The organism is Dyadobacter frigoris, assembly GCF_005280585.1.
Lineage (GTDB): Bacteria > Bacteroidota > Bacteroidia > Cytophagales > Spirosomataceae > Dyadobacter > Dyadobacter frigoris.
Map to the genome: position 1 here is coordinate 288,357 of NZ_SZVO01000006.1, position 115,343 is coordinate 403,699.

Consider the following 115,343-nt stretch of genomic DNA (forward strand, 5'->3'; position numbering starts at 1 on the left):
ATACCAACTCTATCGGCATCAGGATCTGTTCCTAAAACAAGATCTGCGTCAATTTCTTTTGCTTTATTTACAGCCATTGACATGGCTTCGCTTTCCTCAGGATTTGGATAAACAACGGTTGGAAACTGACCATTACCATTTGGTTCTGCTTGTTCTTCAATGACCGTCACCGATTCAAAACCCATTTTTTTCAACAATTGCGGAACGAGTGTAACGCCTGTTCCGTGCAAAGGTGTGTAAACGATTTTCAAATCTTTCTGACGAGCGATCGCATCTTTTGAAATTGAAAGTGACAGAATATGATCAAGATATTTTTCATCAATATCTGCACCGATTTTAATAATTTTTGAAGGATCACCTTCAAATTTTATATCATCAATTGATTTGATCGCATTTACTTCATCAATAATGTTGGAATCATGCGGAGCTACAACTTGTGAACCGTCATTCCAGTAAGCCTTATATCCATTGTATTCTTTGGGATTGTGAGAAGCCGTAACGACAACGCCACTTTGGCAACCCAATTGGCGAATTGCGAAAGAAAGTTCAGGAGTAGGGCGAAGTGCTTCAAAAAGATAAACGGTAATCCCGCTTGCGGAAAAAATATCCGCAATGATCTGTGAAAATTCATCCGATTTTATACGGCTGTCATACGCAATAGCAACTTTGATTTCCTGATTTGGGAATGCCTTGTTAAGATAATTCGCCAAACCTTGCGTTGCAGTACCAACCGTGTAACGGTTCATGCGGTTTGAACCTACACCGATTAACCCACGTAAACCACCAGTTCCAAATTCAAGATCCTTGTAAAATGCGTCAGTAAGTTCAGTATCATTTCCTTCGTCAATCAACTTCTGAATTGATTGTTTGGTATCGATATCGTAATCGCCTCCAAGCCAGGTATTTACTTTGGCCAGAACAGTAGGATCTAATTGTGCGGTCATAATTAAATTGAAAGATGGTTTTCAGAAACAGTTAGTTTTAAAATAAGTCATTATTTGCAACAAAACTGTATTACGGTTTTGCTTTGGATAAAGACTAAAAATATCGTTCTCGGTTGAGTAATTAATTTTATAAAAGTAAAAATAATCCGGAATTACTTACTAAGCGGCAATTCTTCTTTGGCAGATTCTTTCATTTTTTCCTGAGAAGTTTTAAGAATCAGCTCAGCAACCAAACCTGTCCAGCCCGTCTGGTGGTTTGCACCGCAGCCTCTTCCATTATCCCCATGGAAATATTCATAGAATAAAATATGATCACTGAAATTTGGATCGGTCTGCATTTTCTCATCGTCTCCATTAAATGCCCTTCTGCCTTCCGCATCCTTTTTAAAGATATCGATCAAACGATTGGCAATTGCCATCGCTGCATCTTTAATTGTTACCAGGTTACCCGAATTTGTTGGATATTCTATCTGAAAATCCTCACCATAATAGGCGTGAAATTTCATTAACGAGTCAAAGATCAGATAATTTAACGGGAACCAGATCGGTCCGCGCCAGTTGGAATTACCGCCCATGATATCCGTCAAAGCTTCACCTGGCGTATAATCTACCTGCAAAACTTCTCCGTTGATATAAAACTTGTATGGATTATCCTTATGATATTTAGACAAAGCACGAACACCGTAATCAGACAAAAATTCATTTTCGTCCAGCATACGTTTCATGATCATTTTCATCCGGTGACCGCGAAGAATAGACAATAATCTGTTTTCTCCTTTTCCGGATTCAAACCAGCGTGATATCAAACGGGCAAGATCGGGTCTGTTCGCCAAAACCCATTCCACACGACGTTTGAAAACCGGCATTTTGTCAAGATTCGTCGGATCAAGAATTTCAACAGCAAAAAGTGGTATCAAACCTACAATTGAGCGCACTTTCAAAAGGATACTCTGTCCGTTTGGAATGTGGATCACATCATAATAAAACTGGTCTTCTTCATCCCAAAGACTGATCGAAGAATTTTTACCCCCAATGGATTCCATTGCTCCCGCAATATGCAGGAAGTGCTCAAAAAATTTCGAAGCCATATCCTGATAAACCGGATGGGCCAAAGCAATTTCCACAGAAATCCGAAGCATGTTCAGCGTGTACATTGCCATCCAGCCGGTTGCATCCGCCTGTTGTAATTTCCCTCCAAAAGGCATTGGCGTAGAACGGTCAAATACACCGATATTGTCCAGTCCCAGGAAACCACCACTGAAAATATTATTACCCGTATCATCTTTCTGATTAACCCACCATGTGAAGTTTAGCAGAAGTTTGTGGAAAATCTTTTCCAGGAATTCAATATCGCCAACACCGTTATTTTGCTCTCGGTCAATTTCATACACTTTCCAGGTTGCCCAGCCGTGAACCGGTGGGTTTACATCAGAGAAATTCCATTCGTAAGCTGGAATCTGTCCATTGGGATGCATGTAATATTCCCGTAGTAAAATTTCGAGCTGTCGTTTAGCAAAATCAGCATCAACCCTGGCAAGCGGCACACAATGGAAAGCCAAATCCCAGGCGGCAAACCACGGATATTCCCACTTATCGGGCATGGAAATAATGTTGGCCGAATACAAATGTTTCCAACCGGAATTCCTCCCCCACTTTCGCCCCTGATTAGGTTCGGGCTGTGCTGGATCACCTTTCAGCCATTCGTATACATTATAATAATAGAATTGCTTGCTCCATAACATCCCGGCATAAGCCTGGCGCTGAATGGAACGAAGATCGGCATCTGCTACATCTTTCTGAATATCATCATAAAACTCATCTGCCTCACGGATTCTTTTGTTGAAAAGATCTTCAAATCCACCAAAAGGCTCTGAAATAGAATGATTTACATAACGCATCCGAAAAACAACACTTTCACCGGCTTTAATCGTTTTCGTAAAACGTCCGGAAGCTTTTGTCCCAATGCTATTCGGATTAACCGTTGTGGTTTTCCTGCCACTGACAATATAATCGTTTATACCATCCTTTGGATAAGCTGTATTATTGGCTGTTCCGTATAACTTTTTGAGATTCGATTCATTTTCACAAAACAAAAGCTCATCGGCGTTATCCAGATAGAGATTATACTTACCGTGCTTCCTATGCGTGACTTCTACCAGACGATTGGAAATTCCGTTCATCATTGGTTTGTAATTGAACGCTTCATATCCCCACGACCAGGTATTTCTGAACATAATCGTTGGTAACACGGTAATCGGAGCATCTTTCGGGCCACGGTTATGCACCGTCACTTTCATCATAATATCCTCTTCATCGGCCTTGGCGTGTTCTATGAAAATATCGAAATATTCATTGTTATCGAACACACCCGTATCCATGATTTCATACTCAGGATCTTCTTTGCCTCTTTTGCCATTTTCCTGACGAAGTTTGTCATAAGGAAATTGCTGCTGAGGATATTTGTACAGCATTTTTGTATAGGAATGCGTAGGCGTACTATCCAGATAATAATACATTTCCTTCACATCCTCGCCGTGGTTTGATTCACGGTTTGTCAATCCAAAAATCCGTTCTTTTAAAAATTTATCACGATGGTTCCAAAAAGCAAAAGAGAGACAGATATGTTGTTTATTATCAGAAAAACCTCCGATACCATCTTCTCCCCAGCGATATGTTTTGGATAAAGCCATTTCGTGGGTTATATAATTCCAGGCATCACCATTTCCACTGTAATCTTCACGTACAGTTCCCCACTGACGCTCAGACAGATATGGCCCCCATTTTTTCCAACCTTTGTTTTCTTTTTGTAGGCTTAACCGTACTTTCTCTGCGCCGTGTGCCATTGGTTCGTCAAATTATCGGGGTCAAAAAACTCAATTAAAAATCTTCACAGCACTAAATTCGGGTTTTTAAAAACCTGAAAAACTGTGTAGAAAATGAAATTTACTAAAAAAGAGCTTTAAACAAGCTCTTTTTCGTCCTTAAAAATGGGAAATAAATTATTAGTCGATTTTGATAACAAACCAATCTTTAATTAATTCTATCGATTCGGTATTGTCAAAAACATGAATCTGATCATCGATTTCACCCGCAAAAAAATCAGTTATTAACTTCGCTTTTCGAGCAGTTTCGATCAAAAGCGGATGCCTGCCCTGACTTATCAAACCTTCCACATCCACAATATATTCTTTGAACATAAACGGATTAGGAAGTTGGTAATATTTCCCATCCGTTCCGTGAAAAACAGGAATTGGTTTGTAAACTCCTTCTGCATTTAACTTACCATAGGCCTGTCTCGCTAATGCATAATGCTCATCTGAAGCGTCGAAAAGTATTCCTTTTACAGGTTTAACAATGTTTTTCGCAACGGTAATTTCAGCATCCAAACCTTCAAGCAAATGTCTCAGATTCCAGGTATCTTTTCCCAGACGAATTCTTTCTCTAATCGATTGACGAATAAAATAAGTTAACGCTTGTGTCACGCTCAATCCGATTTCTGCCATTTGTTTAAAAATGAAAGAAGTAGGCGACATGCCCGGAATCGTGTTTGGATCGTGAAGTAAAATAGTACCTTCCGGTGTTAAAAATCCATCGATACGCACACAAACAGTAATTCCCAGTTGCTGGAAAACTTCTGCGATAACTTTCTGGATTTCCTGATTTTTTTCAAGTGTAGTATCAACAGGAATTCTTTTACGACTTGCGCCTGGTTTGTATTTGGCATTAAAATCAAAAACGTCAACCATTTTGATTACTTCACTAGGAGGCAATGCAAGTGGTTTCCCATTGTCAAACTGAATACAGCCGCATGAGAATTCCTGGCCTTCAATGAATTCTTCAAGCAAAACCTGATCTTCTGCATTCGAACTGCTTAACACGATAATATCGTCCTGAACAACAAACATATTATTAAGCTGTTCCAGTAAATCTGCCGGATGGTAAACGATCTTATCACCGTTCACAACAACCGGAAATCCTATACCTTCATCCAGATTGGCGATACGTTGCACATAAGCGCGTTTTCCGGCAGCATCCAGTGCTTTCCAGGTTTTACTTTCCAGTTCAACTTGGAAAAAGCATTGATTGATAGCAGAAACAAAAGCGTCCAGAGAATCTTCCTTCACAATGGCAACGCCAATAGAAGAACCCTGATGCGGCGCCTTGATAACTAACGGTAAACCCAGATGCTTTTTGAGAACTGTAAAGAGAATAGAATACTCGCGTGGAATCCATTGATCGTAACGCAGCGTCCAGCTTTTCTTTTGCTGATTATTGACCAGCGCGATCATTTCATTTTGAAGGATTTTATCAATTCCAACGGCAGAACCCATTAAACCCGGGCCGCTGTAAGGAATTTTAAACCATTCCAGTAAACCCTGAATCGCGCCATCTTCACAGTCAGGACCGTGCATGGCAAGAAATGCAAACTCGAAATGATCTTTAAATTGGTCAGGTGATAAAAGCAAACCGATTTCTTGTGAAACCGGCTCCTTTGCCAAATGCGGAAATGACTCTATATAAGTTTTGAAATTGTCCGTCTGATTACTTTTTGCCGGGTAAAAATCCCTGATCTCCTTTGAATACATCAAAGAATGTTCCAGTTTTATAAAGCGACCGAAGCTGTCAACGAAAACGGGAACCGGCTCAAAAAGTGATTTATCTAAGTACTCGAAAGCGGTTTTCCCGCCCGCAAATGAAATTTCCCTTTCGCGGGAGGGACCTCCAAAAAAAACTCCTATGCGCATATTATTGCCTGATTAATGCATTTAAAACGTACCTGCAATATAAGCAGTATTTAAAATGAATCAATTGCAACCTATGGTGCATAGGAAAGATTTATTTCAATTTGACTGCTTTCAGCCATATTGAATCGAGTTCGTTAAACAATTAACGAACGATTATGCTAATGAAGGCACGTTTGATGCTACAACACGGTTGATATGCGGAACTGCTTTACGAATCGATTCTTCAAGACCGGCACGGAAAGTCATTGCGCTCATCGGGCAGCTTTGGCAAGAACCTAAAAGTTCAAGTCTTACCGTAAGATCGTCCGTCAATTCTACCAACTTCACGTCACCGCCATCTGCATGTAAATACGGACGAACAGTTTCCAGCGCCTGCTCAATTAATTCTAATGTTTTTTCTCTTGAATCCATTATTAAAAAAGTCTATTCGGTAATATGCAATATTTTATCAATAAAGTCAAACAAAGGTACTGTTTCAAGCCTGAATTTCTACCATCTGTGTTTTCTCTTTCGTCGCATTTCTGATGGCAACTTGTTGTGCCAAACCTTCTGCTGCATGGCGGAAAGCATCATTTACGATCGGATTAACATCCATAACAGCCGGGCGACCTTCATCTCCTGCCTCACGAATGCCTTGTACCAAAGGGATTTGACCTAACAAAGGTACATCAAATTTGTCAGCCAGCGACTGTCCGCCTCCTTTTCCGAAAATATGATATTTGCTGTCAGGAAGTTCTTCCGGTGTAAACCAGGCCATATTTTCAATAACACCCAAAATCGGAACATTTATTTGCGGCTGACGGAACATTGACATTCCTTTAACCGCATCTGCTAATGCCACTTTTTGAGGCGTTGTTACAATAATCGCACCTGTAACAGGCACGGTTTGTACCAAAGTAAGGTGAATATCACTTGTTCCCGGAGGAAGATCGATCAATAAATAATCCAGATCGCCCCAATCCGTATCTCCGAAAAATTGTTTCAATGCCTGACTAGCCATCGGACCACGCCAAACCACCGCACTATCCGCAGGTGTCAGAAATCCGATAGAAATCATTTTGATACCGTACTGACGAATTGGGTTGATATAATTTTTCCCATTTCTCGGCGTGATTGTCGGCTGCATATTTTCAGCACCAAACATCAAAGGAATGGAAGGACCGGAAATATCTGCATCAATAATCCCGACAGAAGCACCCGAACGGTGCAGAGCCATAGCAAGATTAGCAGTAACGGTTGACTTCCCAACTCCGCCTTTTCCCGAAGAAATTGCGATGACATTTTTAACACCCGGAATAAGTGCCGAACCTAATGGTCTGATACTCGTTACATTGGAAGTTAAATTAACGATAACCTCAACATCCGGATTCAAATGTGTGTGAATTGCTTCAACGCACAATCTTTTTATCAACTCTTTTAAAGGGCAGGCCGGTGTGGTTAAAATAACCGTAAATTTCACCTGGTTCACACCAATTTCAATATCCTGAATCATGTTCAAGGTTACCAAATCCTGTTTAAGATCCGGCTCCTGAACTGTGCCCAAAGCCTGTAATACTTTTTCCTTGTTGATTGTAAATTCGCCCATTGTAATGATTTCGCCCGGAAAACCGGTGCGGTACTTGATATGGATTTCGGATTTCTCCAAAACCGCTATGTTTTATATATTTCGCCTGATCTAAGTGAACACGAATTACTGCGAATGAGTTTATGAGTTGACAGGAAATTCACGAATTCTTCGATTTATTTCTATTAATTCATCAGATAAATCTACCTGATCCGCCAAATCACTTAATCTGCCGTGAAGTGTGTGTAATAATGCCAGATGGCTTGGCGTAAATCCGTGTTGGGCATGATGATTCAGCATTTTTTGAATTCCTTCCCAATCTTTCATAAAATCCAACGCCGGCTTATCGATGAAAGCTTCCCCAAAAGTACGAAAGATATGCTCTTCAGCCACACTGTTTGGATGAATAAGATCGGGTTTGTAGAAACGATAATCGCGTAATTCATCTACCATGATCTCATAAGCAGGAAAATAATCTACCTGCTTAAATTTCTCAGACAAACGATGACAAACCAGACGTAAAGTCGATTTACTAACCTGATTTAAAGGAAGCGTATCTTTTGTATGTCTAACCGGACTGACGGTCAGAATAATTCTCAGGTCTCTTTTTATTGATTGTAATTTAAAAAGGAGATGTTCCAGTCCGATGATAACCTGATCGAGATGCAGTAATTCCTTAACGAATTTATCAGAAGGGACTTTATGACAATTCCCAACGAGGACATTGGTTGCCCGATGACGATAGGCGAAAGCGGTTCCAAATGTAATGACAAGCACGTCGGCATTTCTTAAAAACTGATTTACCTGCTTTTGTTTTTCAATCAGTTTTTCTTCCAAATCCACCCGACTTGCAGACCAGAGTGAGGAATGAAAATCATGATGTAACCAGATTCCGTCAGTATTTTGATGATACAGCGCAGCGTGTGGAGGTTTCCCGTCCAGCGATAAATCAAGCAGTTTTGCAATGGCCAGCGGGTTAAAAACAGTGCCAAAAGGATTATTTAAAACAGGAAATTTATTATCTAAAAGCTGGCTGCCTAACACATCAGCAAAACAAGAACCGATGGTTACTATATTGGATTGATGATTTATTTTCCATTCTGAAGGTGTAACGTTGAGTTCTGTGGTAAGTTTTAATTGCTTCATTCGGTCAGTATTATGGGGCGAGCAAAATTAATAATATTTGATCAGTCCGGCACAAAGAACCTGAGGAAGAGGATTTCAATAATTGATATATAAACGTTAAATTTGGAAAATTGACACACACTGATCTAAATAATGAATGAGAAGCCTTACCCATTTACGCTTTCGCGTACAGAATACCGTTATGAATTTGTTAGTGTCAGTTTGGAAAAAGAGGTTCGAAAGATTGTTCTTTTGAGCCAAACAGACGCAATAAATATCTTTAACTTAGCATTACTTGACGTTCTTGAAGATGGAGAAACAAGTGACATTTCAGAGACAAGAAATGATGATTTAAAAACTGTACTAGCTACGGTCATTCAAATTATTAATACTTTCTTAACTACTAAACCGAACTGTCTCATTGCATTTAAGGGAAGTGATCAGCGCAGACAAAGACTTTACAGAATTGTCATTTCAAGAGAATTATCAGAAATAAGAAAAAAATTTGATGTATTTGGTGGAATAGGAAATACGATTCATTTGTTTGAATCAAATAAACAATTCGATTACTATTTAATTCAGAAATTATGAAAGCCAAAAAAACTGCGACAATTACTCCCAAATTAACCGGTGAGCAAATCGTTAATAAGAAATTAAAGGAAATGAATGAATTACTAAAAGGTATAGATCTTTCAAAATTACCAAAAAGGCCAAATGCTAATCAGGATTGATATGGAAATTAAGAAAAGCGAGTCTGCAAAGAGACTTTCCGAAGAACAGATTGTTCAAAAAAAGTTAGATGAAGCCAATGCGATGTTAAGAAAAATGGACTTCTCAAAATTACCACAACGAATTGCTAAAAATCAAGGTTAGTTTGGCTGACAATATGCATAAATGTTCACATTTGAATCTATTTTTCTTTTTACTCTGCCTAATCGGTTTCGCAGATTGTTCACAATCCCAAACTCCACCTTCGCAATCATCGCCAACGAAATACGAGTTTGGATCTACACCGATCTGGCAGGATGAATTTAATTATTCAGGAAAACCTGATGTTAAAAAGTGGAGTTATGATTTAGATGGCGATGGCTGGGGAAATCATGAACTTGAAAACTATACTGACAAATCAGAAAATGCCCGCGTTGACAATGGCAATCTGATCATTGAAGCCAGAAAAGAAACATCAGGCAAACAGAATTACAGTTCAGCCAGATTGGTAACAAAAGGAAAAGGTGATTTTCTTTATGGTAGATTTGAGATTCGCGCCAAACTTCCGCAAGGCCGCGGAACCTGGCCTGCCATCTGGATGCTTTTTTCACAAGAAAACTATGGCAACAAAGGCTGGCCGGATAATGGCGAAATTGACATTATGGAGCACGTCGGTTTTGACCAGAATCATATCCATGGAAATATACACACCAAAGCATTTAACCATGTTTTAAAAACTAACAAGGGCGGCGACACATTACTTACAGATGTTTCAACCGCATTTCATACCTATATCTGTGAATGGACGCCCACATATGTTTCAATCGGCATTGACGGAAGGGAATATTTCAGGTTCAATAAAGAATCAGGTTATTCCTGGGAGCAGTGGCCCTATGACAAATCTTTTCATTTAATTTTAAATATGGCTATTGGCGGCGATTGGGGTGGGCAGAAAGGCGTGGATGACAGCATTTTCCCGCAAAAAATGGAAGTTGATTACGTCCGTGTTTATCCGTTGACCGAGAAAAAGTAATTTGAAATTCCGTCGCACGGAGCTAACTTGCACACATGGATCATTTCGTTGTTTCGGCCAGAAAGTATCGCCCGGTCACTTTCGACTCGGTAGTTGGCCAATCACATATCACGACTACGCTTAAAAATGCAATTCGTACCAATCACCTCGCGCAGGCTTTCCTGTTTTGCGGCCCGCGTGGTGTTGGTAAGACTACCTGTGCCCGTATTCTTGCAAAAACAATTAACTGCCAGAATCTTGGTGATGATGTGGAAGCTTGCGGCGAATGTGAATCCTGTATCAGTTTTCAAAATAATGCCTCTTTCAATATCCACGAACTGGATGCTGCTTCCAATAACTCTGTGGAAGATATTCGTAATCTGATTGATCAGGTTCGCTATCCTCCTCAGACCGGAAAATATAAAATCTACATTATTGATGAGGTTCACATGCTTTCACAAGCGGCATTTAACGCCTTTTTGAAAACATTGGAAGAACCGCCAGGATATGCGATTTTCATTTTAGCAACGACAGAAAAACACAAAATCCTGCCAACGATCTTATCACGTTGCCAGATTTTTGATTTTAACCGTATCCAGCCAAAGGATATTGCCAATCACCTTGCTGATATCGCAAAAAAAGAAGGTATTGAAACAGAGAAAGAAGCACTTGAACTTATCGGCCAGAAAGCGGATGGAGGTTTACGTGATGCACTTTCGATGTTTGATTTAAATGTTACCTTTTCAACCGATAATCATTTGACTTATGCAGCCGTTTTAGAAAACCTGCACATTCTGGATTATGATTATTATTTCAAAATAACGGATGCTTTAACAGCTGCAAGCGTAGCACGTTCTCTGGTTTTGTTTGATGAAATATTGAGAAAAGGTTTTGACGGACATTTGTTCATAGTCGGTTTGCTTGAACATTTCCGGAATCTTCTGGTTTGTAAAGATCCTGCAACCGTTTCCCTTTTGCAGGTTTCAGAATCGGCTGAAAGAAAATATATTGACCAGTCCAGAGATGCGGATATGAGCTTTTTGCTTTCGGCATTAAGCGTCGCCAGTCAATGTGATATCAATTACAAAGCTGCGAAAAACCAGCGATTGCATGTGGAGCTCTGCCTGATGAAACTGGCAAATCTCCCCAATATCCTTCAACTTCATTCTCTTGCAGCCGTTGATGAAACGGCAAAAAAAAAAGTTGAGCCTCAACAATCTGTAAGTAATATTGAAGCAAAAGAGCCAACTCCGGTTTATGAAAGCAGGCCTCAGGAAGTTTCTCATTCCAATGAAAATACTGCGCCCAGTGTTCAACAACCATTAATTCAGGCAACGGCAAGACCGTCAAAACTTAGAAGTACAACGCAACTTACCCCGCAAGAACCAACATCTCAAAACGGATCGGCGAAAGAAGTTGCAACGCCTTCTAATGAAGTTTTAACTGCTCCACAACCTCCGAAAATACTTCTCGAACTAACGCTGGAAAATTTACAACAGGTTTGGCATGAATTCGCTGAAATTAGAAAGCGTACAAAAGATTCTACCACGGAAGGAATTGCATTGAACAGAGCTGTTGAACTTGTTGATTTCACAATTCAGATTGCGCTGGATAATGATCCGCAAATGGATGCTTTGCAGGGAATGCGTTATGATTTGCTTGGTTATTTAAAAAGCAGATTTAATGCACCGAGACTGGAAATAAATGCCCGGGTAGCACCACATGAAGTAAATCGCTTACCTTATACGCCGGCGGAAAAATTTAATTATATGGCGGAGAAAAATCCTTATTTGTTGCAGCTAAAACAAGCCTTGGGACTAGATGTAGATTTCTAAATTTACTTCCCGCTTTTTTTCAGAAATAATTTGTGAAGTTTCAAAACCTGCGGAATCAAGGCAACATTTTCGCCGTTATCGATCTTAAAATCTGCAATTTCATCTCGTTCTTCATCTGAAATTTGCCTTTCGATTATCGATCTTATTTCAGCTTCGGAACGGTTTTTATCACGATTTCGAATTCTTGACAAACGTAATTCGACAGGCGCAGTTACAACAATCACATAATCCAGATTGTTATTTTCTCCGGCTTTATTCATGATCGCCGCTTCCTTGATCACATAAGGAGAATTGCTATGACTTTCCAGCCACGCATCGGTGTCTTTTCCTACTGCCGGATGAATAATGCCATTAAGTTTTTTCAGAAGATCAGGATTTTTGAAAACCTGTGAGGAAACAAAAGGACGATTGTATTCGCCACTTTCAGTATAAGATTCCTTGCCAAGCAATTTAATTACCGCTTCACGGATTTCAGGATCGTGGTTAGTGAGCCATTTTGCACGGGTATCAGCGTCATATACAGGAATATCCAGGCAGACAAATAACTTGCAAACAATGCTCTTACCAGAACCAATTCCGCCTGTTACACCAATATGCATTTTTCAATTGTTAATTATTAATGCCGGGTCGCCGGTGCGATTAATCATTAAAAATTAATCCTTATTCAGGACTTGCGCTATTTCGAAACTCACATATACATCCCGGTGGCTGACTTCTACCAATGGAGAAACTGCTAGTGGAATGGGTAGACTTTCGTCGTAATTATTCTGAATTTTCTTGGTAGGAATTCCGATTCGAATGGTGTCTGGATAATTACGGATTAACGAAATTGGTCCGTCTACCGAAATTAATGATGGAGATACATTGATAATACTTGAAATCACATACCCTTCACGCATATTTATTCCTGCACTATCAATACGGATCGGAATGATTTTCCTGATTTTCCTTTCAAAACTTAATTCAAAAGTATCAGAAACAACATAGTTAACTTTCACATCCGGAAACAATTCCGTGATCTGATCCGTCAAAGATGTGGAATTGATAAAACTTGCTTTGGTTGGATTTAAAACCTTGTAAATAACCGGAAGTGCATTAAAATTCAGCCAGGATTTCCGCAATAAATTCCATCCATCACCTGTTACATTTACAGAGATCCTTTTGGGCAAAGGCTGTAAAGGCACAAAAGAAGCGGCATCATACTCAACGGTCAACGGATAGCTGAGCCTGATGGAATAATCCTCTTTGTTCAGCACATTCATCAACCAGAAAAATGTAGCGGCCAAAAGACAACCTAAAAAAGTATTAATCTTATTCCGACCTGATGGAATGTTACTCACAGTTTGTATTTTAATAATTGTATATTTTGCCAATATACAGTTAATACGTATTATACAAAAAAGCGGTGTCAGGATTTGATGTAATCACCTCAATATCAAATATAAAGGCCACCCCTGACACCACTCAAAATATTATATCAAATAAATAACGTTCTTCTGTTATATATTATTCTGCAACTGTACGGGCAATTGCCGATTTGTCAACAGTAAGTTTTACGCCTTTATCCAATTCAAGCGTTACCAAAGTTTCCTCAACTGCGTAAACTCTTGCATGAATTCCACCAATTGTAACAACCTGATCACCTTTTTTGATAGCGCTCAAAAGTGTCTTAAGATCCTTTTGTTTCTTTTGCTGAGGGCGGATCATGAAGAAATAAAATACCCCGATAATCCCAACCCACATCACCACCTGATAAATCATGGCTTGTGAGCCACCTGCTGCTTGTAATAAAATAGAAAGTTTCATTCTTGTATTAGGGTTATTAAGATAGTTAAACGAGATCTTTTTTTAATTCACTATCGGGAAACATCTCCCCGGCTATTTTGCCGCTTCTGCCTTAGGCGCTGCATTGACAATTCCTCTCAAACGTAATTCGGAATAGGCCGGATCGGTATTGGCATAAACTGTAACCGTTTTTACCTGCGGACCGGATTTGCCTTTGCTGTTAAAACGAACTTTGATGCTGGATACAGCACTCGGAGCAATCGGTTCACGAGGCCATTCCGGGGTTGTACATCCACACGACGACGTAATATTATTCAGGATCAATGGATAAGGACCATCATTTTTGAAATGAAACGTATGTTCCACCACTTCTCCTTCCTGAATTGTACCAAAATCAAAAGAGGAACTGTCAGTCAAAGTAAAAACGGGAAGTTTGATATCTCCCGTTTTTGAATCTTTTTTGCTTTCAGAACCTGAACAATTTACAAGCATTAATGCAATCCCCGAAAGAATTACGAATGCAGCAAGTTTTTTCATACGTTAAGTTTAAATCAGGTTGTCTGACTTTTTATTTGTGCCATCAGACGGTCTACATCTTCCAGCAATTTCTCAGCTTTTTCACGTGCATCATTCACAACACGCTCACCTTCTGCTCTTGCGTAGCTGTCAGGCTGATTTTTCTTATCAATCAGATCTTCGATCACGTCCTGCAACTTTTCACGGTATTTTGACAAACGATACGTCAACTGAGTACGAAGTACATTCCCTTTATCAGGAGCATAGAGAATTCCCAAAGCTGCTCCTGTTGCACATCCTGTCAAAAATGCAATTAAACTACGGCTCGATTTACTCATGGCTTTATAATTTTAGCGGTTAGCCGCAACTGTTGATGATTAACTTTTAAATTAATTAACCTAAAACTTCTATGCCTATTTATTATCTATCAATCCACGGCCACTTTTTCTGATGATACCCTGTGCTGCTAATTTAACAGAAAGTACATCAAGTACACCATTCACAAACTTACCACTTTTGGGAGTACTATACCTTTTTGCGATCTCAATAAATTCATTGATCGTCACTTTTACAGGAATTCCCGGAAAATGGATTAACTCAGCCAAGGCTGTTTTCAGGATAATCATATCGACCAGAGCAATACGATCAAGTTCCCAGTTTTTCAGTTGTTCGTCAAGATAAAGATCGTACTGATCATTTTCTTCAATTACATACCGATACAATTCCTCAACAAAGAAACGATCTTCTTCCCAATCTTTTGTCAAAGGTGCCAAAGTGAAAGTTTCCGCAGTGTCGGCAGATTTCAAAGTTTTGATCGCCAAACCACGAATCAATTCACTATGATCAACCCAATATAAATCACGTTGTTCAAGAAATTCCAGCGGAATTTCGTGTTTCAGAATTACCTGACGCAATATATATTGTACAAGCTGTTGGTCTTCTTCCGGCGTATGTTCAACTTTATTACAATATTCCTCATAAGTCGCATCCTTACGTAATGCCTCACGATACGTTTTGCGTATCATGTTCATATCATTACTCCAGCTGATACCATTTCTGATTATTTCCTCTTCAAGCGTTTTATCTTCCTGCAAAACGATGATAACACGATTTGTATTTAATCCGCCATTTTTGGAAAAAGGAGCTTCCGGATCATCATATTTCCGCTCACGATCAAGTTTTGACTGATATGAAAGTTCAAGTAACATGGACAAAACGCGAATAAAATCTACGTAGATTGATTCCGTTTCATTCAGTACCCGGCGAACCATTTTCTCTCCATCCGCCACAGTCTGTCTTTTGTAGGCCTGATATGCACTGCCTGCAAATTTTGCCACGTCAGCAGAAACGTCATCATTCGGTTTTAATTCACCGGTTTTGATAAGTTCGTCCAGCGCTGCTCCTGCCAAATGTTTGTTGTTCGTCAATTTTTGCTTGTCCTGAAATTCCATGGAATTCAAATCAGGCGCAAACGCTTCTTCAATCTGATCCAAAGCAAGTAAACGATTGGCATCAGCAGTTAATTTGCGTGCGTAAAGAGCCTGAACAGCTTTTGTTCGTAATAATCTTCTATTCAGCATAAGCCGGAATACTAATTGGGTAAAAGGTACAGTAAACCAAAGAACGGGTCTGCGTTTTCAGCAAGGTTTTTATTTTATCAATCCCCCGCGTTAATATTTAAAATTGACCGCAAAATTAGACTATTTTGTTTAGAAATGGAAAAATCGTGGCGATGGTTTTACATTTGCAACGTTTTAAAACATTTGAATGTTGGTATTGAAGCACCCGTAAATCGGTTCAAAAATCTTCTGGTTTGGAAAAACCGGGATTTATCAATTTAAGTATTTACTTCAAAGCGGATAATCGATTAAGTGTGAAATGGATAACGGCCAAATAAATCACTGAAAATTAACGCAAATACAAAATCAACTCTATTAACACGTGAAAGCACTTAAGTACCTCAATAAGTACTTCTTGAAATATAAATGGTATCTTATTTTAGGAACAATTTTTACCATTATTTCTAATCTTTTCGGAATTATTCCCGCACAATTGGTTCGCTATGCACTCGATTTGGTCAGCGAAACCTTGGATGTGTATTATTTATTTGCAGGTTCCAAGCTGCAAAGTGAAATGTACGACACTTTCGCTTTCACGATTTTGTTATATGGTCTGCTCATTTTGGCAATGGCACTTTTGAAAGGAATTTTTCTTTTTCTGGTTCGCCAAACGATCATTGTGATGTCACGTCATATTGAGTATGAATTGAAAAATGATGTTTATAATCATTACCAGACTTTACCGACAAGCTTTTTCAGAAATCATAATACCGGTGATTTAATGGCGCGAATTTCCGAAGATGTGAGCAATGTCAGAATGTATGTTGGCCCATCTTTAATGTATGGCGTCAATCTGATCGTGCTTTTTGTCCTGGTTATTTCTTATATGCTGACCGTTAGTACCAAACTTACAGTTTATGTTTTGATACCGCTGCCGCTGCTTTCCATCAGCATTTATGTGGTGAACAATATCATGATGAAACGATCGCAGGAAATCCAGAAACAGCTTTCAGCGCTTTCAACTTATGTTCAGGAAGCGTTTTCAGGAATCAGGGTGATTAAATCTTTTGTTCAGGAAAAACATTCTTTTACCAATTTTCAGACTGAGGCCGAAGATTTCAAGAATAAATCACTCGGTTTGGCAAAAGTTGACGCAATCTTCTACCCGATAATTGTCCTGCTTATCGGTATCAGTAATATTTTGATTATTTACGTCGGCGGAAAAGAAATTATGAATGGCAATCTGACGCCGGGGAATATTACAGAATTTATCCTTTACGTTAACATATTGACGTGGCCGGTTATGGCGCTTGGCTGGACAACGAGCCAGATCCAACGCGCAGCTTCTTCTCAAACACGTATCAATGAATTTTTGAACGAAAAAAACACGCTTGTTTCTGACAAGAATATCAAGAAAGAACTTGACGGAATTATCACTTTCAAAAACGTAGGATTTAAATATCCGGATTCCGGAATTCAGGCGATTGAAAACTTTGATCTGGAAATAAAACATGGTGAAAGCGTTGCGATTCTTGGAACAACCGGTTCTGGAAAAAGTACGTTAGCACATTTATTATGCCGCCTTTACGATCCGACGGAAGGTGAAATCCTGATCGATAATATCCCGCTTAAAGATTACGATGTTCATGCTTTCCGCCGTCAGTTGGGTTATGTTCCGCAGGATGTTTTTCTTTTCTCCGATTCTATTGAAAACAATGTGCGCTTTGGAACAAAAAATATGCCACACGACCGCATTGAACAGGCCGTGAAAGATGCAGATCTGTACCAGAACATTCTGAGTTTTCCGCAAGGATTTGATACGCGATTGGGAGAAAGGGGAATTACATTATCCGGTGGACAAAAACAGCGTCTTTCCATTGCCCGCGCTATCGCCCGTGATCCTAAAATACTGATATTGGATGATTGCCTTTCTGCGGTTGATACGAACACAGAAAATATTATTCTGAATAACTTAAAACGTATCATGGACCAGCGGACTTCCGTGATTATTTCCCACCGGGTTTCTTCTGCAAAACTTGCCGATAAAATTGTAGTGCTTCATGAAGGCCGGATTGTTGAACAAGGCACGCATACGAACCTTATGGCAAAAAACGGCGCGTATAAGGAATTGTATGAAAAACAGTTGCTAGCCGAAGAGGTATAAAATAATCTCTTTTAAAAATATACTAAAAGTCACCAATTGGTGACTTTATTTTTTATTTCTTCTTTTCAAAATTCTATTTTTCCTCAATTTGCCTTTCAAACAAATAACCATTTGTACTATTGAAATATTAAATTGAACCATTCTTTACAAAACTATCACTTGTACTTTTCTACACCCGATAAAATAATTTTTCAAAAGCCCTAATCAATAAGCAAATCATGCTTTAATATGGACTTTAAAAAATATTAAGTTATTTTATTTTGTATTTTACAAATACAGCAATACATTTACATTGTCAATGCAGAAAAAACAAAACGAAATTTATATTCATATATCTACCGGCCGCACCTGAAGAATATGAATTTTATAAGTTTAAAGAACGCAACGCTTCTCAAATAATGAAGATGTTCATCGTCGTTCTTTATCAGACACACATCATTATCCTGTAAAACTTAGTGTCATTTTTCAGAATAAGTTTGCCCTCAGGCTTATTCAATTGATTTGAAAATTCAAACAATTCCTTCCAGGGATCTAAACCACTTTTAAAGAGTAAGTTTTAACTGTATCTGTCAGACATTCACGCGTGCGGGCTTCAATCGTATTGACTTTTACAGCTATTTGATCAGGATTAACAGCAGCATTCTAATTTAGGAAACTCTAGATTATTTATTAGGCAAAACGGTCGTTACAGCATTTACGACCCTTGGGAATACTATGCGCTTAGTCTTCTCTTTCAGACTATTGATAGCATAATCCAGGCTCTGAATGTTGTTTTTATCGGAACTCCAATTCACTAACTTATCGAACATCATGACGAAATCATTACCATTTAGTGTCAGGTTTGTAATACTTGTAGTCATTTGCACCTTACTGACCAACCTATTATTTGCTCAGCAAAAAACAATTTCCGGACGAGTTATTGCAACTGAGGACGGAGCCGGGCTCCCAGGCGTTAGTATTGTTGTAAAAGGTACTAATGTTGGAGCAATAACAGGGGCCGACGGGACGTACAAATTGGCAGTACCAGGCGAAAAAGCAGTATTATCTTTTTCTTTCGTTGGTTTTGCAACACAAGAAAAAACAGTTGGTTCTTCCGGCACAATTGATGTATCTCTTGAAAGTGATACCAAACAATTTTCTGAACTTGTCGTAATCGGTTCACGGAATTCATCCCGTACCAAACTGGATACTCCAGCGCCTGTGGATGTAATTTCAGTTGCGAAAATATCTCAAAACATGCCTCAGACGGAATTAGGGCAGCTTTTAAAGCAAGTAGCACCGTCATTTAACTCACTCAAAATACCAGGAGGAGACCTTGCTTCTCACGTAGATGCCGTGCAGCTGCGAAACCAACCCCCTAACCAGACATTAGTTTTATTGAACGGAAAACGCCGTCATTCGTCTTCATTGCTTTTGGTAGCAAATAATTCCGGTCCGTCGACAACCGTTGATATGCGGACAATTCCTTTGGCAGCTGTTGAAAAAGTTGAAATTCTTCGTGACGGTGCAGCAGCACAGTATGGTTCTGATGCCATCGCTGGTGTTGTGAACATGGAATTGAAAAAAAGCGTAGGTGTTTTTACTGGTATGTACAATACTGGTTTTTATGCAAACGCAGGTTTGGCCAAAAATAAAGATATCGACAAATTTGGTACCGATGGAAAGTTACAGCAATTCATGGGCAACTACGGTTTTGCTTTGGGCGATAAGGGGGGTTTTATCAACCTTACTTTTGAATTAAGTCAGCAGGGAAAAACGAGCCGTGTGCCAAAAGGCGGATACAGCGGAGCCGTTTTTGATGACAGCTATTTGAACAACACAAGAAAAGATGAGTACGGACAGACGATTATTACAAACCCGGAACTGATTGCAAGTCCAGACAACGCATCACTTAAAACAGATCAGGGATTGCAAGACGCCCGTGGATTGAAAAAGAAGGATTTTGAGATGATCAACGGTTTGAGTAAAGTAGAAAACGGGACTATTTTCATGAACATGGCTATCCCGTTAGGGCCAATGAAAGGAAATGAATTCTACGCTTTCGGTGGACTTAATTACCGAAATACATTGAGCGGCTGCTACTATCGTTTCCCTCGTCAGCAGGATCGTTTCTTAAATGACCTTTATCCAAATGGATTTTTGCCTCAGCTGACTTCCAACATTTCTGACAGATCTTTAACGATGGGTGTTAAAGGAAAAGCAGGGATTTTTGATGTAGATTTCAGTAATTCATTCGGAAACAGCAAGTTTGGTTTTGGTATGGTCAATACGATGAACGCATCTTACGGACCTTCGACACCGACAACGATGCGTCTTGGAGACAACAATTTCATCCAGAATACAACCAATCTTGGCTTAACCAAGTTGTTTGAAAATCCAGGAAACGGCGCGCTTAAAAGTGTCAACGTAGCCTTCGGAGCTGAAATGCGTATAGAAAATTATCAAATCAAAGCAGGTCAGAAAGAATCGTATACCAAAGGGGATTATGGTACTTTCACAGCTCCTTCTGATAACTACAACTACACAAAAAATGTAAACAAGGATGTAAAATCTGAACAAACGATCAAAACAATAACCGGTGCAGATTCTACGGTTTATGTTGATTTGATCCTTCCTTACAAAGGCGACAAAGTGGACATCAAAGGATATTCTCCAAACTGTCAGTGTTTCCGCGGATTTGCTCCTGAGCAGGAAACAAACGCTTTCCGTTCTGTAATGGCAGGTTATGTGGATGTTGAAGTCGACGTAACAAAACGATTCATGGTTGAAGGTGCAGCACGTTACGAGCATTACAGTGATTTCGGTGGTGTTTTGACCGGTAAATTCGCAACACGTTATTCGATCGTTCCGGATATGTTTGCCGTTCGTGGTTCTATCAGCACTGGTTTCCGTGCACCAAGTCTTCAGGAATTGTATTATGCACAAACTTCAACTGGTTTCACACCGGGTGGCGTTCCTTTTGATCAGGGATATTTCACAAACAACAGTACAGCTGCAAAAGCACTTGGTATTCCAAAATTGAAACAGGAACGTTCGACAAACATCAGTTTCGGTCTTACTTCTCAATTAATCACCGGTCTTGAAGTAACTGCGGATGCTTATTACATCCATATCAAAGACAAGATCATCCAGACTGGTGGTTTTGGTGGTAGCGTAATCGGTGGCAATTTCAGTAACATTATTACTGCTGACGGTATCGCTCAATTCTTTACCAACGCTGCGGACGTTGAAACAAAAGGGATTGACCTTGTAGCTAATTACCGTACGGTTGTAGGAAGAGGCGGCCAAATGACTTTCTCTCTTGCTGCAAACTGGAATACTGTTGCATTCACGAAAGTTTATCCTGCTTCTCTAAATATTGGCGCAAATAATACTTTGCCAACAGATCCGACTTTGCGCGCCCAATATCTTTCTGATATCTACCTTAACCGTAGTTCTCGCGGAAGTTTTGAAAGAGGGAATCCACGTCAGAAATACATTGCTTCTATCGTTTATACAAAAGGACCTTTGTCTGCGATGATCCGTGGTGTTTATTATGGCGGTGTGAATTATTACAGTAACTATCATGAAACCGACGATATCACTTCTCCTTATGCAGATTATACTTTGGGAGCTCGTGCAACAATGGATTTGAGTGTTAGTTACCAGGTTTTGAAAGCACTTCGTGTTTCAATTGGCGGGGATAATGTTACAAATACATATCCAACAAAAACACGTACCGACTTGACAGATTCTGGCCGTTTTGCTTACGACAATTATCAGATGGGATATCAGGGTGCATACTATTACGCACGTATGAGCTTCCAGTTCTAAGAAGTTACACTCCCCAAAATAAAGGCATAATTAGTTGTGACAACGTCCTCTAATTATGCCTTTATTTTTATTCAACTATGTGATAATTATCGCAAATATTAATCAAGCCTTATGAATCCAGCAATTAACCGCAAAACGCCAGTCTTTAAAATCCACTCCAGGTGCAATTACCGGCAGCACTTCATGAGGCGCAAAGGAAGGAAACACAAGTAAAGAATTGTTATCCGGTGAGATATCTTTGGGCTTTTCATCTTCCTCCCCGATTGGTATCGTATGAAGCCTTAAATTTCCTCCTTCAAATTTCCTGGGAATACTATGCAGATAATACACTGCACTTATCACCCTTGGATTTTCGGTTTTTTCGTGCACCGCCGTATCAATGTGGGCTGTAAAAAGAGCTCCGTCGCCATGCGCGGCAAACTGTACTTCTATTTCTCCAATATTAAATCTGGATAATTTTAAAGCCGTAATCATTTCCGGAATTAACTTGCTGATACCCTCCTGAATAATATTTTTATAAATACCGCAATCATGAAGTGTTAAAGAAATACGCGAATCAGACACATGCTGAGTGCCTTTACTATAAACAACTGATGGCTTAAAATCCAATTGTTTGTCAACTGCATAAGCCAATATCTCTGCATTCAATTCATCACTAAAAAAGTTTTGAAGATGCATGTGGGGAAATAATCTAGCCATTAAATTTTAATATAACATTGGATAAAACAAATTTCAATTCAATATTTAATTGTGGAAACATGCCATTTCATTGCTGCCGAAAATTTCACCTGGCCAGCTTCCTCACCTCCTCTTTCAATTCCTTCATTTCCTGATGAATATTCTGCAAACTGATATTCGCAGCATTAGTTTCCATATCAAATGTCAGCTTACTGTTCACCTGCCACAATTCTCTTACTTCACTTCGGTCAACAGAAACCGGAGCATATTCAGGATTTAGTGAAATCAAACTGACAAATGTACTTTTTTCATTTTTCTGTATTTTTTTTACCAGGATACTATCCGCCGTCACAATCACATACATCCGGTTATTTTTCACATCATCCCAACCTTCCACCGCTTTGCCCACAATCCATTCATCCGACTGCAAAACCGGCATCATACTATCCCCATCCACCTGAAATCCCCGAAAAGTTGCGTTGCGATATTCGGGAAGCGGAATACTGAATGCCGGCAGACTTTCAAACCAGCGCGTGTCTCCAAGATTCAACGGATATCCGGCAGCTGCTTTTGCATTCACCATTACAATATTTTCTTCTCCTGTATTATCCACTGTCACCACTTTTGGATTGATGGCAGCATCTCCTATCCGCAAATATTTCTGTCCGCTTTCTCCAAACAGCCAGAGCGGATTAATATTATGCTGCTTTAAAAGCTCTTTAACAACCTGTCCGGGAATGCGCGTCCGTCCTCTTTCGATGTCGGCCGTTGTCATACTTATACCCAATTGCTCGGCAAATGCAGCTTGCGTCAGGTTCAGCTCTTCCCTTAATTGTTTGAAACGCTTACTTTCCTCTTCGATGGGCATATGTCTGGTAAACTTGTACTTAAATGAGTAATCATATCAAAGATACAATTTTTTGGAATTAATCCATTGTTATATCGGGAAATATTCCATAAATTTGGAAATATTCCATTGATAAGTAAAAATTCCAAGCCACCATGGAGCGAACCATACTACATATGGATCTTGATACATTTTTTGTATCTGTCGAACGTAAAATTGATAATCGTTTAGAGAATAAACCGATTCTCGTTGGCGGGATTGGTGACCGCGGCGTTGTGGCTGCGTGTAGTTATGAAACACGCCCCTATGGAGTTCATTCGGGTATGCCGATGAAGATGGCGAGAAATCTTTGTCCGGAAGCTATTGTCATACGGGGTGAAGGAGGTGTTTATTCTGAACATTCAAAAGTTGTCACTGAGATTATCCGTGAAACGGTTCCGGTTTTTGAAAAAGCAAGTATTGATGAATTTTATGCTGATTTATCAGGTATGAACAAATTTTACGGATCGTCTTATAAAATGGCACAGGAACTGAGAATGCGTATTAAAAAAGAAGCTGGCCTGCCCATTTCCTTTGGACTTTCTTCTAACAAACTGGTTTCAAAAGTAGCCACCGGTACGGCAAAACCCGATAATGAAAGAAAGATTGAATTTGGAACGGAAAAAACATTTCTGGCGCCAATGCTGGTTAAGAAAATTCCGATGGTAGGCGATAAAACCAATCAGATCCTTTATAACCTTGGCATAAAACATGTAAGAACAATCCAGGAAATGCCCGTTGAAATGATGAGTAAAGTCCTGGGCAAAAATGGCGTTGTGCTTTGGAACCGTGCCAATGGAAGAGACGATACACCAATCATTCCCTTTCATGAACGGAAGTCAATTTCCAACGAACGGACTTTTGGAAAAGATACAGGAGATACTACAAGAATGCGTGAAATGATCAGAGCCATGGCTGAAAACCTGGCTTATCAGCTTAGAAATGGTGAGAAGCTGACGTCTTGTATTTCGGTTAAAATACGATACGCGGATTTCAATACTTTTTCCAAACAACTCAAAATCCCGTACACATCAGCCGATCATTTATTAATCCCACAAGTGGAAAAATTATTTGATCAGTTATACAACAGAAGAATGCTGGTAAGGCTTGTGGGCGTCACATTCAGCGATCTGGCCGGAGGAAATTATCAGATCAATTTATTTGATGATTCGGAAGAAAAACTGAATCTATACCAGGCAATGGACCTTTTACGAAACCGGTATGGTACAGACAAGCGGGGAAATGCGATAGTGAGCTGGGGTACAACAATAGGCATCGCCAACATATCAAGTATGGGAAATCCGTTTAACGGGGAACCACCGATTATTCCGGCGCATAGAAATGCTTAAAAGATGGAAGATATTAATTATAAATCAAACAATTCGATCAAACTCGCATTGACTTGCTTTAATTCTGACGCTTCTAAGGCTCCAAATTTTCCAATAACCAATGTCTTGTCAATTGTAGTCAATTTACTTAATCGAATTAAAGAAGCTTTTTTAAGACCATTTAATATAGAAGGCTCGACCATGACATCATCTTGTTCCCGCCATTTGATTTGTGTAGTGATAAATGCTACTGTCACGTCAAGATCAGTTGAAATTAAAATCAGCGCCGGTCTGTTTTTCACATCCTTCAAATTTGTAAAAGGAAAGGGTATCAAAACAATATCGCCTTTCTTCATTTATAAATTTCTTTTAGATCAGCTATGGTATAAATATCCTCTTCATCATTTAAAAAGTCAAACGATTTTGATTCACTAGCCATTTTCTGAATGCCTTCAACTAACATAGAGTCCTCGGATTTACTCAGAAGAAATTCCGCAAAATCCGTTACCTCTTTTATCTTTTGATCAGAAAGCTTCGACAAATTCTCTATTGCAACTTTTATTAACGCGTCACGTGACATAATAATCAGGTTCTAAATGAAGACGACTTAACTATTTCATTATTAATAAAAGTAAGTATAAAGTTTAATTTCCCAAAACCCATGTTACTCAACTGCCACTCCTATTTCAGCCTGCGTTATGGAATGATTCCCGAAAAGGATTTGCTGGAACTTTGTGTACAAAACGATTATAATGCCATGGCGCTGACGGACATCAACAATACGTCCGGCTGTCTGAATTTCATACGTTTGGCAGAAAAATATGATATCAAACCCATCGTTGGCATTGATTTCAGAAACGGGATACAGCAGAAGTTTGTAGGATTGGCAAAAAACAATACAGGTTTTCAGGAGCTGAATGAGTATTTGTCAAAACATTCTCATCAAAAACTGGAATTCCCGGATCAGGCACCCATGCTGGAAAACGTCTTTTTTATATATCCTTTTGAACAGTTATTAAAAACAAAAAAAGAAGTATTTCGTCCTAATGAATATATTGGTATTTCGATCAAGGATTTAAACCGCGTTCAGTTTTCTACTTTACGTGATCGGCTGGATAAGTTTGTAATTTTACACCCTGTCACTTTCCGGCATAAAAAGGATTTCAGCGCACATCGTCTTTTACGTTCAATCGATGAAAATACTTTACTGAGTAAAATTTCCGGCTTTGGTACAGGAGAAGAAACGGAACAAATACTGCCTTCTAATATCCTGAAATATCATTTCAAAAACTTCGATTCCATTATTCATAATACCGAAAAACTCATGGACGAATGTCACATCCATTTCACTTTCGGAGAAAACAGGGAACATCAAAATTTAAAAATATATACTCAAAGCGAAGCAGAAGATTACCAGCGTCTGCGTCAGAAAAGCTACGATGCGCTTGGATACCGGTATGGCGACAATATCACCGATCAGATTTTTGACCGCATATCGATGGAACTGGAAATGATCCAGAAACAGAATTTCATTCCTTTCTTTCTGGTGAATCATGACATTGTAAGTTATGCAAGACAAAAGGGCTATTTCTACGTCGGCCGCGGCAGTGGCGCTAATAGTATTGTGGCCTATTTGCTTGGAATAACCAATGTTGACCCCATTGAACTTGATTTATATTTTGAACGCTTCATCAACATACATAGAAAAAACCCTCCCGATTTTGACATTGATTTTTCATGGAAAGACCGCGAGGATATTACTGATTATATCTTTAAAAAATTCGGCACCAAAGGTCAGGCAGCACTTTTGGGCACTTACAGCACTTTTCAACATAGTGCGGCTGTGAGGGAATTGGGGAAAGTTTTTGGTTTGCCAACCTATGAAATTGATGCACTCAGCGATGGAAAATATGATCCCAAAAAACTGGATCAACTTTCAGGGCTGGTGATCAAGTATGCGCAATATTTCCAGGAAAATAACCAGCCCAATCATTTGAGCATTCACGCGGGCGGTATATTGATTTCCGAGCGTCCGATAAATTACTTTTCTGCTACGGATCTGCCGCCAAAAGGTTTTCCGACAACACAATTTGACATGGTGATTGCGGAAGATGTTGGTTTGAATAAATATGATATTCTTAGTCAGCGCGGATTGGCCAAAATCAAGGAAACGCTGGAAATCATCAAATATAACCGCCCTGATGCGCCGGAAATAGACATTGACGATGTAAAACAATTCAAGCTTGATCCAAAAATTAACAATCTGATCAAGCAAGCACAATGTATTGGCTGTTTTTATGTTGAATCGCCAGCGATGCGTATGCTTTTGAAAAAGCTTGAAGTTGATAACTACCTGGGCCTGGTGGCTGCGAGTTCCATCATTCGGCCCGGCGTTGCCAAAAGCGGGATGATGCGGGAATATATTTTACGGCATCAGGATCATGACAGAGCCAAAGATGCACATCCGATTTTACTGGATCTTATGCCCGAAACGTATGGCATCATGGTTTATCAGGAAGATGTGATCAAAGTTGCCCATTATTTTGCAGGCCTAACGCTGGGAGAAGCAGACGTAATCCGGCGTGGAATGAGTGGAAAATTCCGTGGACGTGATGAGTTCGAATTTGTAAAAGCCAAGTTTTTCAAAAACTGTAAAAACAAAAAATATGACCCGATAGTCACCGGACAAATCTGGGCGCAGATTGCCAGTTTTGCAGGCTATGCTTTTGCAAAAGGCCATTCTGCATCCTATGCCGTGGAAAGTTATCAGACACTTTTCCTGAAAGCCTATTATCCACTGGAATTTATGGTGGCGGTTTTGAATAACGGCGGCGGTTTTTATGGCCCGGAATTGTATGTCCATGAAGCCAGAATGATGGGTGCAAATGTGCTGGCACCCTGTGTTAATCATAGCAATGTGCAGGCTGTTATTAAAGGAACTGATATTTATCTGGGTATGTCAGCTTTAAATGAAATTGAAGAAAAAACGATTATCAAAATTATAGAAGCCCGGGAAGCAGAAGGCGATTTTACTTCTTTAAATAATTTCCTGGATCGTGTGGCCATTTCCATTGAACAGATCACAATCCTGATTCGTATCGACGCGTTTCGTTTTACCAAAATTGATAAAAAGACGTTACTTTGGAAAGCACATTTCCGGCTAAACAAAGCACCCCAAAAAGTCCCGCAAAAGCAATTATTTCAGGTAGAAGTCAAAGAATTTGATCTTCCAAAATTTGAAACGTCCCCAACCGACGAAGCCTACGACCAGATCGAATTACTGGGATTTCCACTTTGCAGTCCTTTTGATCTTGTCAAAAATCCAATGTCAAAAAGTGTGATGTCAAAAGATCTGCACCAGTATATCAATCAGGATATTATTCAATACGGATATCTGGTGGCTGTGAAAAATACGAGAACCTCAAAAGGAGAGCGGATGCAGTTTGGAACATTTCTGGATCAGGAAGGGCAGTTTATTGATACCGTACATTTTCCGCAAGTAGCAGCAAAGTACAATTTCTCAAATAAAGGAGTTTATAAAATTTACGGGAAGGTAATTGATGAATTTGGTTTTCTGAGTATAGAAGTAACTGAAATTGTGCGGATGGATTTGTCTTTGAGGTGACGGAAAAATAAAGTAACTTCTAAAAAAATACGATCTCTTTCGTGACATTTCCCTCTCAATGTATACTAATGACTTATAAATAAATAAGCAGCGATGGATTCGGTAAATAAAACTTATTTCATAGAGGTCATCCAGGAACATCAGGGAATTATTAATAGCATCTGCCGTATCTATTATATTGATAATGAAGATATAAAAGACGCAAAACAGGATATTATTTTACAACTTTGGAAATCTATGCCAACGTTCAGGAATGAATCCAAAATCAGTACCTGGATATACAAAGTTGCATTGAATACGATTCTGACAAAAGTAAAACATGACAAGAAAACTGCTATTACTGAATCACTTTCGGATAATTATCCGGAAAATAATTCCGACGATAACATTCATTTAAATGACGACATCCAACAATTATTATTTATGATTGGAAAGCTCGAAGCGACTGAGAAAGCCATTATGATTCTGCATTTTGAAGGATATAGTAATAAGGAAATTGCAGAAACGCTCAAACTCACATCTACCAACATCAGCACAAGAATGAATCGTATCAGGACAAAACTTAAAGAAACGTTTAAAAGTATTTACAATGAACTCAGATAATCTTCGATCTTCGTGGAATCAGTTAAAAAAAACAAATACTTCCGTTGAAATCAGCAAGGAAGACATATTTAACATCATTGAAATCAATCACAAAGAATCGTTTAACTTTTTTTCAAAGCGTATTCTACAAAACGCTGGCATATTGTCCTTTCTGATCATTTTTTGTCAAAATTGTTATTTGTAAATGAGTGCTTCCTTATCTTTCATACTTTGGAGCGCGAGATCCAATGTATTTTCTGGCCACGCAATTCCAAAATGGTATGGTATATGCTGGGCAACAGGAGTATTGCTGGGATATCAGGTCATGCTTTACATTTACAAAAAAAATGGGAAACCGGCAGAAAAATTGGATATACTGACAACCTATGTGATCATTGGTACACTACTTGGTGCCAGATTTGGCCATATTCTTTTCTACGATCCAATCTATTATTGGCATCATCCCATCGAAATATTGCCAATTCGCCTTTCTCCTCATTTTGAATTTACGGGATTATCCGGACTTGCAAGCCACGGAGGAGGAATAGGAATTTTTCTGTCAATATATCTTTATTGTAGAAAATATAAAGAAAGCTATATCTGGATACTTGACAGGATTACGATTATTGTTGCATTAGTTGGTGCTTTCGTGAGATTTGGCAACCTGATGAACTCGGAAATGATCGGAATTCCAACCAATGTTCCATGGGCATTCATTTTTACAAATGTTGATACTATTCCGAGACATCCTGCACAATTATATGAATCTATTTTCTGTCTATTTCTTTTTACACTTATGTTTTCAATCTGGAAAATAAAAGGCGATAAAATTCACGATGGGTTTCTCCTCGGAGTTTTCCTGATTCTGCTTTTCAGTTTCAGATTTATTGATGAATATTTCAAAATTGATCAGGAATCTTTCGAAAGCGTGCTACTTATTAATATGGGACAGATTTTGAGTATTCCATTTATTCTGGCTGGGGTGCTCTTAGTCCAATCAGATTATTTCAGAAATCATATTTCCAAAATTCATAATACCTGAATATTATTTCTGCTTTGCAACCCACTCCTTATCCTTAGACCAATTCTTTCTTCACTCACAATTTTCCTGAATAGAACCATATTTCATACCTTGGTATGTTTAATGCAGAAATGTTACTACATTTTCCGCTTTTAATCGTTTACCAGAGGTTGTAATGAAAAATTTATTTCTTTTTACAGTACTTATAAGTTGTATTTTGTTTGGATGCAGTAAAGAATCAGGTTCCATTTCAGGAAGTTGGGTCAGGGCTATGGATGAACAACCTCAACATCAGCAAGGTTTTACATTAAAAGATGAAGGAAACGCCGCTTCAATTAACCTGGACGACAAGCTTTACAATAAATGGGAAAAGTTTGGCGATTTGCTTATTCTTCGCGGCACTAAAAATTCAGAAGCAAAGGAAGAATTTTCAGATACTCTCAAAATCATCTCTGTTGGTGACAGTATCCTCGTGCTAAAAAAGAGGAACGGGAAAGAAATCACTTATACTAAAACCAATATTCCAGGCAAACTGGTCAGGGCCTTCGAAGCTTTTGACTGCTACAATTTCACCACAAAAAAAGACACAGCATTTCTGCATATCAATGTGGCAGATAACACTGTGTCAGGAGACCTTGAATATCATTTTTTCGAAAAAGACAGTAATAAAGGAACAATCAAAGGCAAAATGATCGGAGATACGCTAATTGCCGATTACACATTTCTATCAGAAGGTACAACTTCAATACGGCAAGTGGTCATGATCAAAAAAGACAATAACTTTATAGAAGGTTTTGGTGATATTCAGGAGCTTGACAAAAAAACAAGTTTTATTAACAGAGCAAAAATAAGCTTTAAAAAAGGCCTGACTTTCAGAAAAATTAATTGCCACTGACATAAAAAATTAAATTTCACCCGTTCCCCTAACATTAATGATTAAATCTGCCGATTATCCGGTTAACCCAAAACGTCCATCTACTAACAAGCCTTATGAACATTCTTTTGGATTAGCCGCTTTATTAATCACCATCCTTGTTATTTTATCAATGCTTACAAGGATTGCTTTGCTTATCAAATCCGCTTCGGCCGTTGATTTTACTTTTATAAACCTCTTCGGCATTTTCGGTATCGGGCTGTTTTATGACCTGGTTAATGCTGTTTATTTCATTTTACCATTCATGGTTTATATCTGGCTGATGTCAGATAAGGCTTTAAAGAAAAACTGGCAGCGAATTTTGCTTTATGGAATTTTCTCCTTTTTCATTTTTGGACTTTTGTTTAATACCGTCTCAGAATGGTTTTTCTGGGATGAATTCAGCGCACGTTTTAACTTCATCGCTGTTGATTATCTGGTGTATACCAATGAAGTAATCGGTAACATCCGTCAATCCTATCCCGTAGAATTGATCATTATATTTCTTGTTTTAGTCACCGCGGGTTTCGTTTATTTTTTAAAGCCACTGATCAGGAAAGCGGCAGGCAGCGCACTCACTTTTAAGTCAAGATCAATCTGGATGCTTGGTTATTTACTTATTTTGGCAGCTTCGTTTTTCCTGGTTAGTAACAAAACAAGACAGTTCTCTGAAAATACCTATGTAAACGAACTTGCCGGAAACGGGCTTTACGAACTTTTTGCTGCTTACAGAAATAACGAGCTTGACTATGCCCAGTTTTATCAGAAAATACCTGACGCCGAGGCTTTTAAAACGATCCGGGAAAAGATCAAAACTCCTGAGAGCCATTTTGTGGACAACAATCCTTTCAGCATAGAAAGAAAAATCATAAATCCCGGTATCGAAAAAAAGATGAATGTGGTATTGATCAGCGTCGAAAGTTTGAGCGCTGATTTTCTGGGAATATTTGGGAATACACAAAAAATAACCCCAAATCTGGATTCTCTTGCAACGCATAGCCTTCTTTTTACACATTTGTATGCGACAGGAACCAGAACCGTTCGGGGTCTCGAAGCGCTGTCTGTCGGCACACCGCCAACACCCGGACAATCCATTGTCAGACGACCGAAAAACGAAGGGCTTTTTTCAATGGGCAGAGTTTTTAAAGAGAAAGGTTATGAAAGTAAATTTATTTACGGAGGTTATGGCTATTTTGATAACATGGGTTATTTCTTCAAAAATAACGATTATGAAGTAGTAGATCGAAAAGCAATTGCCAAAAAAGATATTGATTACGAGAATATCTGGGGGGTAGCCGATGAAAATTTGTTTACTTTGGCAACCCGTGAAATTGAAAAAACAATTAAAGCCGGAAAGCCGGTTTTTGCCCACATCATGACTACATCCAACCACAGACCATTTACCTACCCGAACGGACGTATCGATATTCCGTCACACACAAGCCGGGAAGGTGCGGTGAAATACACGGATTATGCGATTGGGAGATTCATAAAAGAAGCAAAAACAAAACCATGGTTCAAAAATACACTTTTTGTGATCGTGGCCGATCATTGTGCTTCCAGTGCCGGAAAAGCAGACCTGCCTGTTAACAAATATCTGATTCCGCTTTTGATTTATTCTCCGGGTAACATTCAGCCGGCGAAAATGGAACGCCTGATGAGCCAGATCGATCTTGGACCGACGATCCTTGGATTGCTTAACTTTTCTTATACCAGTAAATTTTTCGGGTACGATATTTTCAAATTGGAAGAAGGCCGCGAAAGAGCCTTTATCAGCACTTATCAAAGTCTGGGTTATCTAAGAAAAGATACTTTGATAATCTTGAAACCGCAGCGTATTGCGGAATCCTTTCTTCCGGATTTTAAAGACGGAACAGCAAAGGAAACGCCTGTCAATAAATCTCTGACGAAAGAGGCCATTACATGGTATCAGACGGCCAGTTTTCAGTTTAAAAATAAGCTGATGAAGTGAAAAATTAATTTATAAAATTATGCTTAATCCAAAATTCGGCGCCTCAATTTTATCCTGGATCCCTCCTGTCTGGACTCCGGAAGCAGGTCTTCATGCCATAAAAAAAACAGCAGAAACAGGATTTGATTTACTGGAAATATTGCTTCCTGTCTCCATGGACTTTGATGCCGAAACCGTTAAGAAGCAATTAAAAGAACACAATATTGAAGCTGTTTGTAGCTTAAATTTGCCTAAAAACTGCCATATACCTTTTCATCCGCTGGAAGCAACAACGCTGATCAAGGCGGCGTTGGATAAAGCAGCCATTTTGGAAGTTGGATTTCTCGGCGGTGTTTTACATTCAGGAATCGGTGTCTTCACAGGACTTCCACGTACCAAAGAAGAAGAAGTTATCCTTTGCCAGGTTTGGGGAGAAGTTGCGGCTTATGCACAAAATCTCGGAATTAAAATCGGGATTGAGCCTATTAACAGATATGAGAGTTATATCTGCACGGCAGCAAGTGAAACCATGACTTTGATCAATAAGGTTAACGCGTCAAACCTGGGTCTGCATCTGGATACTTTTCATATGAACATTGAAGAAAGTAATTTTCGGGATCCAGTCCTGGCCGGAGGTTCAAAATTATATCATGTACATATGACCGACAGCGACCGCGGGATGCTTGCTGAAGGAAATGTACATTGGAAAGAATTGTTCAAAGCTTTGTCAGAAATCGATTATAGCGGAGCACTCGTTTTAGAGAATTTTTCTTCTGAAATTAAAGGGTTAGTCGGCCCGACATCTTTATGGCGTCCTTCAAAATACAATGCCGAAGATCTGGCGAAAGGCAGCCTTGCCTTTATGAAAAAGATGGTTGAAAAATATAAATAAGTTATATCTGCCACAGGCGATCAGAAGCGATATCTGTGGCAGATTTGTTATTTCAACTAAAAAAACGTCTACTTCTTTAAGTCATTACCACTTACACAACTAAAATATTTTGGTATACTCCCTTTGCAATCGTATTGATTAACGATATCTTTCGTTTTCATACATTTTATCAACTTAATAGCAGTAAAATGAAAAAATCCCTCTTGGTATTATGCGTTTTAGGCATATCTACGGCATTAATACCAACTTTTGCACAAGATTTACACACACAGAAAATTCCGTTGGATCCGACCGTAAAAACCGGCAAGCTTAAAAACGGTATTACCTATTATATTAAAAAGAACGCTGAGCCGAAAAACCGTGCCGAGCTTCGCCTGATCGTAAAGGCCGGGTCGGTGTTGGAAACCGATGCGCAGCAAGGTCTTGCCCATTTCATGGAACACATGAATTTTAACGGCACCACCAATTTCCCAAAAAACGAATTGGTAAATTTCCTACAAAAAACCGGTGTCCGATTCGGTGCTGATTTAAATGCATATACAGGTTTTGACGAAACTGTATACATGCTTCCAATCCCGACAGATTCCACAGGATTGTTGGAAAAAGGCCTTCAGGTTTTGGACGACTGGGCACACGGAGCCCTACTCGACCCAACTGAAATTGAAAAAGAAAGAGGTGTTGTTTTGGAAGAATCACGTATGGGCCGCGGCGCACAGCAGAGGATGCGGGATAAATATCTGAAAATGATCCTAAATAACTCACGTTATGCAGAACGTCTGCCAATCGGGAAAGATAGTATTCTGAAAACCTTTAAACCTGAAAGTATAAAAGCTTTTTATAAAGATTGGTACAGACCCGATCTTATGGCTGTGGTAGCCGTTGGAGATTTTGATGTGACCAAAGTAGAGGCGATCATCGCTCAAAAATTTGGTAAAATACCATCTGTAATAAAACCTAAAACGAGGACGGAATATACAATTCCCCTGAATGGCGGCACAGATGTTGCGATCGTAACGGATCCGGAATATCCTCAAAACGTAATTCAGCTGATTTATAAACAGCCAAACTCGAAAGAGAAATCGATGTTTGATGTACGAAATAACATTGCCCAGGGATTATATAATGCCATGATGGGTCAGCGGATGCAGGAACTTACACAGAAAGCAAATCCGCCTTTCCTGTATGGAGCCAGCAATTATAGTGATTTCCTCGGCAATCTGGATTCCTATACCTCCATCGCGCTTGCAAAAGATCCGTCGTCTGTGGAAACCGCACTTACTGCTTTGCTCGAAGAAAACGCACGTGTTCAAAAATTTGGTTTTACTGCGCCTGAGCTTGAAAGAGCAAAGAAAGATTTCATGAACCAGATGGAGCAGTCTTTGAAGGAGAAAGACAAAACGAAATCGGCCAATTATGTGCAGGAATATCTGGATAATTTTTTACACCAAAAACCTTACATGGGCATAGAAGCTTATTATGCTTTCCTGCAAAAAAACATTGGTGGCATAAAACTCGAAGAGGTGAATGCACTGGCTAAGAAATATATTACGGATAAAAACCGGGCTGTTGTTATCATGGGACCTGAAAAGGGAAAAGATGCTTTGCCAACCGAAGCGAAAATCCGGACCATGCTGGCACAAACAAATGGTGATTTAAAAGCTTATGTTGATGACGTACTGGATTCACCTTTACTTAAAACAGAACCAAAACCAGGCAAAGTTACAAGCGAAAAAGCAGACGAAAAGCTGGGAATAACAGAACTGGTCTTGTCAAACGGCGTAAAAGTTCTTCTAAAACCTACTGATTTTAAAAACGACGAAATCCTCATTCAGGCTACCGGAAAAGGTGGATATTCCTTATTTCCGGGTGAAAGAGAAACCGGAATCATGACGAGTTATATGCTTCAGTCTGGCGGTGTTGGGCCATATAACCAAACCCAATTACAGAAGTTTCTGGCCGGAAAAACCGTTGGTGTTGAGCCTTATCTTAATGAATTGAAAGAAGGTGTAGAAGGCAGCACCAATCCAAAAGATCTGGAAACTACGCTGCAATTGATATACGCTTATTTCACCGAGCCACGTAAAGATGCAGAAGTTGTAGGCGGAATGCTTGCTAACCAGAAATCATATCTGGAAAACATGCGTAAGACCTTGACACCAGATAAAGTTTATTCTGATACGCTAAATGCTGTTTTGACGAGTAACAATCCGGATCGTCGCCCGCTGACGCCGGAAAGTATTGACAAAGTAAGTTTGGATCGTGGTGTTGAAATGTATAAAAACCGATTTGCCGATGCATCTGATTTTGTTTTCACGTTTGTAGGCGCCTTTAAAGTGGATGCCATCAAACCACTGCTCGAAAAATACATCGGCGGTTTACCGTCGACAGATCGTGATGATACTTACAAACATCCGAATATTTTCCCTCCAAAAGGCCGTATTGAAAAGACGATCTACAAAGGTTTGGAACCAAAAAGCCGTGTCACAATTGTGACTAGCGGAGAGTATGACTATAAACCTGAAAATAATATTCAGATTGAAGCGTTGCAGGAAGTATTGCAAATCAAACTGATCGAAGCACTTCGTGAGGAGGAAAGTGGTGTATATGGAGTTCGCGTTTCGGACGATGTAGACAAACTTCCTACGGGGCATTATCGTTTCAATATCGGTTTTGGCTGTGCTCCCGAAAATGTAGATAAACTTGTGAGCCGCACTTTGACTGAGATGAAAAAGATCAAAGACAATGGTGCAGATCCAAAGGATATCGAAAAATTTGTTGCAGAAACAAAACGTAAAACAGAAGTTGCACTTAAGACAAATGGCTTCTGGATTAACTATATTGACGAGAATACTTTCCTTGGAGATGATTTAAATGAAGTTTTTGAAGAAGATAAATTGTTGAAATCGATAACCGTGGCGAGCACCAAGGCAGCAGCTAATCAATATTTCTCGGATGAGAATTTTATTAAATTGGTATTGATGCCTGAGAAAAAATAGAAAATGTGATGGGTAAAGCCCGGTAAATATGAGTAATATTCCTAACCCAAGGCTGAGCCTTGGGTTAATTTTTATCTTCCCGGATATAGAAATCCGGGCTAAATCCCGATTCTCAGCGAGTTCTTTCCCAACACAAGGTTTATCCCTGGGCAGGTTGCCAGGATGTCTCCGACTTTAGTCATTGATATTTGGTTCATCATTAACACATTCTGTAAAGTGAAATATTACTTCACCAAAACCCCATCTGCAATAAACGTCAACTCCTTTTTCGGCTCCGTTATTTTGGCAATTTCTTCGTTACTTTTTCCTGCATCTTTGGCATAATGCTGCAAGTGTTCTACCGGAACCGTTTTCATCTGCGCTTCGCCTTCGAACACCACCGTTTTCCCGGCAATATCTTTCGGTACAAAAAATGCATAATCTTTAAACATAACCCGCATTGTTTCCCCATTATCCATTTTCACTTTCATCCAGCAACCTTTTACCTGACAAACAGACTCGACAGTCCCGGTAACTTTGGTCGCCATCTCTTCCTGATTGCCCATTTTAGCCGGTAAAGCACTGGCCTGAATTGCTTTTTTGTCATTAATCTCTTTACCAAAATGAGCAGCCGTTTGCGCTCTGGCAACGGAAAAACCTGTTAATACCAATAAAAATATAAATAGCTTTTTCATCTTTTAAAAGTTGATTTTAAATCCTTTAATTAATTATTAAAACTAACGTTTTTTATCCAGACCTGTATATAGCAAAGACTTATTCCAAAACTTCAAGCCAACCTTTACAATGATTTCCTCCCGGTGTATCAACAACATAAAAATAGGTACCATTCGCTATTCCCTTTCCCCAGTCATTTTTATACTCACCGGATTTATAAATGCTTTTGCCCCAACGATTGTAAATTTCAAGAGAAGAACCCGTTACCGGTACATAAAAAATATCATTCTTCCCATCCCCATTTGGCGTTATCACATTGGATAAAATAAGAGGCTCTTCCGCACTGATTTCTTTGGAAGTAGAAAGGGAACAACCCGAAGCATTGTAGGAAGTAAGCGTTACCGTATATTTTCCCGGTGTTTCATAACTATAATTTTCAACATTCGCTGTACTAAAATTATTCGTTGTGCCAAGATTCCATTCGAAGCGCTGCGCGTTTGGCGTTTTGTTCATCATCGAATATGTTACCGGTTTATTGCATTCCCCGCCCGATCTTACGATTTCAAAATCGGGAACATATGAACGGTCTACATTAACAGTAATTTGTCTTTTCGGCCGACAGCCATTTGCGTAAATTCCTTGAATGGTATATGTTGTCGTTTTTACAGGACTTACCGAAACGGTTTTTCCCGTTGTTTCACTTAACGTAGAATCGCCTGACCAAAGATATTCCGCGGCATCACCTGACGCGGTTAAGGAAACAGGTGTACCTGCACAGGCAGTTACATCCGGGGTCACAGAAAAATCTTTGCTTTCTTCCACAACCACGGTCACTTTTTTGGTAACATTACATCCGCTTTCAGAACTTATTTTTACTGAATATTGCGTTGTTTTATCAATAGTCACCTTAGGCGTTGCAATCAGAGGATTGTCTAGCCCCATCACTGGCGACCATTCATATTTTGTACCTCCACTGGCAATCAACGTGGTTGTTTTATTTTCGCAGGTAACGGTATCACCGGTTATTTTTGCATTTACACTTTCCACAGTAATAATTTTCTGAGCAACGTCCATTCTTTTACAGCTCATCTTATTATAGACAGTCAGTGTCACTTTATATTGACCCGCCTCGGTAAAAGTATACGATCCTCCATCCTCTTCTCTGGAAATCCCGTTTCCATTGACATCCCAAAAATATTCAACTCCTCCTTCGCTGGTATTGACAAGATCAAGTTTCAGCGGCGCACATCCTTTCAGTACATTTTTAGTTTGTCCCTGATATACATCAAAATCCGCTTTCAACAAATCGATATCAATTTTAAACGCTGCATTATTACAGTTAGGGCTTTTATTAGTTTTTGACCAGGCTTGCGGTGTTGTTGGAAAAAAACTGCCGCCACATGCACAGGTGGCATGGTAAATCATTCCGTTTTTATCAAACCGGCTTGTACCGCCATCTACGTGATCACCATGAGCCTGACCAGTTCTGTCCTGGCTTCCGAAGAAAGTTGCGTACAATAATGACTTGGCATTTTCTTCCAGAATAGCGATATAAAAATTACTTCCGTTTGTGGTCGTTTGAATTGCATTTGATGTAACAGCCATACCCAGGGTACTACTGGCGGTATTGTATCTCGTAGCTCTGTTGACATCTCCCCCCCATCCTGCCAGATAAATATTACCGCATTCGCTGACAAGAAAAGCGGTGGGTGAAATATCCGGGACACCCCGGCCTGATCCAATGACCGTAGAAAAAATCGTTTTGGATAAGGAATAATCAAGCGCATGGACAAACTGTCCGCTGCCCGCATTGCTGTATATTCCGTTGCTGACAGGATATTTCCCAAACGTTAATCCATAAACATACACATTTTCATTTGGGTCAAAATCCAGGAGATATCCACCATCCTCGGCGCTGGTCCCCATGTAGGTCATTCCTTTTAAACGGCCATCGTTATAAACACCTACGAAAGCATCTTCCGCTCCGCTTAATTTTGGCTGATAGGAAGTTGACAGCGTTTTCAGGTCTGCGCTTTGCGTTAATCCTGTTACAAAAACATCTCCATTTTTAGCAGGTTTGGCAGAAAACGCTGCGTCAAAACTATTTCCTCCGATATACGTGCTCCACATCAAACTATTCAAATTTGCAGAAAGCTTAAACAAAACACCGTCCTGACTACCTGAAAGTTTAGTTTGATCTGCATTGACAACCGGGAAATTATCCGAATTTGTTGAAGAAACAATGATCACGTTATCATCCGCATCCAGTTCAATTTCTCCACGAAAGCTATCTCCGTAATTTTTCACTTTGACATTATCCGTCGCACTGATCCCGTCATTATTTTTGCCTCCAACGTACGTGGAAGCCGTTAGCTGCGTTCCGTCGACAGAGAGTCCGGAGATAAAAATATCACTGCCGTTCAAAAACGCGAGGCCACCTACAGGTTCAGCCCATTGGCCGCCGCCAAATATCTTTTGATAAGCAGAAATGCTGACCGGAAAATTAGTAGAGCTGGTTGTGCCAAAAATCAATAATTGATTTTTACTGTTAACAATCAAACTATTAGGAACTTCGGTATCATTACCACCAAGATAAGTTGCATAAACCAGCTGACTTCCATCAGGCGTGTATTTCAAAATACCGACATCCACAATAGCAGCAAATTTCATTTGAAATGCTCCAACCGTGGCAGGAAATCCGATGCCAAATACCGTCCCGCCAGAATACAAATTACCCTGCGCATCATACGTCGCCGTGTGCCCCCAGTTATCCGCAATCGATCCCGAAAAAGTTGAAAAAATCAATTCCGGATCAATTGTTAAAATAGCTGAATGATTATAATCTTTTGGCAGGGAAAACTGAACGCGGTTTCCTTCTGATAAAACAATCCTGGAAGCTACGTCCTGCGTTTTATTGTTGATTGTTTGAAAAGAATAAGGCTGCGCCTCTTTGAACTCCCCAACCGAAGTTTTCACAATAGTTTGCCCCGATTCGTTTACGGAAATATCAGTAGCACCTTCATATTTTAATTTGATCTGGGAAGCATCAGCCAGTGGATGAACGATAAATTCATATTTCAGTTTGGTATCGTAAATGTAAATCCGAAGGTCAATTCCTTTGTAAATATTTTCATAAATTACCTCTTCAAATGCTCCGGCATTACCAGCCCATTTCGATTTGTCGTTTCCCAGGAAATAGTTGAAAGTGGTTTTAACAGGATGTTTCGTACCATATTTGATATCAGAACCGGCATTTTCAAACTTTACCTCAACACCATGCGCGTTGATAACCGGAGCGGTTGACGGTAAAAATTTCGCATTGGGTGAGAAAGGCTGCGAAACTGCTTTCCCGTGCATATCCGATACCTTGGAAGCATCATAAAGTACATACACGATTGATTTATTTTTCAGAAAAAGAAAACCGCCCGGAATCTCGGTTCTAAACAAGATATCTGCATCCCATTGTCCTTTGTTTTGAACAAAATACATACCGCCACTGAACGATGCAGTCATCGTTCCCAGGAAAACCAGAACCAAAATCAGAAGAAATTGTATAGTTTTCGTCATAGCCGGCACTTCTTTTTATTTTATTTGAACGCAGAAACGTTAATGATATTTTCACAAAACTCATATTCCTGCTTAACATTCGAGCCCAGCAGAACCAGTTGTTTTTCAGTGGATTTTATGACGTTTTCAAGATACCAATTTATTCCGTGCACATCGAGGTTTGTCGTAGGTTCGTCTAAAAAAATAATCGGCACATCCGACATAAAAGCCAGACCCAACTTTACTCTTTGTTTCATCCCGGACGAAAAATGGCGGATCACTTTTCCACTGGCGTGAGATAATTGGATAAAATCTTCAAACTCCGGGGTGGAAATGTTATTTTTCAGCGGCTTGAATTTTCTGTGAAAATCAATGACTTCGCGCAGTGTAAATTCTTCAATCAATTCAAGATAAGGTGCTGCTATAACCAAATATTTGTACCATTGCTCCACATCGATTTCTTTTCCGTCATGGTTATAGATGATCGTACCTTCCGTGGCAGGTGTCATACCTGTAATCAATTGTAATAATGTAGATTTCCCACTTCCGTTTGGGCCTACAAAAGTATACATCTGACCTTGCTCCAACACAAAACTCGCCCGGCGAATGATCCATTCCCGCACGAATTTCTTGCCTATATTTTCAACTTTAATCTGCACAATTTAATGATAGAGTGATTGAATGAGTGAATGACGGAATGGTCAGACACTACTTTTTGGCCAGAAAATAATCGTAGGCTTCTTTTGAAATTTGTGCTATTACGCCATCTCTGCTTTTTTCATCCAGTTTTGTATGTGCTAAAAAAATAACAACAGCGACGTGTTCACCATTTGGCAAAGTAATGATGCCAACATCGTTAGAAGCAGCTAAAATTCCTTCCTCATTCGTTCCTGACAATCCAGTTTTGTGCGCTACTTTTGTATTTTTTGGCAATAAGCCTTTGATCTTATTTGGACCGGTTGTGGTTTCCGTCATCGTTTTCATAAGGAAATTCGTGCTGGTTTTTGACAAATTTTTGCCTTTATAAAAAAGGTCAAGTAACCGCAGCATAGCCCTAGGTTTGCACCAGTTCGTGAACTGCACATTCCAGCTTTTTGACATTTCTTCCTCAGTAGCTGCAATCGCTATACTTTTTATTCCCAAACCATGAATATATTGATCCACTTTTTCAGGACCGCCAACCGTGCGGAATAGTATATCACAAGCGTTATTATCACTGTTTGAAACAGCATAACCAATCAATTCCGAAATTTTAATATCTACACCCCCGTTAGGATATTTCTCTCTCAACGGACTCCATGTTTTTGGAAGCAAATCTTTTTTAGTAACATGAATTTTCTGATTTAGCGAAAGTTTTCCCTTATCAACCTGATCCAGAACAGCCATCGCAAGCGGGAACTTATATACACTTTGCATTGGATATTTATGTCCCTCATTGAACAAAAAAGTCTCCTTATCTTCCAGGCCCATGATCGCAACACCTACATCACTTTTTGAGGCTGAAATGATTTTATCAATTTCCTGACGAAATATTTCATGCTTTTTTTGCGCAAAAGCATTCAGGTTAGAAACCAGAAAAAACGCAATCAGGAAAAACGTTGAGGATTTGAAGTTTTTGTTGATGGTCATTTGAATAAAGTTGATCAGTTGCTAAGGCTTAATTTCGTTGGTTTCAATATCTTTCTGACTATTTCCAGTTCTTTGTCTGGTCAATTTCACCAGTTCAATCCGGGTATCCTGCATAGATATGATCTGGAAAGAATAAGGCGGCATACTGATTTCGTCGTTCACTTCCGGCAAATCACCGTGTACCTGAATCAGCATTCCGGCTAATGTATCATAATCGCCTTCCGGTAAATCCCAGCCGTATTTTTCGTTTAGATAATCAACCTCATGACGCGCACTTAAAATGTAGGTATGATCATCAACCTTGCGCTCGGTCCAGTCTTCCGTGGAGTCATATTCATCCTGGATTTCCCCAAAAATCTGCTCCACCACATCTTCCACACTAACCAAACCGGAGGTTCCTCCGAATTCGTCCACAACCAAAGCAAGACTTCTGCGTTCTTCCAGAAAACGTAACATCAGATCACTCGCGGGCATTGCTTCCGGAACAATCAAAATCGGTGTCACGATGCTGCTGATTTCTTTTGGTTTTCTGAAAAGTGACAAGGCGTGGCAATAGCCCAAAACATCATCCACAGATTCCCGGTAAACGATTATTTTGGAATGTCCGCTGGCCAGAAACGTCCTTTTCAAATCTTCAATCGTATCATTTACATTGACCGCTGAAATTTCAGTACGCGGAATCATACAATCCCGAATTCGTAAATCTTTAAAATCCAGAGCGTTGATAAACATTCTTTCATCAATACTATGATCTTCAAAATCCGGATCATCGGCAGATGCTGCTTCGTCACGTAAATGATGGGTCAGCGAATGCTCGTTTACAAACGGTTCAACCAGCCAATACAACGGTGTGATAACCCATTCAGCAAAACGAACAGGAAATGCTTTTAGATCCAGAACTTTTGGGAAAATATAACCTATCCTTACCCAAACGGTATAACACAAAACCCATAAAATGGCGAGTGCGATAAAAAGGATCAAAATCGTTAATTCTTCTGCAATGCCAAATGAGTCTTTAAGGATCGGAAATACAAAAGCTACTGCATAAAAACAGCCCAAAGCCACCACGGCAAGCCGGATCATCCTTAAAAGCCGGCGCCAGTAAAGCGTTTGAAAAATTACGTTGGCATTTTCATGTCTGAGCGTATACTTGTCAATTGAAATATCCAGCAGCACAGCACGGACTGCGCCATAATAACCCGCCAAAACGAAAAATAAAACAGCCAGACCGACCAGAAGAATGTTCATCGTTTTCTATTTTTAGTAGCGGTCGCTTTTTTCAAATTTTCTTCTTCAAGTCTTTTCTTTTCAGTTAAAGACGATTTCAACCTGTTGAATTGAAAAAAAAGCAAAAATGTAATACTTAGCAGTAAAAGCCAGTAACTTTCAAATAGGGTAGTACGTCGAAATTCAAGCACCCACAAAATTAAAAAACCGATACAGCCGGCGATTAAAATGGTTCGGGTTAATTTTGGAGACATGGAAAAATTTTTTAATCTATTCTTTTTCAAATATACACAGAATGGATTAAAATGGGTAAATCATCTTTGCCTGTCATAATATCACTTACTTATTTCTCCCGTTTTCTTTAAAATAGTTAACTTGCGGCAATTCCTGTACAATTAGGCCGCAATCCCCTAATTGTAAAAATTTTTCTTGATAAAATATCTTATTTTACTATGAGCGAAACTACACAACGCTTTCCTGCCGGTGTTATTACCGGTGACGGAGTTAGCGAAATCTTCCGTCATGCCAACGAAAATAACTACGCCCTTCCAGCTGTTAACGTGGTTGGTACTAACTCAGTAAACGCGGTTATCGAAACTGCGAAGGCCGTAAACAGTCCTGTTATTGTTCAGTTTTCGAATGGTGGCGGTATCTTTTTTGCAGGAAAATCTCTTTCAAATACTGATCAGAAAGCTGCTATTGCAGGAAGTATCTCAGGCGCTCAGCACGTTCATTTGATGGCTGAGGCTTATGGCATTCCTGTAATTTTACATACAGACCATTGCGCTAAAAAACTTCTTCCCTGGATCGACGGTCTTCTGGAAGCTGGCGAACGTCATTTTGACAAATTCGGCAAACCACTGTACAGCTCTCACATGCTTGATTTGTCGGAAGAGCCTTTGGAAGAAAACATCGAAATTTGCAGCAAGTACTTCGAGCGTATGGCTAAAATCGGCATGACGCTTGAAATCGAACTGGGTGTAACAGGTGGTGAAGAAGATGGTGTTGACAACAGCGATGTTGACAGCTCTAAACTTTATACTCAGCCGGAAGAAGTTGCTTACGCTTATGAAGAGCTTCGCAAAATCTCTCCAAACTTCACAATCGCTGCGGCATTTGGAAACGTTCACGGTGTGTACAAACCAGGTAACGTGAAATTGGAGCCGAAAATTCTTAACAATTCTCAGAAATACATTCAGGAAAAATTCGGAACAGGTGAACTTCCTGTAAACTTCGTATTCCACGGTGGATCAGGTTCTTCTCGCGAAGAAATCCGTGAAGCAATTGAATACGGTGCGATCAAAATGAACATCGATACTGACGTTCAGTGGTCAACCTGGGAAGGAATTCTTAAATATTACAAAGAAAAAGAGGGATATCTTCAGACACAGCTGGGTAACCCTGACGGAGCTGATTCTCCAAACAAAAAATATTACGACCCACGCGTTTGGTTGCGTAAAGGTGAAGAAACAATGATCGCTCGTTTGAAAGTTGCTTTCGAAGATCTGAACTGTATCAACCGTTTAGCTTAATTTTTGCAGCTTGCTGCAAAAATTAAAAAAGGAGTTTCGAACGTGTGACAAACACAATTGAAACTCCTTTTTAATTTTATTTCATCTCAACTTTCAATTTCCAAAGCTTCACCCACTTGCACCTTCCCCATTACCTGATTTCGGTGTTTGATTCCCCAAACTCTTAGCACGTCGATTAATTCCCTCAAAGATCTTCCATGTTCCGTTAGTGTGTATTCCACAACAACCGGAATTGAATCGTAAACCGTACGTTTTACGAGTTCATGTGCTTCCAGATCCCTTAACTCCTTTGAAAGCATTTTGTCCGTAATATTTGGAATTTCCCTGGCGATTTGTGTAAAACGCTTGTTTCCAAACATCAGTGAAATAATAATCTGAAGTTTCCATTTCCCATTCAACGCATCGAGCGCATCCCGAACAGGTAATAAACTTTTTGAACAATCACTATGTGATAATCTCTCCGGAATAATTTCTTCTTTTGCTTCCATAATCTGTTTAAAAATGCACTATCCTATTGTATAGTACTTACAAATGTATAGCCTATTTATTTAAGTTTGCATATCCAAATTTAAAATTGAAACAAAATGAGTAACCTGATAGAAACGTTGAACTGGCGATATGCTACCAAAAGAATGAATGGCGAGAAAATCCCGGCAGAAAAACTGAAAGTGATTTTGGAAGCGATCCAACTTTCCCCATCGTCCGCTGGTATGCAACCTTATACCGTTTTCGTCATTGAAGACCAGGAACTTAAAGAAAAAATACAGAAAGTTGCTTATATGCAGCCGCAAATCGCCGAAGCTTCCCACCTGATCGTTTTTGCTTCATGGACAAAAATTACAGCGGAACATATTGATGAGTACATGAATCTGATCGCCCATACCCGCGGTGTTTCTGCTGAATCGCTGGATGGGTTTAAAACTTCCATCACCAATGGTATTCTTAGTCGTCCCGAAGAAGATAATGCACAATGGGCTGCCCGCCAGGCATATATCGCTCTGGGACACGCACTTGTGGCAGCAGCTTCCGAACAAATTGACGCCACACCGATGGAAGGTTTTGACGCGAATGGTCTGGATGAAATATTAGACCTAAACGAAAAAGGTTTGCACAGTGTTGTGATTATGACGCTGGGCTATCGTGACGCCGAAAATGACGTTTTGGCCAGCGCGAAAAAGGTAAGAAGATCACTTGAAGAGCTTTTTGTTACACTGTAATAACAGGTTGTAAACATTGCTCAAAATTAAAAAGAAGCAATTATGAAAGTTGAAATATGGAGTGATGTCATGTGCCCGTGGTGTTACATTGGAAAACGTAAGTTTGAAAAAGCATTAGAGCAATTCTCACAAAAAGACAGAATTGAAGTGGAATGGAAAAGTTTTCAGTTAAATCCTGACATGAAAACAGATCCGAGCCGAAGCATTGTCGAATACCTTGCAGACGCCAAAGGTTTTACTATTGACCATGCTACACAAATGCTTGATAACGTGACAAACGTAGCCGCGGAAGTTGGTTTGGAATATCATATGGACAAGACAGTTCTGGCCAATTCTTTTGACAGTCACCGTTTTATTCAGTTTGCCAAGAAAAATAAACTGGGAGATGCTGCGGAAGAGCAATTGTTCCACGCCTATTTTACCGAAGGAAAAAATACAGCAGATCATGCCACGCTGATCGATCTTGGAACGAAAATTGGCTTGGGAGCCAGTGCGATTAAAGACGTTCTGGAAAGTAATCAGTTTGCAGAAGATGTTCGTAAAGATATTTACGAAGCACAACAAGTTGGTGTGCGTGGCGTTCCGTTTTTTGTATTAGACAGAAAATATGCCGTTTCCGGTGCACAGCAGCCTGAAACATTTTTGGGAGCACTTCAACAGTCTTTTCAGGAATGGGAAAAAGAAAATCCTGCTCCGCTGGTAAGCCTCGCAGAAGGAGATAGCTGCGACATTGATGGAAACTGCTAAGTAAGTTTCTTTTATTATCCGTTTTTGCCCGTTCATTGCGTAATGCAGTGAACGGGCTTTTTCGTTTTAAAGGTTTTCATAAATATTTTAAAACAGGTGCTCTGATTTCCTGAAACTAACGTATGTATTGTAACATTTACAGACTTTCTTGAATCGTCGGCATGATTATATAGGCGATAGCGTAGGGGAAAATACTATTTTCTATATTACATACTTGAAGTAACTGGGAAATGAACAATTTCTAACGTTTAGTTTCTCCAAAAACACAAAATACCTGAACTTAACCATATGCATTTAGTCTTCTATTCTCTTCTCTTATGCTTCACAGTTTCCCTTTCCCAAGCCGGAGGAATAAAAGGACGTATTTCAAATAAAAGTGGAGACGCGCTGCCATATGCAGGAATTGCGGTTCATGGAACGAGCGATGGAACCATTGCAAATGACGAAGGCTTGTACGAATTCAGCCTAACACCCGGAACGTATCAACTTGTTTTCCAATACCTGGGCTTCAAAACATTAACTCAAACTGTTGTCGTAGGAAATGATTTTAAGGTGCTGAATATTACGCTGGAAGAGCAGGCGCTAAATCTCGGGGAATTTACGGTTGGAAATAAAAAAGAAGATCCCGCCAACACGATCATGCGGAAAGCGATTTCCAAAGCCCGTTTTCATCAATTACAAATTCGATCTTATCAGGCAAAAGTATATTCCCGAAGCACCGCCCTGCCTACAAAAATTCCTTATCTGATTGAAAAACGGTTTAAAAAAGAAGGTATCCAGGAAGGAAAAGCGATTATCAACGAAAGTGTAGCCGAGATTCAATACCGTCGGCCAAACAGTTTTAAGCAGCATATCATTTCAACCAGAAATAGTTTAGACAATAGTATTCCTTCGCCTAATGAATATATTTTAGCAAGCCTGTACAGTCCTGAAATTGCAGGGACCATTTCTCCGCTTTCTCCAAAAGCATTCGCCTATTACAGGTTTGAATATGAGGGTTATTTTGAAGACCGGGGACAAATTATCAATAAAATAAAAGTAATTCCGAGAGCTTACGGGGAAGGTGTTTTCCGCGGAAGTTTATATATCATTGATGACCGTTGGGCGATTCACAGCTATGATCTGGAAACGACGACGAGCGGACTGGATATTTTTGCCAAACAGATTTTCAACCCCATTCAAAATATCTGGTTGCCTGTAAATCAACAATTTAGAATCAAAGGAAGTTATCTTGGTTTCGCAGGAGAATTTAAATATCTCGTTTCTTTAACTTATCAAAAACTGGATGTTGATCCGGGTTTGAAAGAAGAAATTGTCGTTAACGACCCTAAGACCGATCAGGAAACTGCTGAAAAAGTCAAAAAGAAGAACCTGGAAAAAATGATTCAGGAACAGAAAGCTTTTTCGACAAAAAATCTGAGAAAATATACCAAAGAATACGATAAAGAATTAAAGAAAGAGCGAAAAAAAAATGGTGAGGATCAACGGATTGTACGTGAGGATTCAATTATTGTAGATTCAGCTGCAAATAAAAGGGACACAACGTACTGGGAAAATCTGCGGCCAATTCCATTGACCAATGCCGAAGTCCAAAGTTATGCTTTACAGGACAGTATCAAAATTGCCAAAGATGAAAGTAAAGCGAACAATCATCCGGATTCAACAAATTTCAAACCGCATCATATCCTCATTGGCAATACGTACACATTAAGCAACAAAAATTCCGTCCATATTGAAAGTCCTTTTTTAGGTTTTTATTATAATACTGTTGAAGGTTATGCGCTCAACCTCGCTGCGGAATGGCAAAAAAAATGGGGAAAATCCAGCTATTTTTCGGTTAGACCTTATACACGATACACATTTGGAAGAGACAAATTTAATGGGAACATCCAGATAAATGCCGGGAATGCTAATTCCAATCTGATGGTAACGGCGGGTGAAATGGTGAACCAGATCAACAGGGATAATCCGATCACACCTTTTGGCAATACCATTTCTACACTGATTTTTGAAAGAAACAGAGCAAAATTATATCAATCCAAATTTGCAAAAGCACAATACGATATCCGAAATATCTTCGACATCGTAAATATCAGTACCAGTCTCGAATACGAACAACGGAAAGAATTGTTCAACATGGAAAATATCAATTCCTATATTGACTGGCCAAAGCGTGTATTTACACCGAACCGCCCATTAAATGATGAGGAAAGTAATACAGGATTCCCGGATCATGATGCGATGATTTTTCAGATCAGCGCTGATATCCGTCCTTGGAGGCGCTATGTAGTGCGGAATGGCGAAAAAAGATATTTGCGTACCAGAAAACCGGCATTCAGTATTTTATACAAAAGCGGTTTACCCTTTGCAGGAGATGTAGATTACAAATTTCTACAAGGTGGAATTCGTCAATCGATCGAATTAGGGCCTCGAAATAATGTAAGTTATTCGGTAAAAGGAGGTGGATTTTTGAGTAAAAAGGAAATGTATTTTCCTGACTTCCGGCATTTCTTAGGTAACGAATCGTTTTTCAGAATGGGTGACCCTCTGACACAATTCAGAAGTTTGCCTTATTATGAACACAGTACAAAACAATGGTTTATTGAAGGTCACGCGTTATGGTCGATGCAGCGGTTTTTAGTAACCCAAATTCCTGTTTTAAGATTGGCCGGAATCAAAGAAACCGTTCAGGTTCACTATCTTTTCTCCCCTACTTCACGGCATTATTCCGAACTGGTTTACGGTCTGGATCACATTTTCAAGTTCTTCCGGATAGAAACTGTTGCCCAGTTTGATGAAACAAAATTGCAAAAAATAGAATTCCGGGTCGGGACGATATTCAGGATTTCAGATCTGAGATAAAAACTTCTGCTAGGCGCCATTGGCAGTCGGCTTTCAGATCTTCGCCAAAAATTAAAAATTTAGAGCGATAGTATGAAAGCCGACCGCCGGGGGCGCCTGGCCGATAGCCTTTATCTTACTTCATTCACTTTTTCTCCCTTCAATCTCGGCGCAACTTTTGGTAAAGATGGGTAGGTATTATTTTCAGGATTAACGTCAGCCATTCTGCCGCTTGGGTCTATAACAATTCTATCCACGTCCGTCATAGCGCGATCGATTGTGAACGTATATTCCGGATAAGTCCAGCCCCAATCGGATAATAAAGTCGTTTTGGAGTACAGTTTTTCAGCTTTTTCACCACGCATCATTTCTAAAGGAATATAAAAATTCTCCTGCGATCCGTCCTTGTAACTTATTACGACATCAAGCGGCATCGGCATTTGTCCAATCCTTTCGATCACAACATCCGTTTTTCCTGCATTTGAAACAACTTCCTTGATACCGTAATCAATCGTTTTGGTTGTACCGATAAAATCTTCCCAATACCAATCCAACTCCAATCCGGATTCTTTTTCCATGATCCGTTTCAGATCTGTCGGGTTTGGATGTTTGTATTTCCACTCGTTGAAATAACGCTTCATTCCACTTTCCAACTTATCCTTTCCTATAATATAACCAAGCTGATTCAGAAAAACGGCACCTTTGGAATAGCTTGCAATGCTGTAAGCTCTGTTTGTATTGTAATGATCCGCATGTGTTGTCATCGGTTCTTCCAAACCGGATTTCACAAGATTTCTATAACTCGCGGTTGTTCCGCGCATTGGATCCGTTTTAGACTGGAACAATTCTGCCAGAACAAGATTTTGCGCATAGGTTGTGAAACCTTCGTCCATCCAGGAATATTTTGACTCGTTTGTCCCTAGCAAGCCCTGAAACCAGCTGTGAATGGATTCATGAACAGCTACGCTAACCAAACCTGACAAATTCGAATGCCCGGTAATTAAAGTCGCCATCGGATATTCCATTCCGCCATCTCCACCCTGAATAATCGAATATTGCTTGTAAGGATAACGACCAAACTTCTGGTTCATGATCTTGAAAGATTCAACCGCCAACGGCTCCATTTCCTTCCAGACATTGGCCAAAGTATCGGTTTGGTAGAAAAAATGAAGATCCAGATTGTCATCCACTTTTACCACATCATGCTTGTAATCGCGATCTGCTGCCCACATAAAATCGTGGACTTCCGGCGCTATGAAATGCCAGGTTAACTTTTCTCCGGCTTTGTGCGGAACATCTTTTTTGCTGTATCCGTAACCGATTTTATCAGGATTTTGAAGATATCCCGTTGCTGCTACCATGTAAGAAGCGTCCAGCGTAATTTTTACATCAAAATCACCCCAAACGCCGTAAAATTCTCGTGCGATGTAAGGATTTGCATGCCAGCCTTCGTAATCGTATTCACAAAGTTTTGGATACCACTGCGCTACGGAATAATCAATTCCTTCACTATTATTTCTACCGTTTCGGCGAATTTGTATAGGAACCTGCGCTTCAAACTCCATGTCAAAAGTATGCTGAGATTTCGGCAGGATTTTCTCATTTAAAGTAACTTCCAGAATTGTCCCAACTACCTGATATTTCAGGGGCTTGCCGTTTTGTTTTAAGGATATAATTTTTTCGTATCCAATTTCATTAGGAGACAATTTTGAAATTCTGTCTTTCACACGTGGATCAGGATCGCTGATCATTCTTGAACGGACATCCATTTGGCTTCCCGGCTGGAAAGCGTTCATGTAGAGGTGATAAAAAACCTTTGTAAGGGTATCTGGAGAATTATTGCTGTAAACCAGCTTTTGAACACCTTTGTACTGATGTTTTGTAACATCAAAATCAACATTCATCTGATACTTAACGCGCTGCTGCCAACGATCTGACTGGGCAAAAGTGGCTGTACTGATTAATCCAGCCATAAAAACAAAAAGCAATCTATTCATTCTACTATACTTAGTATTTCAATTTTAAATATCAGGCAAATTACGGCTAATGATGCACTTGACAATATATTCATCGTAATTCATCATTATATTGCTAAGACAACTATGAATAAGTCAATATTATTTCATTCCTATGTTCAATTTGTAACTTATTATACCAGTTTTGAGTCCATCCTGGGCAGCAATCTCTACATAAAAGATCAATTCTCTGGCCTAAATACACGTAAACAGCTAGTAATCAAATTATTTGATAAAATGATTTCCTGGCACATAATTAGTATTAACGCATTTGTACGCATTTATCAACTTAAACTATTTGTCAATTATGCTTAGATGGACAGTAATATTTCTGATCGTAGCCATCATCGCCGGAGTACTTGGATTTGGTGGAATTGCAGCTGGAGCTGCCGGAATAGCTAAAATACTTTTCTTTGTCTTTTTAGTTTTATTTGTATTGAGTTTGATCAGCCGTGGAGTCGGACGATCCTGATGGAATATAACATGATTAGTAATATAAAGAGAAAAGCGAGCTGAAACAGCCCGCTTTTTCCTTTTATAGTCAAAATCAAAACCTTATTCCCACTCAATCGTTGCAGGTGGTTTTGAAGAAATATCGTAAACAACGCGGTTAACGCCTTTCACTTTATTGATAATATCATTGGAAACTTCTGCAAGGAAATCATATGGCAAGTGAGCCCAGTCGGCCGTCATGCCATCAACCGAAGTAACAGCTCTCAAGGCGACCACACTTTCGTACGTGCGCTCATCGCCCATTACACCAACACTTTTAACAGGAAGAAGCATTACACCAGCCTGCCAAACTTCATTATATAAATTCCATTTTCTTAGTCCGCCGATAAAAATCGCATCAACTTCCTGTAAAATGGCTACTTTTTCTGGTGTGATTTCTCCCAAAATACGAATCGCCAGACCTGGTCCCGGGAACGGGTGACGACCTAAAATCGTTGGGTCAATTTCCAATGTTTTACCAACTAATCTTACTTCATCTTTAAACAAAGTATTAAGTGGCTCAACAATTTTCAGCTTCATAAAATCAGGCAAACCACCTACGTTATGGTGCGATTTGATCGTTGCCGATGGACCTTTTACTGAAACCGATTCAATAACATCAGGATATATGGTTCCCTGACCAAGCCATTTCACATCTTCAATTAAATGTGATTCCTGATCAAAAACATCTATAAAAGCTTTTCCGATTGCCTTTCTTTTTGCTTCCGGATCAGATAAACCATCCAAAGCGCTGTAAAACAAATCTTTTGCATCTACACCTTTGATATTTAAACCCATATCACGGTAAGATTCAAGTACTTGATCGTATTCGTCTTTTCTTAATAATCCGTTATCAACGAAAATGCAGAACAGATTTTTACCGATTGCGTGGTGAACCAATGTCGCAGCAACAGTAGAATCGACTCCACCTGAAAGTGCCATGACAACACGGTCTTTTCCAAGTTTCGCTTTCAGACTGCTGATGCTTTGTTCAACAAAAGCGTCTGCTGTCCAGTCTTGTTTGCAACCGCAGATTCCAACTACGAAGTTGTGCATTAACTGCTTTCCTTCGGTAGAATGGGTAACTTCCGGGTGAAACTGGATTCCGTATGTAAGTTCGTTTTCGATTTTGAAAGCGGCCACTTTTACAGATTCCGTAGAAGCGATAATATGAAAGTTTTCAGGTATCGAAACAATGGTATCACCATGTGACATCCAAACCTGAGAAGTAGTGGAAAGTCCGGTTAATAACGACGAATCTTCATCATCAATTTCCAGACGTGCACGGCCATATTCACGATGCTGCGATGGTTTTACATCACCCCCAAGCAATTGTGCCATAAGCTGAGCACCATAACAAACACCCAGAATTGGTACTATTTTCCTGAATTTATCAAAATCAAGATAAGGCGCATCTTCGTCTCTAACCGAGCAGGGGCTGCCTGAAAGAATAACACCTTTGATATTGGGAGTCAGCTCCGGAAAATTGTTGTATGGATGGATTTCACAATAAACATTGAGTTCCCGAACCCGACGCGCAATTAATTGCGTGTATTGTGAGCCAAAATCTAGAATAAGAATCTGTTCAGTCATAGAAAATGCGATATAAACCGCAAAGGTACAGTTTAACTATGACAGAAAGAAAAATATCAAAAAAACATATGAAATATCTTTTTTCACTATGGCTTAGCTAAGAAAATACTTCATTATTTTACTATTTAGACTTGTAAATAAGTTCCCAATCTTATTATATTTGTTTAACATTTCACTATTATAATTTTATGAATCAAGGAACAATTAAATTCTTTAACGACGCAAAAGGATACGGCTTTGTTAAAGACGCAGAAACAGGACAAGATTATTTCGTACATATCTCCGGTCTTGTTGACGAAGTTCGCGAAAACGACGAAGTTACTTATGATCTTCAGGAAGGTCGTAAAGGACTAAATGCCGTTAATGTTAAGCTTGCATAATCAGGACTTAATAGAAAACAAAAAAGGGTTTCCGATATCGGAACCCTTTTTTGTTACTTATGATTTTTTGAAATCTATCAGATCAATTCAAGGATTCTTTCTACTGAAACCTGATATCCGATTTTCTCTCTCAATTCGCTAATCGCAACACGTTCCTGTTCCATGGTATCTCGGTGACGGATGGTAACGGTATCATCTTCCATGGTCTGATAATCAACCACAACACAGAATGGCGTTCCGATCAAATCCTGACGCGTATAACGTTTCCCAATTGCCGCACCGTCATCATAGGTTGTACGGAAAGCAGATTTTAGTGAATTCGTGATCGCCTGCGCTTTTTCAGCCAAACCGTCTTTTTTAACCAAAGGCAAAACAGCCACTTTGAAAGGAGCCAGCGCCGGGTGTAATTTCAGATAAGTGCGTTCTTTTTCAGAATCTCCCTCGCCTACCGTTTCTTTCGTGTAAGCATTACAGAAAGTAGCAAGAAAAAGACGATCCGCACCAACCGAAGTTTCTACAACGTAAGGAATGTAGTTTCCGTAAGGTTTTCCGTTTTCGTCAAGATCTGCGTCAAAATACTGAAGTTTTTTACGGGATAATTCCTGGTGATTGCGAAGGTCAAAATCCGTACGCGAGTGAATTCCTTCCATTTCACGAAAACCAAACGGGAATTTATATTCGATATCAACGGCTGCATTCGCATAATGCGCAAGCTTTTCGTGATCATGGAATTTTAAACTCTCAGCTGGCAAACCAAGGGCAATATGGAATTTCATCCGCGCCTCTTTCCAGTTGTTATACCATGCCATTTCAGTGCCAGGGCGAATAAAAAACTGCATTTCCATTTGTTCAAATTCACGCATACGGAACGTAAACTGACGCGCAACGATTTCATTACGGAACGCTTTGCCGATTTGAGCAATACCAAAAGGCACTTTCATACGACCGCTTTTCTGCACATTCAGGAAGTTAACAAAAATCCCCTGAGCCGTTTCCGGACGCAAATAAATCAAACTGGAATCTTCTGCAACTGAACCAACCTGCGTGCTGAACATCAGGTTAAACTGACGAACTTCCGTCCAGTTAGCCGTATTTGAAACGGCACATTTTATATTTTCAGCAATAATCAATTCACGAACACCTTCAAGATCCTCAGCGCTTAGCAAACGTCCCATTTCAGCAAGCAAAGCCTGTGCTGTTTCCGGTCGTCCATCGGCTTCGTATTGTTCCGCTTTCCCTTCCAGAAGCTGATCTGCACGATAGCGCTTTTTGGAATCCTTATTGTCAATCATAGGATCGCTGAACCCGTCAATATGGCCGGAAGCTTTCCAGGTAAGCGGGTGCATGAAAATGGACGCATCAATACCAACGATATTGTCGTTCAGCTGTGTCATGGCCTTCCACCACACGGCTTTCAGGTTATTTTTCAATTCCACACCATTCTGACCGTAGTCATAAACGGCTTGCAATCCATCATATATTTCCGAAGAAGGGAACACAAATCCGTATTCTTTGGCATGCCCTACAATATCTTGTAAAGAGGTAGCAGGTGATTCGCTCATTATTGATTCAGACAATTGATTAATAAACAAAGGTTTTGAGATCGTAAATTTCAAGGTTTTTACAATCAGTTGGCAAAATTAGGGAATTTGATGGCAAAGAATAACCATGTGTATAAAATTTGTATATTTGTGTGTATTAAAACTGAGAGATTATGAGAACGAACGTAGAAATTGATGATTCCTTAATGGAAGAAGCAATGCAACTTACTCAAATCAAAACAAAAAAACAGATCATTGAGTCCGCCTTAAAAGAATTCATTGCAGCAACCCATCGTAAACAGCTAATGTCGTTACGGGGGAAAGTTGAATGGGAAGGGAATTTAGACGACATGAGAACTCAGGATGTACAGGATATTTGATACGTCCGTTTGGATCGGCTATTTCAATGGAGTAAAAGATCAAAGAACCGACTTTCTTGATTATTGTCTTGAAAAGGATCAGGTTTGCATGATTGGGATTATCGTTCTGGAAGTACTTCAAGGAGTTAAAATTGACTCTGAATATGATTCCATTAAAAGCCATTTCAAAAGTTTACCTTCATTACCAGCACCAACATTCGAATTGTATGATGGTGCGGCTCAATTGTATAGAGCTCTTCGTAAGAAAGGGATTACAATTCGTAAAGCTAACGACTGCCTGATTGCTCACTATTGTGTTCATTTTGACATCGAACTTTGCCACAACGATATCGACTTTGATCATATCGCTGAAAATACTTCTCTAAGAATCTGGAAACCATTTTGACTTTCCTGCGTCAAAAGCCGGACTAACTTTCTTGTCCTAAACTTTTGGCTTATGCTCCGACGAATACTAGATCAACTTGAAGATTTTTTCGGTATTTCCAGGAAGCAGGCCCGAGCTGCTTTTGTTTTAATGACATTGTCCTTCTTTTTAATATGGACTCCGTTTGTTTTCAAACGCTGGATATTACCACTTCTTCCAACTTCGTCCGAACCTATTAATACTCAAAAACTGGATAGCATAGCAGCTCAACTGGAAAAAGATGCCGCTTTGCAGGAAGAAGAAAACGAGAGTAATTATTCAAAAAAGGAATATTCAAAAACACCTTCCAAACCTGTCCGCTTTTTTCCTTTCGATCCTAATACCGCTTCTGTTGATCAGTTAGAGGAACTTGGCATTCCGGCCTTCATCGCAAAACGTATCGACAAATACAGATCAAAAGGTGGGAAATTTAGAAAAAAGGAAGATCTGCTGAATATTTACGATTTCCCTTCTGATGTTTATCAAAAACTTGAATCCTATATTAAACTTCCGGAAACAGGTTCAGCTTATCCCAAAACAAAATATCCCGAGAAAGCATATGCAAACAATTCCTTCCCCAAAGAAGTTAAAGCATACAACAAACCTGTCATCGTTCCATTTGATATAAACACAACCGACACGACACAGCTTATTAAACTAAAAGGAATCGGCAGCAAATTGTCTTTACGTATTTTAAAATTCAGAGATGCGTTAGGCGGATTTCACTCAACAAGCCAGTTTTCAGAAATATTTGGGCTTGACTCTTTGGCGTTAACCGAAATGAACAAATACGCTAAAATTCAAAGTCCGGTTAAAAAGATCAATATAAATACTGCAACTGTTGAGGAATTAGGTCAGCATTCTTATTTGCGAAATAAAAAGATTAATTCGGTAATTGTTAATTATCGAACGCAGCATGGAGCATTTCAATCGGTTGAAGATTTGAAAAAGGTTAGGGTATTGGATGAGAAGGTTATTGAGAAGATTGGGCCTTATTTGGTGTTTTGAAAAATATATTGAATGGTAAAATCAGCATTTGTTCAATGAAAGTTATTTGTCAACCGATTTAAATTATCGATCAGGAACATAATGTAAAACAACAATTGAAAACCCATAACACAGTTAAATACGATGCGGACCAGATTTTTAAAATTCATAGCTTCTCCCCAGATCATTCGTATCATACCGACAATAAAAGAGATAAAATAAATCAGTATCCAGAAAATATCTATTAATGAAACTCCTACTGGCGGAAATAAATAATAATTGACGAGGATTGTCAGATAACAAGCTACGCAAGTACCGACTAACAGAGATCCAGCATGCCATAAATTATAATCTACAAGTTTGGTTGTTTCTTTACCTTCTCGGGCCTGGGAAAATGACATGATCATCCAGATCCCAAAATCATAAACCGAATATGACGTCAACAAAACATAGCCGAGGTCGTACCAACCGCGAAAAGATCCTTGCAAATTGTTGACACGAATTATTGGAATAACATCGAAAGCGATATAGACAAAAAGTAAAACCGTTACAATTAATCCCACGTAGTGAAATATCTTCCTCTTAGTTTCCAGGAGAACTTTCCAGGAATCGATTAAATCATGAGTAACAAAAATGGTATAAGCGCAAACGAACAGAATTTCCATGGCAATTGATTTGGAATATTTTTTAATTCCAAATCTCCGCTAATCAGAAATCGTTTCCTTTGATAATTATCAAAATCGTTATTCCAGTTACCCCAAAAATGCTAACAGCCAACAGCTATTTCCTAGCCCGAATCCGACTCAAATGCTCCTGAGAAATCCCCAGATAAGAAGCGATTTGCCCAAGTTTAACCTTTTGAAGTATATCCGGAATTTGAAGTAATAAGCGCTCGTACCTTTCTTCGGCAGTACAAAAAGCGAAGAGTTTCATGCGCTCGTCAAGTAGAAGATAATTATTGGTGATTAGTAAACGTCCCAGTCTTTCCACACCAGAATACTTTTCAAAAACCGGTTCGATTTTATTGTATTGGAGACTCCAGATAACAGAATCTTCAAGAATCTCAATGTTATATAAGGAAGGCTGACCTGTAAACAAACTGTCAATCGCACTTACAATCTGATTTTCTGAAGCAAACCAGGCGGTTACCTCCTTTCCATCCTTGTAATAAAAAACACGGGCGATTCCACTTTCCAGAAAATGGAATTCCTTACATACATCGCCGTTTCGAAGCAGCAATGTATGTTTGGGAATTGTTTTATGAATCGTAATTTGATTTATTGCAATAGCAGATTCATGCGGCAATGGAGCAAGCTGATTCAAATAATCGATGAAATAATTCATCAGAAATTCGGTTTCAGCAAGTATTTCGAATAAAATTCGTCGATGACATGCACAACTTCATCCGGTGTATCAACGAGGCTGATTAATTTCAAATCGACTTCGTTAATGTTCCCAGCGGCCAGCATCGTATCTTTAATCCAATCCAGAAGGCCTGACCAATAACGGCTTCCAACCAATACAATCGGGAAACGTGCAATTTTCTTTGTTTGGATTAATGTCATCGCTTCAAATAATTCATCCAGCGTTCCAAATCCACCAGGCATTACGATAAAGCCTTGTGAATACTTGACAAACATTACTTTACGCACAAAAAAGAAATCGAAATTGATGTTTTTGTCGTGGTCAATGTACGGATTGCTATGCTGCTCAAAAGGCAATTTGATATTCAAACCCACCGATTTTCCGCCTTGCTCAAACGCACCTTTATTACCTGCTTCCATGATACCGGGCCCTCCACCCGTAATGACACCATAACCATGACGCACCAGTTTGGCTGCAATATCTTCCGTGATCTTGTAATAAGGATTATCAGGTTTTGTCCGGGCAGATCCAAAAATAGTAACACAGGGCCCGATCTTAGCCATTTTGTCAAAACCTTCAACAAATTCGGCCATTACCTTAAATATAACCCAGGAATCTGCACTTTTTATTTCACTCCAGTTACGGTCTTCAAATGCTTCTTTGATACGTTTTTCGTCATCCGGAACGGCGGGGTTAAGAAGAGATAAGTCAATTAATCTTGAATTTCCATCTTTTAATTCATCACTCATATTTTCAAAAATATTTTAGTTCATTAATTTGCTGTTACCTTTGTTTTCTTTTTCAAGAGAGGCGAGAAATTTTAACAATATCCAATAAAGAATTGTTATTAACCTGGACACAATTAACAAAAAAGTAATGAAAAAAATTGCTATCGGTTCCGACCATGCTGGTTTTCCCTACAAGGAACCCATTACCACCTGGCTTACCAATAACGGTTATGAAGTAAAAGATTTTGGCACATACAGCGCCGATTCGGCAGATTATGCAGATTTCGCGCATCCTGTTGCCAGCGGCGTTGAAAAAAATGAATTTGAAAAAGGAATTCTACTGTGTGGAAGCGGGCAGGGCGTATGCATTACAGCGAACAAACATCAGGGCATCCGCGCGGCTTTGGTGTGGGATCTGGAACTTGCAGCTTTGGCACGTCAGCATAACGATGCCAATGTAATTTGCATTCCTGTCCGGTTTATAACTCTTGAAAGCGCTATCGCAAGTGTTGAGGCGTTCTTAAATACAGATTTTGAAGGAGGAAGACATCAGTTGCGCGTTAATAAAATCGCTTGCTAACTTCCTTAGTTGAAAGTTGAAAGTGGGCTACCAAGTTTTTGACTTTGGTAGCCCGGTTCAGGTTCTTAACTCTATATAATTTTATTAATTCATGATTTTGCGAAATCAGTCGTCACTTTCAACTAATTAAATCTTCTGATAAATCCCTTTCCACTGACTAAGCTTATACTGCTTTTGAAGCGCCGGAACACGGGCCAGGAGTTTCGGCATTAAATTCACTTTATCAATAACATAATCCGGCGGATCTTTTCGAAAATTGTCATACACGTGAATAACACTGTCAAAATGATCCAGATTTCTTAGATCGTAGCTTGACAAATCCCAGTTTAAATACGGAGTAGCGCTAAAATTTTCAGTATACTCGCCTGCATGTTGGCCTAACACCAGAATTCTTTTATTCCTGATATCCGGAGGTAAGGAAGCTGTCTTTGACCGGAGATTTTCCAGTTTCCCCATTGAAATACCGGGTAAAATCCCTCTTGTTCCCTGGTATTGTATAAATACGATAACGGCAGTCATCAATACAAACTGAAATTCATCCCCGATACTTTTTCTTTTAAAACTCTGAAAATAATGGGTTGCAAAGAAAGAAGCCGGCGGAATGAAAATCACAAACTGCATTGGAGCCAGATATTGCATTAGTGGAATTGTAAAAACTGCCACGATAAACCAGAGCGCCATTACCTGCTGGATTCTGGTTTGATAATTTACAAATCTTAATGTTGTAAAAATTCGTGTAAAACCCATTATCCCGAAACCAAGCGGCAAAATCAATGAGGCTAGCAAAGACGAAAAATCGTTAAGATTATATTGTTTTACCTGAAAAACAGAAGTCAGCAAATTGCGGTTTAAACTTTCAATCCCGTCGTTCATATAGAAAAATAACAATACCATTAGCAGCGGAAAAATTGATCCAAAAAGTCCTAATAAATGGTGACGGATTGTTGCGCCTGTATAAAACAGCAATGCCAGAAACGCCCAAACCATAAATAAGGATGCGGGCAAATAAAATAACGTAGCGATACCAATGTAAAGCCCCATTTCAAAAACCTGATTGGTAGCTTCCCGCTTTACCAATATTTTTACAATCAAACCAAATGCAAAAAGCAAAAAAGTATTGGCCATCAACATAGGCGAAAGCGTACCTAGGTCAAAGGATATATTCAGGAAAATCGCATACAAAGCACCGGGAATGTAGGTGCGCTCAGGAAAAACTTCGCGGGAATAAATTACATAATTAAAATAAAGTATCTGGATAATTCCCAGTCCGGCCGCCGCCAGCTGATACGCCCACTGCGCCCTTCCGAATAAGGAATCTATGAGCCAATATGTCAATCCGGAGAATGGACTGACATTATCCCAGACATCGCGGTAAAGCATAAAACCGTGGTTCATTTGCTCTCCGACGAGCATCCAGCTCAATTCCGGTATCAGTAAAGGTATTCCCCCAAAAAAGAACGGCAGCCTTAGCAGTAGAAAAAATACCACTAAACTAATCATCTGATAAGCCGCGTTAACCCGAAAAAAACTAAGCAAGAAACTGGATGGTTAGATAGGACGACATGAATACTTTCACGAAATTACAACGTAGGGGTCTACAAAAACAAAATAAGTATGGATATTTGTATTAAATATAGTTAGAAGAAGTTAAGGGTGACAGCGGAAAGGTTTTGCAATACAATTAAACCATAGTTCCAAAGTCGCCATTCAGAAAAAGATGGAATCGAAGAGACAACAAAAAGTAGGGAGACAAATCCAGAAGGATTTAGGTGAAATTTTTCAGCAGGATGCAAAACATTTGGTAAACGGCACTTTCGTGACGATCACAGCCGTACGCGTTTCTCCTGATTTGGGAATTGCACGTGCATATCTAAGTTTTTTACCAGAAAAGAATAAGTTATTTTTACTTGAAACGATAAAGGAAAATACCAAATTTATAAGACAAAAACTGGCTGAACGTGTTCGTCATCAGTTAAGAATTGTGCCTCATTTGCAATTTTATATTGATGATACTGCCGAATACGCGGCAAAAATGGATCTTTTGTTTGCAGATATTGTAATTCCTCCTGCTCAACCGGACGAAGAAGAAGAAACGAATTGATCTTTCGCGATACTGACAATGAATCTTTCGTACCGAATTGCCATTCGCTATTTTTTTTCCCGCAATAAACGCAGCTTCATTAGTGTGATCGCTCGCATCGCCATGGCTGGCGTTGCCGTTGGGACAATGGCAATGGTTGTTGTACTTTCTGTTTTTAACGGAATGGAAGATATTAACAGGAAAATGTTTAAAACTTTCGATGCTGATGTAACCATTACGCCTGCCGAAGGAAAACGTTTTCTGGTTTCTGATTCGCTTTTGAAGTCCATTAAATCAATTGAAGGTGTCGATATGGTCACACAGATCATTCAAGATAACGCGCTGGCACGTTATGGTAATCAGCAAACTATTGTAAGATTAAAAGGCGTAGACAGCACCTTTTCAATACGCGGACAACTGGATACCGCTTTGATTGAAGGTTCATTAAAACTTTACGGGCCAGGCGGAACACCTTACGCTGTGATATCTGATGGCGTTAGAAATGCATTGTCTATATCATTGCAAGATATCATAACCCCGTTGGAATTGTGGTATCCCAAAACAGGAACAAAAACGCTGAATGTTACTTCTACCGAAGCTTTCAACCAAACTGTGATACGTCCTGGCGGTGTATTTTTTATTGAAAACAGGTATGACGATTATGTTATTGCACCATTGTCTATCGTGGAATCTTTGCTCCAATACCAGGGTCAGCGCTCGTCACTTGAAATAAAAATTGCATCGAAGGGATATCTTGAAAAAGATGTTGCACAGGATATTGAAGAGAAAATCGGCAATAAATTTATAGTTCGCGACAGAGACGCCATGAACGCAGATCTGCTCCGAGCCATTCGTGTAGAAAAATTGTTTGTTGCCGTTACCCTATCCTTTATTATTTTAGTAGCCGCAATCAATATTTTCTTCTCTCTCAGCATGTTAGCTATCGAAAAGAAAAAGGATGTTTCCATGCTTTATGCACTGGGCGCTACGCCTTCGCTGATCAGAAACATATTTCTGGCCGAAGGAGCGATCGTTGCCTTGTCAGGAGCAATTGTAGGGATATTGAGTGGCATACTTATATGCTGGTTGCAGATGAGCTACGGACTTGTTTCGATGGGCATGTCCACAGCGCTTGTGGATGCATATCCTGTGAAATTAATCTGGCAGGATATACTTTTGACCGGTGGTATTATCGTTATCATAACCTTGGCCGTTTCGTATATCCCGGCACGCCGTGCTGCGTTATCCGGCCAGACCCTGATTGTTTGATAAGACTGATTTTAAAAGTTTCCTATTTAACACTTCAACAATTTGATCAAATTCAAAAATATGTCCAAACCAAAAGCAGATATGACCGATATTAAAAATAACGTTTTACTACGTAACGGTTTCTGCAACTTCTTTGGAATAGCTTTATTATTCATTGCCTTTGGTGCAAATGCGGGGAATCACATTGCCAAAAGAGATACCGTTTTAAGAAGAAATCCAGGCGTAATTACCCGTCAGGGACCATACCGTCCTTCCCGGACACTGAAACATGATCTTATTCACACCCGTCTGGATGTTGAATTTGACTGGCTTCGTCAGCATGTCCACGGTACTGCGATCATTTCGATGAAGCCGCACTTTTATCCTCAGAACACTATTGAGCTGGATGCAAAAGGATTTGAGATTAAAAGCATCACCCAACTCTCCGATCCGGGAAATTTTGGCTCTGCTACTTTGAAAGAGTTATCCGAAAAATCTTCTAAAAAGCTGGATTTCAGTTATGATAAGCGTAAGCTAATTATCAAACTTACGAAGGAATACACGGCAAGAGATACCATTGTTGTTAAGATCGATTATGTTGCCAAGCCTAATGAACTTCCGCGCGAAAGTCAGAATGAAAACCCGAACGAAAAAGGTTTGTACTTTATCAATCCGGACGGAATGGATGAAGGCAAACCGAAACAAATCTGGACACAGGGCGAAACGGAAGGCAGTTCATGCTGGTTTCCTACGGTTGATGCTCCTAATGTGAAATTCACGCAGGATATCTACGTTACGGTTGACAGTACTTATAAAACGCTTTCCAACGGATTACTTATTTCTCAGGAGCCGGATAACAGCGGCCTGCGTACCGATCACTGGAAACAATCACTTCCCGCCGCTCCTTACCTGACTATGATCGCAGTTGGTGATTTTGCAGTGGCAAAAGATATGATGCCAAACGGACTGGAACTTAGCTATTATGTTGAGCCGAAATACGGCGGAGACGCCCATGCAATTTTCGGACGTACGCCTGAAATGATGGCTTTCTTTTCCAATATCTTCGGAATTGAATATCCCTGGGAAAAATATGCGCAGATCGCCGTGAGAGATTTTGTGGCTGGTGCGATGGAAAACACTACGGCTACCGTCCATGAAGAAGGTGTGCAAACGGATGCACGTTCTATTCTGGATGGGAATTCGGACGCTGTCATTGCCCATGAACTGGCACATCACTGGTTTGGCGATTATGTCACAGCCGAAGAATGGGGTCAACTCCCTCTCAATGAATCATTTGCGAATTATTCAGAATATTTATGGAGTGAATATTACATTGGAAAAAACGAAGCAGACTGGCAGAATTTGCAGGAATTGAAAACATATCTGGCAGAAGCAGAAACAAAACAGGTTCCGATGATCCGTTATTTTTACAAGGATCGTGAAAATATGTTTGATAGCCATTCCTATGCAAAAGGAGGAAGGATTTTGCATATGCTCAGAAAATATGTTGGCGATGATGCTTTCTTCAAATCACTGCAAACGTATTTGAAAGCACACGCTTTGGGAACGGCAGAAATTTCTGATCTCCGCGAAGCTTTTGAAAAAGTGACCGGAGAAGATTTAAACTGGTTTTTTGATCAGTGGTTTTTCCGTCCGGGACATCCTTTGTTGAAAATAAAACAGGAATATTCGACTGCTACCAATAAGGTTTTATTAAAGATAACACAGACCCAGGATACCCTCGCTTCTACCGTTTACAGACTTCCGCTGAAAATAGATGTATGGTCAGGCGGGAAGAAAAACCGGTACAGTGTGCTGGTTGATAAAGCAAATCAAACATTGGAATTTCCATCGGCTAAAAAACCTGACCTGGTAATATTTGATGCAGAATCTCAATTGCTCGGTAGTGTTGAACAGGAAAAAGACCGCGCAGAACTTGTTTACCAATACAATCATTCCGACCAGTTTGTGCAGAAATATGAGGCGCTGGCACAATTGGAAGGAAAGTTGCAGGATTCGACAGCGAGAAATGTTTTGATCAAAGCGATGACAGATCCTTTCTGGAAATTGCGTCAAATGGCCATTTCAAATTTTGCAGAATATGATGGAGACAGTTTTGCAGCAATTGAAAAAATAATCCAAAGCCGCGCACGTACAGACAGACATCCGCAGGTTCGTGCAGAAGCGATCATAACGCTTGCTTCTTTTGGTGATAACAATAATGATCCGGTTTTCAGAGAAGCGCTGAGTGACAGCTCTTATCAGGTAGTTTCTGTGGCACTTGACAAATATCTTGTCAACCAACCCGCTGATGCAAAAGACGTTGCAGCACAATTTGAAGATTCTCCGGATGATGCCGTTGTGGCTTCGGTAGGAAATTATTACGCCGGCCTGGCCGAACCCGATCGCTACGAATGGTTCCTTGAAAAAATGAAACGTATGAAACCTACGGAAAAATATAACTTCCTTCAGGTTTTCGGAAAATACCTTATCAAGTCAAAACAGGATGTGCAGCGCAAAAGTATTCCTGTATTGGAAGGAATGGCTCGTAACAATCCATCCTATTTCGTTCGTTTTGGCGCTTATCAGGCTCTGGGATTATTAACCGACATACAAGGCGTTCCGGCAATCAGGAAAGATATCCGGGCCAAAGAAACTGAACCCAAGCTGAAAGAAATGTATACGCAGTTTGGAGAATTATAAGATTTCGCGTTTAAAACAGAAAGAGGATTTCAGCGATGCTAAAATCCTCTTTTTGTTTTATATCATCTTCCCTATTGTTCCGGATCCAGATAATATTCCAGATTTTCCAGTGTGATAATATCTAATGGAAGAAATTTGATCGGAGCAATTTCCTTTTTGAAGACAAGGTAATTGGCAAGTTGGAAAATCCCCCAATAACCCTGCCCCAGCGGATTTTGATTGATCACAAAATCAATATATCCTTCGTTAATGTAATGTATATTTTGTGGCACAAGATCGTATCCGATCAGTTTGATATCATTGATTTGATTTCTTTCAAGGTATTTCGCGATTTCAAACGCTTTTGAATTGGTGACATAAATTGCTTTTAAATCCTTATTCGCATTTCTTATTTTATCAATCTTTTCATCAAATGACTGGCCCTCCATAAAATTGATTTCCGTCTCAATTACCTTGTATTTGTCTGTCAGATTGTTCTTTACAAAATAATCTTTGAACCCTTTTTCCTTGGTTATAAGGTGGGCAGAGTTGGGTAAATCTTCATTGATGTGCAAAACCATCATCGTACATGCCGACGGAAGCCCAAAAGTCAGGATCTTGGCAGCCAAAAATCCACTTTGGTAGGAATCCTGTCCAATGTAACAAAGCGGGTTAACATCCGCAATCTGCGTATTAAACAGCACATACGGAATATTGGAATTTTCCCATTCCTTGAAAAAGGGAAGAACCTCTTTGTAAAATAAAGGCGCCACCAGCAATCCGTCCGGATTTTCATTTGTGGCCTCTCTCGCTTTTGAAATAAAGGAATCCACATCATGCGGGTCAAAGATAAACCGGCTGATTGAAATCCCGTATTGCCTCAATTCTTTTTCTGCTTTGGCCATTCCCGTTTCAGGTGCCTCCCAATAGGGATCCGTTTTGGGGTCCGGTACCAATGCTATAAAATGATATGTTCGTTGCGTTTTTAGCGACTGAGCCAGAAAATTAGGCTCATAATTCATTTCCTCAATAATTTTCAGAACACGTTCACGAACCTCATCCGACACCCTTCCGCGGTTGTGCAATACCCTATCCACTGTTCCTTTGGATGTTTCAGCTCTTTCCGCTATATCTTTTATTCTTACAATTTTCTTTTTCACAGGTTCTCAACAATAACGAATGTGGAATGTACTCAACATGGAGCGTATGAAAATAGTACAATTAACCACTCAGTTTCTGAAAAATTTAGTTAAAGGTGTCAAAAATAGAAAAACAATAAAATTTCAATATAATATTTAAAATTTCCTTTATTTTTAGATCTTGTGCACTAGATTTACAAATCTAACTGCAATTGCATTAAAGCAATGTGTGTTCGTGCACATATTGTAAAAAATACTGTGTGCTCGTACACTTTTATATAAAAATACTTGCATCCTAACGGATTCCAATTAATTTTGCATTGAAATAAAATGCAGCAAAAAAATTTGTCTATTTAAAACTATAACCATTGTTTTGTTTAAGTAATTTTCAATCGCATAATATTATTCCTAAACCCTTATAAAATTACCCACTAGTACTAGACTCTTTAACCCGGCGTGCAGATTCATTTCTGCACGCTTTTTATTATTTCAATTTTCCGGTTATTATTTTATTTCAACTAATACATCACTGGTTTGCGGATAGCCTGTACAGGTTAAAATCCAACCCTGTTTTAAATCATTATCTGTCAAAACATCGTTAACTGTCATATGTACGGAGCCGCTTTTGCAAACACCTGCACAGCTTGCACAAACTCCTCCTTTACAGCTATAAGGTAAATGTATGCCAGAATCCAACGCTGCCTGGAGAATTGTTTTATCGGCCGGAATGAGCAATTTAAACTCCTGATTTTTGAAAATCAACCTGATTTCATAAGCTTTACTTTCTTTTGGAGCAGCAGGCGGATTGCCAACAATAAAATTTTCCCTCCGGATCTGATCCTTTCCAAATCCCAGATAATGAAGTGTAATTTCGACAGAACGCATCAGCTCAAATGGGCCGCAAATAAAAAACCTGGCTCTTTCCGGCTGGTAAAACATAGCTGCCCGGATCATTTGTTCGAGCCTGGTATTGTTTATTCTGCCTCTGACTCCATTCCAGTGATCCGAAGGATTGCTATGAATATGAATTACATGCAGCCGTTCGGGATAGCGCGTTTTCCAGGCTTCAATTTTTTCCAGAAACAAAGTACTTTTTTCATTTCTGTTGGCATACAAAAGTGTAACCTGGCTTGTCGTATCGGTTGAAAGCGTATGTTTTAAAATTGAAAATAAGGGCGTAATACCACTTCCGGCACCGATCAAAATAATATCCCGCGGTAAGCCATCTGACTGCTCCAAAATAAAACGACCGGAAGGCATCAGAACTGTGAAAATATCGCCTTCATGTACAAAATCAATCCAGAAACGGGAAATTTCCCCATTCGATATTCTTTTTACGGTAATAGAAGGAAACTCATCCGTTTCCGGCGCAGAACTCATGGAATACGACCGCCTGATTTCATGCCCATGCATATTGATCAGAAAAGTAAGAAACTGTCCCGCTTCATACTTCAATTTCCCGCCGTCCAATTGTTCAAAAACAAAAGTTTTGATATCATAACTTTCAACAATAATCTGCCTTACACGCAGAAGAATTGTCGAGTCAACTATGTGTTCCATAAAGTTTCATATTCCGCCAGTAACGTCCGGTTATGCGCTTCGCAAAGCCAGTGCATATGGAAGATTTTGTTACTGGAAATCTTGTAAAGTATTTTGTTTTCATACGCTGTCATTAGTCCGGCTATGAAGAAATAGAAATCTTTAAAATCATTGGTCGTAAAATTTTCAACCATGATCCGTTCCGTTTTTATTCCAAAACGCAGCAAAGATGTTGAAAGAATTACTCTATCCATCAGGTTTTCGGTTTCTTTTAAAAGTTGAATTGTGTCTTCAATCAATTTTCCCTTAATCGGTTTTAATTCTACCGGATCAAATGCGGCGATTAGCCGACTCACATGATAAATGATCAGAGGCGTTCGCGGATATTGATGGGCACATCGAAACGGAACGTACAAGTAGCGATCGGTTGCTATAACCGACCTGATATATTCCAGACTGGCTTTGTCATGCTCATTTAGCACTAAATCATTTTTAAAAACAAAATAAAGAAGATTACTCAAAACACAGACATCAAATTCGATGTACATATTCTTTCCAAACCAGGTAGAATAAGCTTTCAGTTTCTGATATTCCGGGTAGGTGTTTTGAATCCATTGTTTAGATCCGTTAGCGTGCATCTTCAACTTTTCTTTTAACCACAAAATTTCTTCCTTTTCAGGATTTGAAGTTAAATAAACAAAGGCAGTGTCATCAACATCATCCGGAATGCGGAAATGCTCAAAATGACGAAAAAGATAACCGTTAGGGAAATGTTTTGAAGGTTTTGTCTTCCAGAAATTATACGTTTTCAACCCATCCTTATTCTGGAAATCAGGGTAATTCTGAACAACTTTTGATATAATGACATCAATTTTACGCTGCGTCTCCAAATCAGAGTTTTTACGAATAGATTGCAGGGTGAAAGCTATTATTGCTGAGAAAAATATTGTGGTATCCGGCCGGTTGTAGCCGATTATCGAATTATCACGATACGCAGGAAATATTCCTTCCGGAAAATATCGGTCACCATCCGACTGAAGATCACCTATTTTATCAATAAGAAGCTGCAAAGTATTTTCCATTGACCGGAAAGCTAGCAAATTGTTATTAAAAAAAGAAAACCTCGCCGCTCGGCAAGGTTTTCTTTTAGCCGTCGGCAATCAGCTTTCGGCTTTCAAATTTGAATTATCAACGATCTAAGCCGACCGCCGATTGCAAATACCTAAACCCCCTCTGCAACAACCTCTTTCACATCAGGAACCATACGGGTTAATAGATTCTCGATTCCCGCTTTCAAGGTCAAAGTAGATGACGGGCATCCGCTGCATGAACCTTGTAATAAAACTTTTACTGTTCCGGTATCTTCATTGAAGGAATGAAAGTTAATCGCTCCTCCATCCGATTCTACGGCTGGTCTTACGTATTGATCAAGTGCTGCTTTAATTTTCTGAACGGTATCAGAATCTCTTGCATCTACGATCAAAGTATTTTTTTCAATCGTTTCCTGAAAGAAAACAGGATGATTTTCTTCGAAATATATTTTGATAAACTGTTTTGTATCACGCAAAACTTCTTCCCAGGCGATATCTTCGCTTTTGGAAATCGTTATGAAATTGCTTGCAATAAAAACCCTTTGCACATGAGGGAATTGGAATAGATCGGCTGCCAATGGTGAAGCTTTACCTTCTTCCATTGCCGCTTCCAGTGACGGATAATCAAACGAAAGACCTTCCGGTACCAATTCGAAATTCAATACGAATTTCATGGAATTCGGATTAGGACTTAATTCAGTATATACAAAAACGGGACGTGATAACATGATAATAAATAATATTCAGTGATACAGGATGATTTGACTTTTCCAATCCTTGCTTACAACACCGGAAATTTATTTTTGGTTTAAATCAATCCAATTAAAACAAAAACCCGGCGGAAAGATCCGTCGGGTTTTAAAATATTTACGGCCTTAACCGAAAATCTTTTGACTATGCTTCTGCAACAACTTCAACAGGAGCAGCTGCAACCGCGATAGGTTCGATATGAACAAAAGATTTGTTCAAACGAGTTTTACGGAAAACAACATGTCCTTCAACCAAAGCAAACAAAGTATGGTCACGACCGATACCTACGTTATTACCCGGATTGTGTTTTGTTCCACGCTGACGAACAAGAATATTGCCCGCTTTCGCGTGCTCTCCGCCAAATAATTTAACACCCAGACGCTTGCTTTCTGATTCACGTCCGTTTCTAGAGCTACCTACACCTTTCTTATGTGCCATGATATCTTAACTTTTAATTTTTTCGATGATTGTGAATAAGCCTGATTAAATACCAGACCGCAGCGGAATACCGCTTTTAATTAAGCTACGATTTCGTCAATGCTGATCTTAGTCAAATATTGACGGTGACCATTCTTAACTTTGTAACCCTTACGTCTCTTCTTTTTGAAGACGATCACTTTTTCACCTTTCAGGTGTTCAAGCACCGTAACTTTTACAGAAGCACCTGCTACTGTAGGAACACCCACTTGTACTGTGCCTTCGTTATCAACGAGTAGGACTTTGTCAAACACAAGAGCAGCGTTCACGTCACCTTCAAGCCTATGCGTGAAGATTTCGCGACCCTTTTCAACTTTAAATTGCTGACCTGCGATTTCTACGATTGCGTACATGATAATAATTTATAGTAAACTGATATTCAAAAACGAGGTGCAAAGATAAGCAGATATCCACAGAATCACAACGCTTTATCCGGATTATCATTCGAAATATTAAAAAAATGTCTCAACATGTCACCATTTTGCTGCGTATTGTATTTCAAACGTGGATTAATAACTAAATTTCGTATGTTTAGCGATGATCTTTCCCGTGAAGGCTTTCACGAATGATATATAGGTAGGAAACGCCCTGGCCCACTTTGCTAACATTAACAATACTTAACATTTGTTTGGGTTACTTTTATGTTATCTAACGTCATGAGCATTGAATGATTACTAAATTTAAAAAGATGAAACGCTTTTTGTGGATTTCACTTATTACATTGATTAGCCTGACTCCCGCATTTTCGCAAACCGGTGGCTATCAGGTTGGTGATGCAGTGGCTGCTTTTAAATTAAAAAATATTGACGGAAGAATCGTTTCCCTTGCAGACTATAATAGTGCAAAAGGAATTATTGTAATATTTACGAGCAATCATTGTCCTTTTGCAAAGGCTTATGAGGACAGGATTATAGCCTTAAATAATAAATATTCATCCCGGAGCTTTCCCGTGATTGCGATCAATCCCAGTGATCCCGGTACGCATATGGACGATTCCTTTGAAAAAATGAAGGAACGGGCTTCGTCAAAAGGTTACACCTATCCTTATCTGCAAGATGACGCACAGACCACCGCCCGTTCTTTCGGCGTAGCTCGTACACCGCAGGCTTTTGTTTTAACAAGAACAAACGGCAAATTTACGGTAGCTTATATTGGTATGATTGATGACAATCCGCAGGATCCGGCAGGTGCAAATAAATTTTATGTTGACGAAGCCGTAACAAATCTATTGGAAGGGAAACCTGTCGTGACATTATCTACAAAACCGGTCGGATGCGCTATTAAGTGGAAAAACTGATCTTAAAAAACTCACCATTTCATTCCCTAAATCACAAGCGTTCTCAGTCATGAAAACTTTTATTTATTTTCTGTGCACATTTTGTTTATCAGCTAGTTTATCTTTTGCACAGACTTCAAGCAAGAAATTTTCCGCAGAAGGTGAATTTACTGCCAATTGTGAAGGTCCCGCCGTTGATTCGGAAGGAAATGTTTATGCAGTCAATTTTGCCAGGGACGGCACTATTGCGCAGATGAATAAAAGAGGAAAATCAGGATTTTTCATTACGCTGCCCAAGGGAAGTACCGGAAACGGAATCCGTTTTGGTGATAAAAATACTTTTTACGTGGCCGATTTTACCGGACACAATGTTTTAAAAGTTGATATCATTACAAAAACCATTACCATTCTTGCCAATGAGCCAAAAATGAACCAGCCCAATGATCTGGCTATAACAAAAAGTGGAAATATATTTTGTTCAGATCCTAACTGGAAAGACGGTACCGGACAAATCTGGCATGTTTCTCCCGAAGGGAAAACAAGATTGGTTGCCGAAAAAATGGGCACCACCAACGGAATTGACATCAGTCCGGATGAAAAAACGCTTTATGTAAATGAAAGTGTTCAACGCAATGTCTGGGCTTTTGATCTTGCTGCGGATGGAACATTGTCCAACAAGCGCCTGATCCATACTTTCGAGGATGGTGGAATGGATGGAATGCGTTGTGATATTGACGGAAACTTGTACATCGCCCGTCATGGAAAAGGTGAAGTTACAGTGCTTTCTCCCGATGGAAAAGTACTGCAGACGATCACAACAATCGGCAAAAAAGTTTCCAATATTTGTTTCGGAGGCAGTAATGGAAAAACCTGCTACATCACCTTGCAGGATCGTGGCTGCCTCGAAACCTTCAAGGCCAAAACTGCCGGAAGAGAGTGGCAGATGATGGAATCATATTCTGCCAAAAAATAATCAGTCAGACGAATTCAGGTTAACACAAAAAATTAGTCTAATAATTAGAGAATTAAGTTTTGTTGTCTTTACTTTGTAATTCAAAGTACTTTTATATCAATCTTATGACATTGGATAAAATTCTCCGCTATTTACAAAGCAACTCGAAATTTGCATTGCTTGCCCTGGTATCAGCTTCTTCCGTTGCTCTTCTATTTTTCAGGATAATCGTGACTCAGAACCTGGGATTTATTTTTATGACCTGGAATCTGTTTCTGGCCTGGGTTCCATTGTTTTATATCAAATGGGTTTGGGAAAGAGAGCTGACCCGCCGCACTCCTACTTTTTTGCTTTGGATTCATCTTGTAGTCTGGCTTTTATTTTTCCCGAATGCGCCTTATATTATCACCGATCTTTTGCACATAAGGGCAACACCTGAAAACATGGTATGGTATGATGCGGTCATGATTTTCACCTTTGCGGTAGCTGGTTTTTTGACAGGGCTTTATTCTATTAGGATTGTTCACCGTCTGCTTACCCGCCGCTGGAATGAATATGCCGCATGGCTGATCATTGTTATTTCAATGTTTTTAAGTGGATTTGGCGTATTTCTGGGTCGGTATGGTCGTTGGAATAGTTGGGATATTGTATCAAATCCGATTGCGCTTTCCCGAGGTATTATGAAAAGTATGATCGATCCGTTTGCTATAAAACATACCTTCACGTTTTCGTTCGTGCTGATGTTGTTGTACTTTGCGTTCCATATTTTCGCAGAACTCAATAGAAATGAATCAACCCATAAATATTCGTAAGGCAATCAAAAGCTTCCGGTACGCGGGTATCGGTATTTACAGTTTGTTCCGTTACGAAAACAATGCAAAAATCCATTTGCTGGCCGCTGTGGTGGCTTTCATTGCCGGAATTTACTTTAATATTTCAAACATAGAATGGTGTATTATTATCATTCAGATTGCCCTTGTCTGGGCAGCAGAAGCATTTAATACGGCTATTGAAAAAATTGCAGACATGATTTCACCAACCTATCATCCCACAATTAAGATCATAAAAGATGTAGCTGCGGCAGGCGTTTTGACCCTGGCCATTTCTGCCATTTTTGTAGCCGGTTTTATTTTTTTGCCCAAAATTTGGGATATATTTCAAACGATATACTAAACCTTCATTTCAGAATCTGACTTCGATCTATATGTCCCCAAATCAAGACTCGTTACACACACTGAACGAAATCCGAAGCCTTATGGAACGGTCTTCAAAGTTCTTGTCGTTAAGCGGATTAAGTGGTGTTTTTGCCGGTTTGTTTGCATTAATTGGTGCCGCTGTCGCCTATGTACGTTTAAAAACTGACTGGTTTTCCGAAAGCTTTTCATATACTCCCGCTGCGGCCACAACACAAAATGAAGCCATCCGCTTTTTACTTTTGGACGGATTTCTGGTTTTATTCTTTTCACTGGCCGTCGGGATCATTTTCACTGTCAGAAAAGGCAGAAAACGAGGATTTCATCTTTGGAACAGCAGTTCGAGACGCCTTTTATTAAGCATGATGATACCACTGGCTACTGGCGGGATTTTTTGCCTCGCTATGCTTTCTTACGGATATATCTGGCTGGTTTTACCGGCAACACTCATTTTTTACGGATTGGCATTGGTCAACGCAAGTCGTTATACCTGGCCGGAAGTTTCCTATATGGGTATTTTTGAAATCGCTATTGGTTGCGCCGCGCTGTTTTTTACGGGATTTTCTTTACTGTTCTGGTCAATCGGTTTTGGATTATTACACATTGTCTATGGACTGGCGATGTATAAAAAATATGATTTAGAAGAAAATAAATCCGCTGCCTCCTCAAAAAAAGGAGGTTTAACTGCATTATTATTTCTTTTACTTTCCACAGCATACTGCAACGCGCAGACTTCTATGCCAATTCCTGTCGATAGCACTGCCAGGAAATGGTATGACAAAGAGACAATGTATCTTCAGGGAAACAATAGTTACATCAAAAATAACATGGTATACTCAGGGCAAAAAGCGATTCGCAGAGAATTTTCTATTTCGCCGGGCGGCATGCAGCTTTATGTTCAATCGAGACGCAGAAAAAATATTGCTTTGGTGATTTCACTTGTTGGTTCGGCTGGCTCAATCACATCGCTTATAACCGGAAATCGTGATGCGCTTAAAAAATTCTTTTGGGTATCGCTGGGAACAGGTCTTGCGTCTACTTTAATAACGTCACAAGCAAATAATTTACGCGATCAGGCCGTGTGGCTGAGAAACCGAGATGCACTACTTTTTATGGAAGTCAATAAGTAGTTCGGGAATGACTTCATAACTTGCGGGCAGAATGGAATGGTTAGAAAAATTTAATAAAGTTTTTGAAAGTAAAGTACGGCTGGGAATTATGTCTGTTCTGGTTGTAAACGAAGCTGTGAGTTTTAATGAGCTAAAAGAGCTGTTACAACTTACAGACGGAAATCTTGCGTCACATCTGAAAGCGTTGGAAGAAACGGTATATATAAAGGTTCAAAAGCAATTTATGGGAAGAAAACCTCTTACAACCTACAAGGCCACAGAAGCGGGGCAAAAAGCATTTACCGATCATCTTCAGGTTTTGGAAAATATGATCCGGCAAAATATGTAGATAACTTGTTGTAAAGCAAAAAAATCGCCGATCCTGATTTCTCATGACCGGCGATTTTTATAAATATTGAAAATTAGAATTTCAAAGGAACAGTGAAACCTGCTTTATCCCACTGAAATTGCAATTCTGTATCTTTTACAGTAAAAGTAAGTTTCTCTGCTGATGTTGAATAGGTCTTCGCAGGGACTGTTACTTTCAATACATCTTTGTCTTTAATTTCTTCATACTTGTAAGCGCCCCATTGTTTCAGAGTACTGTTAAGAATCAAAGTCCACTCTTTTTCGTTTGGCGTTGCAAAAAAAGTATAAGTACCGGCCTTAACTGCTTTACCACCAAACATTCCGTCTTTTTTGAATGTAATTTCAGTAGCATTATTAGCTCCGATCCTCCAAACTTTTCCGAAAGGTTCAAGGCTTCCGCTTCCTTCTTTTCCAAAAAGAACACGTCCGCGTTTTGATGGTTGTCCGTATGCTACTGAAACATTTTTGCCTTCGGCAGTGATTCTTGGGCTTTCAGGAGCAGTTTGAGCTGATGCAAATGATAAACCTACTAATGTTAGGAATAAACTGAAAAATAGTGATTTCATAAACCTGGTTAAGTGATGGTTGTTGTTTCGAGAACGAAATACGTAATTCAAAAGTTGTTAACCAAGCCATTTAGTTCAAATTTCGTACTTTTGAAAAATGACTTCCCAAGAGCAAACATCCGTCCGAACAAACTTTTTCGATACCAAAATCGAATTCCTGAAAGGTATGGGCCCACAACGGGCCGCTTTGCTTAATGTCGAATTAGGAATATTCACGTATGGTGACTTATTGCAGCACTACCCTTTTCGTCATGAAGACCGCACGATATTTCACAGGATCAGCCAGTTATCAGAATTAATGCCAGCTGCTCAAATCAAAGGCAGACTAAGAGAATGGACACTTGTTGGTGAGGGAAATAAAAAAAGACTGGTTGCTCAATTTTCGGATGGAAGCGGAGTTTTGGAACTCGTATGGTTTCAGGGTATTACTTATTTTGAAAAAAGTCTTCGGCCCAATACAGAATATATTGTTTACGGAAAACCAGTCGCTTTCGGCTCCAAGTGGAGTATTACGCATCCGGAAATAGAATTATTAACGGCTGAAAATGAGAAAGGCGGTTACTGGCAGCCGGTTTATCCTTTGACTGAAAAACTTCGTCGGAAGTTTGTTGATAGTAAAGTAATTGGCAAACTTATTCGCACATTACTTGAAATTTCCAGACCACATATTCACGAAACTTTACCGGAAAATCTGGTTCAGAAATACCGGATGGTTACGAAGGCCGATGCACTCTGGAATCTGCATAATCCGCAAAGTCAGCCATGGCTGCATCAATCGGAACGACGACTAAAATTTGAAGAGCTTTTTTATAATCAGTTCAGACTGATCAAAAACAAGCTTTTGCATAAAACGGAATATCCCGGACAGGTTTTTACAAAAACTGCTTTGTTGCGGGAATTTTATGAAAATCATTTACCCTTTGAACTGACCGGCGCACAGGTTCGTGTACTGCATGAGATTCGTGAAGATCTGAAAACGGGAAAGCAAATGAACCGTTTGCTGCAAGGTGATGTAGGTTCCGGAAAAACGATTGTCGCTTTTATTACCATGCTTTTGGCGTTGGATAATGATGCACAAGCCTGTTTGATGGCGCCAACAGAAATCCTGACTGATCAGCATTACCAGGGACTGAAAAAGTTTGCTGATTTGCTAGGCATTAACATTGGAAAACTGACCGGTTCAACAAAGAAAAAAGATCGTGAAATAATTCATTCCCAGCTTCTGGACGGCTCCATGCAAATTATTGTGGGCACACATGCGCTGATCGAAGATATTGTACAGTTCAAAAATCTGGGACTTTGTGTGATTGATGAACAGCACCGTTTTGGTGTGGCGCAGCGAAGTAAACTTTGGGCTAAAAATAAATATACAAGTCCACATATGCTGGTGATGACGGCCACGCCTATACCAAGAACGTTGGCGATGACGCTTTACGGTGATCTTGATATTTCTGCAATCGATGAATTACCTGCTGGTAGAAAACCGATCAAAACCGTACATCGTTATGATGCACACCGACTTTCTGTTTTTGGTTTTATCCGTGATGAAATTGCAAAAGGCCGGCAGATCTATATGGTTTATCCATTGATCGAAGAATCTGAAAAACTGGATTTGAAGGATCTGATGGATGGTTATGAAAGTATTTCCAGAGCATTTCCTGATGTCCCGCTCAGTATTCTTCATGGCAAAATGAAGCCGAAAGACAAAGATTTCGAAATGGCCCGTTTTGTAAAAGCGGAAACAAAAATCATGGTGGCAACGACTGTTATTGAAGTCGGCGTAAATGTGCCAAATGCTTCGGTGATGATTGTTGAAAATGCGGAAAGATTTGGTCTGTCACAATTGCATCAACTTCGGGGACGCGTTGGCCGTGGAGCCGAACAATCTTATTGTATTTTGATAACAGATTATAAAATCAGCAAGGAAACAAAACTACGCCTTGAAACCATGTGTCGCACCAATGATGGTTTTGAGATCGCAGAAGTTGATTTACAGCTTCGTGGACCGGGAGATATTTCGGGAACACAGCAAAGTGGGTTGATGGATTTACTGATTGCCAATCTTGCCCAGGATGGCGAGATCTTGAAAGCTGCAAGAATTTCAGCCGAAGCAATTTTAAACACTGATCCGGATTTGGAACTACCGGAAAATGCTCCGATTAAGAAACATTTGAGTAATATGCGGAAAGAAGAAACAAATTGGAGCAGGATTAGTTAAGTTCCAATAACTATTGAAGCGTAAAATTAACCGGAAGTTTGTACTGGATATCCAAAGGAATTCCATCCCGATCTGCTGGTTTCCATTTTGGCATTTGTCTTACTACCCGGACAGCTTCCCACGATAAAGAGGAATTTGGGGAGGAAACAACATTTACATTATCAAGCGATCCATCTTTTCGTACAACAAATGAGACAACAACTCTTCCTTCCAGGCCTTTCTTTCTGAGATCTTTGGGATATTTTATGTGCTCGCCCAAAAAACTGTACATTTCCGGAATTCCTCCCGGAAACTCAGCATTGGTAAAATTACTTTCGCTTCCATCTTTTTTATAAAGATGCTGTTCAACAAGTTCTCCTGAATTATCAAATTTCCGAAACGTATCCAGTTCACCACTTTCGTAATATTCATAATGTTCATCAATCTGATCATTATTGTGGTATTGGCTTTTGGTTTTTACCTGCCCGTTTTCGTAATACCATACAAAAGGCCCCTGCATTTTAGTTAGCTTTTTGTCAAGATAAAACCCTTCCATTTGTATTTTCTTACTCTTAAAATAATCTTTCACTTCCCAATAGCCATTATCATTTTCAAAAGCAACGCGACTATATTCTGCTTCCAACGGATTTCGAATTATCTTCCAATTCTTGTCATAAAATAATTTAATGGTATCTGTTTGGCCAAAGCAAGCCATTGAACAGGTAAAAAGGGAAATCAGACTAAGCGTAAAAATTTGTTTCATAGCTAAAAAGAAAGCTATACTTATTGGTGAACGGACCAATAAGTATAGCTCGGTTACATCAAAATCATTAATTTCTTAAAAACCTACAACTTCCTTAATCTCCCCTAAAAACTCAAAAGATTGCGGACGCGTTACGTGCAAAGCTGCACCAAGCGAAGTCGCGTAAGGTAAATCTGTCGCGTAAACTTTATGTTCCGGGAAATTATGGGCTACGAGTTTTGTGAAAATTTCATTTTTCGAAAATCCACCATCAATATAAATTGCCTGAACTTCATTAATTCCAATAAGATTCAGGGAAACAGTCAACATATCTGTAAGCCCTTTCAGCAAATGGTGATAGGCCGCCTCAGCTGATGCAAAAGCACTAACCTGCCATTCTTTGGTATTTGCTTCCGGAAAAGGCCCATTACCGGTCATACATGCAGAATAAAACGGCGGTGTATCTGCTTTTAATATTTCTTCATTAAAGACTACGCTTTTATAAAAATCAGCATCCTGGTTAAAATATTCTGCGATACGGGCAACCTGAAAATCATGCTCTTTCCCCATAAACAAACGGGAAGTAGTAACGCCACTTCCCTCAGGAGTAAGATAATTCATACAATCCTGATGAAGCTGATTTCCAGTTAATGGCTTGGAATAAAATGGATTGAAATTGATACACCACGTTCCTGTTGAAAGCAAAACAAAAGGTTTTTTTATAGCCAGGCGGTAAGGCACCAGAGCAGCCGAACTGTCATGCAAGCCAAAACCCGACTGCATACTTTTCTCTCCATCTCTGTAAATGAAAGAAGATGATGCAAGTACCGGAGGTAATTTTTTCTGAATTGCCTCTGCTTTTACCCATTCATGATAGTCCCACATTTCGAAACTCCATAAGGCTGTGTGGCAACCCAGAGAAGTATAATCACTTGCTTTTCTGCCTGTTAGCAGATACAAAATATACTGCGGCAAGTGAAGAGAAGAAATTATTTTCTTATAAACATCAGGTTGGGTGTATTTCAGCCAATACAATTGCATTCCGGAATTCAGCATTCCCATCGCAGGAGAACCTGTTTGAAGTGCTATCCTTGTTGGGTCACCATGCGTACTGTAAAACTGGCTTAATAGAGAATCCGGCAGCGGTTTAAGGTAAGAATATAAAGGTGTAACCGGCTTATTACTTGCATCCAGATGCACAAGACTTGCACCGTAAGCCGCCGCATTAACAGCCTGGATCTGATATTTTGGATTATTTTTAAGATCCACCCAACGCTCCTGAACCCATTCGGTAAGGAGCTCAATATTTTCAGTAGGGAACCCATCCTCATCCACAGTCTCAGGAAGTGATTCTGTTACTTCCTCTACAATCTGATACTTTTCGTCAAAAAGTACATACTTTTTATTGGTCCTGCCAATATCAAAAACCGCCGTTACTTTCATTATTTTGAATGCGCTATCACTTTTAGTCTCCGGAAATCTATTTTTCGGTTAATATAGTGACTTTACTTTAAAACCTATACCCTTAATATTACTTTTAAATCTTAAAAACTAACAAAACATCTAAGACAGATATCAAATATATTCTACTCATCTTTTTGTAAAATTGGTTTCAATACGGCAGTCCACCGCTTATAACCTTCGACATTCATATGCAGGCTGTCGCCAAGGAAAATACTTCCATCCGGACGGCCATCTTTTATCATAACCGGCCAGATATCAATATAATCATGGTTGCGGTCACTTTTTATGAAATCCTTTATGAGCTGGTTAGCCTTTTCAACATCTTCTTTTTTCTTCCAGCGGGATGGAGATGGTTTTAAAGAGACCCCATAAATCTTTGCCTTAGGTTCATGATTATGAATCATTTTTGTCAATTTCACATATTCATCCCTGACCTGCTCCGGTGTTTTTGACTTCTTGCCAAACATGTCATTTTCACAGTAGATAACAACCGTTTTCGGATGGTATTTAAAAATTGTCTCGTTGGCATAATGGATCACTTCCGGAAAAGTGGAACCTCCAAAACCACGATTTATAATCGGCAACGGTGCAAGATCTTCGGCTGCACTCTGCCATTTTGTAAATGTGGAACTTCCCGCAAAAACGATTCCACCGGGAGCAGGCATTTTCACAGAATCTTTCTTTTCAAAAGCTTGTATTGAACTCTGCGACCTGTCTACGGAATAATCCGGCTCCCAAACTTTATCAAGCGCAGTGTAATTCTGCTTATGACATGAGGAAATGAAGAGAATGCTGAGGATAACAAAATACTTTTTCATTTAACAAAAAAACGGTAGATACACAAAGAAGGCATATCTACCGCTTATCTAATAGTGTTTAGTTAATTATTTATTATTCGTTTTGAATTGTTTTACAAAAAATAGCGAACACCAAAACCAACACTCGGAAACTGGAAGGATGGAGAAAATTCATAATTAAATGTTTTTTGACTAACATCATAATCACGATTATCCAGACCTGACTTCAAGATCGTGTAATTGGTATTCACAAAATTGGATACAGCTATATTACCTGTTATCCACCATTTATCGGACAATTTGTAATATAACCCAGCACTCAAACCAGCAGAAAGCGAAACGACATCTGTCTTAGTTTTTATCAAAGAAACTCCATCGCCTGAATTTGAATATTGACTGGAATTATCATATCGAAAACTAACATCCGGCCCCACGAAAATCCCGACTTTGTCATTAAAGTGTTTGTAAAACTGCCAAAAATGTCCTACACCAACTCCCAAACCATTAATGCCATTTTTCTCATTATTCGTGGGTACGCCATTATTGTAAGTGGTAAAATTTTGTTTGCTGCCGGAAAGTGATGTGTTAAGATTCCAACCGGAAGCTCGGGTACTGGTTTTGAATTTTCCCAGTCCGACATTAAAACTATAACCGTAATTATTCGAAGATTTTTGTAAATCAGGATTACTGTTGCTAAACATCAGAGATGCGGACCCTGAAATAAATTTCTGGCCTTCCCATTGCGCTTGTGCCATTTCGGAAACTGCCAAAATGAGTATCACTATCAAGTAATATATATTTTTCATGATCTGATTTTAGTTTTTTTGAAGATACCAGGACGCTCTTACAGAAAAATAACTGGTGAGATTTGTCGTCACCGCTGAATTGAAATATAAGCTTTTCGATGTTGGATATTGTTGATAGCCTGCTGCCAGTGACAAAAAATTCAAATCCGTTTCCAATGCAAATCTTGGAGTGATCCAATAAGAAATACCTGGTGTCAATTGTAAACCAGCCGAATAACCATCTGTCTTTCTCGGTTCGCCATTATACGTACTCTTGAAGTGTATGTAAGACAAAACCACCGATGAATTCAGGAATACTGCCCATTTCGGGCTAAGCGATTTATAATGCCTGATATAAGGCGATATATTATAACGTAAACTATTGTTCATGTACTCAGATTCCTGGCCAGAATAGGTATCTTTCACTTTTTGAAAGATCAGGTTCGTGCCAATACCGATTCCAATCATTTTATTTTCACTCACAAATTTCCCAAACTGAAAAGAGGGATTCAAGTTGAATGTATTATACTTAGTATCGCCAGGACTTGACAAATTGTCAATCGCCAAATGACTACCATTAAAATTAATTGTTGCGGCAACGTACTTCGTGCCTTTTTGGAGTTGCGCTTTGACGGGCATGACAAAACCGATAAAAGCTGTCAAACCAATAAGAAGAGTTTTTTTCATGACTATGAGTAGTTGATTTCAAAGCCAATATAATGAAGAATATGTAACCAATATAATATTTATCATAATTTAAATTATTTTAACATAAAATATAAAAAAAGAGGCCTGCACTGAATGCGGCCTCTAAGTATTACCAACCTAACTAACTAAGAAACTTCCGGCTTTTGGCACTGGCCATAAGCTTTTGTCCTACGTCAATATCTTTCTTAATATATCCCTGTCCAGTTTCCCTGGCGGTAAAATTGAAGTAATCTTTGTTTCATCATATATTCATATTTTGCCTGAATCGCATTGGCTTGTGATTTTCCAAGATTTGCTTTTGATAAGGCATATTCAAAAATATTGGCGGTTCCGGCATTTAATTTACTTTCCACTACTGTAAAACTTGCAGTCAGTGATTCTACCTGACCTTGCGCCGCACCAAAACGATCCGCCGTACTATTGACGTCCAAAACGGCCAATTCAACCGATTGACGCAATAATTGCTTTGCAATATCAAATTGATTTTGCGCCTGGCGCTCCTGAACTTTTGCAAGTTCAACACGTGGACGTGTTACCCAGCGACCCATAATCGGAATGTTTAATCCAAGACTTAAAGAACCGTTTCGTGTTGCATTCAGCTGTTTGAAATAATCCAGATTAGTATTGGTTGACGCGTAAAACGCACTGATATTGGCACCCAAAACAAGTGAAGGATAATTGTTTGCCTTAATCGATTTCACCAGATAGTAATAACTTTTACGGGTCAGCTCAGCGCTTTTAATTTCGGGAAATTGTTTCAACGCATCTTCATAAACTGCCTGTACATCTTTTGCATCAGCCGGCCATTCAATCGGACTTAACGGTTCAAAAATAACCGAATCGTCCGGATCAAGATTCATTCTTTGAAACAAAGCTAATCTTGCCGTTTTATAATTATTTAAAGCCGTCACCATATCAAACCTGTCATTGGCAAGGGTAGCTTTGATTTCATAAAGTGTACTTTGAGCAGCAACTCCGGCATTCAATTGTTTTTCAACCCGGTCAACCTGCTGTTTGGAAGACTCAACCTGCTGAACATAAGATTCGTACAAAGATTTTGTCGCCAAAACATTTACATATCCCTGTAAAAGCAAAATCGTTTGCGCATTTAAAACCGCCTTTCTGTTTTCATCCGCAGATTCCTTCAATACCTGGCTTTGACGTATCTGATTCTGGATTTTAAATCCCTGGAATATATTCATCTGAAAGTTGGCACCGATGGAATTATAGTTGTAAAGCTCATCAATATACGCATTGGTATATTGATCAATACTACGTCCAAGATTTAAGCTGTGATTGGCTCCAACACTGATTTGCGGCAAAATCAACGATTTTGTCTGCCGTAAATTTGCCTGCGCCACTTCTGCCTGAAGATTCCCTGCACGGTATACCAGGTTATTTCTGGACAAAAGTTCAACGCAATCCGCAAGACTTAGCGTTTTTTGCGCCTGGACAAAGAATGGAAACAGACAAAAAAGTAGTAATAAACGTTTCATGGCTAATAGATAAATTATAGAGGATAAGTAATGAATTAGGCCAGCCAGCCATCTTTCAGCCTGATTACACGGTTTCCATACGTAGCGTTAGCCTCCGAGTGGGTTACCTGCACAATCGTTACTTTATCTTCCTGATTAAGTTTTTGAAATAATTCCATAATTTCCACCGCCTGTTCAGAATGCAGATTTCCGGTTGGTTCATCCGCAAAAATCACTTTTGGATTATGCACAATAGCACGGGCTACTCCGACCAATTGCTGCTGTCCGCCGGAAAGCTGGTGTGGAAAAAGATCTTTTTTTGCAACCATATTGAAGCGGTCAAGCAATTCGGCCACGCGGCTTTTTCTTTCCGATCCGGAAACACCTTTGTAAAGCAACGGCGTTTCTATGTTTTCATAAACCGTCAGTTCATCAATTAAATGATAAGCCTGAAATACGAAACCAATATGATGACGGTGTAATTCTGTACGTTTTTTTTCAGTCAGTTTTTGAACCGGTTCGTCAAGGAAAAGATATTCACCTTCCGAAGGCTCTTCAAGCAATCCCAAAATATGCAGCAAAGTTGATTTCCCCGAACCTGACGGGCCCATAATGGAGACAAACTCGCCTTCCTTAATATTCAAATCAATGTGACGCAACACGTATGTTTTGCCAAAACCTGCCGGATAGTGCTTGGAAATTTTTTCTAATTTGATCATTATAAATTATGATTTGAGATTTTGATTCACAAGAATAAAGACATTTACCGGTGATTCTAATTCTCTTTTGTTTAATTCGTTTTGAAAAAGCCTTGCCACAAATTTTTATTATTGAATATCAAACACTTACGATTTATACCAAAATAAAACCGTCCGAAATCGTACACTTTTGTACGGTTTCGGACGGTCAAAATTCTTTTAAGTATTTGATCAGCTTTGCTTTCTTACATCGGTTGCATCAAGCATAAAATTATGCAGATCCGTGTTTTTTACGAATGGTTTCAGCATTTCACTTCCCGGCCCAAACATTGCCAGTTCCACGTAATCAGCCGAATGATCCATACCTGCCCAACCAATAGAAGTGTAGGCTGATTGGATCTGACCAAGTTCTTTGAACGGCAGTTTTTTAGGATTATATAATCCTTCTTCGTTCAAAGTTGTATAATGTGCCAGCAAACTTTCCGCCTCCGCCTTTTTGATCGCATAACCCTGCGCCTCTTCCAGTCGCTCAATGATTTGTGATGAAGTGGAATTCTTATTAATGCCATTTAAAACCCAATCATTACTATGTTTGAAATGATGCATGTAATCGAAATTTTTCTCGGTCATTGAGCCCGAAAATAAACCCGGATTTGCATTTCCGTGATCTGTTGTGATAATGACAAGCGTTTCCTTATCATGTTCAGCAAAATCGATAGCTACTTTTATTGCATCGTCAAAAGCAATCTGGTCATAAAGCAATCCGGCGGAATCATTGGAATGGGCAGCCCAATCCACTTTTCCTCCTTCAACCTGTATCACAAAGCCTTTTTTGTTTTTCTTTAATTTATCAATGGCAACTTTTGTCATTTCAGCCAAGGTAGGAATCTGCTCTATTAATGTTGAATCATGCTGATGATCAACAGAAAATGGCAAAGCATTATCCGCAAAAACGCCTAACAAAGGCTTTGTTTCCGAGGCAGAAAGATTGAATAATTCTTTTTTTGTTTTGACCGTCACATAACCCGCTTCATCGAATTTTTTGTATACATTATCTTTGTCTTTTCTCTTGGCTGGATCAAAATAATCCTGTCCGCCACCCATCATCACATCAAATTTCAAAGGCAGATATTGTAACGCAATATCATTCTGATCTCCTCTTGATTTGTTGTTAATACAAAAACCGGCCGGCGTCGCATGTGTTATTGGAACCGAAGTTACACAACCTACGGATTTTCCAGCTTCTTTAAATTTTTGCAAAATCGGTTTGTTATAACTTCCATCCGGATTCGCATTCAGGGAACCATTATTGACGCGAACTCCCCCGCCCCAGGCAGAACTCGCCGCAGCGGAATCGGTAACAAATGAGTTCGCAGAAGCGGTGTCCATAAAGGCACGTTTTGCCTTATTATCCAGATATAACTGCATCCAGTGGCTTTGCCTTCCTTCTTTCCGTTGCAACAAAAGGCTGGCCATATTGAGTGTCCCGGTGCTCATACCGTCACTAACCATGAAAATTATATTTTTGGCAATTGTGCCACTTCCTTTTATAATCTTGTTGTTATTACCAAACAGATCCAATGGAGAAAACAACGAACCTGCTGCGACGGTAAGGGAGGAATTTCTAAAAAAATCTCTTCTTTTCATTTCAATAATTTGATCAGTTACAACAGGATTGACGGTTTTCAATGACTTACAAAGTACCGTTTTGAATGTTATCGGATTGTGAGTTAAATGTTGTATTTGGGTTAAATCAGAGCAATTTCACCTCCATGAAAATTCTTCAAAATCCGGAACGTTTCTTGTCAAATAAAGAACCATTTTCAAAATTCCAGGAGACTCCTAACGGAGTCAGGATAACGAGCAAGGTATCCATTTGCTATAAACAGGACACCACGCTGTGGTGATTGATAAAGCAGGGTTTTGATCTGTTTATTACATTTTTGATATTGAAAATAATGATTTGTTTGTTGAAATATATCTAAATTTCTACCAACCACAGCTCGCTAGAGCATCCTGTTTATAGAAAAATTTCCCCAACGCCAGTTCTGCTCCGTTAGGTGCCGCTTAATAATCAGGCGACTCCTACGGAGTCAGGATATCGAATGAGAAATTTTTTTGCTATAAACAGGGCACCACGCTGTGTTGATAATAACGCAAGGTCCCTGCTAATTTATCACCCTTTTCATTTTAATAGAAAATCACAATTTCTTAGTTGGTAAAAACCTCTCATTTCAACCAACCACCACTCGTTAGAGCATCCTGTTTATAGAAAAAAAACGAAAGATTCCTGATTTGACTCCATTAGGAGCCTCCTGTTACTAATTGAGAAATATTTTGATTTCAACAGCGCATCATAATCATACTTTCGTCATTATGAAATTCACATTTATTTATTGATACAAACTTCCCATTTCAACCAACCACCGCTCGTTAGAGCATCCTGTTTATAGAAAAAAAACGAAAGATTCCTGATTTGGCTCCGTTAGGAGCCTCCTGTTACTAATTGAGAAATATTTTGATTTCAACAGCGCATGATAATCATACTTTCGTCATTATGAAATTCACATTTATTTATTGATACAAACTTCCCATTTCAACCAACCACCGCTCGTTAGAGCATCCTGTTTATAGAAAAAAACGAAAGATTCCTGATTTGGCTTCATTAGGAGCCTCCTGTTAATAATTGAGAAATATTTTGATTTCAACAGCGCATGATAATCATACTTCCGTCATTATGAAATTCATAATTTATTTATTAACAAAAACGTCCCATTTCAACCAACCACCGCTCGTTAGAGCATCCTGTTTATAGAAAAAAACGAAAGATTCCTGATTTGGCTCCATTAGGAGCCTCCTGTTAATAATTGAGAAATATTTTGATTTCAACAGCGCATGATAATCATACTTTCGTCATTATGAAATTCACATTTATTTATTGACAAAAACGTCCCATTTCAACCAACCACCGCTCGTTAGAGCATCCTGTTTATAGAAAAAAACGAAAGATTCCTGATTTGGCTCCGTTAGGAGCCTCCTGTTTAATTTGACATATTTCTATTAAAAACGCCACAAAATATTAATTTCATTATCAACCAAAACCCACACAACCCAATAATTTATTTGAATTTCAACATTATCCAATCAAAACAATTAACTTCACTTTTTACTAAAAACGGTATTGAACAAATCAATATTTCTAAAATCACCTGAACCCGTTAATGAAAAAAATATTTTTACCCGCCATTGTTTTAATGGCCGTTTTACTTGTGTCGGCACGACTTACAAATAATGGCAAAAAGAAGTCCTCCGACGTTGATTGGCCAGAATATCTCGGCGGCTCCGACCGAAATCATTATTCTGCTTTAACACAAATAAATACCTCCAACGTCGGCCAGATAACCAAAGCCTGGGAATATCATTCATTGGATTCCGGGCAGGTGCAATGTAATCCCATCATCGTAAATGGAACGTTATATGGTGTAACTGCGACAAATCAGGTCTTCGCACTGGATGCTGCGACAGGAAAAGAAAAATGGAAATTTGCAGCGGGAAAAGGCGGCGGACTTAATACGAATCGCGGTGTAACCTACTGGACAAGCGGAAGCGAATCCAGGATTTTGTATGCTTACGATTCCTGGCTTTACGCGCTGGATGCCAATTCCGGAAAACCGATTAAATCATTTGGAGAAGATGGCAGAGTGAGCCTGAAAAAGGGATTAGGAGAAACCGCGAAAGATAAATTTGTCATTTCAAACACACCCGGAACACTATTCGAAGATCTGATCATGATGCCGCTTAGACTCTCGGAAGGTCCGGATGCAGCTCCCGGAAATATCCAGGCATTTAATGTGAGAACTGGTGAACTAGCCTGGGTTTTCCACACGATTCCGCATCCTGGCGAATTTGGCTATAACACCTGGCCGAAAGATGTTTATAAAAACACAGAAGTTGGTGCCGCAAATAATTGGGCCGGTATGGCGGTTGATAAAAAACGAGGCATTTTATTTGTCCCGACAGGTTCGGCAGGTTTTGATTTTTACGGAGGAAACCGTGCGGGACAAAATCTTTTTGCCAACAGTTTATTAGCGCTGAATGCAAGAACCGGCAAAAGAATCTGGCATTTTCAATTGGTCCATCACGATATCTGGGATCGTGATATTCCTGCACCCCCTAATTTGATTACGATTAAAAAAGATGGAAAAACGATTGACGCCGTTGCTCAAGTAACAAAAGCAGGATTTGTATATGTTTTTGACAGAGTTACAGGAAAACCCGTTTATCCGATAAACGAGATCGCCGTGCCAAAAAGTGATATTCCTGAAGAAAAATCATGGCCTACACAACCGGTTCCTACGCTGCCAAAACCTTATGCACGTACGACTTTTACAGAATCTGACATTAACCCGCATTCGGTTGATCATGATTCTCTGTTAACCGTTTATCGTAAAGCAAATAAAGGCATGTTTCACCCCTTTGGGAAAACGCCCACAATCATTTTGCCAGGCTTCGACGGTGGTGCAGAATGGGGAGGTGCCGCTGTGGATCCTGATGGCATTATGTATGTAAACGCCAATGAAATGCCTTGGATTGCGAGCTTGTCCAATACACCAAAAGATGATGAGTTATCAAATTTAAGTCCAGGACAACGGGTTTATACCTTGAATTGCGCTGTTTGTCATAGTCCGGAGCGCAAGGGAAATCCAAGAAGCGGATATCCTTCTCTGATTGATATCGGACAAAGGCGCGAACGTGATTATGTATCCAAACTTATCACAAGCGGAAAAGGGATGATGCCTGGTTTTACAAGTATTACCGGAACTGAAAAACAAGCTCTTATTGCATTTTTATTTGGTGACGAAAAAGTGGAAGTTGCTTCGGAATCCAAAGATAAAAAAGGTCCTTTTGTACCATATAAATTTAATGGTTACAACAAATTCCTGGATAGCAAAGGATATCCTGCCATCAGTCCTCCGTGGGGAACTTTAACGGCTATTGACTTAAATACCGGAAAACATGTCTGGCAAAAAACGTTGGGAGAATTTAAGGAATTGACTGCAAAAGGCATCGCTCCAACCGGAACGGAAAATTATGGAGGACCGGTTATAACGGCCGGTGGATTGTTATTTATCGCTGCCACAAAGGATGGAATGTTTAGAGCTTTTGATAAAAAAACAGGGGAATTATTATGGCAAACTGAACTACCTGCGGCAGGTTTTGCTACACCAAGTACATATGAAGTAAATGGAAAACAGTACATTGTTGTTGCTTGTGGCGGGACGAAACTTGGGACAAAAAAGGGAGATAGTTACGTGGCTTTTGCATTGCCTTAATTTTATTTTCAAAAGAAAATGAGTCGTGAAGGATATGTCACCCTTTCAGGGTTTAAAATCTTACACAACCCATTTTTTCTATAATAATGCCATCCCTTCGGGATTATTTAATACAGAGCATTTGGGATTGAAATAAAGTAACAAATTTGAGAGAAAGTGGTCATGAAAAATTATGTCTCCCTTTCAGGGTCTAAGATCTTACACAACCCATTTTTTCTATAATAATGCCATCCCTTCGGGATTATTTAATACAGAATATTTGGGATTGAAATAAGGTAACAAATTTGAGAGAAAGTGATCATGAAAAATTATGTCACCCTTTCAGGGTCTAAGATCTTACACGATCCATTTTTTCTATAATAATGTCATCCCTTCGGGATTTTAGACATTAGAAGATTTTAGATGTATTAAAGTAATGGATTTGAAAGAAATTTGCTCTGGAAAATATGTCACCTATCCGGAGCTCAGGCTTTCCATAATTCATTTTTTTCAATAATTCCATCCCTTTGATTTACTTATCAAAACTTTGAGAACACGGTTTTTCGTACAATCCCGAAGGGATGACATTGTTATAGAAAAGCCATAACATCGACAAACCCAAACCCCGAAAGGGTGGCATATGAATTTCTACAACTTCTTTATTTTTCAACCAAAATCGCGATTGAAAATCCTCACACAGATTCAATTATAAAATCACCAAATTCTCTCGCCTGTAAGCTTTAAGATCCGCACTTCCAGCTTCCAATTCTGTAACCAGATAATTGACTTCTTCCAGATCACAAACTCTCAAACGCTGCACAGTATCCAATTTTTCTGAAATCGTCAGGATTGCTGTTTGCTTTGACGCCTTCATCATGGCACGTTTAACCTGTACGGTTTCCATGTCAGTTTCTGTAATCCCTTCATTGAAACTGATTCCGTTTGCTCCTAAAATGCATAAATCTGCATGAATATCAGCAAGGCGACTGATCACTTCACCTCCGGAACTAATCTGAGAAGTTTTTGCGATGGTTCCTCCTACAAAAATAACGGTCGCATTGGCGTGATCACAAAGCTGCAAAGCCGTTAATAAACTCACCGTAAAAAAAGTAGCCGAAATATCCATAGGAATCTGGTGGATCAGCTCGCTGACTGTCGTCCCTCCTCCAATGACTACAAACATATCGTTTTTGATCAATGACACCGCTTTTTGTGCTATTGCCTGTTTTGCAGAAGCAGCATAAGCCTTGGTTGTAGAATAATTGAACTGGTATGATTTGGACAATGCACCACCATGTACTTTAACAAGTTTCCCGGCTTCGGACAGCTCATTCAAATCACGACGAATGGTATCTTCCGAAACATTCAGCAAAACACTTAAATCCGAAGACAATGCACGGTTGTGCAGATTTATCTGCTTCATGATGAGCATCTGTCTTTCTTTTTTCATCATGGAGGTTGCAGGCTGAATCATAAGTATATCTAAAATTATTCTACGGATATTCCGAAAAGCGATTTAATATTTTTGATAAAAGTATTTATAAAAAATAATCTACGGCATTTTTAAGATATTTTATTTATAAAAACTTTTACCGCTCTATTGATATTTGAAATTCATATGCGGATATTTGTCGATATCAATGCGTTTTTCTGAGCTTTTGTAACATCTCCTTAAAAAATCATTTATGAGAAAAAAGGTCTATTTATTTATACACTACCTGCGGTCGGTGACTGTATTAGCGGTGGTGATGCTTGTGTCTATACAAGCCATGGCACAGTCCTACGCCATCAAAGGCAAAGTGAAGGACGACAACGGACAAGGTATTCCTGGCGTTTCGGTTCTTATCAAAGGAAGTAATGTTGGCAGTGTCACGGATGCCGAAGGCACGTATACGTTAAATGCGGATTTGAAACCCGGAAATTATTCCCTGGATTTCTCGTCTATTGGATATGCATCGCTTAGCCAGAATCTGACATTAGGCTCACAAACATCACTGGTAGTTGATGTGACGATCAAAGAATCCGTGGCCGTTTTGGATGAAGTCGTGGTGACTGGTTCAACGATTAAATCAACCCGGAGACAATTGGGAAATTCAATTAATTCCATCAGTTCAAAAGAGCTGGTAAATTCCGGTTCTGCCAATTTATTTTCTGCATTACAAGGTAAAGTTCCCGGTGCGCAGATTACCCAAAACTCCGGAGATCCTTCGGGTGGGATGACGATCCGTCTGCGCGGTATCAAATCTTTGCAGGGAAATTCGGATCCTTTGTATGTAATTGACGGTGTTATTTTGAGCAATACTTCGGTCAACGTTTCGCAATATGCGTTGTCTGATCAGGTTGGTTCGGCAATTGTCGGAACAAACCGGATGGCGGATATCAACCCGGCTGATATTGAGTCAATGAACATTATTAACGGCGCAGCTGCGGCAGCTCAATATGGTTCACGCGCTTCCAACGGTGTTGTTTTGATCACAACAAAACGTGGAAAAAACGGTGCTCCTCAAATCAATTTCTCTACAAGCGTGAGTGTAAACGAGCTTCGTAAAAAATTAAAGATCAGCACGTATGGAAAACAATTTGGGTATTCAAGCTTACGTCTTGGAACGATTACAGGATTAACAGCGGCACAGATCGCAGCAAATCCTGGAACAACGACAACGCCAATTATCCGTGATGGGGTAACGGCAAATCTTGCTACCAATGAAGTAGATGTGCAGCGTTACGACTATCAGGATGAGATTTTCAGAACGGGCGTTGGTACAGATAACGCGCTTTCAATCAGCGGTGGAAATGAGAGAACGCAATATTATGCTTCTCTTTCTTATATGAAAAACCAGGGAATTGTGCAGGGAACTGACTTTCAACGGTATGGACTTCGTGTTCGTCTGGAACAAAGACTGGCAAGCTGGGCGAAACTTTCAACAGGGATTACTTACAACAATAGTTTTTCCAATGAAAAACCAAACGGAAACGTTTTTTATAGCCCGATCAACTCGATCAACATTACCAACAATATTTACGACATCACAAAACGTGATGCGAATGGTAATTTGCAGGCTGTGGAACCAACGCGTGTGAATCCGCTTACTGTTGTGGAAGATATGAAATTTACACAGGCTGTTAACCGTACCGTAAACGATGTGCAATTAAATTTAACTCCTTTAAAAGGATTAAATATCGACTGGATTTTCGGTATCGATGCATTTTCACAATTAGGAAAAAACCTGATTCCGCCATATCCTTATGCTACAATTTCCGGACTTCCTGCGGAACGTTATCCAAAAGGTTTCGCTGCCAATGTGAACAGCACAACTTTCCAGTATAACAATGATATCAATATTTCATACGAACGTGATCTGACGCCTGATTTCAAATTAAATGTTGTTGCCGGAACAAGTTACCAGAATAGCAAAACGGATATTTCAGCTGCCAGCGGACAAAATCTTGCACCTTTTATTCAAACTGTAAGCGGTGCTGCAAGTACAACTGTAAAAGCCAATTATACTTTGGACCAATTTGACTTATTCGGGGTTTTCGGACAAGCTACTTTTGGTTATAAAAACCTGGCATTTATAACAGGTGCCGTGCGTAGCGACCGTTCTTCTAAATTCTCTTCTTCGCAATCGCATCAGACGTATCCTAAATTCAGCGCAAGTTTTATTCCATCTGACCTTGATTTCTGGTCAAAAGGAGGTCTTGGAAAAGTTGTTAATACAGCAAAAATTCGTTATTCATGGGGTAAATCAGGTAACATGACCGGTATTGGAAGTTATGACCGCTTCTGGCAGTTCAACTCCGTACCTTTCCTGGGTCAAAACACAATCTTGCCAAGTGGCACTTTGGCAAATCAGAATGTAAGACCTGAATTTATGACAGAAAATGAAGGTGGTGTTGACCTTACTTTCCTGAATAACAAACTGACTTTGGGTGTTACAGCTTACAAGCAAAAAATTACAGATCTTGTTGTAAACCGTGTTTTGGCTGCTACCAGCGGTGGTACAAGTGCGATTGACAACGTGGGTCAAATGCAGAATAAGGGTTATGAAGTAAGTTTGAGTTACACTCCAATACAGACGAAAGATTTCACCTGGGATGTTAGTGTTATTTACAGTCAAAACCGTAATAAGATTATCAAACTGGGAAGTCCATTGATTCTGCAAAACACAGTTTCCGGTGCACCTTCTTACCTCATTGAAGGACAGGCTGCCAGCGTATTTTACGGAACATTTTTTGCCCGTGATGAAAACGGAAATCAAAAATTAACAAAAGATGGCTTGCCACAATCTCAAAAAGGTGTTCAGTCTGCAACGGATCCTTTGGCTTATACTCCATCGCCTAATGGTACTGACGGACAGTTTACCACCAATACTACCGTTAGAAAAATCATCGGAAATCCTAACCCGAAATGGACTGGCTCATTTGTAAATAATTTCACTTACAAACGCATCGGTTTCCGTTTCCTTCTGGATGCTGTACAAGGAATGCAGGTATTTAATGCTGACCGTCGTACGCGTCAGGGTGTTGGTATCGGCGATTATTCTGAAAAAGAATTGAAAGGAACCTTGCCACGCGGTTATGTTTATTCAATTTACAACACAGAAGAATGGCGGGTTGACAATGCTTCTTTCGTGAAACTTCGCGAGATCAACATTTCATATTCTCTGCCAAACATTATGAAAAATGTGAAAAACATCAACATTGCACTTTCTGGCCGCAACCTGATTTCATGGGATAAATACGATGGTTATGATCCTGAAACAAATGCTGGTGGTAACAGTGATTTATTGCGTGGTGTGGATTTTGGAAACGTACCGATTCCTCGCACGTATCAGGTAAAAATTTCCGCCAGTTTTTAATTTGCTCATTAACACAATCTTATTGACATGAAAAAAACACTTATATATACGATTCTGGCATCAGGGATTTTGACTTTCAGTTCCTGTGAGCAAAAAGAATTTCTAAACCCTAGCGCGGCCAGCGAAATTCAGGTAGTTAATGATGTTTATGGACTTATTGCACTTGCCAACGGACTTCAGTACCGTTACAGCGTAGGTGGTGGCGGTGTGGTTTACACATTTATCTCAGCAAACGGACTTACAACAAAGGAACTTCTGGTATTAAATGCCGGGAATACCGATCTGGATCTATTAAGCAAAGGTTCTGGAAACGTGCAAGGCAGTAACGCTGTCATCACTTCGTTATGGGCTCAAAGCCACTTGACGAAATCCAATGCAGATATCGTTTTGAAAAATATTGACAAAGCTGCTGATCCCGGGCTGAAAAGCGGAATCCTGGCCTATGCGTCAATTTTCCGCGCATTGGCGTTGGGAGATCTTGCAGAATTCTGGCAGCAGGCTCCTATTGGAACAGGAACTAATATCACTTTTAATTCACGTCAGGATGTTTTAAAAGAAGCTATCACAACGTTGGAAACGGCTGCTGCGGCAATCGCTGCTACGGCGCCGTCCTCCGATTTCACAAAACTTGTTGTGAATAGCATTGATATGCCCAATACGATACAGGCACTAATTGCCCGTTACAGCCTGATGTTAGCAGATTATGACAAAGCGTTAACAGCAGCGAACAAAGTTGATCTGACAAAAAAATCAGCTTTTAATTATGATGATGTAAGTCAGAATCCGATTTTCTTCAGCTCGTTTGGCAACAGAAATGTAACGGAACCGGTCAGTACAGCACTTGGACTGCCTGACGCATTAAAACCTGACGCTGCCGACAAGCGCGTAAGTTTTTATACGCAAACAGCGGCACCAACGAAGAATTTGGGAACTGGTTTTTTCACTGCAAACACTTCTCCGATTCCGGTTTATTTACCGGGTGAAATTACGCTTATTAAAGCAGAAGCCCTGGCTAGAAAAGGGACTATTGACACTGCGATCACTGAACTGAATAAAGTCCTTACCAAAACAACGGATGCATGGGGAATTGGTGCTGCCTTGCCTGCTTATTCAGGTGGTACAGATGCCACTTCGGTTTTGACCGAGATTTACAGAAATCGTTGTATCGAATTATTTATGTCAGGTTTAAAATTGGAAGACAGCCGTCGTTTTGGACGTCCTTCTACGGAACGGAACCGTGACTGGTATCCTTATCCAACCAACGAACGCCAGAATAATTCAAGCACACCGGCGGATCCGGCAAACTAATTTTTCGGGATAAAAAGTAAATGCCAGAATCAGGATTTTTCCCGGTTCTGGCATTTTTCTTTTCCTGTATACAAGAAAAAATCTAACGTTATTTTATTTTCATGGCGCTTTGATAAATGGGTTACTGTTTGAAATAGTGGTCCCGACAATTGTCAGAACCACTATTGAATTACCAGCAACCTATCCAGTATGATTCTGAATGAAATCTCAATGGACTTCAAACACTAAAAAAGGGATGCCAGAAATTAAGTAACTAACTATCAATTATTTAAAATATTTTATTAAAAATAAAATGTTCGATTGCGAACAGCTTTGTTCGGTTTTAATTAATGTTATTATGAATTTCGGGTCTAAATAAGGGAGGTTTCGATGGCATTCGTTATAGATTTTTTCACCAGAATTACAGACGTTTTCCGCCAGAAATAAATTCTGGTCCAGGGGACAAATCCCATGGCTACAATGTCAGTCATGCCGATCGCATTTTGTAATTATAAAAGTATCCTTTGTACAATCCGCCTTACTCTGAACGAAGTGATTTTACCGGATTCATCAGAGCGGCTTTAATCGCCTGAAAACTTACCGTTGCGACTGCTATGGACAAAGCTATAAAGCCAGCCAAAATGAATATCCACGGTGAAATTTCAATTCTGTAAGCAAATTCCAGCAACCACCGGTTCATGGCATACCAGGCAATGGGTGAAGCTATTAAAATTGCGATTAGTACCAGTTTTATAAAATCAAGTGAAAGTAAACCAACAATTCCCGAAACGGAAGCACCCATTACTTTTCTCACACCCACTTCCCGGGTTCGCCGGGTAATGCTGAACGCAGATAATCCCAACAATCCCAGACAGGAAATCAGGATGGCGAAGGCGGCAAAACCGATGAATAATTTGCCAAAACGCTGCTCATCACGGTACTGATTAGTATACGCTTCGTCGGCAAAGAAATAAATTAACGGCAAGTTAGGGACAAGCTGTTTCCATTTTTTTTCAAGCTGCTGAATACGTTCCGGCATGTTTTCATCTGAAACATTCAATGTCAGGAAAGTGAAAAATCCCGGAGATACACGAAGTATCAACGGCTGAACTTGTTCCTGAAAAGACCGAAAATGGAAATCCTTAACCACACCAATAACTAGTCCGTTGACATTCAATTGTGAAAAACGTTTGCCGATTACTTCTTGCGGATTGGCATAACCCAAACTTTTTACCGCGGCTTCATTAATAAGTATGGTTTCTCTTAAATCTGACCCAAATTGTTTGGAAAAACCCCTTCCCGCAATGACAGAAATCTGATATTGTTTCAAAAAATCATAGTCGACAAAATACGTATCCAGTTGAAAATCCTGCATGTCGCTGCTTTTATTTTCAAGTTTTGTAGGATATATGTGATTCGATTTGCCTGGAATACTTGAAGAAATTGAGGCTGCTGTAACTCCCGGAATTTTGGTTAACTGATCCTTTATTGTCTCTTCGTGACTGGTAATCTTATCGTCATATTGAAAATCAATGACCAGCATATGATCTTTCTTGAAACCCAGTTCCTGATTTTGCATAAAATGGAGCTGACTATACACTACAATCGTTGCGACGATCAGAATAATTGAGATTGAAAACTGTGCAATAACCAACGCTTTCCTAAACGCGATTCCCTTCGAAACAGAAATAAATCCACCTTTGAGAATACTGACGGGCTGAAAACGGGAAAGAAAAAAGGCTGGATATATGCCGGAAAGTAATCCGATAATTACGGAAATCATGAACAGTATTCCAAGATTTCCCAGGTTTTGAAATATACTGATGCTCACCGTTTTTCCTGCCAAATCGTTGAAATATGGTAAAAAAAGACTGCAAACAATGATTGACAATACAAAGGAAGTCAATGCTAAAACCAGTGCTTCAATCAAAAACTGAAAGACCAGAAGCCTTTTTGTAGTACCCAAAACCTTTCTCACACCAATCTCTTTTGCCCGTTGAATAGACAAGGCTGTCGTCAGATTAATAAAATTAAAACAGGCGATAAAAAGTACAAAAGCTGCAACAAACGAAAAAATATAAACGTGACTACGGTTTCCATTTACAGAACTACCGGTTTTGGAACCCCGTGGTTTTCCATCCAGATAAACGGTTTTCAACGGTTCCAACGCCAAGGAATATTGACCTTTACTTTGATCGAAATGATCTTTTACAAATCCGGGAAACTTTGCAGTCAACACCGCCGGATCCTGGTTTTCTGGTAACAACAAATAAGTATAAAAGAAAAACCGCTTTGAATTCTGCATCCATTCTTCTCCCAGGGTCGACATTGAGAACAGCATACTCACCTTGAAGTGGGAGTTATCCCGTATATCTTTCATGATGCCCGTAACGGTTGCCTGCTCCTTTCCGTTGACTTTTAGAGTTTTTCCAAGAGCGTTTTCTTCTCCAAAATATTTACGTGCTGCCGTTTCGGATAAAATCACAGAATAGGGCGCATTAAGACTTTGTGCCGGATTGCCGCTTATTAAAGGAAAAGTAAAAACGGAAAAGATCGAAGAATCTGCATAGGCGATATTCTCCTCACTATACTGCTCCTCGCCTTTTTGAATAATCAGGTAATCAAGAAAAATCCGGGTAGTCGCCTGCACTTCCGGGAAAGCCGCCTGCATGGACGGAGCCATAGTCGCCGTTGTGCTTAACTGATCCGTTCCATGGTCTGTTTTAATGTCAGTAACGAGCCGGTATATTCTGTCTGATTTTTCGTGATACGTATCGTAGCTCAGTTCAAAATGAACAAAAAGTAAAGCAAAATAACAGACGCTCATCCCGATGGTAAGGCCAATCAGATTAATGATCGAAAATCCTTTTTGCTTCCATAGATAGCGTATCGCTGTGATGAAATAGTTTTTAAGCATGGTGAGCAAATCTGGTTAACGGTTAATATTTTCACAATTCCTTTACAAACCGAAGCGGTTTTACCAGACTTTTCAATCTGGCAAAACCGCATGACTAATAGATCAGGTTTAAACTTATTCCGATTTGAGCGACTTGACGGGGTCCATCAAGGCCGCGCTAATGGACCGGTATCCCACAGTCAGCGCAGCAATCAATAACGTAGCACCGATCGCCAAAAGGAAAATCCCCGCTCCTATTTCTTCTCTGTATTTAAAATCCTGCAGCCAGCCATTCATCACCCACCAGCCTAATGGCGCGGCAATGGCAAATGCAACTAACAAGAGACGAACAAATTCTTTTCCAAACATCCAGACAATATTCCCGATACTTGCTCCCAAAACTTTCCGGACTCCGATTTCTTTGGTTTTCTGTGCAGCCATAAAGGAAACCAAGCCGTATAGTCCAAGGCAACCTATGAAAATCGCAACACCGGCAAAGAACTGTATCAATTGAAGCATAATGGAATCCAGTGCATAGAATTCTGCAATTTTATCATCCAGAAAAGTAGATTGAAAAATGTATTCAGGATAGGTTTCACTCCAAATTTTTTCGATCTCAGTCATTGTCGGCTTCATACTAGCCATGTCGATATTGAGCGCAAAATTCTGATAGTTTTTATAATTTGCCATAATGCAAATCGGATCGATATTGTCTCGGAAGGAATAATTGTAAAAATCTTTCACAACACCTACTATAATAAATTTTCTACGACCTCCATCAAGGCTCAATTCCTTACCCAGGATTTCATCAGCGGATTTTAATTTAAGTTTTTTAATCAATGTTTCATTTACCACAAATTCACGTACAGTATCTGATGGCATAATATTACGACCAGCGACCAGTTTCAAACCAAAAGTTTTAATATACTGATCATCAGCAGCTTTCATATTAATATCAAATTGTTCGTTCTCTCCACGTGAATCGTAACGCAACATGGTATTACTATTGGAATTTGCAGCCGGAGCAGCGAAGCAAAATGTGCCCGATTTTATTCCCGGCAACTGCATAATTCTGGATTTCAATGTACTCATTTTTGCAAGATCAGTCACCGGAAGTCGCAGCATTACCATCGCATCTTTATTAAAACCCAGATCCGATTGTTTGGAAAAACGCATCTGATTTGCAATCACAATAGTACCAATGATCAGGATTTGCGAAATCGCAAATTGCGTAACGACAAGACCTCTCCTCAATGTAAAACCACCGGCGCTTTTTTGTGATATTTTTCCTTTAAGTGCCAAAATTGGCTGAAAACCTGCCAGAATCAACCCAGGATAGGACCCAGAAAAGAAGGTAACCGTAACGACTAACCCCAGTAAAAAAAGAACTAACGTACCATCAGAAATCAAGGAAAGAGACAAATGCGCTTTAAATAATTCATTCACATAAGGTAAGGCGATGTAGGATAAAATAAGCCCGATCAATAAAGCGAAAAAAGTTATCAATGCCGTTTCTGAAATAAATTGCCAGAAAAGCTGGGATTTCAAACTGCCCAAGACTTTTCTTACACCAATTTCTTTCGAGCGACTAAGCGCTTGTGCAGTAGCCAGATTGACAAAATTAACGCAAGCCGTTACAATCAAAAAAATGCCAATGAAGGATAATGCCCAAAGGTTTTTCTTCTCCATATATCCACCCAATTCCGCATTGAAATGTATATCTGAAAGCGGTTGAAGCTTGAATTGCCAGCCGGGAGCGTTCTTTGCTGAATAATATTTTTTTGAAATAGCCGGTAGCGATTTCTCAACTGTGGCCTGGGTAACGCCGTTTTTTAGCAAAACAAAACAATTGGATGAAGAATAAACACCCATCCAGCTATCGTCCTTGAAAAGCCATGGATTCTCGTCTTTCAGATTTTCCCAGGGGAGATAAATTTCTTGGCTTCTATCAGTATTTACAGGCAAATCTTTCAAAATACCGGTAATTTTATAATTTGTTTCATTATTGATCCTGATCACCTGACCGATCGCATTTGTTTTACCAAAATACTTTTCTGCAATTTTTTGTGTGACAATCGCAGAATTAGGCTCAGACAAAACCGATTTTTTATCACCTCCCAACAAAGGAAAATTGAGGATATCAAAAAAATCCGGCTCCACATAAGCAACACCGTTTTCTTCTTCAAATTTCTTATTATCCTTTGAATTAGGGAGAGAAATAAGTTGATTGTCGTAGGTTATAACTCTGGCCGTTTTCTCAGCAAAAGCAAAATCATTACGAAATGCTTTTCCCAACGGAGTCGGAACACCACTTTCCAAGCTCACGGTTTCATTGTGAAACTCTGTCACAATCCGGTAAATTCGGTCTGAGTTCGCGTGGAAAGTATCAAAACTCAAATGATACCTGACCAGCATAAAAATCAAAACAGCGCATGTTATGCCGAGCGCTAAACCAAGCACATTGATAAAAGCATACGCTTTGCTTCGCTGTAAATTCCGAAGCGCGATCTTAAAATAGTTTTTCAGCATAAACTTTGGAAGTGATTATTAAGTTGATATTGAAAAAAATTATTCCAAATATTATTTCATTTGGATATCAGATAGTTACCTCATTTTAAGTGTTCAATATTGAACGATTTCGTACAGAGGTGAACGATTGGAAATATTATTTTTGTGCTATTTTCAATTCGGAAAAATCTCCATCCGAATCATATCCAACCCAAAATCCAATTTTCCCATTATTACTATTCCCAAGCTTTTTAACAACCAGACTTGCCTGAGCATTGTTGTTCACAAAAACTTTAACGTTCAGGCCATCAACAACTATTTTCGCATGTAACCATTCTTCCGGTTCAGGTGCCGGATCTATTGGTTTTTCATATTGATTTGGATGTTCCTTTCTCAGAACCGGCCAGTCAAATTTTGGCAAGGAAATATATTGAACGGAATGATTTCGCCTTTCGGTTTCAGTGGATTTGAAATTGAAGGGGCGGAAATAAATAGCATCGTAAGTACTATCATTGGAACCGTGAAAAGCGATACCAACAAAACTTTGCTGCAAAACATTTTTTCCTTTTACATCGAATTCGATAATTCCATCAGAAAAACGGATATCATCAATCCAGGCAATCCCAGCGTCAGGTTTTCCATCGAGATGCAAAACATTTTTCTTTACGTCTGTTGAAATTTGGGTAACTGAACGATTAACTGCACTAATTTTATTGGCTTTAAGCAAGGCAGATAAATCGGGCTCAATTACTTTTTGAGCCCGACAAACTAAACCTGTAAAAGCGAAAATTACGACGCACAATAAATTTTTGACAAAAATTGAGTTGAACATATTTGGGATCTTTTATTCTGATTTAAGCGATTTGACAGGAGTAATAAGCATTGCCTTAATTTCACGCAAAGCAAAAAAGTAAAGGGCAAAGCACACAAAGCTAAAATCTTAGCGAGCTTTGCTCTTTTTTCTTACCTGCTTTGCGTGAAACCCTTTTATTCTGATTTAAGCGATTTGACAGGATTAATAAGTGCTGCTTTTATTCCCTGGAACATGATTGTCAATACTGCAATTAATAGTGACAAGCCCGCAGCAACCGCAAAAATCCACCACGAAATATCGATTCGATATGCAAAATCACTAAGCCATTTTTGCATGAAATAATAGGTGAGCGGACTGGCAATCAATATTGCAACTACAATCAAGACCAGAAAATCTTTTGACAAAAGTCCGACAATACTTACCACCGAAGCACCGAGCACTTTCCGTATACCGATTTCTTTATTTCTATTTTCAACTGTGAAAGTTGCCAATCCAAACAGTCCAAGACAGGCGATAAAAATGGCCCAAACCGAAGCGGTTGTAAAGATCTGACTATACTGTTTTTCAGAAACATATTGTTTGTTGAAGTTTTCATCAACAAAGAAATATTCAAATGGATTATCGGTAAAATAGCTTTTATAGATTTTTTCCAGTCTGGAAATTTTTTCCTGCATATCATCCGCAGTCAGACTTATGGTGATGTATTGGCTGCTGTTTTGTGGATAAAATATAATTGGATCAATGGCTTTTTGCAAACCAGTATGGTGGTAATCTTTCACAACACCAATAATTTCCAGATAACGTTCGTCCCACTTTATTTTGGTTTTCAAAGCATCTTCCGCCGATTCAAATCCAAGCTGCCTAATGGCGGTTTCATTCATGATCACTTTCGAATTCTTATTCCAATCCACATTGGCTTCTTCGGGCGTAAAATTTCTTCCGGCTTTTAATTTTATATCGTAAACATTTAAATACCGGTCGCCAATGATCGTGAATGCGTACGAAGCCAATTCATCACCGGCCTTCGAGCCTGGCTGGGTAAATCCGGATGTATTAAAGTTATAGAAGTTCCCCGGTACGCTGCCTGACAAACTATAATCTTTCACAAAACTTTGCTCACTTATCTCATTCCAAAACGCAGCTTTACGAATTTTATAGGTGCTGTCTTTTTCATTTTCCGGTCCGCGAAGCACTAGCAACTGGCTCGTTTTCACACCCAGATTTTCATTTTGCATAAATTTCAGCTGACTGTAAATCACAATAGTAACCAGCATCAATGCAATGGAAATACTAAACTGGGAAACGACTAATGATTTTCTCAAAAAAGCACCTTGTGAAGTTTTCGTCAGTTTGCCTTTCAGGATTTTCACCGGATTGAAATTGGATAAAGCATAAGCCGTGTAAATCCCGGATGTCAGCATTCCAAAAAGAAAAACACTCAAACCAATGACCCAGACGGACGAATTTCCTAAAATTTCAAGCGATAGATTTTTTCCAATCAATTGATTAAAAAACGGTTGGAGTACGTAAATCAACAAAATGGCCATTGTAAAACTTAACAAATTGACTAACGCCGATTCTCCCAGAAATTGCCCGATTAAATTGCCTGGCGTCGCTCCAATCACTTTTCTAACACCGACTTCACTGGCACGTTTGAGAGAATTTGCAGTTGACAGATTGATATAATTAAACCATGCGATTAGTAAAATCAAAAAAGCAATTACGCCGAGGGTATAAACATATTTGACATTGCCGGTAGTTTGGTAGGTATCATTCAGCTTATCCGACAAATGTAAATTGGCAAATGCCTGCAAACGAAACTTAACTCCATCTTTATCCTGTTGCTGAATATCCCGAAATTTTGATAATTTATTTTCCAGAGATTTATAATCAACTCCTTTATTTAACAGAAAAAATGTATTGGTATAAAGCGATTCAAGATTATCGGCATTAGGCAGAGATTTCAAGGAAAATATCATATCCAGGTTGATATCTGAATTTTCCCGGGATTTGTAAATACCTTCCACCGAATAAGACAAAGTGCCAAACTGATTGGAAAGTGTTAAAGTTTTACCAATAGGATCTTCTTTTCCAAAATATTTACCGGCCATTTTGGAAGTAATGAAAACTACTTTTGGCTGATTCAGTGCGGCCTTATTCCCTTTGATGACTGAGAAAGTAAAAAAATCGAAGAAATTCCCATCGGCATAACCGATGTTATCTTCGCGAAAAACCCCTGTATTTTCTCCCTCTTTTTTTACTATTCCCTTTGTAATATAATCGGTAAAACGACAATAATCCTTTATCTCGCTAAAATTCTGTTTTGCTTTTGCCGCCCAACCGGGTTCAACTTGTCCCCAGGTATTCCCCTTTGCATCCAGGCTAATGAGACGATACATTTCCGGCAGATTCTTATGAAACTGATTTACACTTTTTTCAAAACTTACATATTCAAGAATCAAAAGAAAGGCTGCGATGCCCATTGCCAGACCCGCAATATTGATGCTGCTGTAAACCTTGTTCCGGATCAGATTCCGGAAAGCTATTTTTAAATAATTCCTGATCATGATTAGTATAGGTTAGAAAAAAGTGAAATCCTTTGAAAATATCTCTCCCGATATTTTATTATTCCGATTTGAGTGATTTTACCGGATTGGTCATCGCTGCTTTAATCGCTTGTGAACTAACTGTAATTAAAGCAATTATAATCGCCAAAATGCCTGCAATGGTAAACATCCACCACTCCATTTTGATACTGTAAGCAAAATCCTGAAGCCATTTCCCCATCACATACCAGGTAAGCGGCGTGGCGATCAGAATGGAGACGAGAACCAGCTTTATAAAATCACCCGACAGCAAAGCAACAATACTTGGGATAGAAGCTCCTAAAACTTTTCTTACACCAATTTCCTTCGTTCTTTGCTGTGCAGCAAAAGCCGCCAGTCCAAATAATCCCAGACAGGAAATCAGAATGGAAATAACTGTGAACGTGTTGATGATCCGGGAAGTCCTGGCATCAGCCGAATAATTGCTCTGGAAATCTTCATTCAGAAATGTATATGAAAAAGGCTCCTCAGGAATTAACGATTTCCACTTTGTTTCCAAAAAAGGAAGCACCGTACTCAAATCCTTTGTATTGACGTGCGCTATCACATAATTGAAATTGGTATCATTATTCAGGAAAAACACGTATGGTTCAATGACTTTGTGTAAATCTTCAAAATGAAAATCTTTGACCACACCAACGATTTCCAGTGAACCAATTTCCTTTTCCCCCATATTAAAATTAAGTTTTTGCCCAACCGCTTTGTCCAGTGGAATTCTGAATTTGCGTAAAGTCGCTTCGTTTACCACTATTTTATTATTGGTATCTGCCGGATATTCCACAGAAAACATTCTTCCGGCGGCCATTTTGAAATCCATTGTTTTCATAAAATCGGCCGCAACTCCGTTTGTTTTGACCAAACCGTCCTCATTGACACTTTGTCCGGGAAGAAAAACCGACATATCACTTGGATTGATAATGCCCGGATAATAAGAAGTGCCCGAAGCCGCCGAAACCTGGTTGTTCTGAAACATTTCATTCTTGAGCGCATTATAAGCTTTTTTGGCTTCTTTGCTGCGTAAAGGAATTACGATCTGCTGATCCTTTGTAAAACCAAGCGGCTGCTCCTGCATGAACTTAATTTGTCCCTGAATCACCATCGTTGCCACTACCAGCCCGATAGAAATCACAAACTGGAAAACAACCAAACCTCTTCTTAAAGCGGTAGCAGAAACAGAATTGACAAATCTTCCTTTGATTACGTCCAATGGATTAAAAACCGATAAATAAAATGCGGGATAACTGCCCGCCAATAATCCCGTTACAATGGCGAGGCCAATAAATGCAAGGGCAACTTCGGGTTTGAATAATTCAGAAATATTTAAATTTTTATCCGCCAATTGATTGAAAACGGGAAGAAAAACGATAACTGAGGCGATGGCAATTATCAGCGCCAGGAAAGTAAGAACCATGGATTCTCCCAAAAACTGACAGATCAAACCACTTTTTCCGGCACCCATTACTTTCCTGATTCCAACTTCAGCCGCACGTCTGGCTGAACGCGCCGTTGCCAGATTCATAAAATTAATACAGGCAATCAGTAACGTGAACAGCGCGATGGAAGCAAGTACGTAAAGATAAGTTGTGCTTGTTGTAGCCGTAACAATTCTGTCAATTTTGCTGAAAAGGTGGATATCTTTTACAGGCAGAAGGAATAATTTTTTATCAAAACCAGCCAGTCTTAAATCTTTTCGGGCGTATTTTTCGATAAAAGAAGGCAATTTGTCACTGAATTTTTCAGCGTTTGTTCCGGGTTTTAATCTTAGATATGTATAAAACATATTGTTGTTCGTAAAATCCAAATCTGGCTGTCTCAGGTAATCTCCCACCCAACCGGAGTGGATTGAAACAAAATAACGGGCATCGATATGTGATCTTGCACTTTCATCGCGAAATACACCAGTAACTTTAAAATCTTCATTATTACCCGATTTTCCACCAATTCTTATCGTTTGATTTAAAGCTGATTCTTTACCAAAAAACTTATGCGCAACATCTTCCGAAAGCACAACAGAATGTGGATCGTTCATGGACGTTTTGGGATCGCCTTCAACAAACTGATAGGTAAAAACATCGAAAAAAGTAGAATCCACGCTAATTCCTTTTGTTTCATAAAATGATTTTTCAGGCTTTCCAGACTGAGTTACTTTAAGTAAAGTTTTTGCCTCCAGGAAATTCCACCAAAGTCTTGTAACCTGTTCCACTTCCGGAAATTCTGCTTTTACAGCCTGCGCGTAAGGCGCCGGAGCTCTGGGATTATCCATTTTATCGCCGTTGGACTGAACATTTTCGCTACGTAAAAGGTACAGATCTTTGGCATGTTCCTGATGTTTATCGAACGACATTTCGCTCATAATGTAAAGCAAAAGTAGCATACAGCAGGTCATCCCGACAGACAAACCAAATACATTAATGGAAGAGAACAGTTTGCTCGAAAGCAGGTTCCGCCAGGCGATTTTGAGATAATTTTTGTACATGTCTTTGAGGTTTTTCTGGCTAATTGATTGGGAGAAAATTATTTTCTCCTTCTTAGTTTTTATTACCCGTCCGACGACGAAAAAAGCCGTCGGACGGGAGTTCCGGCTCCGTCTTACGCCTTTTTCTGACGTACGACGGAGCCGGAAATATTGTTACTGGCTTTTTAATGTTTTTGCCGGATCTATTAGGGCTGCTTTTATGGCCTGGTAACTTATTGTAAGTATTGCTATGGTGGCTGACAAAATGCCGGCAAAAGCATAAATGTCCCAGGTAATATCAATTCTATATTTATAATCCTGCAACCATTTTTGCATGATGTACCAGGCAATCGGTGATGCGATAATTGCTGAAATAAGTACAAGAACCAGAAAATTCCGGGTTAGTAATCCAAGAATACTTTGAACTGATGCGCCCAGGACTTTCCGTATTCCTATTTCTTTTCTGCGTTGTTCTACCATAAAAGCAGAAAGCGCAAATAAACCCAGTGAGGCAACGATAATCGCCAGAATCGCAAAGCTGCTGAAAATCTGTCCAAGCCTGTTTACGTCATCATACATTTTGGAAAAATTCTGGTCCATGAATGTGTAACGGATCGGCTGGTTTGGCGCTAACGAATTCCAAACTTTTGATATCGATTGAATCGCTCCTTTCGTATCAGAAGTACCTATTTTAATTGAAACAATGGAAGGACTTGAACCCAAACTCATACAAAGTCCTTCGATATCATCCTTCATGGACTCGAAATGAAAATCTTCGACAACGCCGATGATTTCAAGCTTGTTACCATTATTCGTTTGGTTGGTAATATATTGACCAACGGGATTTTTCAAACCAAGATCTTTCGCAAGTTTCTGGTTAATGATAACGGCTTTTTCATCCGTTTTCCTATCCTTTGAAAAATTCCTTCCCTGTACAATCTTCATACCCAGGGTTTCAATATAATCGTAATCCGTTACCCAGAACTGTCCGCTTGTAGAAGCCATTTCCTTTGTTTTTCCATCTTGCCAAAATGGATTTCCATTACGTTTTGTTTCCTTTATCGGCAGATAATCGCTTACCGTCGCATTTTTCACTTGCGGCAATTTTTTTATTTCGTCTTTAAAAACAGCAACCTTATCTCCCAGCGTATTTGTGCCATGTACAAGCAAAACCTGATTCCTGTTATAACCAACTTTTGCATTTAATATGAAATTAACCTGACGGTAAATCACAAACGTACTGATGATCAAAATGATGGATGTTGTAAATTGAAAAACGACAAGCGTGCTTCTTAAATCCGCTCCTTTTTTTCCTTTAACCAATTGTCCTTTCAGTACATTGATCGGCTTGAAACCGGATAAATAGAACGCGGGATACAAACCCGCCAAAATCCCGATAGCAAGTGAACTGAGAATTAATACCGGCAAAGGCCACCATTCGGTGAAAGGAAAAACCAGTGATTTTGAAGAAAGGGTATTGAAAAAAGGAAGAAGAGCATAGGCCAGAACAAAACCAAGTGAGATCGATACAAAACTGATTAGCAGCGATTCTGTCAGAAACTGACTTATCAAACCACTCCGCTCCGATCCTACTGTTTTTCTTAGACCAACTTCCATCGCCCTGTTGGCAGATTTTGCAGTTGAAAGATTGACAAAATTGATACAGGCCAGCAAAAGTATAAATCCTGCAATAGCGCCAAAAAGCCAGATAAACCGGATATCGCCATGGCTCAAACCATCCCGAATGTCTCCATTTCTTAAATAAATCTGAGAAACAGGCTGTAACTGGTATTTCTTGTCCGCCTCAATTTGTTCCGCGTTAACTTTTTGTCCGCTTGCAATGAGTTGGGGCATGTAATACTTCTTGGTAATCGCAGAAAGTTTTGATTCAAACTTATGCTGATCCGTTCCTTCTTTCAACCTTATATAAGTCTGATAATTGGTAGCCAGCCAGTTGGTTTGTTCACCTTCATAGAATACAACGCCGGCCATCGTCATCAGAAAATCAAAACCTACGTGGAAATTCTTTGGAAAATCTTCAATGACACCTGTAATCTTTCTTGGTTTTTTGGCATCGTCGTTAATGATCATAATTTTGCCGATCGCACTTTCGTTCGGAAAGAATTTATCGGCTTTTGATTTTGTAATTACCAGACTATTTGGCTCATCCAAAGCATGTTCCTGATCACCTTCCAACATTTTCAGTCCCCATATATCAATCAGATCCTGATCCATATATGCAAAACGTTCTTCGTAGACGTTTTGCAGTTTATCCGACCTTCTAATCTGGTTTGGTCCAGCTCCAAACAATTCACTGTTTAAAAATCTACCCGCTTTTTCGACTTCCGGATAATCTTCTTTTATAACTTTGGCAACCCCTGCCTGCTGCCAGGTATAAGGAATTATTTCTCCCTGATATTTTTCAACGGCGACAACCCTGTATGTCCGGTTTTGGTAGGGAATATCCTCGTCATAACGAAGCTCGTCTTTTATAAACAAAGCAATCAGCAGACAAGCCGCAATACCAATAGCAAAACCACCGATTTTGACAAAAGAATACATCTTCTGATTGACAAGATGCCTCCACGCTAGTTTTAAATAATTTTGAAACATAGTTTTAAAATTTTCAGGCTGATAGATTTTTAGACTTTTCCTTCTTTTGTTTACCCGTCCGACGGTAAAAAAAACCGTCGGACGGGCTGTTATCATCTGACAGCGAAAAAAGCCGTCAAACGGGTCATTCTGATTTAAGTGATTTTACCGGATTTACCAGCGCGGCTTTTATCGATTCATATCCGGCAGTAACCGCAGCTACAACAAATGTGATCGTAATGGCCAGGATCATAATTTCAGCTCCGATTGGAATTCGGTATTCGTAATCTTGCAGCCAGCCGTGCATTACATACCAGCCGAGCGGTGCGGCTATGACAAAAGCAACGCCGATAAGTAATGATATTTCTTTACCAAACAGACCAATGATATTGATAATACTTGCACCCAAAACTTTCCGGACACCAATTTCCTTCGTTTTCTGCGAAGCCATAAATTTGACTAAACCATACAAACCAAGGCAGCCGATGAAAATCGCGATGAATGAAAATACCCGGATCAGTTTCAGCATCATGTTTTCAAGCGCATAACTTTTTGCAATATTGTCGTCCATAAATGATTGTTCGTACAGATAATCAGGGAAATATTCATTCCATAACTTCTCAACACTTTTCATCGTCTGATGAAGATTCGTAGTGCTTAGTTTGACAGCGCAGGTATAGTTGTAGTCCTTATAAGTGAAAACCGCAATGGGGTTAATTCCACTTTTGAACGAGGTATTATTCCAGTTTTTTAATACGCCATAAATCGGTGCTGTGACGCCCCATATTTTCAGGTTTTTACCAATCGCATCAGCAGGATTTTTTAATCCCAAACGCTCCACGGCTTTTTCATTGATTAAATACCCTCGGATGGTATCACTTTTCGGAATATTTTCTCCGGCAACAAATTGAAGACCAAAGGTTTTCACGTAGTTATCGTCCGCATTTTTGGTATTCATGCTCCACAGTTCATCTTTCTGACGGGTATCAAATTTTACGTTGCTGTTATTATTTGAATTTGTTGTTGGAAGAAAAAGACAAAAAGAAGCATCCGAAATTCCTGGAATTTCCAATAATCTTTGTCTGAAAGTGGTCTGGTTTATTTTATCAGGTGTAGGAATCCGTAGCTCTGCAATCCCTTTTGTTTCATAACCTACCGATTGAGACAACATAAAATCAACCTGATTATTAACAACCAACGTGCAAATTACCAGCAATTGAATCAGCACAAACTGAAACACGATCAGCCCGCGACGTAAGGAAATTCCTCCGATCTGACGGGTTGAAATATTTCCTTTCAAAGCCAAAACCGGTCTGAATCCGGCCAGAATTCCACCAGGATAAGAACCCGCCAGAAGTACTACGCCCAGAAAAAGCGATGCCATGAAAATCCATAACAAACCATCGGCCCAGTTAATATGTACCGGCCAGGTTCCCGGCTGATCCAGCCAGCTGTTAATATGTGGAACTACCAAAAAAGCAAGTGCAAAACCAATCACCAATGCAGCGAAAGTAATCAAAGCCGTTTCCGTCATAAACTGTATAAAGACCTGACCTCTTGTTCCGCCCACGGCCTTCCGAACGCCCACTTCTTTGGAACGTCTTAATGCTTGTGCAGTAGCCATGTTTATGAAATTAAAGCATGCCGTCACAATCAAAAATATCCCGATCACGCTCATGATCCAGACCCACTTCATCGGCATTGCTCCGTTGTAATTTTCGGAGTGGTGCATGGTTGAATAAGGAATCAGCGGATGTTTATAAAAAGCGAAATCAGTGCTGTGGTACTTTTTATTAAGCGCCGACATTTGCTTTTCAACACCTTTTATATTTACGTTTTCGGGTATTAAAAGAAAACAATAGGTATTTGAATTGACACCGCTCCAATTGTCCAGTCCGCTTCCCCCGTAGTTGAATTTAGGATTGGCAACCAGTGTTTGAAATGAAACAAAGAACTCATATGGCAAATCCGTATTCTCGGAAACGTTGTCGATAATTCCGGTTACTTCGAGATTGAGTTGATTTTCCAGGCGAATACTTTTGCCAATCGGATTTTCAATACCAAAATATTTACGTGCCATTTTTTCACTTAAAACAATCGTATTCGGCTTGCTTAATGAAGCTTTTGGCGTACCAATTTGCCAGTGCGAATCAAAAATGGAAAAATATTCGGGCTGAACAAATGCCATATTAGGGCCTTCTTCCTTGAATTTTTTAACAGCCTTGCCACTGTTATCCAAAGCGGCCATGAAGGAATTGTATTTTTCAAAACACATGCTGGATTTATACTGCGGAAATTCCGCTTCCATCGCTTTCCACATAGGAGCCGGAACGCCGCGGGAATAACCTATTCCATCCGAATGAAATTCGGTTGTGATCTGGTAAATGTGATCAATATTGGTGTGCGAATGGTCAAATGAAGTCTGAAAACGAATAAACCAGAAGACAATCAGCGCACAGGCCAAACCAATCGAAAGACCGGCTACATTTAGCAAAGCATACAGACTGTTACGCGTAAGATTTCGCCAGGCGATTGTGATGTAATTTTTTAGCATGACCGACAGGATTAAGGGAATGGAAATCCGGCAAAGCAGAATTTCATAGGTTGCATTATATATATGAAGTAAAGTAAATCTTATGCCAAAATAATAAAAACCTGATAATAAGTATTTTACATTGAAATAAAACAACAAAAGTGTCCGATAACGGACACTTTTGTTCAGGGACGAACGCCTGTAAATGAAAGAGATTACAAATATTTTTTTTACTGATTGATAGAAACCGATCCACCGTTTGCAGACAAGTTAACAGGAATTCCACCACCGTTCATTTTACCAAGAACGCGATCCTTTTCTACTTGTCCATCAAAGTTTTTCAAACTCACGGTTACTTTATTCCCTTTCAGATTTAAATCCATTCCTTTATCCATTGGCATATTCACCCGCAGACTTCCCGCTGATGTTGACAAATCTACAAACTTACCAATTTGGGTAATTTCTACTTCCATGCTTCCACCGCTTGTATGTGCCTTCACACTTCCGGAAACGGCCGCCAGACGTACAGAACCACCCGAAGTTCCGGCGTCAAGATCTCCTTTGATACCATCACCTTTTATACTTCCACCGCTGGTTTGCGCTACAATTGAACCATCAAGACCGTTCAATGTGATACTGCCGCCAGAAGTATGCAGATTAATTTTTCCACTCAATTCGCTGGCTTTGATACTTCCACCGCTCGTACTAAGTGTGATTTCTTTTTTACAGTTTTCAACTTCAATACTACCGCCAGAGGTTTGTCCATCGATAAGACCGTCAAGATCCGATACTTTTAAACTTCCTCCGCTTGTCCTGAAATTTTGCTCGCCTGTAAGTGAAGAGATACGGATACTTCCGCCGCTTGTGCGCAGATTGGTTGCCATATTTCTTGGTGTTGAGATTTTAAAAGAAATAGAAACGCTGTTTTTGTCCCAGCCATTTCTATTTTTACGAACAGCTGTTGCTTTTAAAACACTGCCCTCGGTGCCGATAAAAATATCGAAATCTTCAAGTTTGTCTTCAATCTCTTCCTTGCTCAGATTGACTTTTCCATTCCAGTTATTCGGACGGACGTACATTTCAACCTTAACACCATTTGGCTGGTCACCGGCAACGGTGATTGAACCGCCAGAAGTTTCCACTTTAAGATTCGTCAGCGAAGCGCTTGTGAAATTTTTAGAGATGTAAGGCTTTTCGTCTGAATTCTGCGCATTGGCAGAAATTGTGATAAATAGAACGAATGCGGCTAAAAGTAAATTAATTTTTTTCATGATCTAATAAGTTTTCTTGTCGTTTGCAGTTATGATGTTAAAACCGAAATGGAGGTTGCATGGAGGTTTCAATTTTATTTAAAATATTTCACGCAAAGCAAAAAAGGAAGGGGGCAAAGCTCGCAAAGTTAAAATCTTAGCGTGCTTTGCCCCTTCCTTTTTTGCGTGAAATTCTTAAAATAGTAAACTATTTTTTATCAACCTTATAAACTTCAATTTCTGTGAAATTTCCGGTTGCGCCCCAACCACAGGCAACACCTTTTTTCCTATCTGTAAGACTATATCGAATATGTACTTTGATAAATGAATAATAATCCTCCTTGTTGCCAAGTTCCTTTTCAACCACTTTCAATGAAGTCTCAGACGGCAGATAA

At 39.5% G+C, this 115,343-nt stretch carries 92 protein-coding genes (2 of these 92 cut by a window edge); 38 read left to right on the top strand and 54 right to left on the bottom strand.

The features are described from left to right. The 6 genes from FDK13_RS14700 to FDK13_RS14725 form a co-directional block, all read right to left on the bottom strand. Nucleotides 1–944, bottom strand: partial view of a phospho-sugar mutase gene (locus FDK13_RS14700; RefSeq protein ID WP_137340760.1) — the 5' portion only. 820 nt of this gene lie to the left of the window's left edge; only the first 944 of its 1,764 coding nucleotides appear in the window; its start codon is at nucleotides 942–944; its stop codon lies beyond the left edge, outside the window. Nucleotides 945–1,096: 152 nt separating this feature from the next. Further along, complete coding sequence (locus tag FDK13_RS14705; RefSeq protein ID WP_137340761.1) at nucleotides 1,097–3,787, bottom strand: MGH1-like glycoside hydrolase domain-containing protein; 2,691 nt, start codon at nucleotides 3,785–3,787, stop codon at nucleotides 1,097–1,099. A gap of 159 nt (nucleotides 3,788–3,946) precedes the next feature. Then, on the bottom strand, nucleotides 3,947–5,689 hold the full coding sequence (locus FDK13_RS14710; RefSeq protein WP_137340762.1) for a D-alanine--D-alanine ligase family protein: 1,743 nt from the start codon (nucleotides 5,687–5,689) through the stop codon (nucleotides 3,947–3,949). Between the two features lie 153 nt (nucleotides 5,690–5,842). Then, the gene (locus tag FDK13_RS14715) at nucleotides 5,843–6,100 is read right to left on the bottom strand and encodes a NifU family protein (RefSeq protein WP_137340763.1); all 258 of its coding nucleotides are present in this window, start codon (nucleotides 6,098–6,100) and stop codon (nucleotides 5,843–5,845) included. Between the two features lie 64 nt (nucleotides 6,101–6,164). Next, nucleotides 6,165–7,274 (bottom strand): Mrp/NBP35 family ATP-binding protein, encoded by a 1,110-nt coding sequence (locus tag FDK13_RS14720; RefSeq protein WP_137340895.1) that lies wholly within the window; start codon nucleotides 7,272–7,274, stop codon nucleotides 6,165–6,167. A 120-nt stretch (nucleotides 7,275–7,394) separates the two neighbouring features. Beyond that, complete coding sequence (locus tag FDK13_RS14725; protein ID WP_137340764.1) at nucleotides 7,395–8,399, bottom strand: GSCFA domain-containing protein; 1,005 nt, start codon at nucleotides 8,397–8,399, stop codon at nucleotides 7,395–7,397. A gap of 132 nt (nucleotides 8,400–8,531) precedes the next feature. Here FDK13_RS14725 and FDK13_RS14730 point away from each other — a divergent pair, with 132 nt between their 5' ends. Genes FDK13_RS14730 through FDK13_RS14740 form a run of 5 tightly spaced genes read left to right on the top strand, consistent with a single transcriptional unit; the run spans nucleotide 8,532 to nucleotide 11,933 of the window. Further along, a complete protein-coding gene (locus FDK13_RS14730) occupies nucleotides 8,532–8,969 on the top strand; it encodes a DUF6934 family protein (protein ID WP_137340765.1) in 438 nt (145 codons plus the stop codon). Further along, a complete protein-coding gene (locus FDK13_RS35415; RefSeq protein WP_170982805.1) occupies nucleotides 8,966–9,109 on the top strand; it encodes a hypothetical protein in 144 nt (47 codons plus the stop codon). The genes FDK13_RS14730 and FDK13_RS35415 overlap by 4 nt, the downstream gene beginning before the upstream one ends. Before the next feature lies 1 nt (nucleotide 9,110). After that, entirely contained in the window at nucleotides 9,111–9,251 is a 141-nt protein-coding gene (locus FDK13_RS35420; protein ID WP_170982806.1) for a hypothetical protein, read from the top strand. 31 nt (nucleotides 9,252–9,282) lie between these two features. Next, nucleotides 9,283–10,119, top strand: coding sequence for a glycoside hydrolase family 16 protein (locus FDK13_RS14735; RefSeq protein ID WP_229216043.1), 837 nt, complete (start codon nucleotides 9,283–9,285; stop codon nucleotides 10,117–10,119). A 35-nt stretch (nucleotides 10,120–10,154) separates the two neighbouring features. After that, nucleotides 10,155–11,933, top strand: coding sequence for a DNA polymerase III subunit gamma/tau (locus tag FDK13_RS14740; RefSeq protein ID WP_137340767.1), 1,779 nt, complete (start codon nucleotides 10,155–10,157; stop codon nucleotides 11,931–11,933). A gap of 2 nt (nucleotides 11,934–11,935) precedes the next feature. On the opposite strand, the gene coaE is transcribed toward FDK13_RS14740, so the two are convergent. The 6 genes from coaE to nusB all read right to left on the bottom strand — a co-directional run bounded on the left by coaE (nucleotide 11,936) and on the right by nusB (nucleotide 15,814). Next, a complete protein-coding gene (gene coaE, locus FDK13_RS14745) occupies nucleotides 11,936–12,532 on the bottom strand; it encodes a dephospho-CoA kinase (RefSeq protein ID WP_137340768.1) in 597 nt (198 codons plus the stop codon). Between the two features lie 54 nt (nucleotides 12,533–12,586). Continuing rightward, on the bottom strand, nucleotides 12,587–13,273 hold the full coding sequence (locus FDK13_RS14750; RefSeq protein ID WP_229216044.1) for a YbbR-like domain-containing protein: 687 nt from the start codon (nucleotides 13,271–13,273) through the stop codon (nucleotides 12,587–12,589). A 166-nt stretch (nucleotides 13,274–13,439) separates the two neighbouring features. After that, nucleotides 13,440–13,739 (bottom strand): preprotein translocase subunit YajC, encoded by a 300-nt coding sequence (gene yajC, locus FDK13_RS14755; RefSeq protein ID WP_137340769.1) that lies wholly within the window; start codon nucleotides 13,737–13,739, stop codon nucleotides 13,440–13,442. A 72-nt stretch (nucleotides 13,740–13,811) separates the two neighbouring features. After that, nucleotides 13,812–14,255 (bottom strand): DUF1573 domain-containing protein, encoded by a 444-nt coding sequence (locus FDK13_RS14760; protein ID WP_137340770.1) that lies wholly within the window; start codon nucleotides 14,253–14,255, stop codon nucleotides 13,812–13,814. A gap of 14 nt (nucleotides 14,256–14,269) precedes the next feature. Continuing rightward, complete coding sequence (locus tag FDK13_RS14765) at nucleotides 14,270–14,572, bottom strand: YtxH domain-containing protein (RefSeq protein WP_137340771.1); 303 nt, start codon at nucleotides 14,570–14,572, stop codon at nucleotides 14,270–14,272. A gap of 75 nt (nucleotides 14,573–14,647) precedes the next feature. Beyond that, nucleotides 14,648–15,814 (bottom strand): transcription antitermination factor NusB, encoded by a 1,167-nt coding sequence (gene nusB / locus FDK13_RS14770; RefSeq protein WP_137340772.1) that lies wholly within the window; start codon nucleotides 15,812–15,814, stop codon nucleotides 14,648–14,650. A gap of 361 nt (nucleotides 15,815–16,175) precedes the next feature. On the opposite strand from nusB, the gene FDK13_RS14775 reads away from it, so the two are divergent. Beyond that, nucleotides 16,176–17,957: an ABC transporter ATP-binding protein gene (locus tag FDK13_RS14775; RefSeq protein WP_137340773.1), complete on the top strand. Its 1,782-nt coding sequence runs from the start codon at nucleotides 16,176–16,178 to the stop codon at nucleotides 17,955–17,957. An 810-nt stretch (nucleotides 17,958–18,767) separates the two neighbouring features. Next, the gene (locus FDK13_RS14780; protein WP_170982807.1) at nucleotides 18,768–21,770 is read left to right on the top strand and encodes a TonB-dependent receptor; all 3,003 of its coding nucleotides are present in this window, start codon (nucleotides 18,768–18,770) and stop codon (nucleotides 21,768–21,770) included. A gap of 102 nt (nucleotides 21,771–21,872) precedes the next feature. On the opposite strand, the gene FDK13_RS14785 is transcribed toward FDK13_RS14780, so the two are convergent. After that, the gene (locus FDK13_RS14785) at nucleotides 21,873–22,469 is read right to left on the bottom strand and encodes a 2OG-Fe(II) oxygenase (RefSeq protein WP_137340775.1); all 597 of its coding nucleotides are present in this window, start codon (nucleotides 22,467–22,469) and stop codon (nucleotides 21,873–21,875) included. Nucleotides 22,470–22,554: 85 nt separating this feature from the next. Next, a complete protein-coding gene (locus FDK13_RS14790) occupies nucleotides 22,555–23,316 on the bottom strand; it encodes a LexA family transcriptional regulator (protein ID WP_137340776.1) in 762 nt (253 codons plus the stop codon). Between the two features lie 134 nt (nucleotides 23,317–23,450). Here FDK13_RS14790 and dinB point away from each other — a divergent pair, with 134 nt between their 5' ends. Further along, nucleotides 23,451–24,683 carry a DNA polymerase IV gene (gene dinB / locus FDK13_RS14795; RefSeq protein WP_137340777.1) on the top strand — a complete coding sequence of 411 codons (1,233 nt, stop codon included), beginning with the start codon at nucleotides 23,451–23,453 and terminating at the stop codon, nucleotides 24,681–24,683. 17 nt (nucleotides 24,684–24,700) lie between these two features. Here dinB and FDK13_RS14800 read toward each other — a convergent pair whose 3' ends face one another. Together FDK13_RS14800 and FDK13_RS14805 are read right to left on the bottom strand one after the other, a co-directional pair. Continuing rightward, nucleotides 24,701–25,018, bottom strand: coding sequence for a type II toxin-antitoxin system PemK/MazF family toxin (locus tag FDK13_RS14800; RefSeq protein WP_137340778.1), 318 nt, complete (start codon nucleotides 25,016–25,018; stop codon nucleotides 24,701–24,703). Next, nucleotides 25,015–25,242, bottom strand: a complete 228-nt coding sequence (locus tag FDK13_RS14805; RefSeq protein WP_137340779.1) for a DUF2281 domain-containing protein — start codon at nucleotides 25,240–25,242, stop codon at nucleotides 25,015–25,017. Before FDK13_RS14805 ends, FDK13_RS14800 begins: the two co-directional genes overlap by 4 nt. 81 nt (nucleotides 25,243–25,323) lie before the next feature. Between FDK13_RS14805 and FDK13_RS14810 the strand changes: the two genes are divergently transcribed. The 7 genes from FDK13_RS14810 to FDK13_RS14840 all read left to right on the top strand — a co-directional run bounded on the left by FDK13_RS14810 (nucleotide 25,324) and on the right by FDK13_RS14840 (nucleotide 36,642). Further along, the gene (locus FDK13_RS14810) at nucleotides 25,324–28,287 is read left to right on the top strand and encodes a DNA polymerase III subunit alpha (protein ID WP_137340780.1); all 2,964 of its coding nucleotides are present in this window, start codon (nucleotides 25,324–25,326) and stop codon (nucleotides 28,285–28,287) included. Between the two features lie 93 nt (nucleotides 28,288–28,380). Then, nucleotides 28,381–28,890, top strand: a complete 510-nt coding sequence (locus FDK13_RS14815) for an RNA polymerase sigma factor (RefSeq protein ID WP_137340781.1) — start codon at nucleotides 28,381–28,383, stop codon at nucleotides 28,888–28,890. A gap of 184 nt (nucleotides 28,891–29,074) precedes the next feature. Further along, nucleotides 29,075–29,911, top strand: coding sequence for a prolipoprotein diacylglyceryl transferase (gene lgt, locus FDK13_RS14820; RefSeq protein ID WP_137340782.1), 837 nt, complete (start codon nucleotides 29,075–29,077; stop codon nucleotides 29,909–29,911). Between the two features lie 154 nt (nucleotides 29,912–30,065). After that, nucleotides 30,066–30,785, top strand: a complete 720-nt coding sequence (locus FDK13_RS14825) for a lipocalin family protein (protein WP_137340783.1) — start codon at nucleotides 30,066–30,068, stop codon at nucleotides 30,783–30,785. A gap of 37 nt (nucleotides 30,786–30,822) precedes the next feature. After that, complete coding sequence (locus FDK13_RS14830) at nucleotides 30,823–32,775, top strand: LTA synthase family protein (RefSeq protein ID WP_137340784.1); 1,953 nt, start codon at nucleotides 30,823–30,825, stop codon at nucleotides 32,773–32,775. A gap of 19 nt (nucleotides 32,776–32,794) precedes the next feature. Then, nucleotides 32,795–33,646: a sugar phosphate isomerase/epimerase family protein gene (locus FDK13_RS14835; RefSeq protein ID WP_137340785.1), complete on the top strand. Its 852-nt coding sequence runs from the start codon at nucleotides 32,795–32,797 to the stop codon at nucleotides 33,644–33,646. Between the two features lie 188 nt (nucleotides 33,647–33,834). Further along, a complete protein-coding gene (locus tag FDK13_RS14840; protein ID WP_137340786.1) occupies nucleotides 33,835–36,642 on the top strand; it encodes a M16 family metallopeptidase in 2,808 nt (935 codons plus the stop codon). A gap of 224 nt (nucleotides 36,643–36,866) precedes the next feature. Here FDK13_RS14840 and FDK13_RS14845 read toward each other — a convergent pair whose 3' ends face one another. From FDK13_RS14845 to FDK13_RS14865, 5 genes are all read right to left on the bottom strand, one after another. Further along, nucleotides 36,867–37,316, bottom strand: coding sequence for a DUF4920 domain-containing protein (locus FDK13_RS14845; protein ID WP_137340787.1), 450 nt, complete (start codon nucleotides 37,314–37,316; stop codon nucleotides 36,867–36,869). A 79-nt stretch (nucleotides 37,317–37,395) separates the two neighbouring features. Beyond that, nucleotides 37,396–40,863: a T9SS type B sorting domain-containing protein gene (locus tag FDK13_RS14850; RefSeq protein WP_137340788.1), complete on the bottom strand. Its 3,468-nt coding sequence runs from the start codon at nucleotides 40,861–40,863 to the stop codon at nucleotides 37,396–37,398. 20 nt (nucleotides 40,864–40,883) lie between these two features. After that, nucleotides 40,884–41,501, bottom strand: a complete 618-nt coding sequence (locus tag FDK13_RS14855; protein WP_137340789.1) for an ABC transporter ATP-binding protein — start codon at nucleotides 41,499–41,501, stop codon at nucleotides 40,884–40,886. 49 nt (nucleotides 41,502–41,550) lie between these two features. Then, entirely contained in the window at nucleotides 41,551–42,471 is a 921-nt protein-coding gene (bla, locus tag FDK13_RS14860; RefSeq protein WP_137340790.1) for a class A beta-lactamase, subclass A2, read from the bottom strand. 21 nt (nucleotides 42,472–42,492) lie between these two features. Continuing rightward, a complete protein-coding gene (locus FDK13_RS14865; protein ID WP_137340791.1) occupies nucleotides 42,493–43,719 on the bottom strand; it encodes a hemolysin family protein in 1,227 nt (408 codons plus the stop codon). 431 nt (nucleotides 43,720–44,150) lie between these two features. Between FDK13_RS14865 and fbaA the strand changes: the two genes are divergently transcribed. Continuing rightward, nucleotides 44,151–45,230 carry a class II fructose-bisphosphate aldolase gene (gene fbaA / locus FDK13_RS14870; RefSeq protein WP_137340792.1) on the top strand — a complete coding sequence of 360 codons (1,080 nt, stop codon included), beginning with the start codon at nucleotides 44,151–44,153 and terminating at the stop codon, nucleotides 45,228–45,230. 86 nt (nucleotides 45,231–45,316) lie between these two features. Here the strand turns inward: fbaA and FDK13_RS14875 are convergent, their stop codons facing one another. Next, a complete protein-coding gene (locus FDK13_RS14875) occupies nucleotides 45,317–45,718 on the bottom strand; it encodes a winged helix-turn-helix transcriptional regulator (protein WP_170982808.1) in 402 nt (133 codons plus the stop codon). A gap of 96 nt (nucleotides 45,719–45,814) precedes the next feature. Here FDK13_RS14875 and FDK13_RS14880 point away from each other — a divergent pair, with 96 nt between their 5' ends. The 3 genes from FDK13_RS14880 to FDK13_RS14890 all read left to right on the top strand — a co-directional run bounded on the left by FDK13_RS14880 (nucleotide 45,815) and on the right by FDK13_RS14890 (nucleotide 50,056). Beyond that, nucleotides 45,815–46,447, top strand: coding sequence for an NAD(P)H-dependent oxidoreductase (locus FDK13_RS14880; RefSeq protein WP_137340793.1), 633 nt, complete (start codon nucleotides 45,815–45,817; stop codon nucleotides 46,445–46,447). Between the two features lie 42 nt (nucleotides 46,448–46,489). Next, the gene (locus tag FDK13_RS14885; protein WP_137340794.1) at nucleotides 46,490–47,194 is read left to right on the top strand and encodes a DsbA family oxidoreductase; all 705 of its coding nucleotides are present in this window, start codon (nucleotides 46,490–46,492) and stop codon (nucleotides 47,192–47,194) included. 288 nt (nucleotides 47,195–47,482) lie between these two features. Then, nucleotides 47,483–50,056, top strand: a complete 2,574-nt coding sequence (locus tag FDK13_RS14890; RefSeq protein ID WP_137340795.1) for a DUF5686 and carboxypeptidase regulatory-like domain-containing protein — start codon at nucleotides 47,483–47,485, stop codon at nucleotides 50,054–50,056. A 110-nt stretch (nucleotides 50,057–50,166) separates the two neighbouring features. Here FDK13_RS14890 and FDK13_RS14895 read toward each other — a convergent pair whose 3' ends face one another. Next, nucleotides 50,167–52,032: a M1 family metallopeptidase gene (locus FDK13_RS14895; RefSeq protein ID WP_137340796.1), complete on the bottom strand. Its 1,866-nt coding sequence runs from the start codon at nucleotides 52,030–52,032 to the stop codon at nucleotides 50,167–50,169. Nucleotides 52,033–52,357: 325 nt separating this feature from the next. On the opposite strand from FDK13_RS14895, the gene FDK13_RS14900 reads away from it, so the two are divergent. Further along, on the top strand, nucleotides 52,358–52,522 hold the full coding sequence (locus FDK13_RS14900) for a DUF1328 family protein (protein ID WP_026628251.1): 165 nt from the start codon (nucleotides 52,358–52,360) through the stop codon (nucleotides 52,520–52,522). An 83-nt stretch (nucleotides 52,523–52,605) separates the two neighbouring features. Here the strand turns inward: FDK13_RS14900 and guaA are convergent, their stop codons facing one another. Beyond that, nucleotides 52,606–54,135 carry a glutamine-hydrolyzing GMP synthase gene (guaA, locus tag FDK13_RS14905; protein WP_137340797.1) on the bottom strand — a complete coding sequence of 510 codons (1,530 nt, stop codon included), beginning with the start codon at nucleotides 54,133–54,135 and terminating at the stop codon, nucleotides 52,606–52,608. Between the two features lie 188 nt (nucleotides 54,136–54,323). Between guaA and FDK13_RS14910 the strand changes: the two genes are divergently transcribed. Continuing rightward, the gene (locus tag FDK13_RS14910; protein WP_137340798.1) at nucleotides 54,324–54,515 is read left to right on the top strand and encodes a cold-shock protein; all 192 of its coding nucleotides are present in this window, start codon (nucleotides 54,324–54,326) and stop codon (nucleotides 54,513–54,515) included. Between the two features lie 77 nt (nucleotides 54,516–54,592). Here FDK13_RS14910 and FDK13_RS14915 read toward each other — a convergent pair whose 3' ends face one another. Next, nucleotides 54,593–56,077 carry a glycine--tRNA ligase gene (locus FDK13_RS14915; protein ID WP_137340799.1) on the bottom strand — a complete coding sequence of 495 codons (1,485 nt, stop codon included), beginning with the start codon at nucleotides 56,075–56,077 and terminating at the stop codon, nucleotides 54,593–54,595. Between the two features lie 152 nt (nucleotides 56,078–56,229). Here FDK13_RS14915 and FDK13_RS14920 point away from each other — a divergent pair, with 152 nt between their 5' ends. The 3 genes from FDK13_RS14920 to FDK13_RS14930 are packed head-to-tail and all read left to right on the top strand — an operon-like array spanning nucleotide 56,230 to nucleotide 57,847. Beyond that, nucleotides 56,230–56,436, top strand: coding sequence for a type II toxin-antitoxin system VapB family antitoxin (locus tag FDK13_RS14920; RefSeq protein ID WP_137340800.1), 207 nt, complete (start codon nucleotides 56,230–56,232; stop codon nucleotides 56,434–56,436). Continuing rightward, on the top strand, nucleotides 56,420–56,821 hold the full coding sequence (vapC, locus tag FDK13_RS14925; protein WP_137340801.1) for a type II toxin-antitoxin system VapC family toxin: 402 nt from the start codon (nucleotides 56,420–56,422) through the stop codon (nucleotides 56,819–56,821). The genes FDK13_RS14920 and vapC overlap by 17 nt, the downstream gene beginning before the upstream one ends. Before the next feature lie 51 nt (nucleotides 56,822–56,872). Then, nucleotides 56,873–57,847, top strand: a complete 975-nt coding sequence (locus FDK13_RS14930; RefSeq protein ID WP_137340802.1) for a ComEA family DNA-binding protein — start codon at nucleotides 56,873–56,875, stop codon at nucleotides 57,845–57,847. A 32-nt stretch (nucleotides 57,848–57,879) separates the two neighbouring features. On the opposite strand, the gene FDK13_RS14935 is transcribed toward FDK13_RS14930, so the two are convergent. The 3 genes from FDK13_RS14935 to FDK13_RS14945 all read right to left on the bottom strand — a co-directional run bounded on the left by FDK13_RS14935 (nucleotide 57,880) and on the right by FDK13_RS14945 (nucleotide 59,940). After that, nucleotides 57,880–58,491 (bottom strand): hypothetical protein, encoded by a 612-nt coding sequence (locus FDK13_RS14935; protein WP_137340803.1) that lies wholly within the window; start codon nucleotides 58,489–58,491, stop codon nucleotides 57,880–57,882. A 115-nt stretch (nucleotides 58,492–58,606) separates the two neighbouring features. Next, nucleotides 58,607–59,170: a Crp/Fnr family transcriptional regulator gene (locus FDK13_RS14940; protein ID WP_137340804.1), complete on the bottom strand. Its 564-nt coding sequence runs from the start codon at nucleotides 59,168–59,170 to the stop codon at nucleotides 58,607–58,609. Continuing rightward, the gene (locus FDK13_RS14945) at nucleotides 59,170–59,940 is read right to left on the bottom strand and encodes an LOG family protein (RefSeq protein WP_137340805.1); all 771 of its coding nucleotides are present in this window, start codon (nucleotides 59,938–59,940) and stop codon (nucleotides 59,170–59,172) included. Before FDK13_RS14945 ends, FDK13_RS14940 begins: the two co-directional genes overlap by 1 nt. A gap of 127 nt (nucleotides 59,941–60,067) precedes the next feature. Here FDK13_RS14945 and rpiB point away from each other — a divergent pair, with 127 nt between their 5' ends. Further along, on the top strand, nucleotides 60,068–60,499 hold the full coding sequence (gene rpiB / locus FDK13_RS14950; RefSeq protein WP_137340806.1) for a ribose 5-phosphate isomerase B: 432 nt from the start codon (nucleotides 60,068–60,070) through the stop codon (nucleotides 60,497–60,499). Between the two features lie 126 nt (nucleotides 60,500–60,625). On the opposite strand, the gene FDK13_RS14955 is transcribed toward rpiB, so the two are convergent. After that, a complete protein-coding gene (locus tag FDK13_RS14955; RefSeq protein WP_310588067.1) occupies nucleotides 60,626–61,999 on the bottom strand; it encodes a hypothetical protein in 1,374 nt (457 codons plus the stop codon). A gap of 217 nt (nucleotides 62,000–62,216) precedes the next feature. Between FDK13_RS14955 and rbfA the strand changes: the two genes are divergently transcribed. From rbfA to FDK13_RS14970, 3 genes are read left to right on the top strand one after another with little or no spacing between them, the layout of a single operon-like run. Next, nucleotides 62,217–62,600: a 30S ribosome-binding factor RbfA gene (rbfA, locus tag FDK13_RS14960; RefSeq protein WP_137340808.1), complete on the top strand. Its 384-nt coding sequence runs from the start codon at nucleotides 62,217–62,219 to the stop codon at nucleotides 62,598–62,600. Between the two features lie 18 nt (nucleotides 62,601–62,618). Then, nucleotides 62,619–63,848 carry an ABC transporter permease gene (locus tag FDK13_RS14965; protein ID WP_137340809.1) on the top strand — a complete coding sequence of 410 codons (1,230 nt, stop codon included), beginning with the start codon at nucleotides 62,619–62,621 and terminating at the stop codon, nucleotides 63,846–63,848. Nucleotides 63,849–63,908: 60 nt separating this feature from the next. Continuing rightward, nucleotides 63,909–66,530: a M1 family aminopeptidase gene (locus tag FDK13_RS14970; protein WP_229216045.1), complete on the top strand. Its 2,622-nt coding sequence runs from the start codon at nucleotides 63,909–63,911 to the stop codon at nucleotides 66,528–66,530. 71 nt (nucleotides 66,531–66,601) lie between these two features. On the opposite strand, the gene FDK13_RS14975 is transcribed toward FDK13_RS14970, so the two are convergent. The 6 genes from FDK13_RS14975 to rplU all read right to left on the bottom strand — a co-directional run bounded on the left by FDK13_RS14975 (nucleotide 66,602) and on the right by rplU (nucleotide 71,858). Beyond that, complete coding sequence (locus FDK13_RS14975; RefSeq protein WP_137340810.1) at nucleotides 66,602–67,669, bottom strand: substrate-binding domain-containing protein; 1,068 nt, start codon at nucleotides 67,667–67,669, stop codon at nucleotides 66,602–66,604. A 483-nt stretch (nucleotides 67,670–68,152) separates the two neighbouring features. Then, nucleotides 68,153–69,208 (bottom strand): 2Fe-2S iron-sulfur cluster-binding protein, encoded by a 1,056-nt coding sequence (locus tag FDK13_RS14980; RefSeq protein WP_229216046.1) that lies wholly within the window; start codon nucleotides 69,206–69,208, stop codon nucleotides 68,153–68,155. After that, the gene (locus FDK13_RS14985) at nucleotides 69,196–70,269 is read right to left on the bottom strand and encodes a hypothetical protein (RefSeq protein ID WP_137340811.1); all 1,074 of its coding nucleotides are present in this window, start codon (nucleotides 70,267–70,269) and stop codon (nucleotides 69,196–69,198) included. The genes FDK13_RS14980 and FDK13_RS14985 overlap by 13 nt, the downstream gene beginning before the upstream one ends. 140 nt (nucleotides 70,270–70,409) lie before the next feature. Continuing rightward, nucleotides 70,410–71,006 carry a NifU family protein gene (locus FDK13_RS14990; protein ID WP_137340812.1) on the bottom strand — a complete coding sequence of 199 codons (597 nt, stop codon included), beginning with the start codon at nucleotides 71,004–71,006 and terminating at the stop codon, nucleotides 70,410–70,412. 166 nt (nucleotides 71,007–71,172) lie between these two features. Then, nucleotides 71,173–71,466, bottom strand: coding sequence for a 50S ribosomal protein L27 (rpmA, locus tag FDK13_RS14995; RefSeq protein WP_137340813.1), 294 nt, complete (start codon nucleotides 71,464–71,466; stop codon nucleotides 71,173–71,175). An 80-nt stretch (nucleotides 71,467–71,546) separates the two neighbouring features. Further along, nucleotides 71,547–71,858 (bottom strand): 50S ribosomal protein L21, encoded by a 312-nt coding sequence (gene rplU / locus FDK13_RS15000; protein WP_090335300.1) that lies wholly within the window; start codon nucleotides 71,856–71,858, stop codon nucleotides 71,547–71,549. 335 nt (nucleotides 71,859–72,193) lie between these two features. On the opposite strand from rplU, the gene FDK13_RS15005 reads away from it, so the two are divergent. The 6 genes from FDK13_RS15005 to FDK13_RS15030 all read left to right on the top strand — a co-directional run bounded on the left by FDK13_RS15005 (nucleotide 72,194) and on the right by FDK13_RS15030 (nucleotide 76,384). Continuing rightward, complete coding sequence (locus tag FDK13_RS15005; RefSeq protein ID WP_229216048.1) at nucleotides 72,194–72,802, top strand: thioredoxin family protein; 609 nt, start codon at nucleotides 72,194–72,196, stop codon at nucleotides 72,800–72,802. Between the two features lie 49 nt (nucleotides 72,803–72,851). Next, nucleotides 72,852–73,754: an SMP-30/gluconolactonase/LRE family protein gene (locus tag FDK13_RS15010; RefSeq protein ID WP_137340815.1), complete on the top strand. Its 903-nt coding sequence runs from the start codon at nucleotides 72,852–72,854 to the stop codon at nucleotides 73,752–73,754. Between the two features lie 104 nt (nucleotides 73,755–73,858). Next, on the top strand, nucleotides 73,859–74,545 hold the full coding sequence (locus FDK13_RS15015) for a DUF1361 domain-containing protein (RefSeq protein ID WP_137340816.1): 687 nt from the start codon (nucleotides 73,859–73,861) through the stop codon (nucleotides 74,543–74,545). Further along, entirely contained in the window at nucleotides 74,520–74,906 is a 387-nt protein-coding gene (locus tag FDK13_RS15020; protein WP_137340817.1) for a diacylglycerol kinase family protein, read from the top strand. The genes FDK13_RS15015 and FDK13_RS15020 overlap by 26 nt, the downstream gene beginning before the upstream one ends. Before the next feature lie 82 nt (nucleotides 74,907–74,988). Continuing rightward, the gene (locus tag FDK13_RS36510) at nucleotides 74,989–76,056 is read left to right on the top strand and encodes a hypothetical protein (protein WP_310588066.1); all 1,068 of its coding nucleotides are present in this window, start codon (nucleotides 74,989–74,991) and stop codon (nucleotides 76,054–76,056) included. Nucleotides 76,057–76,087: 31 nt separating this feature from the next. Then, nucleotides 76,088–76,384, top strand: a complete 297-nt coding sequence (locus FDK13_RS15030) for a winged helix-turn-helix domain-containing protein (RefSeq protein ID WP_137340819.1) — start codon at nucleotides 76,088–76,090, stop codon at nucleotides 76,382–76,384. 73 nt (nucleotides 76,385–76,457) lie between these two features. Here FDK13_RS15030 and FDK13_RS15035 read toward each other — a convergent pair whose 3' ends face one another. Beyond that, nucleotides 76,458–76,970, bottom strand: a complete 513-nt coding sequence (locus FDK13_RS15035; protein WP_137340820.1) for a DUF2911 domain-containing protein — start codon at nucleotides 76,968–76,970, stop codon at nucleotides 76,458–76,460. Between the two features lie 97 nt (nucleotides 76,971–77,067). Between FDK13_RS15035 and recG the strand changes: the two genes are divergently transcribed. Next, on the top strand, nucleotides 77,068–79,188 hold the full coding sequence (gene recG, locus FDK13_RS15040) for an ATP-dependent DNA helicase RecG (protein WP_137340821.1): 2,121 nt from the start codon (nucleotides 77,068–77,070) through the stop codon (nucleotides 79,186–79,188). 10 nt (nucleotides 79,189–79,198) lie between these two features. Here the strand turns inward: recG and FDK13_RS15045 are convergent, their stop codons facing one another. The 8 genes from FDK13_RS15045 to FDK13_RS15080 all read right to left on the bottom strand — a co-directional run bounded on the left by FDK13_RS15045 (nucleotide 79,199) and on the right by FDK13_RS15080 (nucleotide 87,483). After that, on the bottom strand, nucleotides 79,199–79,930 hold the full coding sequence (locus FDK13_RS15045) for an energy transducer TonB (protein WP_137340822.1): 732 nt from the start codon (nucleotides 79,928–79,930) through the stop codon (nucleotides 79,199–79,201). Between the two features lie 75 nt (nucleotides 79,931–80,005). Continuing rightward, a complete protein-coding gene (locus FDK13_RS15050) occupies nucleotides 80,006–81,352 on the bottom strand; it encodes an FGGY-family carbohydrate kinase (RefSeq protein WP_137340823.1) in 1,347 nt (448 codons plus the stop codon). 143 nt (nucleotides 81,353–81,495) lie between these two features. Then, a complete protein-coding gene (locus FDK13_RS15055; protein ID WP_137340824.1) occupies nucleotides 81,496–82,191 on the bottom strand; it encodes a GDSL-type esterase/lipase family protein in 696 nt (231 codons plus the stop codon). A gap of 92 nt (nucleotides 82,192–82,283) precedes the next feature. Beyond that, a complete protein-coding gene (locus tag FDK13_RS15060; protein WP_137340825.1) occupies nucleotides 82,284–82,976 on the bottom strand; it encodes an outer membrane beta-barrel protein in 693 nt (230 codons plus the stop codon). 9 nt (nucleotides 82,977–82,985) lie between these two features. After that, nucleotides 82,986–83,642 (bottom strand): hypothetical protein, encoded by a 657-nt coding sequence (locus tag FDK13_RS15065; RefSeq protein WP_137340826.1) that lies wholly within the window; start codon nucleotides 83,640–83,642, stop codon nucleotides 82,986–82,988. Between the two features lie 206 nt (nucleotides 83,643–83,848). Further along, a complete protein-coding gene (locus tag FDK13_RS15070) occupies nucleotides 83,849–85,159 on the bottom strand; it encodes a TolC family protein (protein WP_137340827.1) in 1,311 nt (436 codons plus the stop codon). Between the two features lie 35 nt (nucleotides 85,160–85,194). Further along, nucleotides 85,195–85,857 carry an ABC transporter ATP-binding protein gene (locus tag FDK13_RS15075; RefSeq protein ID WP_137340828.1) on the bottom strand — a complete coding sequence of 221 codons (663 nt, stop codon included), beginning with the start codon at nucleotides 85,855–85,857 and terminating at the stop codon, nucleotides 85,195–85,197. A gap of 210 nt (nucleotides 85,858–86,067) precedes the next feature. Continuing rightward, nucleotides 86,068–87,483: an alkaline phosphatase gene (locus tag FDK13_RS15080; protein WP_137340829.1), complete on the bottom strand. Its 1,416-nt coding sequence runs from the start codon at nucleotides 87,481–87,483 to the stop codon at nucleotides 86,068–86,070. A gap of 1,574 nt (nucleotides 87,484–89,057) precedes the next feature. Here FDK13_RS15080 and FDK13_RS15085 point away from each other — a divergent pair. After that, nucleotides 89,058–91,169: an outer membrane protein assembly factor BamB family protein gene (locus tag FDK13_RS15085; RefSeq protein WP_137340830.1), complete on the top strand. Its 2,112-nt coding sequence runs from the start codon at nucleotides 89,058–89,060 to the stop codon at nucleotides 91,167–91,169. Between the two features lie 685 nt (nucleotides 91,170–91,854). Here FDK13_RS15085 and FDK13_RS15090 read toward each other — a convergent pair. Further along, the gene (locus FDK13_RS15090; protein WP_137340831.1) at nucleotides 91,855–92,601 is read right to left on the bottom strand and encodes a DeoR/GlpR family DNA-binding transcription regulator; all 747 of its coding nucleotides are present in this window, start codon (nucleotides 92,599–92,601) and stop codon (nucleotides 91,855–91,857) included. A 232-nt stretch (nucleotides 92,602–92,833) separates the two neighbouring features. On the opposite strand from FDK13_RS15090, the gene FDK13_RS15095 reads away from it, so the two are divergent. Both FDK13_RS15095 and FDK13_RS15100 read left to right on the top strand, forming a co-directional pair. After that, nucleotides 92,834–96,007 (top strand): SusC/RagA family TonB-linked outer membrane protein, encoded by a 3,174-nt coding sequence (locus FDK13_RS15095; RefSeq protein WP_137340832.1) that lies wholly within the window; start codon nucleotides 92,834–92,836, stop codon nucleotides 96,005–96,007. 27 nt (nucleotides 96,008–96,034) lie between these two features. Continuing rightward, the gene (locus FDK13_RS15100) at nucleotides 96,035–97,315 is read left to right on the top strand and encodes a RagB/SusD family nutrient uptake outer membrane protein (protein WP_137340833.1); all 1,281 of its coding nucleotides are present in this window, start codon (nucleotides 96,035–96,037) and stop codon (nucleotides 97,313–97,315) included. Between the two features lie 517 nt (nucleotides 97,316–97,832). On the opposite strand, the gene FDK13_RS15105 is transcribed toward FDK13_RS15100, so the two are convergent. From FDK13_RS15105 to FDK13_RS15145, 9 genes are all read right to left on the bottom strand, one after another. After that, a complete protein-coding gene (locus FDK13_RS15105) occupies nucleotides 97,833–100,211 on the bottom strand; it encodes an ABC transporter permease (RefSeq protein WP_137340834.1) in 2,379 nt (792 codons plus the stop codon). Between the two features lie 114 nt (nucleotides 100,212–100,325). Beyond that, the gene (locus FDK13_RS15110) at nucleotides 100,326–102,719 is read right to left on the bottom strand and encodes an ABC transporter permease (RefSeq protein WP_137340835.1); all 2,394 of its coding nucleotides are present in this window, start codon (nucleotides 102,717–102,719) and stop codon (nucleotides 100,326–100,328) included. A gap of 136 nt (nucleotides 102,720–102,855) precedes the next feature. Continuing rightward, nucleotides 102,856–103,530, bottom strand: a complete 675-nt coding sequence (locus FDK13_RS15115; protein ID WP_137340836.1) for a hypothetical protein — start codon at nucleotides 103,528–103,530, stop codon at nucleotides 102,856–102,858. 155 nt (nucleotides 103,531–103,685) lie between these two features. After that, nucleotides 103,686–106,079 carry an ABC transporter permease gene (locus tag FDK13_RS15120; RefSeq protein WP_137340837.1) on the bottom strand — a complete coding sequence of 798 codons (2,394 nt, stop codon included), beginning with the start codon at nucleotides 106,077–106,079 and terminating at the stop codon, nucleotides 103,686–103,688. A gap of 58 nt (nucleotides 106,080–106,137) precedes the next feature. Continuing rightward, nucleotides 106,138–108,594 (bottom strand): ABC transporter permease, encoded by a 2,457-nt coding sequence (locus FDK13_RS15125; protein WP_137340838.1) that lies wholly within the window; start codon nucleotides 108,592–108,594, stop codon nucleotides 106,138–106,140. 153 nt (nucleotides 108,595–108,747) lie between these two features. After that, nucleotides 108,748–111,186 (bottom strand): ABC transporter permease, encoded by a 2,439-nt coding sequence (locus tag FDK13_RS15130; protein WP_137340839.1) that lies wholly within the window; start codon nucleotides 111,184–111,186, stop codon nucleotides 108,748–108,750. A 124-nt stretch (nucleotides 111,187–111,310) separates the two neighbouring features. Continuing rightward, on the bottom strand, nucleotides 111,311–113,719 hold the full coding sequence (locus FDK13_RS15135; protein ID WP_137340840.1) for an ABC transporter permease: 2,409 nt from the start codon (nucleotides 113,717–113,719) through the stop codon (nucleotides 111,311–111,313). A gap of 209 nt (nucleotides 113,720–113,928) precedes the next feature. Further along, nucleotides 113,929–114,969, bottom strand: a complete 1,041-nt coding sequence (locus tag FDK13_RS15140) for a DUF4097 family beta strand repeat-containing protein (protein ID WP_137340841.1) — start codon at nucleotides 114,967–114,969, stop codon at nucleotides 113,929–113,931. Nucleotides 114,970–115,156: 187 nt separating this feature from the next. Beyond that, nucleotides 115,157–115,343: the 3' portion of a hypothetical protein gene (locus FDK13_RS15145; RefSeq protein WP_137340842.1), read on the bottom strand. Its footprint extends 170 nt past the window's final position; the window shows 187 of its 357 coding nt (coding positions 171–357); its start codon lies off the right edge, out of view; its stop codon occupies nucleotides 115,157–115,159.

Excerpts from the sequence above, each read along its gene's own strand:
- FDK13_RS14840 (WP_137340786.1), top strand. The coding sequence starts at position 33,835 with ATGAAAAAATCCCTCTTGGTATTATGCGTTTTAGGCATATCTACGGCA.
- FDK13_RS14915 (WP_137340799.1), bottom strand. The coding sequence starts at position 56,077 with ATGAGCGAATCACCTGCTACCTCTTTACAAGATATTGTAGGGCATGCC.
- FDK13_RS14990 (WP_137340812.1), bottom strand. The coding sequence starts at position 71,006 with ATGTTATCACGTCCCGTTTTTGTATATACTGAATTAAGTCCTAATCCG.
- FDK13_RS14815 (WP_137340781.1), top strand. The coding sequence starts at position 28,381 with ATGGATTCGGTAAATAAAACTTATTTCATAGAGGTCATCCAGGAACAT.
- FDK13_RS14710 (WP_137340762.1), bottom strand. The coding sequence starts at position 5,689 with ATGCGCATAGGAGTTTTTTTTGGAGGTCCCTCCCGCGAAAGGGAAATT.
- FDK13_RS14970 (WP_229216045.1), top strand. The coding sequence starts at position 63,909 with ATGTCCAAACCAAAAGCAGATATGACCGATATTAAAAATAACGTTTTA.
- FDK13_RS15060 (WP_137340825.1), bottom strand. The coding sequence starts at position 82,976 with ATGAAAAATATATATTACTTGATAGTGATACTCATTTTGGCAGTTTCC.
- FDK13_RS14835 (WP_137340785.1), top strand. The coding sequence starts at position 32,795 with ATGCTTAATCCAAAATTCGGCGCCTCAATTTTATCCTGGATCCCTCCT.
- FDK13_RS15080 (WP_137340829.1), bottom strand. The coding sequence starts at position 87,483 with ATGAAAAGAAGAGATTTTTTTAGAAATTCCTCCCTTACCGTCGCAGCA.
- FDK13_RS15050 (WP_137340823.1), bottom strand. The coding sequence starts at position 81,352 with ATGAAAGTAACGGCGGTTTTTGATATTGGCAGGACCAATAAAAAGTAT.
- FDK13_RS15140 (WP_137340841.1), bottom strand. The coding sequence starts at position 114,969 with ATGAAAAAAATTAATTTACTTTTAGCCGCATTCGTTCTATTTATCACA.
- vapC (WP_137340801.1), top strand. The coding sequence starts at position 56,420 with ATGTACAGGATATTTGATACGTCCGTTTGGATCGGCTATTTCAATGGA.
- FDK13_RS14965 (WP_137340809.1), top strand. The coding sequence starts at position 62,619 with ATGAATCTTTCGTACCGAATTGCCATTCGCTATTTTTTTTCCCGCAAT.
- FDK13_RS14715 (WP_137340763.1), bottom strand. The coding sequence starts at position 6,100 with ATGGATTCAAGAGAAAAAACATTAGAATTAATTGAGCAGGCGCTGGAA.
- FDK13_RS14785 (WP_137340775.1), bottom strand. The coding sequence starts at position 22,469 with ATGGCTAGATTATTTCCCCACATGCATCTTCAAAACTTTTTTAGTGAT.
- FDK13_RS14880 (WP_137340793.1), top strand. The coding sequence starts at position 45,815 with ATGAGTAACCTGATAGAAACGTTGAACTGGCGATATGCTACCAAAAGA.
- FDK13_RS14830 (WP_137340784.1), top strand. The coding sequence starts at position 30,823 with ATGATTAAATCTGCCGATTATCCGGTTAACCCAAAACGTCCATCTACT.
- FDK13_RS14730 (WP_137340765.1), top strand. The coding sequence starts at position 8,532 with ATGAATGAGAAGCCTTACCCATTTACGCTTTCGCGTACAGAATACCGT.
- FDK13_RS15075 (WP_137340828.1), bottom strand. The coding sequence starts at position 85,857 with ATGATCAAATTAGAAAAAATTTCCAAGCACTATCCGGCAGGTTTTGGC.
- FDK13_RS14760 (WP_137340770.1), bottom strand. The coding sequence starts at position 14,255 with ATGAAAAAACTTGCTGCATTCGTAATTCTTTCGGGGATTGCATTAATG.
- FDK13_RS15125 (WP_137340838.1), bottom strand. The coding sequence starts at position 108,594 with ATGTACAAAAATTATCTCAAAATCGCCTGGCGGAACCTGCTTTCGAGC.
- FDK13_RS14980 (WP_229216046.1), bottom strand. The coding sequence starts at position 69,208 with ATGGAACACATAGTTGACTCGACAATTCTTCTGCGTGTAAGGCAGATT.
- FDK13_RS15035 (WP_137340820.1), bottom strand. The coding sequence starts at position 76,970 with ATGAAATCACTATTTTTCAGTTTATTCCTAACATTAGTAGGTTTATCA.
- recG (WP_137340821.1), top strand. The coding sequence starts at position 77,068 with ATGACTTCCCAAGAGCAAACATCCGTCCGAACAAACTTTTTCGATACC.
- FDK13_RS14940 (WP_137340804.1), bottom strand. The coding sequence starts at position 59,170 with ATGAATTATTTCATCGATTATTTGAATCAGCTTGCTCCATTGCCGCAT.
- FDK13_RS15090 (WP_137340831.1), bottom strand. The coding sequence starts at position 92,601 with ATGATGAAAAAAGAAAGACAGATGCTCATCATGAAGCAGATAAATCTG.
- FDK13_RS36510 (WP_310588066.1), top strand. The coding sequence starts at position 74,989 with ATGGAACGGTCTTCAAAGTTCTTGTCGTTAAGCGGATTAAGTGGTGTT.
- rplU (WP_090335300.1), bottom strand. The coding sequence starts at position 71,858 with ATGTACGCAATCGTAGAAATCGCAGGTCAGCAATTTAAAGTTGAAAAG.
- FDK13_RS15095 (WP_137340832.1), top strand. The coding sequence starts at position 92,834 with ATGAGAAAAAAGGTCTATTTATTTATACACTACCTGCGGTCGGTGACT.
- FDK13_RS15045 (WP_137340822.1), bottom strand. The coding sequence starts at position 79,930 with ATGAAACAAATTTTTACGCTTAGTCTGATTTCCCTTTTTACCTGTTCA.
- FDK13_RS14780 (WP_170982807.1), top strand. The coding sequence starts at position 18,768 with ATGACGAAATCATTACCATTTAGTGTCAGGTTTGTAATACTTGTAGTC.
- FDK13_RS14985 (WP_137340811.1), bottom strand. The coding sequence starts at position 70,269 with ATGGAAAATACTTTGCAGCTTCTTATTGATAAAATAGGTGATCTTCAG.
- FDK13_RS35415 (WP_170982805.1), top strand. The coding sequence starts at position 8,966 with ATGAAAGCCAAAAAAACTGCGACAATTACTCCCAAATTAACCGGTGAG.
- rbfA (WP_137340808.1), top strand. The coding sequence starts at position 62,217 with ATGGAATCGAAGAGACAACAAAAAGTAGGGAGACAAATCCAGAAGGAT.
- FDK13_RS14765 (WP_137340771.1), bottom strand. The coding sequence starts at position 14,572 with ATGAGTAAATCGAGCCGTAGTTTAATTGCATTTTTGACAGGATGTGCA.
- FDK13_RS14810 (WP_137340780.1), top strand. The coding sequence starts at position 25,324 with ATGTTACTCAACTGCCACTCCTATTTCAGCCTGCGTTATGGAATGATT.
- FDK13_RS14705 (WP_137340761.1), bottom strand. The coding sequence starts at position 3,787 with ATGGCACACGGCGCAGAGAAAGTACGGTTAAGCCTACAAAAAGAAAAC.
- FDK13_RS14945 (WP_137340805.1), bottom strand. The coding sequence starts at position 59,940 with ATGAGTGATGAATTAAAAGATGGAAATTCAAGATTAATTGACTTATCT.
- FDK13_RS15005 (WP_229216048.1), top strand. The coding sequence starts at position 72,194 with ATGAAACGCTTTTTGTGGATTTCACTTATTACATTGATTAGCCTGACT.
- rpiB (WP_137340806.1), top strand. The coding sequence starts at position 60,068 with ATGAAAAAAATTGCTATCGGTTCCGACCATGCTGGTTTTCCCTACAAG.
- FDK13_RS14805 (WP_137340779.1), bottom strand. The coding sequence starts at position 25,242 with ATGTCACGTGACGCGTTAATAAAAGTTGCAATAGAGAATTTGTCGAAG.
- FDK13_RS14935 (WP_137340803.1), bottom strand. The coding sequence starts at position 58,491 with ATGGAAATTCTGTTCGTTTGCGCTTATACCATTTTTGTTACTCATGAT.
- FDK13_RS14875 (WP_170982808.1), bottom strand. The coding sequence starts at position 45,718 with ATGGAAGCAAAAGAAGAAATTATTCCGGAGAGATTATCACATAGTGAT.
- FDK13_RS14850 (WP_137340788.1), bottom strand. The coding sequence starts at position 40,863 with ATGACGAAAACTATACAATTTCTTCTGATTTTGGTTCTGGTTTTCCTG.
- FDK13_RS15030 (WP_137340819.1), top strand. The coding sequence starts at position 76,088 with ATGGAATGGTTAGAAAAATTTAATAAAGTTTTTGAAAGTAAAGTACGG.
- dinB (WP_137340777.1), top strand. The coding sequence starts at position 23,451 with ATGGAGCGAACCATACTACATATGGATCTTGATACATTTTTTGTATCT.
- fbaA (WP_137340792.1), top strand. The coding sequence starts at position 44,151 with ATGAGCGAAACTACACAACGCTTTCCTGCCGGTGTTATTACCGGTGAC.
- yajC (WP_137340769.1), bottom strand. The coding sequence starts at position 13,739 with ATGAAACTTTCTATTTTATTACAAGCAGCAGGTGGCTCACAAGCCATG.
- FDK13_RS15130 (WP_137340839.1), bottom strand. The coding sequence starts at position 111,186 with ATGTTTCAAAATTATTTAAAACTAGCGTGGAGGCATCTTGTCAATCAG.
- FDK13_RS15100 (WP_137340833.1), top strand. The coding sequence starts at position 96,035 with ATGAAAAAAACACTTATATATACGATTCTGGCATCAGGGATTTTGACT.
- FDK13_RS15105 (WP_137340834.1), bottom strand. The coding sequence starts at position 100,211 with ATGCTTAAAAACTATTTCATCACAGCGATACGCTATCTATGGAAGCAA.
- FDK13_RS14845 (WP_137340787.1), bottom strand. The coding sequence starts at position 37,316 with ATGAAAAAGCTATTTATATTTTTATTGGTATTAACAGGTTTTTCCGTT.
- FDK13_RS35420 (WP_170982806.1), top strand. The coding sequence starts at position 9,111 with ATGGAAATTAAGAAAAGCGAGTCTGCAAAGAGACTTTCCGAAGAACAG.
- FDK13_RS14955 (WP_310588067.1), bottom strand. The coding sequence starts at position 61,999 with ATGATTAGTTTAGTGGTATTTTTTCTACTGCTAAGGCTGCCGTTCTTT.
- FDK13_RS15020 (WP_137340817.1), top strand. The coding sequence starts at position 74,520 with ATGAATCAACCCATAAATATTCGTAAGGCAATCAAAAGCTTCCGGTAC.
- FDK13_RS14920 (WP_137340800.1), top strand. The coding sequence starts at position 56,230 with ATGAGAACGAACGTAGAAATTGATGATTCCTTAATGGAAGAAGCAATG.
- guaA (WP_137340797.1), bottom strand. The coding sequence starts at position 54,135 with ATGACTGAACAGATTCTTATTCTAGATTTTGGCTCACAATACACGCAA.
- nusB (WP_137340772.1), bottom strand. The coding sequence starts at position 15,814 with ATGCTGAATAGAAGATTATTACGAACAAAAGCTGTTCAGGCTCTTTAC.
- FDK13_RS14895 (WP_137340796.1), bottom strand. The coding sequence starts at position 52,032 with ATGAATAGATTGCTTTTTGTTTTTATGGCTGGATTAATCAGTACAGCC.
- FDK13_RS14740 (WP_137340767.1), top strand. The coding sequence starts at position 10,155 with ATGGATCATTTCGTTGTTTCGGCCAGAAAGTATCGCCCGGTCACTTTC.
- FDK13_RS15070 (WP_137340827.1), bottom strand. The coding sequence starts at position 85,159 with ATGAAACGTTTATTACTACTTTTTTGTCTGTTTCCATTCTTTGTCCAG.
- FDK13_RS14790 (WP_137340776.1), bottom strand. The coding sequence starts at position 23,316 with ATGCCCATCGAAGAGGAAAGTAAGCGTTTCAAACAATTAAGGGAAGAG.
- FDK13_RS15110 (WP_137340835.1), bottom strand. The coding sequence starts at position 102,719 with ATGCTGAAAAACTATTTTAAGATCGCGCTTCGGAATTTACAGCGAAGC.
- FDK13_RS15065 (WP_137340826.1), bottom strand. The coding sequence starts at position 83,642 with ATGAAAAAAACTCTTCTTATTGGTTTGACAGCTTTTATCGGTTTTGTC.
- FDK13_RS14885 (WP_137340794.1), top strand. The coding sequence starts at position 46,490 with ATGAAAGTTGAAATATGGAGTGATGTCATGTGCCCGTGGTGTTACATT.
- FDK13_RS14900 (WP_026628251.1), top strand. The coding sequence starts at position 52,358 with ATGCTTAGATGGACAGTAATATTTCTGATCGTAGCCATCATCGCCGGA.
- FDK13_RS15085 (WP_137340830.1), top strand. The coding sequence starts at position 89,058 with ATGAAAAAAATATTTTTACCCGCCATTGTTTTAATGGCCGTTTTACTT.
- FDK13_RS15010 (WP_137340815.1), top strand. The coding sequence starts at position 72,852 with ATGAAAACTTTTATTTATTTTCTGTGCACATTTTGTTTATCAGCTAGT.
- FDK13_RS15120 (WP_137340837.1), bottom strand. The coding sequence starts at position 106,079 with ATGATCAGGAATTATTTAAAAATAGCTTTCCGGAATCTGATCCGGAAC.
- rpmA (WP_137340813.1), bottom strand. The coding sequence starts at position 71,466 with ATGGCACATAAGAAAGGTGTAGGTAGCTCTAGAAACGGACGTGAATCA.
- FDK13_RS14800 (WP_137340778.1), bottom strand. The coding sequence starts at position 25,018 with ATGAAGAAAGGCGATATTGTTTTGATACCCTTTCCTTTTACAAATTTG.
- FDK13_RS14930 (WP_137340802.1), top strand. The coding sequence starts at position 56,873 with ATGCTCCGACGAATACTAGATCAACTTGAAGATTTTTTCGGTATTTCC.
- coaE (WP_137340768.1), bottom strand. The coding sequence starts at position 12,532 with ATGCATATTGGTGTAACAGGCGGAATTGGTTCTGGTAAGAGCATTGTT.
- FDK13_RS15055 (WP_137340824.1), bottom strand. The coding sequence starts at position 82,191 with ATGAAAAAGTATTTTGTTATCCTCAGCATTCTCTTCATTTCCTCATGT.
- FDK13_RS14725 (WP_137340764.1), bottom strand. The coding sequence starts at position 8,399 with ATGAAGCAATTAAAACTTACCACAGAACTCAACGTTACACCTTCAGAA.
- FDK13_RS15135 (WP_137340840.1), bottom strand. The coding sequence starts at position 113,719 with ATGCTAAAAAATTACATCACAATCGCCTGGCGAAATCTTACGCGTAAC.
- FDK13_RS15115 (WP_137340836.1), bottom strand. The coding sequence starts at position 103,530 with ATGTTCAACTCAATTTTTGTCAAAAATTTATTGTGCGTCGTAATTTTC.
- FDK13_RS14720 (WP_137340895.1), bottom strand. The coding sequence starts at position 7,274 with ATGGGCGAATTTACAATCAACAAGGAAAAAGTATTACAGGCTTTGGGC.
- bla (WP_137340790.1), bottom strand. The coding sequence starts at position 42,471 with ATGACCATCAACAAAAACTTCAAATCCTCAACGTTTTTCCTGATTGCG.
- FDK13_RS14865 (WP_137340791.1), bottom strand. The coding sequence starts at position 43,719 with ATGAACATTCTTCTGGTCGGTCTGGCTGTTTTATTTTTCGTTTTGGCG.
- FDK13_RS14825 (WP_137340783.1), top strand. The coding sequence starts at position 30,066 with ATGAAAAATTTATTTCTTTTTACAGTACTTATAAGTTGTATTTTGTTT.
- lgt (WP_137340782.1), top strand. The coding sequence starts at position 29,075 with ATGAGTGCTTCCTTATCTTTCATACTTTGGAGCGCGAGATCCAATGTA.
- FDK13_RS15015 (WP_137340816.1), top strand. The coding sequence starts at position 73,859 with ATGACATTGGATAAAATTCTCCGCTATTTACAAAGCAACTCGAAATTT.
- FDK13_RS14890 (WP_137340795.1), top strand. The coding sequence starts at position 47,483 with ATGCATTTAGTCTTCTATTCTCTTCTCTTATGCTTCACAGTTTCCCTT.
- FDK13_RS14910 (WP_137340798.1), top strand. The coding sequence starts at position 54,324 with ATGAATCAAGGAACAATTAAATTCTTTAACGACGCAAAAGGATACGGC.